A 114,249-nucleotide genomic window follows, 5' to 3' on the forward strand; every position below is an offset into this window, starting at 1 on the left:
ACAGGTTCGACGCGTTGAGCATTTCGACGCAAGGCGTCGCGATCAGCTTCGGCAGGCCCTGGCCTTCGTATTCGGCCGGATGCTGCACGCCTTGCCAGCCGCCTTCGGCGAATTGACGGAACGCGTCCTTGAAGCCCGGCGTCGCGGTGACGACACCGTCTTTCCAGCTGCTCGGATTGCGATCGCCTTCGACATTCAGCGGCGCCAGCACCTCGCCGCACAGTTTCGCCGATTCGTCGAGCACGGCCGCAGCCGTGTCGAAGTTAGCGTCTTCGAAGCCTGGCAGCGTCGCGATGTCGTCGAGACCGGCCAGTTCTTTCATCACGAACAACATGTCCTTGATGGGCGCTGTGTAACTCATATCAGTTCTCCTCCTGTCTTCGATACAAAAAAAGGGCGCTGGACTTGATGGGTCCCGCGCCCTTTCGCTTTTTCTTTCGCTGCCAGACGCCTCGACGGCGTCGTGGCCATTGGCCGAGTTAGCCGAGTTCGCTAACGAGTTCCGGCACGACCGTGAACAGATCGCCCACCAGACCGTAATCGGCCACGCTGAAGATCGGCGCTTCCGGATCCTTGTTGATCGCGACGATCACCTTCGAATCCTTCATGCCGGCCAGATGCTGGATCGCACCCGAGATGCCCACGGCGACGTACAGCTGCGGCGCGACGATCTTGCCGGTCTGGCCGACCTGGTAGTCGTTCGGCACGAAGCCCGCGTCGACCGCCGCGCGCGAGGCGCCCAGCGCCGCGTTCAGCTTGTCCGCCAGCGGCTCCAGCACCTTCGTGTAGTTCTCGCCGTTGCCCAGGCCCCGGCCGCCCGAGACGATGATCTTCGCCGAGGTCAGTTCCGGACGGTCCAGCTTCGTCACCTCACGGCTCACGAACGACGAGATGCCGCTGTCCGCCGCCGCCTCGATCTTCTCGACCGCTGCGCTGCCGCCTTCGGCCGCGACGGCGTCGAAACCGGTCGAGCGGACCGTGATGACCTTGATCGGGTCAGCCGATTGCACCGTCGCGATCGCGTTGCCCGCGTAGATCGGACGCTCGAACGTGTCGGCGGAATCCACCGCGGTTATGTCGCTGATCTGCGCGACGTCGAGCTTCGCCGCGATACGCGGGGCGATGTTCTTGCCGTAGGCCGTGGCCGGCGCGAGGATATGCGAGTAATCCTTCGCGATGTTCAGCACCGTCGCCTCGACGTTTTCCGCGAGGCCGGCTTCGAGTTGCGGCGCGTCGGCCAGCAGCACTTTCGACACGCCGGCGATCTTCGCCGCCGCATCCGCCGCGGCTTGCGCGTTGTGGCCTGCCACCAGCACGTGGACATCGCCGCCAATCTTCTGTGCCGCTGCGATCGTGTTCAGCGTCGCGGCCTTGATCGACGCGTTGTCGTGTTCTGCAATTACCAGATTCGTCATTTCATCAGTCTCCTGTCGACCAGAGTTAGCGCTTTAGCGCTTACTCTGGTCCCATGCAAAGCTGTCGATCAGAGTTAGCGCTTCAGCGCTTACTCTGATCCCATGCGGCGCTTACAGCACCTTGGCTTCGGTCTTCAGCTTTTCGACCAGCGTCTTCACGTCCGGCACCTTCACACCAGCGGAGCGCTTGGGCGGCTCGACGACTTTCAGCGTCTTCAGGCGCGGCGCGACATCAACGCCGAGGTCTTCCGGCTTGATCGTTTCCAGCGGCTTTTTCTTCGCCTTCATGATGTTCGGCAGCGTCACGTAGCGCGGCTCGTTCAGGCGCAGATCGGTCGTCACCACCGCGGGCAGCGTCAGCGACAGCGTTTCCGCACCGCCGTCCACTTCGCGCGACACCGTCGCCTTGCCGTCGGCCACCACCACCTTCGACGCGAACGTGGCCTGCGGCAGGTTCGCCAGCGCGGCGAGCATCTGGCCGGTCTGGTTCGAATCGTCGTCGATGGCCTGCTTGCCGAGGATCACCAGTTGCGGCTGTTCCTTGTCGACCAGCGCCTTCAGCAGCTTGGCAACCGCCAGCGGCTGCAGCTCTTCGTTCGACTCGATCAGGATCGCGCGGTCCGCGCCGATCGCCAGCGCGGTGCGCAGCGTTTCCTGCGATTGCGCGACACCCGCCGACACGGCGATCACTTCGGTCGCCACGCCCGCTTCCTTCAGGCGCACGGCTTCTTCCACCGCGATTTCGTCGAACGGATTCATCGACATCTTCACGTTCGCGATGTCGACACCCGTGCCGTCCGATTTGACTCGAACCTTCACGTTGTAATCGACCACTCTCTTCACTGGCACCAGGATTTTCATGCACACGCTCCAAAGTTACGAATACGTCAACCCAGCGAACATTATAGCGACTGCCCTCACGGCAGCCGGTTCGCGGGCGCTCTAGCAGGAGGATATCGCTCCCCAGCGGCGTGACGGCAATAACGAACGATCGTTCTATTTTAATCTCGAAAAAACCCGGGTGGCAACCCCGGGTTCCGACTCACGACTCTAAATCCGTATTGCCGTCCTGTCTTACTACTGATGAACTACTGCGTTCGGGTTACTGCGAACGAGGGTTGCCGGCTCCTGGACCACCCTCCGCGGGCCGTCATCCGCGGGCCGCCATCACCACGCGGTGATCACCGAACCGCCGAACTTCGTCGCCACGAACTGCTTCACTTCCGGCGAGTGATAGGCGGCGACCAGTTTCGCGACCCACGGCTTGTCCTTGTCCTCGGCACGGATCGCGATGATGTTCACGTACGGACCCTTCGGGTCCTCGGCTGCGATCGCGTCCTTCTTCGGGTTCAAGCCGGCTTCCATCGCGAAGTTGGTGTTGATCGCGGCCGCGTCCACGTCGTTCAGCGAGCGCGGAATCTGCGCGGCGTCGAGTTCGACGATCTTCAGCTTCTTCGGGTTATCGACGATATCGAGCGGCGTCGCCTTCAGGCCCGCGTCGGCGCGCAGCTTCAGCAGACCCTGCTTCTGCAGCAGCAGCAATGCGCGGCCGCCGTTGGTCGGGTCGTTCGGCACGGCGATCTTCGCACCCGGTTGCAGCTCGGCCAGCGACTTCAGCTTCTTCGAATAGATGCCCATCGGGTAAGTGACCGTATCGGCGATGCGGATCAGCTTGTAGCCGCGGTCCTTCACCTGCGCCTGCAAGTACGGGTCGTGCTGGTAGCTGTTCGCGTCCAGATCGCCGGCGGCGAGCGCGGCGTTCGGCTGCACGTAGTCGGCGAACTCGACGATCTTGATGTTCAGGCCGTTCTTCGCGGCGACCGTCTTCACGACTTCCATGATCTGCGCGTGCGGACCGCCGGTGACGCCGACCTTGATGGTGTCTTCGGCGTACGCCGCATTGGCGGCGAACGCGGAGGCGGCGCCGAGCAGCGCGGCGAGCTTGAGAACCAAACGACGTTGCATGATGAACCCCTGGTCGATCTGTTGATTTGTTGATCTGTCATAGCAGGCCGCGATGACCCGCGCGGCTGCTTCTGCTGGCCTTTTACCTGTCTTTACTTATGGCTCAAACGACGCACGAGCCAATCCCCGAACGACTGCACCAGTTGCACGAAGACGATCAGGATCACGACGACCGTCAGCATCACTTCCGGCAGAAAACGCTGATACCCGTAGCGGATGCCGAGATCGCCCAGCCCGCCGCCGCCGATCGCACCGGCCATCGCCGAATAGCCGACCAGCGACACGAAGGTGATCGTCAACCCGGCGACCACACCCGGCAGCGATTCCGGCAACAGCACCTTGAAGACGATCTGGCTGGTGGTCGCGCCCATCGCCTGCGCGGCTTCGATCAATCCGCGATCGACCTCGCGCAGCGCGGTTTCCACCAGCCGCGCGATGAACGGCGCCGCGGCGATCGTCAGCGGCACCACGGCGGCGGCCGTGCCGATCGACGACCCCACCACCAGACGCGTGAACGGAATCACCGCGACCAGCAGGATGATGAACGGCGTCGAGCGCACCGCGTTGACGATCACCCCCATCACACGATTCACCGCGACGTTTTCCAGCACGCCCTGACGGTCGGTCAGGTACAGCAGCACGCCGAGCGGCAAGCCCACCACGGCGCCGACCAGTCCGGAAATGCCCACCATCACGAGCGTTTCCCAGAACGACTGGACGAACATATCGAACATTTCACTCAACATACGAGAGCTCCTCCACCACCACACCCTGTTCGCGCAGATACGTCAGCGCCTGCGCCACCTTCGCCGGTTCGCCGCCCGCGAGCACCGCGAGCGAGCCGAACGCCTGCCCCTGGATCTCGTCGATCTGGCCGTGCAGGATGTTGAAGTCGAGTTCGTAGCGGCGGATCGTTTCCGACAGGATCGGCTGGTCGACGCCCGAGCCGGTGAACGCGAGCCGCAGCAAATGGCCGCTGCCCGTCTTCAGCCGTTCGGCGACGCGCGCCTTCAGCGCGGGCGGCAGCTCCTGCGCGATCACGTCGCCGATCAGCGCGCGCGTGACTTCGTGATGCGGTTGCAGGAACACGTCGATCACCTTGCCTTCCTCGACGACGCGGCCCGCGTCGAGCACCGCGACGCGATCGCAGACCTGCTTGATCACGTCCATCTGGTGCGTGATCAGCACGATGGTCAGGTTCAGCTCGCGGTTGATGCGCTTGAGCAGATCGAGAATCGCGCGGGTGGTTTCGGGGTCGAGCGCGGAAGTCGCCTCGTCGGAGAGCAGCACTTTCGGTTTGCTCGCCAGTGCGCGCGCAATGCCCACGCGCTGCTTCTGGCCGCCGCTGATCTGCGCCGGATAGCGGTCCTTCTGCGCCGACAGGCCGACCAGTTCGAGCAGCGGCAGCACGTTCGCCTCGATCTCGTCGCGCTTCATGCCGGCCAGTTCGAGCGGCAGCGCGACGTTGCCGTACACGGTGCGCGACGACAGCAGGTTGAAATGCTGGAAGATCATGCCGATCTCGCGGCGCGCTTCGCGCAGTTGCGCGGCGGGCAGCGTGGTCAGATCGCGTCCATTGACGACGATATTGCCTTCCGACGGACGCGTCAGCAGGTTGAGCGTGCGCACCAGCGTGCTCTTGCCCGCGCCGCTGCGGCCGATGATGCCGAACACCTCGCCCGCCGGAATCGACAGGTTGACGTTGTGCAGCGCCTCGACCCAGCCCCGGGGTCCGGCGAAACGCTGGGAGATATTGCGTATTTCGATCATGGAAAAACGAAACGGCGGAGTCTGTCGGCGAGCGTTGTGCGCTCCCGGCAAGCGGCCGCCGTTGCTTTTATTGGGATTTGAGGCCGCAATTCTACCGCAGCGTCGTCATTCCCTTTAATAATCAATTGCGAGCTTTTTATAACCTCAAAGCATTAGAGGCATGCCCGGTTCGCCGCGCTCGCGTACGGCGTGTCGCTGCGACTATGATCGGGCGAACAAAATCAGGATAGGCGAGGCAGCGGCCATGGAGACATCCCAACGCGACGAGCGCGTCGGCGTGGAGCAGAAAACGAGCGGCGCTGGCGCGACGCACGACGCGAGCTGGCTGGACCCAACGAATAACGTCGCACGGCGTGGCTCGGTGAGCACCGCCGACGGCGTGACGCTGCCGCTGTACCGCTGGCCACCCGCCACCTCGGCCACCTCCGCCACTTCCCCCACCTCCATTACGCCATTTCGCGCGACGGTCGCGCTGATCCACGGTCTGGCCGAGCACGCCGGACGTTACGCCGCGCTGGCCGCGCGCCTCAACGCAGCCGGTATCGAACTGGTGGCGATCGATCTGCGCGGCCACGGCGGCGCGCCCGGCAAGCGCGCCTACGTCAATCGTTTCGACGACTATCTGCTCGACGCGCAGGCGCTGCTCGACGCCGCCTCGCAAAGCGGCGCCCCACTCTTCTTGATGGGTCACAGCATGGGCGGCGCGGTCGCCGCGCTGTACGCGATCGAACGGCTCGGCGCAAGCGGGCGGCGCGTCGACGGCTTGATCCTGTCGAGTCCCGCGCTCGCGCCCGGCCGGGACGTGCCGCGCTGGATGCTCGCGCTGAGCCAGCTGATCAGCCGTCTGTGGCCGACCTTCCCGGCGATGAAAATCGATGCGGCATCGCTCTCGCGCGTCGAAGCGGTCGTGAACGCGAATCGCAACGACCCGCTCGTGCATCACGGCGCGATTCCGGCGCGCACCGGCGCCGAGCTGCTGCTGGCGATGGCGCGTATCGAACGTGGCCGTGCAGGATTGCGGGTGCCGCTGCTGGTGTATCACGGCACGTCCGACAAGCTCACCGAACCCGACGGCAGCCGCGCATTCGGGCAGCACGCGGGGTCGCCGGATAAAACGCTCACGCTGTACGAAGGCAGCTATCACGAATCGATGAACGACCTCGATCGGGATCGGGTGATCGGCGCGCTGGTCGAGTGGATCGGGAAACGGGCGCAGCGGATGGATTAAGCGGTGCAAATAGCGCAGACGGCCGGAGGTGGCCGGAGACGGCCGGAGGTGGCCGCTCGGCGCGATGCGCGTGGTTCACATGATGCACGTCAACGATCGCACGCCGCCGGGTATCGGCGAGGTGGCGTCCGTGAGGCGCGCCTCACCGCTGCCACTCAGGCGGCCGTTTGTCGATAAACGCCTGCACGCCTTCCAGCGCCGAGTCGTCCATCATGTTGCAGGCCATCGTCTGGCCGGCGAGTTGATACGCGGCCTCGATGCCCATCTCCAGTTGCCGATAGAACAGCCCCTTGCCCGCGCTCACCGCTTCCATCGGCTTCGCGCAGATGCTCGTGGCAAGGCGCGCGACTTCCGCGTCCAATGCGTCGGCAGGCGTCACGCGGTTCACGAGACCTTGCTGCTTCGCTTCGGCGGCATCGATGAAATCGCCGGTCAGCAGCATCTCCAGCGCCGCCTTGCGCGACAGGTTGCGCGACAGCGGCACCGAAGGCGTCGCGCAGAAGAGCCCGAGGTTCACGCCCGACACCGCGAAGCGCGCCGTATCGGCCGCGACCGCGAGATCGCACATGGCGACGAGCAGGCAGCCGGCCGCGGTGGCGATTCCCTGCACACGCGCGATTACCGGTTGCGGCATGCGCTGGACCGTCATCATCAGTTTCGTGCAGCGCGCGAACAGCGCCTGGTAGTACGCGAGCGACGGCGCCGCACGCATTTCCTTCAGGTCATGTCCCGCGCAGAACGCGCGACCCGCGCCGGCGATCACCACCACCCGCGCCTGCGACGATTGCGCGATCCCGGCCAGCGCTGTCTGCAAGGCGTCGAGCAAGGCCTCGGACAGCGCGTTGAACGCACCGGGCCGGTTCATCGTCACGCGCACGACGCCCGGCACGCCGTACGCGTCATGTTCGATCTCGACAAGGGATGCGGTGAGCGCGTCGGCGTTCATGGTTCGTTCCTCGATGTTGATGCGAAGGCCGGGCGCGGGATGGACTCGTCGCGTTGGCGGCCGAGGCGCGGCCCGGTCTGATCGATGTTGCATGCGGTGACTGCTGAAACCGCTGTGCCCGCTATGCCGCCGTACCTGCCGTTCGCGGCACCGGCGCGGCGCCGCTCAAATCCCCGCCAGCGCCCGCACGTGCGCGACCACGCTGCGGCCCAGCGCCGACAGGTTGTAGCCGCCCTCGAGACAACTGACGATGCGCCCGCGCGCATAGCGCTTCGCGACTTCGCGCATCTGATCGGTGATCCACGCGTAGTCGTCCTCGACGAGCCCCATGTTGCCCAGATCGTCCTCGCGATGCGCGTCGAAACCTGCCGAGATGAACAGCATCTCCGGCTTGAATTCATGCAGACGCGGCAGCCACAGCATGTCGACCACCTCGCGCACTTCCATGCCTTTCGAACGCGCCGCCATCGGCACGTTGCACATGTTCGACGCCTGGTTGTCCGCGCCGCTGAACGGATAGAACGGATGCTGGAAGATGCTGCACATCAGCACCCGCGCGTCGCCCGAAAATGCCGCCTCGGTGCCGTTGCCGTGATGCACGTCGAAGTCGATGATCGCGACCCGCTCGAGGCCATGCACATCGAGCGCATGACGCGCGGCGATCGCGATGTTGTTGAAGAAGCAGAAGCCCATCGCGCGCGCGGGCTCCGCGTGGTGACCCGGCGGCCGTACGCTGCAGAACGCGTTGTCGTAGCGGCCTTCGATCACTGCGTCAGTCGCGGCCACCGCGGCGCCGGCCGCGCGCAACGCGGCCTGCCAGGTGTGCGGATTCATCGACGTGTCGGGATCGATCTCCGCGAGGCCCGAGGCGGGCGAACGCTCGCGGATGTATTCGACATGCGCCTGCGTATGCACGCGCAGCAGCGCGGCTTCGTCGGCGAGCGGCGGCGACTCGCGCTCGATCAGCGCGTCGATGCGGCTCGCGATCAGTTGATCTTCGATCGCCTGCAAACGCGCGGGACATTCGGGATGCCATTGCCCCATATCGTGCAGCAGACAGTCGGCGTGGGAATAGAAGCCTGTTGCCATGATTCTCTTGCGCGGCGCGAACGAAGCGCGCCGCGTGTGTCTCCATCCAGGGGTGCGCGCCCCCGGCGCGCCAACGTCTAGCAACTTACCACACGACATGGGTATGACGCGTGCGCCACAGTTTTGCGGAAGGCGTCGGGTATACTGCCCGAACCGTTTTTCCCCGTCTCTCGCGCCCCGCGCCTTCAGCTCCTTCAGCTCACTATGACCGTCAAGTTTGCTCTGTCTGCACGCACCCGGCTACGCACACGAAGCGTCGCCGCCGCACTCTCCGTCGCATCGTGCATGTTCATGGCAACCAGTCCGGCGCACGCGCAAAGCGCCGTCCGGAAAGCGCCGGTGCAGCTCGCGCAGAGTCAGCCGCAACCCGCCGTGCCGCAAGGGCAGACTTTCGAGGAAGAGATCGTTCCGCAGCGTTACGCGAACAATCCCGCGGTCGATGCGTTCATCAACGACATGGTCGCGCGCTACGACTTCGATCCGGATGCGCTGCATGCGCTGTTCTCGCACGTCAGCTATTCGGCGACCGCGGTGAAGCTGGTGACGCCGTCGCCCTCGCCGTCGGTGAAGAACTGGCGCGTGTATCAATCGCGTTTCCTCGACCAGATCCGCATCAACGCCGGCGTGCGCTTCTGGCGCGCGAACCAGGCCACGCTGCAACGCGCGTACGAGGAGTTCGGCGTGCCGCCGGAAGTGATCGTCGGCATTATCGGCGTCGAAACGATCTACGGACGCTTCATGGGCAACTTCCGGGTGCTCGACGCGCTGACCACGCTCAGCTTCGATTATCCGGGCACCGCCAATCGCGCGGATCGTCAGGCGACCTTCCGCAAGAATCTCGAAGACTACCTGGTGTGGACGCGCGATTCGCAGATCGATCCGACCACCGTGCTCGGCTCCTATACCGGCGCGATCGGCATTCCGCAGTTCCTGCCGAGCAGCATCGTGCAGTACGCGGTGAGCTACGACGGCAACAAGCAGATCGACCTGCGCACGAACCAGGCGGATGCGATCGGCAGCGTCGCGAACTATCTGCGGCAGAACGGCTGGGAGAGCGGCCGTCCGGTCGTGTGGAAGATCGGTTCGGACGCCGGCAGCCTCGGCGTCGCGCAGGCCGCCGCCGACGGTCAGCCGGAACCGCACTGGCCACTCGACCAGTTGCTGCGCGCCGGGCTGTTGCTGAACGAGCAGAACGTCGACGTCGCGGCGGAAGCCAGCACACCGGTGACGGTAGTGGATCTGCCGTCGCCGGGACGCGGTACCGAGTACATGCTGGGGTTGAAGAACTTCTACGTGTTGACGCGTTATAACCGCAGTTTCTTTTATGCGCTCGCGGTGTATCAACTCGGTCAGCGTGTGAAAGCGCAGATGGAAGCGACCGATGCGGTGAATGCGGTGAATGCGGTGAATGGCGGCGGTAACGGCAATGGCGCGAGCAACGGCGGCAATGGCGGCAATGGTGGCAATAGCGCCGCGGCGCCGGGAGCGGCTTCGCAATAAGGTTTCACGGCAAGGCTTTGCATTGATTCGCCACAGCGCGCGATCACGCGGGCACAGACAGAAAAACGCCGGTCCTTTTCATCGAAAGGACCGGCGTTTTTGTCTGTGCTCGTACAGCGGGGCAGTCAAGCCTCAAACATCAAGCGTCAAGCGTCAAACGCTCAAGCCGGAAACACCCCGGTCGACAGATACCGGTCGCCACGATCGCACACGATGAACACGATCGTCGCATTCTCGACCTGCCGTGCGATTCGCAGCGCCACTTCGCACGCGCCGCCCGACGAGATGCCGGCGAAGATGCCTTCCACCGACGCCATGCGCCGCACCATCGCTTCCGCCGCGGCCTGGCTCACGTTCTCGACGCGATCCACCCGGCTACGGTCGAAGATCTTCGGCAGATACGCTTCCGGCCATTTGCGGATGCCAGGAATACGCGAACCTTCCTCGGGTTGCGCGCCGACGATTTCGATCGCCTGGTTCTGCTGCTTCAGATACGTGGACACGCCCATGATCGTGCCGGTCGTCCCCATCGACGAAACGAAGTGCGTGATGCGCCCTTCCGTATCGCGCCAGATTTCCGGGCCCGTGGTTTCGACGTGCGCGGCCGGATTGTCCGGGTTCGCGAACTGATCGAGGATGATGCCCTTGCCTTCGCGCTGCATCTGCTCGGCGAGGTCGCGTGCGTATTCCATGCCGCCCGTCACCGGCGTCAGGACGATCTGCGCGCCGTACGCCGCCATGCTCTGACGGCGCTCCACCGACAGATCTTCCGGCATGATCAGCACCATCTTGTAGCCGCGGATCGCGGCGGCCATGGCGAGCGCGATGCCGGTGTTGCCGCTGGTCGCTTCGATCAGCGTGTCGCCCGGCTTGATGCGGCCGCGCGCTTCCGCCTTCTTGATCATGGACAGCGCAGGACGATCCTTCACCGACCCGGCGGGATTGTTGCCCTCGAGCTTCGCCAGAATCACGTTGTTGCGGCTGCGGATCTCGTCGTCGGGAAGCCGGACGAGTTGCACGAGCGGGGTATTGCCGATCGTGTCTTCAATCGTTTTGTAAGCCATGTCGTTTGTCGTGCCGTCGCTGCGCAGTGTCTTGAATCCATCGATTCTAAACCACCATGCCTGCCGTTGCCGTGCGTCCCTGCTGTCTGAATGGGTGAAGGCATCAATACCTGCGCATATTCATCCAGCGCGCATTGAACGCCCACGTCATATGTAAAACCCACTCTCGCCGCGTCATGCCCAAACGCAAAAAGCCCGCGGCTGAGCACCGCGGGAGCCAGTCATCTGCATGACAGCTGAAGGAGTGTCAGGGACAACTCCGACCACGAGAGGCGAAACAGGCGGGCAAGCCGCGCGCACGAATCAGGAAAGACGCGCGCGACCTGCGCTGGCCCGGGCTATCTTTTCACCGCCACGGTAGCGTTGGACCTGGCCGCATTGGCCGGAACGGCCGCGCCTTTGGTCTGTGCAGACGCCGCAGCCTGCGCGTTAGCAGCCGCGCCAGCCGGACCGACAGCGAGACCCTCCGCCTGCAGGCGCTCGACGGTATGCCCGCCCATGCCTTTGACGCGTTTGCCGAGATCCGCCGGGTCCTTGAATGGACCATGCGCTGTACGCTCATCGAGAATGGCTTTCGCCTTGGCCGGCCCGATGCCCTTGATACCGCGAAGCGCATCTTCGTTCGCGGTGTTGACGTCGACCGACGCGTACGCGTGGCCGAAAGCGGCAAGCATCGCCGCGCTAATGAGAATTTTTCGAAACATATGGAATCTCCCTCGTACAACCGGTCGGCGCTCATCACCAACCGGGAGACTCCAGTTTAGATAGATGTCCGGACTAATTACACCTGGCCGAATAGCCAACGCACGTAGCGATCGACGCCTTCCTGCACGCTCAGGAACGGCGCGTCGTAGCCGGCCGCGCGCAGCTTCGACTGATCGGCCTGCGTGAAGCACTGGTACTTGCCGCGCAATGCGTCGGGGAACGGAATGTACTCGATCAGCCCACGCTGCACCTGGTCCGCGAGCGACAGCGCCGGCTCGTTGTTCAGCGCGCGCAGCGTGTTGACCACCGTGCTCGCGATGTCGTTGAACGGCTGCGCGCGGCCGCTACCCAGGTTGAAGATGCCCGACTTGTCCGGATGGTCGTAGAAGAACAGATTGACCTTCACCACGTCTTCGATCGACACGAAATCGCGCGTCTGCTCGCCTGCCGCATAGCCGTTGTACTCGCCGAACAGCTTGACCTTGCCTTCCGCGCGGAACTGGTTGAAGTTGTGAAACGCCACCGACGCCATGCGCGCCTTATGCGTCTCACGCGGCCCGTACACGTTGAAGTAACGGAAACCGGCAATCTGGCTTTTCGCGGTGGGCAACACGCGGCGGACCACCTGATCGAACAGGAATTTCGAATAGCCGTATACGTTCAGCGGCTGCTCGACCTCGCGCTCCTCGACGAAGCGGCTCGACCCGCCGTAAGTCGCCGCCGACGACGCATACAGGAACTGGATGTTCTGCGCGAGGCACACATCGAGCACGTCGCGGCTATAACGGAAGTTGTTTTCCATCATGTAGCGGCCGTCGGTTTCCATCGTGTCCGAGCAGGCGCCTTCGTGGAAAATCGCGCGCACCTTGCCGAAGTCGCCGCGCTTGAAGCGCTCGACGAAGTCGGTCTTGTCGAGGTAATCGTCGATCTCGCAGTCGACCAGGTTCTTGAACTTGTCGGCGCGCGTGAGATTGTCGACGGCGATGATGCGCTGTTCGCCGCGCTCGTTGAGCGCCTTGACGAGATTGCTGCCGATAAAGCCGGCCGCGCCGGTGACGATGACGGTCATGATGATCCTGCCGTAGTTGATCCAGCGATGGTGAGGTTCAGCCGACGCCCCGCGAATCCCCGCGCCGCGCCGCTCGGGGGCGCGAGGCGAGCGATCCGGCGGGCCGCGTCAATGAAAGAGTTCGTCGTAATCGACGGTGGCCGTGCCCAGTTTGCCGACCACGATGCCGGCCGCGCGATTCGCGAGCCCGACCGCGTCGACGAGCGTGAGACCCGCGCCCAGCATGGCCGCGAGCGTCGCGATCACGGTGTCGCCGGCGCCCGAAACATCATACACTTCGCGCGCAACCGCCGATGCGTGCAGGATGCCGTCGTCGGAGAAGAGCGTCATGCCTTCTTCCGAGCGCGTCAGCAGCAGCGCCTTGAATTGCAGGTCGGCGCGCAGTTTCGTCACGCGTGCGAGCAGGTCTTCCTCGGACTTCCACTGCCCGACCACTTCGCGCAATTCGGCGCGGTTCGGCGTGATCAGCGTGGCGCCGCGATAGCGCTCCCAGTCGTCGCCCTTCGGATCGACCAGCACGGCCTTGCCCGCCGCGTGCGCCTTCGCGATCATCTGCGTGACGTGGGTGAGGCCGCCCTTCGCGTAATCGGACATCAGGATCACGTCGTGCGACGGCAGCAGCTCGTCGAAGCGTGCGAGACCCGCGAGCAGCACTTCATGCGCGGGCGAGTTCTCGAAGTCGACGCGCAGCAACTGCTGCTGGCGCGACAGCACGCGCAGCTTGATCGTGGTGAGCAAGGCCGGATCGCGTTCCAGATGCGGCGTCACGCCGCTTTCGCCGAGCAACTGCACGATGCGCTCGCCGGGTTCGTCATGACCGACCACGCACAGCAGCCCGGCCTGCGCGCCGAGCGCGACCGCGTTGCGCGCGACGTTCGCCGCGCCGCCCAGACGATCTTCCTGGCGCTGCACGTGCACGACCGGCACTGGCGCTTCCGGCGAGATACGGTTCACGTCGCCGAACCAGTAGCGGTCGAGCATCACGTCGCCGACCACCAGCACGCGCGCCGCGGCAAGCTGCGCGCGCGGCACCGCGATGAGCGCCGGCGCGGGCGTGTTCGCCGAGCCGGCGGCGGTTTCGGACAGGGTCTCAGACATCGGCCGGAAGTTCAGAGGGTTGGGCATAAGGGCGTCCAATCGAGTGATAGTCGATGCCGATCTCGGTCATCGCGTCCGGTTCGTACAGGTTGCGGCCGTCGAAAATCAGCGGCGTCTTCAGCACCGATTTCAGATGCGCGAAATCCGGGCTCTTGAATTCCTTCCATTCGGTGACGATCACCAGCGCATCCGCGCCGGTCAGCGTTTCGTCCTGCGTGCCGGCGAAGGTCAGACGCGCGAGCTGCTCCGGCGCGTCGTGCAGATCGAGCGCGAACACGCGGCGCGCCTCGGCGACCGCGACCGGATCGTACGCGCGCACCTGCGCGCCGCGCGCCAGCAGTTCCGCGATCACGCGACGGCTCGGCGCCTCGCGCATGTCGTCGGTATTCGGCTTGAATGCGAGGCCCCAGACCGCGAACGTGCGGCCGCTCAGGTCGTTGCCGAGCTTCGCCGTGACCTTGTCGACCAGCACGTCCTTCTGCTTGTCGTTCACGTGCTCGACCGCTTCGAGAATGCGCAGCGGATGACCGCTTTCGCTCGCGGTGCGGATCAGCGCCTGCACGTCCTTCGGGAAGCACGAACCGCCGTAGCCGCAACCGGCATACAGGAAGTGATAGCCGATGCGCGGGTCCGAACCGATGCCGCGCCGCACCGCTTCGATATCGGCGCCGACGCGATCCGCCAGGTTCGACATTTCGTTCATGAACGAAATGCGCGTGGCGAGCATCGCGTTGGCCGCGTATTTGGTGAACTCGGCCGAACGCACGTCCATGTAGAGCGTGCGCTCGTGATTGCGGTTGAACGGCGCGTACAGACGCTTCATCAGCTCGCGGGCCTTTTCGCCGGACGCGTCTTCGTCGCTGCCGATCACGATGCGATCGGGTCGCATGAAGTCGTCGACCGCCGCGCCTTCCTTCAGGAATTCGGGATTCGACACCACCGAGAAGCGATGCTGCTCGCTGGCCGACAGCCCGCGTTTGGCCAGCTCCTCCTCGACCACCGCGCGCACCCGCTGCGCGGTGCCGACCGGCACCGTCGACTTGTCGACGATCACCTTGAAGCCGTTCATCGTGCGGCCGATGTTGCGCGCCGCCTCGAGCACGTATTGCAGATCGGCCGAGCCGTCTTCGTCGGGCGGCGTGCCGACGGCGATGAACTGCACGTCGCCGTGTTTGACGCTCGCCTCGATATCGGTGGAAAACGTGATGCGGCGCGCCGCGCGCGTGCGGTTGATGATCTCCAGCAGCCCCGGCTCGTGGATCGGCACGCCGCCGTTGTTGAGGATGTCGATCTTGCGCGGATCGACGTCGAGACAGAACACGTCGTGGCCGATTTCGGCGAGACACGCGCCAGTGACGAGACCCACATAGCCCGTGCCGATAATGGTGATTTTCATACGCTTTCCGGTAGAAGGTTCCGGTGATGATTCCCGGCGATGAAGCCGGTCATGAACTCGTTGCGATTCGTGGCCGCCCGCGCGCCGGTGCCGGCGCGATGTGCGAGACGTTGCGGCCGCGCGGCCCTTTCGACGGGCCCGGTTGCGCGATACGCGGTACGCCCACGCTTTAACCCTGGCGCGGCGGCCGTGGCGTCAGCTCGACGCGTTGATCGGTTCGACGCGACGCGGCGCATAGGTTTCCCAGCCGCTGCAACCGGGGCACTGCCAGTAGAAAAGCCGCGCCCTGAAACCGCAATTCTGGCACGTATACCGTGGCAGATTTTTGGTGCGCTGACGGATCAGCGTGCGCATCAGTTCGAGCTCGCTGCGGCGCGGTTCTTCCGCGACGGCCTGCTGTGCTTCGAGCAAACGCGTCATGCCGGCCAGATTCGGCGACTTCTGCATTTGCGAGCGCGCGAGCGCATGCGCAGCGTCCGGTCCGCGCAGCGACGCGACGTGCTGATACGCGACATCGAGCAGATCGTTGGTCGGATAGCGATCGACCCACGTGGTCAGCAGGTCCGCGCCGTCCTGCGGCCGGCCGAGCGCCTCGTAGGCCTTCATCAGTTTCTCCGCGACGAGCGGCAGATACGCCGGATTCTGCTCCTCGACCCGCCGCCATTGCGCGATCGCCGCTTCCTGCGCGCCGCCGGCCGCGTCGACGTCGCCGAACAGGATCGTCGCGCGGACGTTGGTCGCATTGGCCTTCAGCGCGAAGCAGAGCTGGCGGCGCGCCTCGTCGGGGTTTTTCTGCTGCAACGCTTCCTGGGCAAGCTCGCAATGGAACTGCGCGATTTCCTTGTCGAGCGATTCGGCACCCATCGTTTCCAGATGACGCGCGGTGTCGATCGACTTGATCCAGTCCTTCTCGATTTCGTAGATCGTCAGCAGCGCGCGTTGCGCACCGAGCGCGTAATCACCGGTTTCGAGCGCGCGGAAGGTTTCCTCCGCGCGGTCTAACAAACCCGCCTTCAGGAAGTCCTGGCCGAGTTCGTACAGCGCGTGGTCGCGCTCGGTGACCGGCAAGTCGGCGCGGCTCAGCAGATTCTGATGCACGCGGATCGCGCGGTCCGTTTCACCGCGGCGACGGAACAGGTTGCCCAGTGCGAAGTGCAATTCGACCGTTTCAGGATCGAGCTTGACGACTTCGATGAACGCGTCGATCGCCTGATCAGGCTGCTCGTTGAGCAGGAAATTCAGCCCGCGAAAATACGAACGCGGCAGGTTGGCGCTTTCGGACAGCAGCGTCTTGAGGTCGTAGCGCGCGGCCATCCAGCCGAACGCGAACGCGACGGGTATGACGAGCAGCCACCAGAAGTCTAGATCCATGCGATTGATGCTTATGTGCGGAGAGGCGGAACCGAAAAGGGCTACGGAAACGGCGACTAATACGGCGACTAATAACGCGACTAAAACGAAAAGCCGCGCTCGATCAGCGCGGCGTGGACACGATCAGATCAGTGGCGGCATGGGCGGTTGTTCGACCACGACCGGGGTTTCGCGCGCCACCCGCAATTCGCGCTTGAGCCGGCCGTTTTCCATGCGCAGGCGCACCATCGCCGGCAACGACGACACCAGCCCGGCCAGCAGCCCCACCACGAAGAACGCGAGGCCGATCAGGATCAACGGCGCCGACCATGCATAACCGGCGAGGAAATTCAGCGTAGCGCTTTGTGTATTGGAGAGCGCCAGCACCAGCAGCAGCACGAACACCAGTACACGGATCAGCCAGACGATAAATTTCATGAATAAGGTCTCTTGACGGCAGTTGCGGGGTGACGCCGGCTTGATGACGCGTCGCGCCACGGTGTTGCCCGCGCCGAAGTGACCCGTATTGTAATTGAAGCCCTCGCGGCTGGGCAGGAACTGGCGGAATGCGCATGCCGCATGCCTCGACAGCAAAACGCATGGACGAAAATACGGACAAAAACTGCGGACGAAAAAAAAGCGCCCGAAGGCGCTTTTTCTGGTCTTTTGCCGACTGGCTTTGGCCGCTGACGTTACCAATGCCACGCTGCAAACCACACAGCGGAACACTTACAGGTCGTCATCCGGCTCTTCGGCTTTCAGCGGCTCGCCCGCGCGACGATCCACCCGTTCGCGCAATTCCTTGCCCGGCTTGAAGTGCGGTACGTACTTCTCAGGTACCAGCACCTTCTCGCCCGACTTCGGATTACGCCCGACGCGGGAAGGACGACGGTTGAGGCCGAAGCTGCCGAAGCCGCGAATTTCGATGCGGTGGCCGTTGGCAAGCGCCTCCGACATCGCGTCGAGCATCGTCTTCACCGCGAAATCCGCATCTTTAAGAACAAGTTGCGGAAATCGCGTAGCCAGCTGGGCGACCAATTCCGATTTGGTCATACTGCAGCAGACCTCTCAGGCTTACTGGTTCTGGCCGTCGAGCTTGGCCTTCAGCAGCGCGCCGAGGTTCGTCGTGCCGGTAGCAGCCGCGCTCGAGTCCGACGAAGCCAGGCCGCGGATCGCTTCCTGTTGCTCAGCCGAATCCTTGGCCTTGATCGACAGGTTGATGCCACGCGACTTGCGATCGATGTTGATGATCATCGCGTTGACCTTGTCGCCTTCCTTCAGCACGTTGCGAGCATCTTCCACGCGGTCTTGCGCGATTTCCGAAGCGCGCAGGTAGCCTTCGACTTCCGTCGACAGCTGAACCACGGCACCCTTCGCGTCCACCGTCTTGACCACGCCGTCGACGATCGAACCCTTGTCGTTCATGGCAACGAAGTTGCTGAACGGGTCGCCTTCGAGCTGCTTGATACCCAGCGAAATGCGTTCCTTCTCGACGTCGATGCCGAGAACGATCGCTTCCACTTCGTCGCCCTTCTTGTACTTGCGAACCGCTTCTTCGCCCGTTTCCGACCACGACAGATCCGACAGGTGAACCAGACCGTCGATGCCGCCCGGCAGACCGATGAAGACGCCGAAGTCGGTGATCGACTTGATTGCGCCTTGCAGCTTGTCGCCCTTCTTGAAGTTGCGGCTGAAGTCGTCCCACGGGTTCGGCTTGCACTGCTTCATGCCGAGGCTGATACGGCGGCGGTCTTCGTCGATTTCCAGAACCATGACTTCGACTTCGTCGCCCAGTTGCACAACCTTCGACGGTGCAACGTTCTTGTTCGTCCAGTCCATTTCCGACACGTGAACCAGGCCTTCGATACCCGATTCGACTTCGACGAATGCGCCGTAGTCGGTGATGTTGGTGACCTTACCGAACAGGCGCGTGCCCGACGGATAACGGCGCGAGATGCCTTCCCACGGATCGTCGCCCAGTTGCTTGATGCCCAGCGAAACGCGGTTCTTCTCTTGATCGAACTTGAGGATCTTCGCGGTGACTTCCTGGCCAACCGACAGCACTTCGCTCGGGTGACGCACGCGACGCCATGCGATGTCGGTGATGTGCAGCAGGCCGTCGATACCGCCGAGGTCCACGAATGCGCCGTAATCCGTGATGTTCTTCACCACGCCTTCGACGATCGCGCCTTCCTTCAGCGTTTCGAGCAGCTTTGCGCGCTCTTCGCCCTGGGTCGCTTCGATCACCGCGCGGCGCGACAGCACCACGTTGTTACGCTTGCGGTCCAGCTTGATGACGCGGAATTCCAGCGTCTTGCCTTCGTACGGGGTCGTGTCCTTGACCGGACGCGTGTCGACCAGCGAACCCGGCAGGAACGCGCGGATGCCGTTGACCATCACGGTCATGCCGCCCTTGACCTTGCCCGTGATCGTGCCGGTCACGAGTTCGTTGTTGTCGAGAGCCTTTTCCAGCGACAGCCACGAAGCCAGACGCTTCGCCTTGTCGCGCGACAGGATCGTGTCGCCGTAGCCGTTTTCCAGCGCGTCGATCGCGACGGAAACGAAGTCGCCCGCCTGCACTTCTACCTCGCCCGCGTCATTCAGGAACTCTTCGAGCGGGATGTAGGCTTCGGACTTGAGACCAGCGTTGACGACCACGAAGTTGTGGTCGACACGCACGACTTCGGCGGAGATCACTTCGCCGGCGCGCATGTCTTGCTTGGTCAGCGACTCTTCGAACAGAGCCGCGAAAGATTCGGTATTCGGGGTAGAGGTTTGCAGGTCGGACATAAAAATCAAAATTTGCATGGTTCTCGCGGTGCCCGGCTGGCCGGAGGGTCAGCATCGGTAAAAAAATGCGAATGCCACGCGGGGTTAAGGGGTTAAAAACAACGCTCCACGACCATCGTGAAGCACCTACCGACAACGGACTTCTACTGCTGCCGCACGCGGCCGGATCTGTACCGCGATCCGTACTGCGCGATCACGCGTGCGGGACTAAAGCTTCATACCACTGCACCACCTGTTCGACCGCCTGGTCGATCGACAACGCCGAGGTATCAAGCAGCTTTGCATCCGCCGCGGGCTTGAGCGGCGCGGCTGCGCGCTGACTGTCACGCTCGTCGCGCTCACGCAAATCCCGGAGCAAGTCATCTATATTAGCAGAAAAACCTTTTTGGATCAATTGCTTATGCCGGCGGGTCGCGCGGGCCTCGACACTGGCCGTCATGAACACTTTCAGCGCCGCATCCTGGAAGATCACCGTGCCCATGTCGCGGCCGTCAGCGACCAGTCCCGGCTCCTTGCGAAACGCCCGCTGACGGGCCACCAGCGCGGCGCGCACGGGTGCGTGCACGGCGATCGCCGAAGCCCGGCTGCCCACTTCCTCGGCGCGGATTTCCGCCGACACGTCCGTGCCGTCGAGTTGCGCCAGCCCTTCGCGAAACGTGATGTGCAGGTCGTCGATCAGCTGAACGAGCGCGTCGGCGTCATCGGCGGCGACGTTGTAGCGCTGGCTCGCCAGCGCGGCGAGCCGGTACAGCGCGCCGCTGTCCAGCAGGTGGAAGCCAAGGCTGGCGGCGACCAGCGCGGCCACGGTGCCTTTGCCGGAGGCACTCGGGCCGTCGATCGTAATGACGGGCGTCTGGTGAAAGGGACGGGTCGGTTTCATCGAAAAAGTCGCACGTCAGGCGATTCGCACGCGAATCAAGGTTGAGCGAGCGCTGTGAAGCGCTCGAAATAATCGGGGAACGTCTTGCCGACGCACTTCGGGTCGTTGATCCGCACCGGCACGCCGCCGAGGCTCACCAGCGAGAAGCACATGGCCATGCGGTGATCGTCGTAGGTGTCGATCGCGGCGTTCGGGATCAGCTTTTCGGGCGGTTCGACGACGAGGTAGTCCTCGCCCTCCTGCACCTTCGCGCCGACCTTGCGCAACTCGGTCGCCATCGCGGCGAGCCGGTCGGTTTCCTTCACGCGCCAGCTCGCGATATTGCGCAGCGTGGTCGCGCCATCCGCGAACAAGGCGGCGACGGCGATCGTCATGGCCGCGTCGGGAATCAGGTTGCAGTCCATGTCGATCGGTTCGAGCTTGCCGCTGTCGTGGCCGACGCCACGCACTTCGATCCAGTCGTCGCCCATCTGCAGGTTCGCACCCATGCGGATCAGCGCATCGGCAAAGCCGACGTCGCCCTGAATGCTCGCGCGGCCCACGCCCTCCACCTTCAGCGGACCACCGCCGAGCACGCCAGCCGCGAGGAAATACGAGGCCGACGACGCGTCGCCTTCCACCATGATCGTGCCCGGCGACTGATAGCGCTGCCCCGCCGGCACGACGAACTGGTGCCAGCCGCTACGCTCGACCTTGATGCCGAAGCGCTCCATCAGCTTGATCGTGATCTCGATGTACGGCTTCGAGATCAACTCGCCGTCCACCTGCACGGTAGTGACGCCGCTATCAGTGCGCAGCAGCGGCAACGTCATCAGCAACGCGGTCAGGAACTGGCTCGACACGTCGCCGCGCACGCGGATCGGCGCGTCGGCGGTAATCTGCGCGGGACGGATGCGCAGCGGCGGATAGCCTTCGTTCTCCTCGTAGTCGACGCGCGCGCCGATCTGCCGCAAGCCGTCGACCAGATCGCCGATCGGCCGCTCATGCATGCGCGGCACGCCATGAATGCGGTAGTCGCCGCCATTCACCGCCAGCGCAGCGGTCAGCGGGCGCACCGCCGTGCCCGCGTTGCCGAGGAACAGATCCGCCGTGCGCGCGGTGAACGCGCCGCGCGTGCCGGTCACCACGCAGGTGTCGCCGTCGCGCTTCAGACGCACGCCGAGCTTTTCGAGCGCGTCGAGCATCACGCGGGTGTCGTCGGAATCGAGCAGGTTGGTGATCGTCGTCTCGCCTTCGGCGAGCGCCGCGAGCAGCAGCACCCGGTTCGAAATGCTTTTCGAGCCGGGTAGACGGATCGTGCCGGTGGCACGGGAAAACGGTCCGAGATCGAGGAATTCCATGATTGAGTCCAGTTCCAGTTCCGGTTATTTCGACGCGTCGCTCCCGGCGACGCCGGCCGAGCGCTGTTCCTGCCACGCGCTGCGCGCGACGCGCGAGCGGGCGAAGACGGCTTCGAGCGTCGCGCCGTCGGCGCTTTCGATCGCCGTGCGCAGACGCGCGAGCACGGCCGTATAGGCGTCCAGCTCTTCGAGCAACGCCGTGCGATTGGCGACGCACACGTCGCGCCACATTTCCGGGCTCGACGCGGCGATGCGCGTGAAGTCGCGGAAACCGCCCGCCGCGAACGAAAACTTCAGTGCGGCGTCCGGCGAATTGAGAATCTGCTCGACCAGCGCGAACGACAGCACGTGCGGCAAATGACTGACCGACGCCAGCACGCGATCGTGCTGGTCCGCCGGCATGTCGCGCACGCAGGCGCCGGTGGCGCGCCACATCGCGGCGACGCGCTCGACGGCTTGCGCCGCGTTCTCCAGCAACGGGCACAGTACGACGTTGCGGTTCACGTACAGGTCGGGCAATGCGGCATCCGGTCCGCTCGCCTCGCGGCCGGCGATCGGATGCCCCGGCACGAACTGGCCGATGCGCGCGCCGAGCGCCGCGCGGGCAGCCGCAACCACATCGGCCTTGGTGCTGCCGGCATCGGTGACGATCGTGCTGGCGTCGAGAAACGGCGCGATGCGTTCGAGCAAGGGCTGCGTTTGCGCAACCGGCGCGGCCAGCAACACGAAGTCGGTGCCGGCGAGCGCGTCGCGCAATGCAACGTCGTCATTCAGCGCGACGGCGCTGTCGATCACGCCCAGTTCCAGCGCCCGCGCACTCGAGGCGGTCGAACGCCCGACCCCGACCACCTTGCGCTCGCCCGCCGTCTCGCCGCGCTCGCGCAACGCGCGCGCAAGCGAGCCGCCGATCAGGCCGACACCGAAAATCACCAGCTTGTTGAAGGAAAACGCAGCCACGTCAGTCACAGAAAAATGCGCACCTCTCATGTCTTTCATGCCGACAGGCGCGCGGGTTCAGTCTCGGATCGCCTGCCGCTTACGCGCCGGCGAGCGTCTTTTCGAGCGCCGCGATAAACGCCTCGTTTTCCTCCGGCAGCCCGATCGTGATACGCAGCCACTGCGGCAAACCGTAGTTGCCGACCGGGCGCACGATCACGCCCTGCTTCAGCAACGCGAGATTGACGCGGTTGCCGGCCGCATCGTCGTGACCGACGCGCACCAGCACGAAGTTGCCGTCCGACGGCACGTACTCGAGGCCGAGCTTGTCGAACGCTTCGGTCAGACGGCGATAGCCTTGCGCGTTCAACGCCGCGCTCTTCTCCAGAAACGCCGCGTCGTTGAGCGCCGCGATCGCCGCGGCCTGCGCGAGCGTGTTCACATTGAACGGCTGACGCAGACGGTTCAGCAGATCCGTCAATTCCGGCTGCGCGATCGCGAAACCCACGCGCAGACCGGCCAGGCCGAACGCCTTCGAAAACGTACGCGACACCAGCAGATTCGGATAACGACGCACCCACGCGATCGGGTCGTAGCGCTTCGCTTGCGGCAGATATTCGGTGTACGCCTCGTCGAGCACGACGACCACATGGCGCGGCACCTTGTCGAGGAACGCCTCGAGCTTCGGCCCCTCGATGAACGTGCCCGTCGGATTGTTCGGATTGGCGACGAATACGAGCCGCGTGTCGTCGGTGATCGCCGCGAGCATCGCGTCGAGATCGTGGCCGTAGCTGACCGCCGGCACGACGATCGCGCGCGCGCCGACGCCTTGCGTGGCGAGCGCGTAGACCGCGAACGAATACTGCGCGTAGACGATCGCCTGGCCCTTCTCCACGAATGCGTGCGCCGCGATTTCGAGAATGTCGTTACTGCCGTTGCCGAGCGTGATCCAGTCGGCCGGCACGCCGTAACGCTCGCTCAGCGCGTTCTTCAGCTCGAACGCGTTGGCGTCGGGGTAGCGGCCGAGTTCGCTGGCGGCTTGCGCCATTGCGCGTTGCGCCGATTCCGGCATGCCCAGCGGATTTTCATTCGACGCCAGCTTCACGATGCTCGCTTCGTCCAGACCGAACTCGCGGGCCACTTCCGAAATCGGCTTACCGGCGATGTACGGGGCGATCGCGCGCACATAGGAAGGACCGAAAGACGCTGTCATGAAAATCTCCGAACGATGGATGATTGGCAAATTGGGCAAATGAATCTGCGATCGGCGACGCCCCGCGTTACCGCGGGCGCCGCCGCAATGACTTCAGCGGGCGCGCGGATACGAGCCCAGAATCTTCAGGAACGCGGCTTTCTCGCCGAGTTCGACGAGCGCGGCAGCCACGGCCGGATCGTCGCGATGACCTTCGATGTCGATGTAGAAGTAGTACTCCCACGTGCCGACGCGCGCCGGACGCGATTCGAAACGCGTCATCGACACGCTGTGACGTGCAAGCGGCTCCAGCAGCTTGACCACCGCGCCCGGCGCATTCACGACCGACACGATCAGCGAAGTCTGGTCATGGCCGCTCGGGCCGGACGGCTGCTTGCCGATCATCACGAAGCGCGTGCGGTTGTGCGGATCGTCCTGGATCAGCGCATAGGCGACTTGCAGGCCGTAGTGGGTCGCCGCGCGGTCACCGGCGATCGCCGCGACAGTCGGGTCTTCGGCGGCCATGCGCGCCGCTTCCGCATTGCTCGACACCGCCTGGCGCTCCAGATGCGGCGCGTTCGTCGCGAGCCAGCGCTGGCATTGCGCAAGTGCCTGCGCATGCGCGCACACGCGCGTGACGCCGGTCAGGCCGCCGCTTTGCGACAGCAGATTGTGATGAATCGGCAAGGCCAGTTCGCCGCCGATCGTCAGTTGCGTTTGCAGCAGCAGATCCAGCGTGCGCGACACCGCGCCTTCGGCCGAATTCTCGACCGGCACGACGCCGAATTCGGCGGCGCCGGCTTCGACCGAGCGAAACACTTCGTCGATCGACGGACACGGCAGGCCTTCGATCGACTGACCGAAGTACTCCTGCATGGCCTGCTCGCTATACGTGCCGACCGGCCCGAGATACGCGGCCTTGATGGTCTTCTCGAGCGCGCGGCTCGCCGCCATGATCTCGCGCCAGATCGCGCTGATGTGCTCGCTCGCGAGCGGCCCGTCGCTCATGTCCTGGAGCCGCGCGATCACCTGCTGCTCGCGCTCGGGACGAAACACCGGCGCGTTGAAATGCTTCTTGACCTCGCCCACTTCGAGCGCCACCGCGGCGCGCTGATTGAGCAGCGCGATCAGTTGCGCGTCGAGCGCGTCGATGCGTTCGCGAAGAGGTTTGAGTCGGGTATTGAGTTCGTCGTCCATGCGTGAAAACGGCTCTGCCGGTAGCTGCTGCAAAAATGCGTGCTGGAAAGGATGCGCGCGCCTGCCTGTGCTGCCGGCTCAGGCGCTGCGCTGTTCGAATTCCTTCATGTATTCGACAAGCGCTTTGACGCCTTCGAGCGGGACGGCGTTATAGATCGACGCCCGCATGCCGCCGACGGACTTGTGGCCCTTTAGCTGCACCATTCCCCGCGCTTTCGCGCCGGCCAGGAAATCTTCGTTGCGCGACTCGTCTGCGAGGAAAAACGGTACGTTCATCCGCGAGCGCGAGCCATGCTCGACCTTGTTCAGATAGAAGGCGCTCGAATCGATCGCGTCGTACAGCAGCTTCGACTTTTCGAGGTTACGCGCTTCCATCGCGACGAGGCCGCCCTGCTTCTTCAACCACTTGAACACCAGCCCGGCGATATAGATCGCATAGGTGGGCGGCGTGTTGTACATCGAATTGTTTTCGGCGACGGTCTTCCATTCGAATGCCGACGGACACACGGCCTGCGCACGATCGAGCAGATCCTCGCGCACGATCACCACCGTCACGCCCGCCATGCCGATATTCTTCTGCGCGCCGCCGAACAGCACGCCGTACTTGGCGATGTCCATGGGACGCGACAGGATATGCGACGACGCATCCGCCACCAGCGGAATATCGCCGAGATCGGGAATCTCGAACGTCTCGACGCCATGGATGGTCTCGTTCGTGCACAGGTGCACGTAGGCCGGATCGTCCGACAACTGCCATTCCGAACGCGCGGGCGAACGCGTGAAACCGTCCGCCGTCTGACCGCTCGCGGCCAGATGCGCGGTGCCGTACTTGCCAGCTTCCTTGAACGATTTCTGCGACCACGAACCGGTCACGACGAAGTCCGCGCGCGGTTTCGCGCCAAGCAGATTCATCGGCACGATCGCGTTTTCGCCGAGCCCACCGCCTTGCAGGAACAGGATGCGATGGCTGGCGGGCACGTCGAGCAGCTCGCGCAGATCGGTCAGCGCTTCCTCGTGGATCGACATGAATTCCTTGCCGCGATGGCTCATCTCCATCACGCTCATGCCGCTGCCCTGCCAGTCGAGCATTTCGTCGGCTGCCTGACGCAGTACTTCTTCGGGCATGGCCGCGGGACCGGCGGAGAAATTAAAGACGCGCATCGTGAAATCCTGGAAGCAGGCGCGACATGGAAAGGATCGCGCGAAATCGGCGGAACGAGCAGCCGTGAAGGCGGCCGCCCTGAAAACAGAATGGCCGTTTGCGCGTGTGCGCAAACGGCCATTATCGCATTGTCACCGTCAAGCCGCCAAACCCGGCGCGCCCTGGAACCAGCCCGGCGCGCCCGTGGAAGCGGCTTGCGCGATGTCAGCGCAGCCTTTCGGCCTGGGATTTACTTAGCCGGCTTGACTGCGGCGACTTCCTTGTCAGCCTGAGCGCGCGTGGCGTTGATCGATTGCGGCATGTACTTCTGCATCAGACCGTTCACGACGTCGCGGCCAACCTGGTCTTGCACCTGGATGAACTTGCGGCCGGTCGGGCTCTTGTAGAACGTGGTCAGATCCTTGATTTCCGACGTGCTGTAGTACTTCGCGTAAGCGTCGTACTGAGCTTGCATCGCGTCCTGACGGAAACCGTCGGTTGCGAACACTTGACCCGCGCCTTCAACCAGCTTCGGCACCGTGTTCTTTTGCAGCGTCGGGACGGAAGCCTGCTTCTGCTTGTCCGTCATCGTCTTGTTTTCGCTCAGCGCGTCCGACAGGATTGCCGGAACCAGCTGCTTGGCCTGCATCTGCGCGCTGTTGGCGATGGCGCCGACCAGCTTCTGCGCGTCGATTGCGTCCAGCAGATCCTTGATGGCAGCCTGCTTGGCCGGATCAACCGGTGCCGCGGCAGCAGCCGGAGCCGCCGGAGCCGAGCTCTGAAGCGCTTGAGCCATGGCAAAGGTCGGCACGAGGGCAGCCAGCAACATCAGTTGTTTGAATCGTTTTTGCATCATTACTCCCTAAGAGAAATTAATTTGAACTGTGCGCCGCGCGGGACACGTATCGGCCCGATACGCAATAAGTCCCTGCGCAGCATTCAATCAATCACTGAGACCGAAAGCCGCCGACGCGCATCAAGCCGCGCCACCGTCTTCACCGCCGTTATGACCTTCGGCGGGACCCTCGGCGTCGCCTTCCGCATCGCTTTCCGCTTCAGCCTCGGCAACCTGTTGCAGACCTGAAAGCTTGGTCCCTTCGTCAAGGCTGATGAGTGTAACACCTTGGGTTGCGCGACCCATTTCGCGAATTTCCGACACGCGCGTGCGGATCAGCACGCCCGTATTGGTAATCAGCATGATCTGCGCTTCCGGATCGACCAGCGTGGCGGCGACGACCTTGCCGTTACGCTCCGACGTCTGGATCGCGATCATGCCCTTCGTGCCGCGCCCGTGACGGGTGTACTCGACGATCGGCGTGCGCTTGCCGAAACCGTTTTCCGTGGCGGTGAGCACCGACTGCTGCTCGTCGCCGGCCACTAGCAACGCAATCACGTTCTGGCCTTCTTCGAGCTGCATGCCGCGCACGCCGCGCGCCTCGCGACCCATCGGCCGGACGTCGTTCTCGTCGAAGCGCACTGCCTTGCCCGAATCGGAGAACAGCATGACGTCGTGCTGACCGTCGGTGATCGCGGCGCCGATCAGGTAGTCGCCGTCATCCAGACCGACCGCAATAATACCCTTGCGCAGCACACGGCCAAAGGCTTCCAGCGGCGTCTTTTTTACGGTTCCTAACGCGGTGCCCATGAAGACGAACTTGTCGGCCGAGAATTCCTTGACCGGCAGGACGACCGTGATCTTCTCGCCTTCCTGCAGCGGGAAGATATTGATGATCGGACGGCCACGCGAGTTCCGCGAACCTTGCGGCACTTCATAGACCTTCACGCTGTAGACGCGGCCGCGATTCGAGAAGCAGAGGATGTGATCGTGCGTGTTCGCGATGAACAGCGTGTCGATCCAGTCGTCTTCCTTCATTGCCGTGGCCTGCTTGCCGCGGCCGCCGCGTTTCTGCGCGCTGTATTCCGACAGCGGCTGCGACTTCACGTAGCCGGCGTGCGACATGGTCACGACCATTTCCTGCGGCGTGATCAGGTCTTCGGTGTTCAGCTCGGTCGCGTTCATCTCGATCTTCGAGCGGCGCGCGTCGCCGAATTCGGCTTTGATCGACGTCAGTTCGTCGACGATGATCGCCGTAATGCGTTCCGGGCGAGCCAGAATGTCCAGCAGGTCGGCGATCTGCGCCATCACTTCGCGGTACTCGCCGATGATCTTGTCCTGCTCGAGACCCGTCAGGCGCTGCAGACGCATCTGCAGAATTTCCTGCGCCTGGGTGTCGGACAGACGGTACAGGCCGTCGGACTGCATACCGAACGACGGATTCAGCCCGTCAGGACGATAAGCCTCGCGACCACCGGCCGACGCGTTTTCCGCCTCGGCGCGCGACAGCATCTCGCGCACCAGCGACGAATCCCACGGACGCGCCATCAATTCCTGCTTGGCGATAGGCGGAGTCGGTGCGGCCTTGATGATCGCGATGAATTCGTCGATATTCGCGAGCGCAACCGCCAGACCTTCGAGCACGTGGCCGCGTTCGCGAGCCTTGCGCAGTTCGTATACAGTGCGCCGCGTCAGCACTTCCCGGCGATGCGACAGGAAGCACGACAGCATTTCCTTCAGGTTCAGCAGCTTCGGCTGGCCGTCGACCAGCGCGACCATGTTCATGCCGAAGGTGTCCTGGAGCTGGGTCGCCTTGTACAGGTTGTTCAGCACCACTTCCGGCACTTCGCCACGCTTCAGCTCGATCACCACGCGCATGCCGCTCTTGTCGGATTCGTCGCGGATATCGGAAATGCCTTCGAGCTTCTTCTCGTTGACCAGCTCGGCGATGCGCTCCAGAAGTGAGCGCTTGTTCACCTGGTACGGCAATTCGTCGACGATGATCGCCATGCGCTGGCCGCGATCGATTTCCTCGAAGTGCGTGAGCGCGCGCATCACCACGCGGCCGCGGCCGGTGCGATAACCATCGCGCACGCCGGCCACGCCGTAGATGATGCCGGCGGTCGGGAAATCGGGCGCCGGAATGATCTCGATCAGCTCGTCGATCGTGGCTTCGGGGTTTTTAAGCAGGTGCTGGCAGGCGTCGACGACCTCGTTGAGGTTGTGCGGCGGAATGTTGGTGGCCATACCGACCGCGATACCGGACGAGCCATTGATCAGCAGATTGGGAATGCGCGCGGGCAGGATGGCCGGTTCGTTTTCGCTGCCGTCGTAGTTCGGCGTGAAGTCGACCGTTTCCTTGTCGATGTCGGCCAGCAGTTCGTGGCCGATCTTCGCCATGCGGATTTCGGTGTATCGCATCGCGGCGGCGTTGTCGCCGTCGACCGAACCGAAGTTGCCCTGACCGTCCACCAGCATGTAGCGCAGCGAAAAGTCCTGCGCCATGCGGACGATGGTGTCGTATACAGCCGTGTCGCCGTGCGGGTGGTACTTACCGATCACGTCGCCGACGATACGCGCCGACTTCTTGTAAGCCCGGTTCCAGTCGTTGTTCAGTTCGTGCATCGCGTACAGCACGCGCCGGTGCACCGGCTTCAGGCCATCGCGGACGTCGGGAAGCGCACGCCCCACGATCACGCTCATCGCGTAATCGAGATACGAACGGCGCATTTCCTCCTCTAGGGAGATTGGCAGAGTCTCTTTGGCGAATTGATCCATTATCCGTATCTTTTACATGCCAGGACGACGGCGAAACCGCTATTCGCCGCGTCTTCGCGTAAGCATTGCAGGCGCAACGCATCACGCGATTCTAACATGCCGGGAATCCGCTCCCGACTTCGCCACGTATACCTATTAGAGGGGTGCGCGAAAGTTCACATCGAGCGCACATCGAGGCCGTATCGACGCGCAAATTTTTGCCGGGTCAGGCGCGATTCGTGCGTGGGGCAATCCGCCGCTCAGCCAAGACTGGCGGACCCTCCAGCGAATTGCTTCTGTTGCGCATGCACCACAATTGGAGGGTGATTCGATCGGGGACAGATTTTTTTATCGTTGGAAGGGAACGATATGGCAAAATGCCAACGCACAAAGAGTTAGACACTGCTCGAAGTCTACACAGCACGTTTTTTGTTCTACACCGATGTTATACTTCGAGCAATGTATGACTTGTCTTCGTCAACAGGCTCGCAGTAAACCTGCGGTAATCTCAATTTCGAGAGGAGAAATATGAATAAACTTTCAAAGCTCGCGTTCATTGCAGCTACCGCAGTTATGGCTGCATCCGCCATGGCGCAATCGGTGCCGGCGTCGCGACAAGCTACGAACGACAACTGGGTGAATGGTACCGGCGAATACGTGTGGATGAACGGCACGAACGAGCTTTGCTGGCGCGATGCATTCTGGACGCCGGCTACGGCCAACGCAAAGTGCGATGGCGCACTGGTTGCCCAGGCTCCGACCCCGCCGGCTCCGGTCACGCCGCCGCCGGCTATCACCAGCCAAAAGATTACGTACCAAGCTGACGCTCTGTTCGACTTCGACAAGGCTATCCTGAAGCCGGGCGGCAAGGAAAAGCTGGACGATCTGGCATCGAAGATCGGCTCGCTGAACCTGGAAGTCGTCGTCGCAACGGGTTACACGGACCGCATCGGTTCGGACAAGTACAACGACCGTCTGTCGCTGCGCCGTGCACAAGCTGTCAAGGCATACCTGGTCAGCAAGGGCATCGAATCCAACCGTATCTATACGGAAGGCAAGGGCAAGCGCAACCCGGTTACGACCGGTTGCAACCAGAAGAACCGCAAGCAACTCATCGCCTGCCTCGCACCGGATCGTCGCGTGGAAGTCGAAGTTGTCGGTACTTCGAAGCAGTAAGCTACAAGTTACCGCAGTATCAAAACCCCGCTTCGGCGGGGTTTTTTTTCGCCTGTCATCGGGCGCTTAACAGCCCTGACGTCTTTCCCCGTCTTCGCCGAACTCACGTGAGCGCACAGGCTTGTGCGGCGCGGCATTTTGCCGCCCTGTCCCTCGACCTATATACTCAGGGTTTATCCTCGAGCGCCCGCTCACCGCTCTCATCGAGGCAGCTTCCGCCATGACCAACGCCGATCCCCACGAACTACAGAAATTCAGCGACCTCGCGCATCGCTGGTGGGACCCGAATGCGGAATTCAAACCGCTGCACGAACTCAACCCGATTCGTCTGAACTGGATCGACGCGCACGCGCATCTGGCCGGCAAGAAGGTGCTGGATATCGGCTGCGGCGGCGGGATCCTGTCGGAGTCCATGGCGGGACTCGGCGCGCACGTGAAGGGCATCGACCTGTCCACTCAGGCGCTCGGCGTGGCCGATCTGCATAGTCTCGAAAGCGGCGTCACGGTCGACTACGAAGAGATCGCCGCCGAGGCGCTCGCGGCCCGCGAACCGGGCACGTACGACGTGGTCACCTGCATGGAGATGCTCGAGCACGTGCCGGAGCCGGCAGCGGTCGTCGAAGCATGCAAGACGCTGGTGAAACCCGGCGGCTGGGTCTTCTTCTCGACGCTGAACCGCAACGTCAAGTCGTACCTGTTCGCGGTGATCGGCGCCGAGTACATCGCGCGGATGCTGCCGCGCGGCACGCACGATTACGCGCGCTTCATCCGTCCGTCGGAACTGGCGAGCTTCGTGCGCGCCGCCGAGCTGCGCACTGCAGACATCAAGGGGATCGTCTACAACCCGCTCAGCAAGCATTTTGCGTTGTCCGCCGACACGAGCGTGAACTACATGCTCGCCTGCCGCCGCGACGTCTGATCCGCCACGACTGCCCGACCCGAAACCATCAATGAGCGATCCCACGCCCCTGCCCCAACGCGAAGACAACGACGACGCCCTGGGTCTTTGTCATGCCGTTCTGTTCGATCTGGACGGCACCCTCGCCGATACGGCGCCCGACCTTGCAGCCGCCGTCAACAAGATGCGCCACGATCGCGGACTCGAGATGGTGCCGCTCGACGACCTGCGTCCGCTCGCCTCCGCAGGTGCGCGCGGGCTGATCGGCGGGGCGTTCGGCATCGGCCCTGATCATCACGAGTACGCGTCGATGCGCGAGGAATTCCTCGCCAACTACGAAGCGGACCTGTGCATCGAAACCACGCTGTTCCCGGGCATCCCCGAGTTGCTTGACGATCTCGATGCGCGCGGTGTGCGCTGGGGCATCGTCACGAACAAGGTGGCGCGTCTGACCGAGCCGTTGATCGCGCAACTCGGTCTGGAAGAACGCGCGGGCTGCGTGGTGAGCGGCGACACCACGCCGCATCCGAAGCCGCACCCGGCCCCGTTGCTGCACGCGGCGCGCGAACTGGACGTGGCGCCGGAGCGCATCGTCTACGTCGGCGACGATCTGCGCGACGTGCAGGCCGGCTTCGCGGCCGGCATGAAGACGATCGCCGCCGCGTACGGCTACTGCGGCAACGACATTCCGCCGACCCAGTGGCACGCGCAGCACGTCGTGCACTCGCCGGCGGAGTTGCTGAAACTGCTGCGCGATATCGGTTAAAGCGGCGATTCAAGCCACGGTCAAAGCACGGCTAAAGCAGCGAACGAAATACCCGCTGAAACGCGGGCCGCGACGCGCACAACCTATCCCCATCAAGCGCGCGGCGCCGTTCGCTACGACAATGAGTCAGGACGTGGCCGTCAAACTATTGTAAAATGTACGACGGTTCAGAAATTCTGAGCAACGAACCGCGGGGGCGACCTGGTTTCGACAGGGGTTGCGAAGCGGCTAGGGCATGTCGAGGACCCGTCACCTCGTTAATCAATGGGAAAAACGTAACTGCAAACGACGATACGTTCGCACTGGCAGCCTAAGGGCCGCCGTCCTCTGCCTAGTTCACTGACGGGCTAGTGTCGCAAGACCGGTAGCAATACCGACAGAGGTCATATACGTCAGTTAAGCCTTGGTGGTGTCACGACATCCGGGTCGAAAATCTAGTGAATCGCCGTAGTGCAGCGTGTTCGTCCGCGTCGCTACGGTTAAATCAAATGACAGAACTAAACATGTAGAACTGGTCGTAGAGTGCTTCTGGACGCGGGTTCGATTCCCGCCGCCTCCACCAATACATCACGCTTACCTCATCGGTACGCGCTTTATGAAAAACCCCGACAGCGTCACGCTCTCGGGGTTTTTTGTTGTCTGCGATCGAATGCCGCATCGGGTATCCGCTACGCCGTATCGGTTTTCAGCATCCCGCCCGCGCGCGGATCAACGCGAGTCTGCGCGCCCGGTCGACGTGGATATACGCCATGTTTCGAGCGCACGAGCCGGGGCGGAAGCAGGCACGGTCACGGCATCAGCAGAAGGCGCGATCGCAACGTCGGCCAGACCAGCCCGCTCCATCCCACGCCGCACCTCCGGCGCGCGCTGCATCGCAGACTCAATTCCAGCCGGAGCCCCCTCCACCGCCCCGCTCGCCGCCAGCAATCCATTCACCCGCGCCACCTCACCCAAATCCAGCGCCGCCGTCGCTGCCTTGAGCTGCAGCAGCGTAACCACCGCCGCATACCTCGCCCGGATCAGATCACGCCGGTTCGCATACAACGTCTCCGACGCGCGCAACACATCCGCGCTCGTACGGCTGCCGACCTTGTACCCCACCTGCGTCGCCGCCAACGCCTCGCGCGAGCTTCGCATCAAACGCGTCAACGCATCGACGCGTGCAACGCCGGCCCCAAACCGCGACCAGCTATCGCGCGCGGCAGCGCCCGCGCGACGCTGCGCGGCCAGCAGTTCATCCTGCGCCTTGTCTTGCAGCGCACGCTTTTCATCGATGGTGGCGTTCGTCTCGCCGCCCTCGAACAGCGGGATCGTGATCGACAGCATCGCGGTCGTCGTCGTGGTCGGACGGGAATAGCCGGAGGCGGCGCCTGCCGGCGTATGCGTCGCCGACAAACTGACCACCGGCAGATGCTTCGCCCGCGCCTTCTCCACGTCCAGTTCCGCGAGACGCCGATCGATCTGCTTCAACTGCACCGCGTAGTCGTGAGCCTCGGCCTGCGCGGCCCAGGCGTCGGCATCGTCCGGCGAATCGTCGAGCCGCGGCATGGCCACGCCTTCCGCCAGCCTGGACAGCGAGGTAAATGGCTGACCCGTCAGTTGTTCCAGCGCGAGCCGCCGAAGCTGCAAGTCGCTGCGCGCATCCTGCCGCTGCAACTGCGCCTGCCCGCGCGCCGCCTCGGCTTCGCGCAAGTCGATCACGGTCGCCTCGCCCGCCGCCTGCCTGCGGCGCAACTGGTCGAAGTGCGCGTCGAGCGCGGCCGCGTAGTCGCCGGCGCGCGCGAGTTCGTCCTCGGCGGCGAGTTCGTCGAAATAGGCGCGCACGGCTTGCAGCATCGTCGATTGCTGCGCGCTCGCTACTTCCACCACGCCGCGCGCGGAGACGACATCGGCCTGCTTGTAGACCGTCCAGCGGCTCCAGTCGAACACCGGCTGCGTCAGCGTGACGCTCCAGCCGCTCTGCCAATATGTGTTGCGCGGAAAACCTTCCATCACCGTGCTGTTGTATCCGCGTCCCCAACCGCCTGCCACTTGCGGCAGGAAGCCCGCGCGCGCTTTCGGCAAGGCCTGCTGTGCGGCCCGCGATCCGGCGCGCAATGCGGCCAGGTTCGCGTCGTGGTCGGTCGCCTGCTCGACGACCGTCAGCAGATCGACGGCCGCCGCCTCGCTCGCGCAAGTGGCGCACGCCAACGCGACGAGCATGCGCAGAAAAATGCGCAGGGAGACGAGAACCAACCCGAGCACCGAGCCGAGCACCGAGCCGAGCAACGACCAGCGCAACAACCCGCGCCACAAACCGCATGCCGACCCGCACAACGACCCGCACAACGACCCACACAACGACCCGCGCCTAATCATGAACCACCGCCCCATCGCGCGCCTCGCACACCAGCTCGCCCTCCACCAGCCGATACCGCGTGTCGAACGCCGCCGCGAGCGACATGTCGTGCGTAATCACCACGACGGTTCGATCCAGACGCCGCAGCAACGCCACGATATGCCGCACCGACGCAGGATCGAGATTCGACGTCGGCTCATCGAGCAACAGCAACTCGCGCTGCTGATACAGCGCACGCGCCAGCAGTAGACGTTGCCGCTGCCCCGCCGAAATATTCGCGATGGTGTCGCTGATCACCGTGCGCGTGCGCATCGGCAAGCGCATCACGTCGGGCAACAGACCGACGTCGTCGAGCAGCGCGTGAATGCGCGCCTCGTCCGCGTGGCCGGCGAATAGCGACACGTTGTCCGCGATCGATCCGTGCAGGATCAGATCGCCCTGGCGCATATGCACTGCGTGACGGCGAATTTCATCGACGGCGAGGTTCGGCCACGCGATGCCGTTCAGCGCGATCTCGCCCTCCTGCAGCGGCTCGGCCGCCGCCAGCAGTTTGAACAGCGTGGACTTGCCGCTGCCCGACGCCCCGGTGATCACGATCTTGTCGCCGCGGCGGATCACAAGATTCGCGCCCTTGAGCACCGGCTGATCGGACACGCCATAGCGGAACGTGACGTTGCGTACGTCGATACATTCGAATTCGCGCATCTCGACCGTTTTATGCATGTCGCCCGGCGGCGTATAGCGCTCCGTTTCACATTCGACGATATCGCCGACCCGCGCGACCGGCACGCTCAGCATGAAGTACGCGAACACCGCATTGATCGAGCGCGCAAAGCGTTCCGAGAGCAGCGACTTGTAGATCAGGAACGAATAGAACACGCCGACCGAGATCACGCCGCCCATCATCAACCGCGCGGCGAACCAGGTGATCGCGATGGTCTCCGCATAGTTGACGAGCTTCAGGATCGCGTCGCGCGCGCTGGTGAGCCGGCCGTTCTGCACCAGTGCCGCGACATACGCGCGGTACTTCGCCATGAAAAGCGCGGTGCGCCGCGTTTCGCCTTGCGACAGCTTGATCAGCGAAGCGCCGCGGATCGTTTCGATCAGCGTGTCGTCGCAGCGCGCGGACTCTTCGAGCACCAGCGCGTGCGTATCGCGCATGCGTGCGAACAGCGCGAACGACACCGCCACATAGACAGCAAAAATCAGCAACGCGATGGCCGTGAGTTGACGGCTCTGCACCAGCATCAACGCGAGCGCGAGCAGACCGACCACGAGATCGATGCCGAGCGCGATGGCGGTCCGCGTCGTATAGACGCTGATTTCGTCCTGCGCTTTCACGCGCGCGAACAGATCGCCGACGTGCCGCTTCTCGAAGTACGGAATCGGGTTGCGCAGCAGCTTCAACACCAGCCCTTCGGTCATGCTCATCTGCACGAAGCCGTGCAGCAGCTCGATCAGATAGGCCTCGACGTAATGGCTAAGCGCACCGGCGATGAATATGCCGGAGAACGTCAGCATCAGCACGTTGAGCAGGCTGAGGTTATCGGCGGCGACCACGTCGTCGAGCACCAGATTGCCGAGATACGGCAGCGCCAGAATCGCGAACTGGCTGCCGAGCGCCACGAACATCACCTTGCCGATCTGCGCGTTGAGCTGCGGATTCAGCGCCCGCACGCGGGCCAGCGCGGCCGGCACGCGCGACTTGTCGCGGATGCGCGGCATCAGCGGCGTCGCCGCGCATTCCAGCAGATAGCCGGACACGTTCGACACGAAGGTGTCCATCGACATGCGCCGGCGGCCGCTGGCCGGATCGATCACCTGCACATAGCCGCGCCCGCACTTTTCGAACACCACGAAATGCGCGCCGCCGAAGTGCAGGATCGCGCCGCGTTTGACGCCCGACAGATCGCCGGCATCGTAACGATAGGCTTGCACCGCGAGTCCGAATTCCACGGCGACGTCGTACAGGTCCATCAACGACAGACCGTTCGCCGACACCGGGCGGAACGCCTGCAGTTCGCGCACCTCGGTCGCGCGGCCCAGATGCGAGAGCACCATCGCCAGACAGGCATAGCCGCATTCGGCGACTTCGTTCTGATAGATCGCACGCATGCTCAGCCTCGCCACACGCGGTACAGCGGCGCGAGCACCCACTCGGCGATCGTGCGTCGCTCGATCACGATGCTCGCCGTCGCGCCCATGCCGGGAAGAATGTCGAAATGTTGCCGCTCGAAGTCGAACTGGTTGCCGCTCAGTGTCGCCCACGCCATGTAGTCGGCGCCGGGATTCGGCGGCTTCGACGGATCGACCGGCGAGACCGCCGAGCGCAATGTGGTGCGCGAGATCGAATCGATACGCGCTTCATAGGTGCCGAATTTCGCGTACGGAAACGCGTCGAATTTCAGCCGCACGATCTGCCCTTCGCGGACGAAACCGCGCCGCCGCGACGGAATGCGCAACGCCGCGCGCAAGCTGCCCTGCACGCCGGTCGAAATGACGAGCGCCACGTCGTCCGGCCCCAGCGTACGGCCCGGCACCAAACCCGAAAACGTGACCACGCCGGCCCGCGGCGCGGAAATCGTCGCGTCCTGGCGGATCTGTTCGAAGCGCGTGCGAATGTCCTGCAACTCGCGTGCGTGGCGCGCGTCGAGTTCGTTGAGTTGCGCGCCGAGACCGTCGAACGAGCCGAGCGCGGCGCCGAGCTCCGCGCTCAACTGTTGGCGTCGCGCGCTGCCCTGCGCGAGCGCGACTTTCGCCTGGTGCGTGTCGGCGCGGGCCTGCTCGACGCGATCCGCGGTGATGTAGTCGGCGACCGATTCCAGCCGCGTCAGCTTGCGGCCGGCTTCATCGGACAGTTCGCGGTTCTGCGCGAGCTGTTCGTCGAGCGCGCCGATTTCCGCGCGGCGGCTTTGCGCGGTCAGGCGTGCGGTTTCCCGTTGCGCGGACAGATCCGCCTTGCGCTGGCTGTACTGCGCGTCGCTTGCGCGGAGCTGGTCGTCGCGCATGCGTGCGTCGAATGCCGGGCGTTGCAGGCCGTCGCTCGCGAGCGAGAGATCGCGGTCGAGCCGGAACAGCGGCGCGCCCTGCGCAACGCGCGTGGTGGGACGCACGTAAATCTCGGAGACGAGGCCGCTCAGCCCCTGAATCTTGACTTCGGAGGGCGACACGATTTCCGCGCGCACGTCCTGTTTCAGTTCGACTTCGTGGAAGAACGCGAACACGGTGGCGAGCATCACGAGCGTGGAGGTCGCATAGGCGATCCAGCGCCACGAGACGTCCCTGAAATGGGGGAGATGAACAGGTTGCATAGCTGATTGATTGCTGCCGGTACATGCTGGCGCCGGAGTGCTTCACGGCGATGCTGGATGAACGCGCCGCGCGGCCGCGCATAACGGATGCGATGCATGCCATGCATGCGATGCGCCGCACGCCGGCTGTGTGCGAACCGCTAGCGCACCGGCGCGAACGAATACATGGATGGATGGCCGGCGACCAGCCAGTCCGGATAGTTGTCGGCGACCGCCGTTTCGATACAGCGTGCAAGCCGATGCGCCGCGCCGGCTTCGGCGAGCGGCAACGGGTCAAACAACCTGGCGCTGAAACGCCCGCGTTCGAAGCGCAGATAGAACGGCAGCAGCATCGCGTCGAACGGCGCGCCGAGCCGGAACACGCCGTTGTGAATGCGCGCGGGACGGCCAAACAGGGAGACGCCGACCGTTTCCATCGGATAGCGATGCAGCGCGAACGGCGGCACATCGGCGAACAACACGGCGACGCCATGACGCCTCAGCGCGCGAGCGACGCGCAGGCCGAGCCCGTTGCGGTCGTCGTCGCCATAGGTGTACAGCACCTCGACGCCCGGGATCAGCGCGTGGTCGTCACCGTACAGATCGCGCGGCACGCCGGACACGACCGCGATCGACTTCAGTCCGAGTTGTGCACGCAATTCGTCGATGACATAGATGTTGGCGTACTGCGATACGAAGTGAAACGGCGACACGATCACGGGACGGCCCGGTTCACTGGCCTGCAACTGACGGATTCTTCCCGCCAGCGTGGCGGCCACATCGTTCAGGTCGGGCCACGCTTCGCTGCCGCGCGCGAGGCGGCCGAAATAGATGCGCTGGTCGATCAGCTTCTCGCGCATGCCGCCGGCTGCCACGCGGCCCGCCTGCAGTGGCGCGAGCTTCAGCACGTCACGGCCGATCTCGTAGCGCGCGATGCCTTGCCAGCGCGTGCGTGCATCGACGAGGCCCAGCGTCGCCGTTGCAATGGCGGCGCACCGCTCGATCGACGAAGGCGGCAGACGGGCCAGCAACGCGCCCTGCAAGCTCCGTGCGCCGCGCGTTGCGTATGCCATCGCACCGCGCAACAGATTCGACACGCATGCAGCGCCCTGCCTCCACTTCATCCTTCACTCCACATACGCGGTTGCGCGCCGGGGCGGCACGATACGAACCGCCCCGGCGCTTGGTGCACGGTTAGCGCGAAGCTACCGATTACGCGCGACCCGGCACCGGTGCTGCCGGCGTGGTCGACTTCGACGGTGCCGAGCCACCCTTGCAGCAGCCGCCTGCAACAGCGGATTTAGCCAGTTCATTGCGAGTGATTTTTTGCATTTCGATTACCTTTATGTTGAATAAGTCAGGAAATTCGCTTCATGAATAAAACATCGAATTCACGAAACGAGACGGATCTTATCAACGCTTGTTTTTGATAGAAGCGCCTTTGCTTTATTTTACAAATCCATCTTATTTTAATAATTAGCAAAGTCCGCATCATCAATGCCATCAAGGCTTCCGGCCAATGTCGCGCCAATCTCCAGCACGCAACCCGAAGACACCAAAAAACCACACCAATCACATTTACGAAATTTCCATAAAATACCGCAGAAAATCCACAAATGCATTTGGCGAATTTCTTATTTTCCGAAGAAAAAACAAAGGCAAAAAAAAACGCCGGCATCGCGCCGGCGTCGCACCAAGAACGGGAGATATCTCCCGCATGATCATTCTGGTTACTCGTCCTTCGGGCACTGCAGATTGCAGCCGTTCGGGTCGCCGTTATCGCCGCGCTTGCGCATGGCCGACTTCTTGTCGGACTGGTACTTGGCGGACGGCGCCGACGCCGCGAACGGCATTTGCGGATGCTCGGCGAGACGGAACTGGTCCTGCAGAATCCCGCCCGGCACACCCGGCGAATTCTGCGCGAACGCAACCGATGCAGTGGCGAGAAGCATACCGGCCGTCGCAGCGGCGGCACATGCGTGAAGAAGAGCTTTCATGGCGTATGAGCGCGGCGAGGCGCGCGATTAAGGCGAAAACGGAAGTTTAGAGGGTATCGCAAACCGGCGCGCGTTGCAGCGCCGAACCCGCGTAGATCGTTACGGCCTCTTACGATGCTTCGTACAACGCCTCTATGACGCCTCTTATGACGCCTCTTATGACGCCTCTTATGACGCCCCTTACGCCACTCAGTCCACCGCTCATCCCGCCGCCGTCGACCTGCACTCACGCCGTCGCCAAACGCAGCTCACCGCACCACTTATGCCGCCCCGCTCAATCCCGCCTCAAGCTCGACCAACGTCCCGCAATCGGCCGGATCGTAGCCTTCCAGCTGATCGACGTTCTGCCGGAACGCGCTGCCGCGCAGCAGTTCGATCACCGCCGCGAGCGGCGCGCGCTCCAGCCGGCCGCGGTCGCAGGCGAAGTAATAGTCCTCGTCGACGACCGGAATGAAGTCGAGGCCAAAGTGATGCGCGGCCGGCTGCACGCCGAAGCCGACATCCGCCATGCCGCTCGCCACGAACGCCGCGATCGCCGAATGCGTGAGTTCCGCCGACGCATAGCCATTGACCCGATCCGGATCCACCCCGACGTTGCGCAACGCGAGATCGAGCAGCATGCGCGTGCCGGAACCCGGCTGACGATTGACGAAGCGGATGTCGTCGCGCGCGAGATCGCCGAGTCCGCCGATGCCGCGCGGATTGCCCTTGCCGAGAAACAGCCCCTGCTTGCGCCGCGTCAGATGCACGAGCACGTGCCGCTGTGGATCGAGCCAGCGCCGGTAAGTATCCGCGCAGGCCGCGCGAAACTCGCCGCGCGGCAGGTGGAAGCCGGCCATGTCGCATTCGCCGCGCGCGAGCGCGCTGACGGCGTCGGCGCTGTCGCGATATTTGATGTCGACGGGCAGATCGTGCGCGACCAGCGCCGTGACCAGCGCGGCCACCGCGTAACCGTGCGACGCATGGATGCGCACGTCGTCGGCGGGCGGCGCGAGCCAGCGGTTCAGATCGCTCGCCACTTCGCTCGCGAGCGCCTGCATGTTGCCGTCGAGCCGTTCGCCGCACAGACGCTGCGCGCGCAGCACCGCCTGGCCGAGTTCCGACAGGACCGACCCGCGACCGCGCTCCTTCGCGATCAGCGCGCCGCCCAAACGCTCTTCGATGCTGCGCAGCAAACCCCATGCATGACGGTAGGACAAACCCTTAAGCGTGGCGGCCTGCGCGATGCTGCCGGATTCGTCGACCAGCGCGAGCAACGGCACGACGTCCGACAGGCTGGCCTCGCGGCCGTCCGCGCCCCTGACAACCAGCTGCGCCTGACATTCGATTCTGATCATATATGTCGCTTTCTTTCCTATTGCATGGGCTGTTTAGCCCGCCTATCGTTCGGCTATCCTATATCGAATAAACGAAGCATAAGTGCACGCTTTATGAATAACAAGTGCATATATGACTTTGGAGGAGCCCCACTTGAACGATTCCCACGAGGTCGCGCCGGAGCAGCTCGTCGCGCGTCATGCCCAGCCCGGCATGTCGCTGCTGGCCGTGCTGCACGCGCTTCAGGACGAACTCGGCTACGTGCCGCCGGCCACGGTCGCGCCGCTCGCACGGGCGCTGAACCTGTCGCGCGCCGAGGTCCATGGCGTCATCACCTACTACCACCACTTCCGCACCGAACCGGCCGCGCCGCTCACCGTGCAACTGTGCCGCGCCGAAGCCTGCCGCAGCATGGGCACCGAAGCGCTCGCGCAACATATCGAGGCGCGCACCGGCTGCCGTTTCGACGCCGGCCATCGGCCCGGCGCGACGGTGGAACTGGAATCGGTGTATTGCCTCGGTCAGTGCGCGTTGTCGCCCGCGCTGATGCTGAACGGCACCCTGCATGCCAAAGTCACGCCGCACAAGTTCGATGCGATCTTCGCCGCGGCGGAAAAACGCGTGGAGGTGAGCGCATGACACGTGTCTACGTTCCCCGCGACTCCTCCGCACTGGCACTCGGCGCCGACGCGATCGCCGCGGCGATCGTCGCCGAGGCAGCGCGGCGCGGCATCGCCGTCGAACTGGTGCGCAACGGCTCGCGCGGTTTGCTGTGGCTCGAACCGCTGATCGAAGTGAGCACGCCGCAAGGCCGCATCGGTTATGCGAACGTCGAGCCGGATGACGTCCCGGCCCTGTTCAACGCGGGCTTCGTCGAAGGCGGCGAGCATGCGCGGCGCGTCGGCGTGGTCGACGACATTCCGTACCTGAAGAAACAGCAGCGCCTCACGTTCGCGCGCATCGGCCTCACCGATCCGCTGTCCATCGACGACTATCTCGCGCACGGCGGCCTCGACGGCCTGCGCGCGGCGCTCGCCACCGACGGCGACGCCGCCTGCGAAGCGCTGATCGAATCCGGCCTGCGCGGGCGCGGCGGTGCCGCGTTCCCGGCCGGCATCAAGTGGCGCACGGTACGCGGTGCGAAAGCGGCGCAGAAATACGTGGTCTGCAACGCGGACGAAGGCGACTCCGGCACCTTCTCCGACCGGCTCGTGATGGAAAGCGATCCGTACATGCTGATCGAGGGGATGATCATCGCGGGCGTCGTGACGGGGGCGACGGCCGGCTACCTCTACGTGCGCAGCGAGTACCCGCATTCGATCGCGACGCTCGAAGCGGCGATCGCCCGCGCACGCGCCGCCGGCTGGCTCGGCGACAGCGTGCTCGGCTCGACCGCGCACCGCTTCGAGCTGTTCGTCGCGAAAGGCGCGGGCGCGTATGTCTGCGGCGAGGAAACCGCGCTGCTCGAATCGCTCGAAGGCAAGCGCGGGATCGTGCGCGCGAAGCCGCCGGTGCCCGCGCTCGTCGGTCTGTACGGTCAGCCGACGGTGATCAACAACGTCATCACGCTCGCCACCGTGCCGCTGATCTTCGCGCGCGGCGCAGCGTTCTACAAAGACTTCGGCATGGGCCGCTCGCGCGGCACGCTGCCGTTCCAGCTGGCCGGCAACGTGAAGCAAGGCGGCCTCGTCGAACTCGCGTTCGGCGTGACGCTGCGCGAACTGCTCGACGACTTCGGCGGCGGCACGGCGAGCGGACGGCCGGCGCGCGCGGTGCAGGTGGGCGGTCCGCTCGGCACCTATCTGCCGGAAAGCCAGTGGGACATTCCGCTCGACTACGAAGCCTACGCGGCAGTCGGCGCGGTGGTCGGACACGGCGGGCTGGTCGTGCACGACGACACGTCGAATCTCGCCGAACTCGCGCAGTACGCGATGCACTTCTGCGCGCTCGAATCCTGCGGCAAATGCACGCCGTGCCGGATCGGTTCGACGCGCGGCGTCGAAGTGATCGCGCGAATCCGCAACGGCGATACCTCGACGCGCCAGGTGCAGCTACTGCGCGATCTGTGCGACACGATGGTGTCCGGCTCGCTGTGCGCGATGGGCGGCATGACGCCGTTCCCGGTGCTGTCCGCGCTCGATCATTTCCCCGAAGACTTCGGCCTTGCCGGCGCATCGAAAAACGCGTCGGCGAACACGCCCGACGTCCCTACCGTGTCTCATCACGCGCCCAAGGCGGCGTGATCCTGGAGCCCTCCATGTCCGATGCGCTCAACTCCCCCAATGTCGCCAAGCCCGCCAACGCCGGCGGCTGCGGTTCCGGCCAGTGCGCGTGCAAGTCGCAGGCTTTGCAGCAGGCACAAACGCAAGCGCCGCGCTCGGCCCGCTCGTTCTTCGACGACACCGACTACGGCACACCCGCGCGTCACGCCGACCTCGACGTCACGCTGGAAATCGACGGCCAGAGCGTGACCGTGCCGGCCGGCACGTCGGTGATGCGCGCGGCGGTCGAAGCCGGCGTGAACGTCCCGAAGCTGTGCGCGACCGATTCGCTCGAACCGTTCGGCTCGTGCCGTCTGTGCCTGGTCGAGATCGAAGGCAAGCGCGGCTATCCGGCCTCGTGCACGACGCCGGTCGAAGCCGGCATGAAGGTGCGCACGCAAACCGATCGTCTGCAATCGCTGCGTCGCAACGTGATGGAGCTGTATATCTCCGATCACCCGCTCGATTGTCTGACGTGCCCCGCCAACGGCGACTGCGAACTGCAGGACATGGCCGGCGTGACGGGGCTGCGCGAAGTGCGCTACGGCTTCGACGGCGCGAACCATCTGAAGGACCGCAAGGACGAATCGAATCCGTACTTCACCTACGATCCGTCGAAGTGCATCGTCTGCAATCGCTGCGTACGCGCGTGCGAGGAAACCCAGGGCACGTTCGCGCTGACCATCGCGGGACGCGGCTTCGAATCGCGCGTCGCGGCGAGCGAGAACCAGCCGTTCATGGAATCGGAGTGCGTGTCGTGCGGCGCATGCGTGGCCGCCTGCCCGACCGCGACGTTGCAGGAAAAGACCGTCGTCATGCTCGGCCAGGCCGAGCATTCGGTCGTGACGACGTGCGCGTATTGCGGCGTCGGCTGTTCGTTCAAGGCCGAGATGAAGGGCAACCAGGTCGTGCGGATGGTGCCGCACAAGAACGGCCAGGCGAACGAAGGCCACGCGTGCGTGAAAGGCCGCTTCGCGTGGGGCTATGCGACGCACAAGGACCGCATCACCAAACCGATGATCCGCGCGAAGATCACCGACCCGTGGCGCGAAGTGAGCTGGGAAGAAGCGCTGGATTACGCGGCCTCGGAGTTCCGCCGCATTCAGGCGCAGCATGGCCGCGATTCGATCGGCGGCATCACCTCGTCGCGTTGCACGAACGAGGAAACCTATCTGGTGCAGAAGCTGGTGCGCGCCGCGTTCGGCAACAACAACGTCGACACCTGCGCGCGCGTCTGCCATTCGCCGACCGGCTACGGCCTGAAGGCCACGCTCGGCGAATCGGCGGGCACGCAGACCTTTGCCTCGGTCGATAAGGCCGACGTGATCGTGGTGATCGGCGCGAATCCGACCGACGGCCACCCGGTGTTCGGCTCGCGTCTGAAGCGCCGCGTGCGGGAAGGCGCGAAGCTGATCGTGGTCGATCCGCGCCGGATCGATATCGTCGACACGCCGCACGTGAAGGCCTCGCATCATCTGCAATTGCGGCCCGGCACCAACGTCGCCGTGATCAACGCGCTCGCGCACGTGATCGTGACCGAGGGGCTGATGAACGACGCCTTCATCGCCGAACGCTGCGAAACGCGCGCGTTCGAGCAGTGGCGCGATTTCGTCGCGCTGCCCGAGAACGCGCCGGAAGCGACCCAAGCCCTGAGCGGCGTACCCGCGCAGGACGTGCGCGAAGCCGCGCGCATCTACGCGAGCGGCGGCAACGCGGCGATCTACTACGGCCTCGGCGTCACCGAACACGCGCAAGGCTCGACCATGGTGATGGGCATCGCCAACCTCGCGATGGCGACCGGCAACATCGGCCGCGACGGGGTCGGCGTGAATCCGCTGCGCGGTCAGAACAACGTGCAGGGTTCGTGCGACATGGGTTCGTTCCCGCATGAATTGCCGGGTTATCGCCATATCAGCGACACGGTCACGCGTACGTTGTTCGAAGAAGCGTGGAACGTCACGCTGCAACCCGAACCGGGCCTGCGCATTCCGAACATGTTCGACGCCGCGCTGCACGGCAGTTTCAAGGGCCTGTATTGCCAGGGCGAAGACATCGTGCAGTCGGACCCGAACACGCATCATGTGTCGCAGGCGTTGTCGTCGATGGAATGCATCGTCGTGCAGGATATTTTCCTGAACGAGACCGCCAAGTATGCGCACGTGCTGCTGCCGGGTTCGTCGTTCCTCGAAAAGGACGGCACCTTCACCAACGCGGAGCGCCGTATCTCGCGCGTGCGCAAGGTGATGCCGCCGGTGCCGGGCTACGCCGACTGGGAAGTCACGGTGATGCTGGCGCGCGCGCTGGGCTACGAGATGGACTACACGCATCCGTCGCAGATCATGGACGAGATCGCGCGGCTCACGCCGACCTTCCACGGAGTGTCGTACGCGAAGCTCGACGCGCTCGGCAGCATTCAGTGGCCGTGCAACGAGCAGGCGCCGGACGGCACGCCGACCATGCACATCGACACGTTCGTGCGCGGCAAGGGCAAGTTCGTGATCACGAAGTTCATCGCCACGCCGGAAAAGGTCACGCGCAAGTTCCCGTTGCTGCTCACCACCGGCCGCATTCTGTCGCAGTACAACGTCGGCGCGCAGACGCGCCGTACCGAGAACTCGCGCTGGCACGACGAGGACCGGCTGGAGATTCATCCGCACGACGCCGAGGAGCGCGGAATAAAGATGGACGACTGGGTCGGCATCGAATCGCGCGCCGGGCAGACCGTGCTGCGCGCGAAGGTCAGCGAGCGGATGCAGCCGGGCGTGGTGTACACCACGTTCCACTTCCCCGAATCCGGCGCGAACGTGATCACCACCGATAGCTCGGACTGGGCGACCAATTGTCCGGAATACAAGGTGACCGCGGTGCAGGTGATGCCGGTCGAGCAGCCGTCGCAATGGCAGAAGGATTACTCGCGTTTCAACACCGAGCAGCTCGATCTGCTGAAGCAGCGCGAACTGGCCAACGCCAGTTCGGGCAAGTAAGACGAGCCACGGACAAACGCACGGACAAACGCACGGACAAACGCACGGACAGACTCATGGACAGACGATGGACAATCAGAATCTGATCGACATGGCGAACCGGATCGGCGACTTCTTCGAGTCGATGCCGGATCACGAGGAGGCGCTGACGGGCATCGCCGATCACATCCGCCGCTTCTGGGAGCCGCGCATGCGGCGGGCGTTGCTGCAATCGCTCGATGAACCGCGGGCGGGAGAGCTGGAAATGTCGGCGATCGTCAGGGAAGCGGTGCTCAGGCATCGCGAGCAGTTGACGCCGGCCGCGCCGGCGGCGGTTTGATGCTGGAGTGGTTCGATACCGCTCCGGTTTGATTCACTGCAGTTCAAGGTTGCGGCATGACGTTACAGAGTCATGCCGCAACGGCGCGCGCTAACGTCCCGCAGCGCGTCCCACAGCACGTCCCACAGCGTCCCGCGCTCGCTTCATAACGCGGTCGGCTCCGGCGGTTCTCCGCCCACCGCGAACCACGTCTCGCAATGCCGCAGCAAGCCGTGCAGATCCGTGCCGGTTCGCCCGCGCGCGCTGATGTATCCATCCGGCCGCACCAGATAGAACGACGGCCGCGTGCGGCCATACGAATCGGACAGCGGCGGTCCGCCGTCGCCGGTGGTATCGGTAATGCGCCAGATGCGCACCGCGCCCGGCAGCAGACGTTCGATTTCAGCGGCCATGCGCTCCACGTCAGCATCCGCCGGTGGCGCATGTTTGGCGGCCGGATCGAGCGGCGTGTCGTCGATCGGCAACGGCGGCACGAGCAGGAACAGCGAGAAGAACGCCGGGTCGTGCAGATCGAAAATGCAGCCGACGCCCGGCGCCCGGCCCAACGGCCCATCCACCACATGCACCAGCGCGTCCGGCGCGCGCTCGCCCGCGCGCGGGCCACCGTCGAGCACGCGTTCGAGCGTGAGCGGACTGCGGCGGTACTGGATCGACAGTTCGCTGATGGTCAGACGCGCGGCGTCGCGCAACGGACCGAGCGCGGCCAGCACCGGCATCACGCGTTCGCGCAGCAGCTTCAGCGGGCCGTGATCGGCCTCGGCCATCTGCGTGATGAAGCCGCTTTGCCGCAGCACGTCGCGTTCGATCGGATGACGTTCGCCGTGGTACGTGTCGAGCAGGCGATCAGGCGCCGCGCCCTTCAACACGCGCGCCAGTTTCCAGCCGAGATTGAAGGCTTCCTGGATGCCGGTGTTCATCCCTTGCGCGCCGGCGGGACTGTGCACGTGCGCGGCGTCGCCCGCGAGAAAAATCCGGCCGATGCGCAAGCGTTCCACCATCCGGCTGTTCAGATGGAAATACGCGGACCACGTAAGGTCCGATACGTCGACGCGTTCGCGCACGCGCCGCGCGATCAACGCCTTGCATTCGTCCAGCGACGGCGCGGGCACGATGTTCAGCGGCGGCTCGCCGAGCACGGCCGGCGTGACCGGTGCGGGCACCGCGGCGGACTCGACGGCATGATCGGCGATCAGCCGATGCCGCCCATGACCCAGCGGAAACAGTGCGACCAGACCGTCGGCGGAAGCGAACAGATGGAACTCGTCCTCGGGCCAGTCGGTTTCGGCATGCAGATCGGCGAGCAGGAAAGTCTGCTGGAAGGTCTTGCCCGCGAAGGGCAGGCCGAGCCGATGGCGTACCACGCTGTGCGCGCCGTCGGCCGCGATCAGGTAGGACGCGCGCGTGGTCTCCGTGTGGCCGTCGGCGCGCCTGAGCGTCGCCTGAACGTGGCTGGCGCTCTGCGCGAACATCGTCAGTTCGACGCCGCGTTCGATCGTCACGCCGAGCGTCGCGAGATGTTCGGCGAGCAGACGCTCGGTGACGGCCTGGTCGAGGAACAGTAGATACGGATAGCGCGTGTGCAGCGGATCGAAATCGAGCCGCGCGAGCCGCATGCCGTTCGAAAACAGATTGGCGACGCGCGCGCGATGACCGAGTTCGAGAAACGGTTCGATCAGGCGATGCTGTTCGAGCAGTTCGAGTGTGCGTGCCTGAATGCCGATGGCCCGCGAGTACGGATTCGGCTGCATCGCCTTGTCGATCAGACGCACGGGGATGTGAGCACGCGCCAGGCTCATCGCGGCGGCAAGTCCGGTCGGACCCGCACCGACGATCAGCACCGGCGACGCATCGGTTGCGGCTGCATCCATGCGAAGCTCCGGTGACAACGATGCGTTCTAGTGTACGCCCGCGTCAGTGCGTATGCGGCGCGGCGGGCTTGTGCAGCGCATCGGACGGCGCGGCGTCGTCCATCGCGCAGCGGTGCTCGGTGGTGCCCAGATCGACCTGCAGCGTCGCATGCTGCATCGCGAAACGTTCGCGCAGCACGATGACGATCGCGTCGAGCGATTCGTCGCCGGGATGACCGGCCGGCATCACCAGATGCGCGCTCAATGCATTGCCGGTGGTGGACAGCGCCCACACGTGCAGATCGTGCACGTCGACGACGCCGGGCTGGGTTCCCAGATAGTCGCGGATACGTTGCAGGTCGACGCCGGGCGGCACGGCGTCGAGCGCGAGGCGCACCGAATCGCGCAGCAGGCCCCACGTCCCCACCACCACGACCGCGACCACCAGCAGACTCATCACCGGGTCGAGCCAGGTCCAGTTGGTGTAGAGAATCACCAGACCGCTGATCGCGACGGCGGCCGAGATGCCGGCATCGGCGGCCATGTGCAGAAACGCGCCGCGGATGTTGAGGTCTTCCTTCTGGCCGCGCATGAAGAGCCACGCGGAAATTCCGTTGACGACGACGCCCGTCGTGGCGACGACGAACACCGCGAGGCCCGCGACCGGCGCGGGGTTCATCAGCCGGCCGATCGCCTCGGCGACGATCACGCCGCAGGCGAACAGCAGCAGCCCCGCGTTGGCGAGCGAGGCCAGGATCGACGAGCTGCCGTAGCCGAACGTGTAGCGGGCCGATGGGCGACGCGTGGTGAGCCAGCCCGCGCCCCAGGCGAGCAGCAGGCCGAGCACATCGGAGAGGTTGTGGCCGGCGTCGGCGAGCAGCGCGGTGGAATGCGCGAGCACGCCATAGACGGCCTGGATCACGACGATCGCGATGTTCAGTGCGACGGCGAGTGCGAATGCGCGGCCGTGGCCTGGGACGGGGGCGTGGGCGTGGGAATGGCCGGCGTGGGAGTGGCCGCCGTGGCTGTGACCGCCGTGGGAGTGGCCAGCATGGCCGTGGTCATGGTCATGGTCAGCGTGTTTTTGCCCGAGCCGGCTTGGGTCGTCGTGGTCGTGCCCGCTATGGTCGTGCCCGCTATGGTCGTGGACGTCATGGTCATGGTCATGGCCATCATGGCCGTGATCGTCGTGTCCATGACCACCATGACCGCCGCGATCTCCACCCGCCTCTCTCGAGCCCTCGCCTCGCCCCAACTTATCCTTTTCGCTCATGTCGCATCCACTGGAAAATCGCTGGCCGGTTCGGCCACATGCTCCAGCATGCCGCTGAGCATCGCGCTGATGTGCCGGTCCGCCGCTGCATAGAAGACCTGCTTGCCCTGGCGCTCAGCGCGCACGATCCGCGCCGCGCGCAGCAAGCGCAGATGATGACTCACCAGCGACGGCGACAAGCCCAGCGCCTCGGCTATCGCCCCGACCGCGAGCCGTCCGTCGACGCACGCCAGCACGATACGCAAGCGCGTCGGATCGCCGAGCAGACGGAACAGATCGGCCAGCGGCACGATGGTGTCGGCGGACCGGTCGTCGATGCGGACCGCCGGGCCGGCGGCAGCGGCGGAAACGTTGGCGGTATCGGAAGCGTTGGACACCATGGCAGCGGTCAATGTCAGCTCACATATGAACAAGTATTCAAATGTTATAGACATCGACATGACCGGTCAAATCGGAGCGCCAGGCATCGAGTGTGGGAAAATGCGGCCTCTGCCCCACCCGAATGCCACCCCCCGTCATGCAACCTGTCTTTGACCGCGCGTTCGCGGCGCATCGTGACGGCCGCCTCGACGACGCCGAACGCGACTATCGCGCGACACTCGACGGCAACCCCGCGCACGTCGACGCGCTGCACCTGCTGGGCGTGCTGCGCCATCAGCAAGGCCAGCATGCCGAAGCCGTCGACCTCGTGCGGCGCGCGGTGAAACTGCGTCCGGAAGATGCCGCGCTGCAACTGAATCTCGGCAACGCGCTGAAAGCGCTGGGCCAGATCGACGACGCCATCGAGCAGTTCCGCAACGCGCTGACGCTCGCGCCGTCGTTCCCGATGGCGCACTACAACCTCGGCAACGCGTACGCGATGCAAGGCCGTCACGAAGACGCCGCCGATGCCTTCGAAAAGTCGTTGCGCCTGCAACCGGACGACGCGTCGTCGCACAACAACCTCGGCAACGCGCGTCACGCGCTCGGCCAGCACGATGCCGCGATCGCATCGTTCCAGCGCACGCTCGAACTGCGTCCGGGGCACGCCGGCGCGCTGAACAACATGGGCATGTCGCTGAACGCGCTCGGCCGCGCGGACGAGGCGATCCCGTGCTTCCAGACCGCGCTCGCGGCCGAACCACGCTTCGTCGCCGCGCACTTCAACCTCGCCAATACCTACGATGCCACCGGTCGCCACGCGGAAGCGGCGAAGTCGTTCGAAGCGGCGCTGCGCCTGCAGCCGAATCTGCCGCCCGCGATCTTCGGCATGGGCAATGCGCTGGCGGCGCTCGGGCGTCACGCGCAGGCGCTGCCGTACCTCGAACGCTCGGTCGGTCTCGATCCGCGGTTCGCGCTCGCGTGGCTGAGTCTGGGCACCGCGCATCTCGCGCTGGGCGCGCATGCGCCCGCCGTGCGCGCGTTCGATCAGGCCTTGCGTCAGCGTCCCGATCTCGCGTCCGCGCATATGAACCGCGCGCTGGCGTGGCTCGCGATGCGCGACTTCGCGCGCGGTCTGCCGGAATACGAATGGCGGCTGCAAACCATGGCCGACCCGGCGATCCAGACGCTGCCGCGCTGGCATGGCGAACCGATCGCGCAACGCACGCTGCTGATCCACGCGGAGCAAGGTTTCGGCGATACGCTGCAATTCGCGCGCTTCGTGCCGCTCGCCGCGCAGCGTGCGGCGCGGGTGGTGCTTGAAGTGCAGCCGTCGCTGGTGCCGCTTCTCGCGCCGGCCGCGCAAGCATGGCGCGTGACGCTGATCGCCCAAGGCGCGCCCCGCCCCGCCGCCGATCTGCAATGCCCGCTGCTGAGCCTGCCGCTCGCGCTCGGCACGACGTACGACACGATTCCGGCACGCACGCCTTACGTCAGCGTGCCGCCCGCGTATGGCCGCAAATGGCGCGGGTCGCTCGGCGGTCAGGCGAAACGGAAAATCGGCCTTGCGTGGTCGGGGCGCATTCAGGCCAACGAAACACGCACCATGCCGCTCGCCGCGCTCGATCCGCTGTTCGCGCTCGACGGCATCGACTGGATCGTGCTGCAACCCGATCTGAGCGCGGACGAACGCGCGGCGCTCGACGCGCATCCGCGCGCGGCGTCGATTCATCGCTTCGACAAGCGGATCGGCGATTTCGCGGATACGGCGGCGATCATCGAACGGCTCGACGCGGTGGTGTCGATCGATACGTCGATCGCGCACCTCGCGGGCGCGTTGCGCAAAACCACCTGGCTGATGCTGCCGTTCGCGGCGGATTGGCGCTGGTTCACCGGCGACGCGCGTAGCCCGTGGTATCCGGACGCGACGCTCGTGCGTCAGCCGCGGCCCGGCGCGTGGGACGAAGTCGTCGAGGTGGTGGCGAACGCGTTGCGGCACGGCTAGTCGAGGCGATCGCGCGAACCGTCGCGAGATGCCCGCTTGTGAAAACAAAAACCCCGTGCTCACCTTCACAGTGAGCACGGGGTTTTTTCATGCGCGCCTCATGGGTACCAATCGGCTATCAAGCGGTACCAAGCGGTACCCAAGCGGCTACCGGCACAACGCCAGGTCATCCCGGCGTCATCCCGGCATTGTCACGACATCATCGACACGTCACGCTGCCCGATACTGATTGCGCGATTCCGGCGTGCGGTACAGCACCAGCGTCGCGATCAGCCCGCAGATCGCCGCCACGCCGAGGAACAGCCCCGGCGCCGCCTTGTTTTCCGTGGTGTGAATCAGCAAAGTCGAGATGGCCGGCGTGAAGCCGCCGATCGTCGTCGCGAGACTGTAGGCCAGCGAGAAGCCGGCGGTGCGCACTTCGACCGGCATGACTTCGGTGAGCGCCACCACCATCGCGCCGTTATAGCTGCCGTACAGGAACGACAGCCACAATTCGACCACCAGCAGACGCACGAAGGACGGATCCGCCACCAGCCATTGCAGCGCCGGATACGCGGTGATAATGGTCAGAATCGTGAACGCCAGCAGCACCGGACGACGCCCGATGCGGTCCGACAGCGCGCCCGCGAGCGGCAGCCAGATCAGATTCGACAGACCGATGCAGACGGTCACCACGAGCGTGTCGATGGACGACAGTTTCAGCACTTCCTTGCCGAAGGTCGGCGTGTACGCGGTGATCATGTAGAACGACACCGTGGTCATGATCACCATGCCCATGCCGCCAAGCACGATGCCCCAGTTGGCGGCCATCGTCTTCATGATCTCGCCCATGCTCGGGCGATGCTTGCGCGCCTTGAACTCCTCGGTTTCCTGCAGCGAACGGCGGATCAGGAACAGGAACGGCACGATCAGACAGCCGATCAGGAACGGCACGCGCCAGCCCCACGCTCCCATCTGGTCGGCCGGCAGCACCTTGTTCAGGATCACGCCGATCAGCGCCGCGAACACCACCGCAACCTGCTGGCTGCCCGACTGCCACGCGCAGTAGAAGCCCTTGTTGCCCTTGGTCGCGATCTCCGACAGATACACCGACACGCCGCCCAGTTCGACCCCGGCCGAGAAGCCCTGCAGCAACCGGCCGAACAGCACGAGCGCGGGCGCGAGCATGCCGATCGTCGCGTAGCCTGGAATCGCCGCGACCGTGAGCGTGCCGAGCGCCATCAGCCCGAGCGTGAGGATCAGGCCTTTGCGCCGGCCGTGATGGTCGATGTACGCGCCGAGCACGATCGCGCCGAGCGGACGCATCAGGAAGCCCGCGCCGAACACCGACAGCGACAGCATCAGCGACGCGAATTCGCTACCGCTCGGAAAATAGGTCTTGGCGATGTGAGACGCGTAATAGCCGTAGACCATGAAGTCATACATCTCAAGAAAGTTGCCGCTGACGACGCGGAAAACCGTCTTGACCTTGGACTCGTCGGAGGACGATGAGGTGGCGTGTGTCGCAGTAGACATGACATTCTCGGAGAAGCCCGTCGCCGCGAGGTTGGCCGGCGGCCAGGCAGTTGAAACGATCCACTGGTTCCGGTGGGCGGATGGCTGACGCAAACGCGCAGCAGAACGCGCCGGGGGCGCTGCATTTTCATGCCGGCAGGATTCGCTTGAAATCAGGGTTAACCTGCGACGCGCAGTGTGAACCCCAGTTGTGAATTGCGTCTTACCGGTTGCTCGACATGTTACCGTCGATGGCGCGATCGCGTCATGCACGGCGGCATGCCTACAAATTCATTACAGCCCGTTCAGCAAGGGCTTTTCGCGCATGACGCCGTGCCTGGCATCGCGCGTGACACATGGTTCGCACGCGTGTCGTCGCGATAGAATTTGCTGCCAGGCACTCTTCCTCGATCTCCACCCGATGCAATCCCCCCACGCTCTCTCCCTACGCAACGCGACCCTCGCGGACGCCGCCCTCATCGCGTCGATTCATAGCACCAGCTGGCAAGCCACGTATCGCGGCTTGCTACCCGATGCGTTCCTCGACGGCGAAGTCACGCGCGACCGGGCCGCATATTGGGAAGCGCGCTTGAGCGCACCGGGCGGCGAACGGCGCATCGTGCTGATCGCCGAACTCGAAGGCGAGCCGATCGGTTTCGTGTGCGTGGAGCGTCAGCCGGAATCCGCGTGGGGTGTGCTGCTCGATAATCTGCACGCGTTGCCGGGGTACCAGGGCATCGGCGTCGGCAAGCTGCTGATGCGCGCCGCGAAAGATTGGGCGCGCGAGCAAGGCGAAACGCAGTTGTATCTGTACGTGCTCGAAGGCAATGCGCCCGCGATCGGCTTTTACGAGCGGCAAGGCTGGCAGTTCGTCGGCGCGGAGCCGGATCATATGGGCGGCGTGGATATCACCGCGCTGCGTTATGTGTTCCGGCTGGACCGGTAAGCGGTAAGCGATGCGCGTGCGCTCACGCCTGTTCTCAATTGCGCGGCGGCAAACCCGCCTCGGTCTGTCTCTGCAGCTGAATCACTTCGCCTTGCACCTGCCGCAACTGCGCCTGCACCTTGTCCTTTTCCATGCGTAGCGCGGCGGCTTCACCTTGCGTCTGCCGCTGATAGTCGTCGACCCTCGCCTGCTGCGTGCGCGCGACGTTGAGGTCCGCCTGCAGACGTTTCGCCCGATCCGTCGACATCGCGATGATGTCTTCGAGGTACGCCTTCTGCGCCTGCAACTGCATGCGGCGGATTTCGACATCCGCGAGTTGCGCCGTCTGTTGCGCAAAACCGGCGTACATCGATTCGGCGCGGCTCGTGTCGTCGGTTCGGATGACGCGCCAGAAGTGTTTGTCCTGAAACAGCGCGACGTAATACGCCATCTGCCGCGGATAGAAAAACAGGCTCGCGCCGTAGCTGCCGTTGTAGGTGGTGCGCAGTTCGCTCAGCTTCGCGTCGTGAATCAGTTGCGTGAGTTCGGCGACGTTGCCCTGGGCGTCGGTTGATAGGACTGAAGCAGCCGTCGTGACCGATGCGGCGGATGCGATAGCGGCGCTCGACGCGTTGCGCGGCGCCGCCGTTTCGCCCTGCGCGGCCATCACGCCGCCGCCGGACGACAGCGCACACGACGCGGCGACCAGCACGGCTCGCCACATTAGTAAGGGATGCTTCATACGTGCATGCTCCATGCGATTCCAGAACAGCCGGGCATTATCGCGCGGATCAGCCGTCAAACGAAGCGTTCGGGCGTCGACGGAAAAGACCTTGGAGGGAGATGAAACGACCGCGCCGGCATTGCAACGAATGCCGCGCTCAGGATGAAATTTCGCTGGGGGTGTTGAGAAAAAACCGGAGGTTGCGCCCCGCCATGGGTACGCAACCTCGCACACGCTGTCAGCGCACAATCAGAAGCGCGTTTCGCGCGCCACGCGCAGGAACGTGTCGAGCAACGGCGTGCAGTCGAGCAGTTCCGGCCCGCCCGCGCGATGAAACTCCGGATGCCACTGCACACCCATCACGAACGGCGCGCGACGATAACGCACCGCTTCGATGATGCCGTCCGACGCCGACACCGCCTCGATATTGAGGTCGCGGCCGAGCGTCTTGACCGCCTGATGGTGGATCGAATTGACGATCGCGTCGCGCCGCCCCGGGAACATGTTGGCGAGCGTCGAGCCATCCGGAAAATGGATGCCGTGCCGATGCTGATCGTAGTTCTCGTTGACGTGCGCGCCGGCGGTCGGCACGTCGGTGGCGATGTCCTGATACAGCGTGCCGCCGAACGCCACGTTGATCAGTTGGCAACCGCGGCATACGCCGAGCACCGGCTTGCCCGATTCGATGAACTCGTGCAGCAGTTCCAGTTCGTACATGTCGCGCACGCGGTCGCCGGGCCACTCGTGGCTGGTCGCGCTTTCCGCGTACGACTGCGGCGACACGTCGGCGCCGCCCTGCAGCAGCAGACCGTCCAGATGCTTCGCGTAGTCGCGCAGACGGATATTGCTCGGATGCAGCATGCCTTGATGGCCGACCGTCGGAATCATGAACACCAGCACGTCGCGCGACATCACCCAATGCGCGATCGATTCCTCCAGGTATTGCAGCGTCTTGCCGCGTAGCCCTTTCGCGCCCGGCTCCGGATGGAAGATTCGCGCCGACACGCCGATGCGCAGCGTGCGCTGCGTGATCCGCTGCCCGGCGCGATCGAACAGCTGACGCGCGCGCGCCGCGATGATGCGGCCGAACACCGTCCATGCGGAATCGTTCTGCTTCAGATAGCGCGGCGGAGACGGCGGCAACGCGTTCGGCGGCGGCGGGTTCGAGGCGGTGAAATCGGGCGCCGCGCCGAATCCGGGCGGCGGTGCGCCGGCCGGCCGCTGCGCTGCTGCCGCAGCTGCACCCGCGGCGGCCGCTTCCGCGGCGACGGCCGCCGACGACGCGGATGCGGCGGAACCGTCTGCCGCGACGGTGGCGCTGTCCACGGGAATGACGGGTGCGGCCGGGGTGGCCTTGACTGCGCCGGTCAGCGGGTCGCTGCTGGCGAGCGTCGGCTCGGGTTTTGTTTGTTGAGACGCGGGCGGGACTGAAGCTGCTGAAGGTGCTGAAGGCGTGGAAGGTGCGGCGCTCTTGCCGCGTGCCGACTGCGCGTCGCGCGCCGCCCTCTCGTGCACTTCCGACTCCTGCTTCGCCGTCGATGCCGCCGCCGCGCTGCGCGCTTCGGCGGCATCGCGACGACGTGCGGCCTGCGGATCGGCCGGTGTGACGGCGGATGCGCTGTCGGGGTCGTCGGTGGACGAGCGCACGGCGGCTTCCTCGGCGGCGGCCTCGGTCGCGGCGGATGGCGTGACCGCATCCTTGACCGGAGACTGGATCGCATCTTCATGCGATGGCGGCAACGACGATGCCGGATCGGGCGGCGGCGCGCTGGGTGCCGGAGACGACTCGCCAGCACTGGCAGAACCCGACGCGGACGATGCCCCCGAAGGCGCACCGGAACGTCCCCCGGACGCCGCGCCGGAAATTGCACCCGACGGTGACGGCGCGGATGCAGGCGGGGTCGGCGTTGCAGTTGGAGAGGCCGACGACGGCGCGGGCGAAGGGGCCGGCGAAGCCGAAGGTGACGAGGGACTGCCGGGTTGACCGGCGTTTTCAGGTTTGTTTTCGCTCATGACAGTCAGACAGGCGCCTTCCACGCGAACGAATGAATATGCCCTGATTATCCGCTAGCGAGCCAGGCGCGGCAAACCCGCACACAATTGCTCACATTGTTGAGCCGGACGACACAATCCGCGGAGAACTCACTCGCGGTGCGGTTGCTGGTCCGCATGTTCGTCCGGCTGCTCGTCGAAGGTTTCGCGCAACGCGATCTGCATGGCCGCATGAATCTTCACGCACCAGCGCCACACCAGCGCCAGCAGCAAGGCCGCGCAGATCAATACCGCGACGAGCAGACCGGTTGGCGGCAAGATCCCGCCCGAGAGCGCGGCGAGCAGCAGGAACACGCCGATCATCGACAGCACCGGCACCAGATCGGAAATCGCGTAACGGATCGCGCGCGTGAAGCGGCCGGCCGTGGCCGGCTGAACGCTGACCTCGGCGAGCAGCAGCGCCAGCGACTTCGTCTTGCGATAGACCGCCACCAGAAACGGCAGCGACACCACCAGCGCCACGCTCCACAACACCACGCGCTGCAGCGGCTCGGCGTCGAGCCAGCGCGCGAGCCACGCGCTCGTATAAGGCGCGCTGTACGACACCGCGAGAAAGATCGCCGCGACCAGCGCCAGATTCACCGCGATCTGCACGAGAATGCGCCGCGTCATGCTGAACAGCGTCGGCTCGCCATTTCCGGTACTCAAGCTACGCAACCATTGCCCATACAGACCGAAACCGTTGGCGAGCGTGCGCGGCATCGCGCGCCCCAGGCGCTGCGTCAACGGATCGGCCGCGCGGATCAGATACGGTGTGAACAGCGTGGTCAACGCCGACACCGCCACCGCGATCGGATACAAAAACGCGCTCGTGACCTTCAACGTGAGCCCGAGCGACGCGATGATGAACGAGAACTCGCCAATCTGCGACACGGTCATGCCGACGCGCATCGCCGTGCGCCCGTCCTTGCCGGCGAGAAAGGTGCCGAGCCCGCACGACACGATCTTGCCGACGATCACCGCCACCGTGATCACCGCGATCGGCCATGCATAGTCGACCAGCACGGCCGGATTCAGCATCAAGCCGATCGTCACGAAGAAGATCGCGGAGAACGCGTCGCGCAACGGCGCGATCAGATGCTCGATGCGGTGCAGATGGCGCGACTCGGCCATGATCGCGCCGATCAGGAACGCGCCGAGCGCGATGCTGTAGTCGAGCTTGACGACCAGCAGACAGAAGCCGAAGCAGAAGCCGAGCACGGCGACCAGCAGCATCTCGTCGCTCTTCGCGCGCGCCACGTAATTCAGCGCGCGCGGCACCAGCAGAATGCCGACCACCAGCGATACCGTCATGAACAGCAGCAGCTTGCCCAGCGTCATCACCGCGATGCCGGCGCTCAACTGCCCGGTCTGCGCGATGCCCGACAGCAGCACCAGCATCGCGATCGCGAGAATGTCCTCGACGATCAGAATTCCGAACACCAGCTGCGCGAAGCTCTCGCGCTTCAGTCCCAGCTCGGAGAGCGCCTTGACGATGATGGTGGTCGACGAGATCGCCAGAATCGCGCCGAGGAACAGCGAGTCCATCGAACTCCAGCCGAACGCGCTGCCGATCTCGTAGCCGATCCACAGCATCAGCACGATCTCGGAGAGCGCCGCGACGATCGCCGTCGCGCCGACCTTGAACAGCTTGCGCAGACTGAATTCGAGGCCGAGCGAAAACATCAGGAACACCACGCCGAGTTCGCCTAGCGTCTGGATGGTCTGCTCGTCGTGAATCAGCTGGAACGGCGGCGTGTACGGCCCGATGATCACGCCCGCCGCGATATAGCCGAGCACCACCGGCTGCTTCAGGCGATGGAACAGCACGGTGACGACGCCGGCCAGCGCCATCACGACCGCCAGATCCTGAATAAAGCCGATGCCATGGTGCATGAACGCGTTCCTTACAGAAAGTAATCTCGAAAACGCAGTGTAGCAAAGGAACGTGGCACGCCGCGCGGGCTGGATCGCCCGGTCGGCGCGGCGTGCGCGCCTGACGGACGGCGTCACGGCGCGCCGGGGCGCGTAAGCGGTATGCAAGCGCCGCATCGATGCCAAACGATTTTTGACACGCTGGACACCTGTGAAATATCACAATAATATTTGCAGCATATTTTTATGCGGAGTCGAGTGATGCAGCAGGTGTCTTTCAACGTTGTAGACCGTCGCGGCGAGCGTCGCACCGAGACCGTCGAGGTGAACCGGCTGACCATCGCCGGCTGGGCCGGGCGCGACCAGGCGGCGATCGAGCATCACATCGCCGAACTGGCCGAGCTGGGCGTGAAGCGGCCGTCCACCACGCCGTGCTTCTACCGGCTTGGCGCGCAACTGCTGACGCAGGCAGGCGAAGTCGACGTGGTCGGCGTGAAATCCAGCGGTGAAGCCGAATGCGTGCTGTTGAACGCGGACACCGGCCTCCTCGTCACGGTCGGCTCCGACCACACGGACCGCGAAGTCGAGGCCTATGGCGTGACCGTGTCCAAACAGGTGTGCCCCAAGCCGCTCGCCCGCGACGCCTGGCGTTTCGACGACGTCGCCGGTCACTGGGACCAGCTGGAACTGCGCGCCTACGCGGTCAGCGACGGCGCGCGCCGCGTCTACCAGCAAGGCAGCGTCGCCGCACTGCTGCCGGCCGCCGAGCTGCTCGCGCGCGCGCCGCTCGATGCCGGCGCGGCGATGTTCTGCGGCACGCTCGCGGTCCAGGGCGGCATCGTCGGCATGCACGACGGCGACGCGCTCGAACTCGAACTGCACGACCCGATCCTGAACCGCACCCTGCGCCACGCCTACAGCGTGCGCGCGCTGCCACTCGTCGAATAAGGCGCTCCCCTTCATGAACCCCGCTCCGCACTCCGTCAGCGCCGACGCGTCGTCCGACGCCTGGCTCGAAGCCGCCGCCATCCGCAAGATCACGTGGCGCATCATGCCGTTCCTGTTTCTGGTGTACGTGCTGTCGTATCTGGATCGCGTCAACATCGGCTATGCGAAGCTGCAGTTCACCGGCGACCTGGGTCTGTCGAACGCGGCGTACGGGCTCGGGGCAGGGATCTTTTTCTTCGGCTATTTCGTGTTCGAGGTGCCGAGCAATCTGCTGCTCAAGAAGTTCGGCGCGCGCGCCACGATCGCCCGCATCACGATGCTGTGGGGTCTGCTGTCGTGCCTGATGATGTTCGTGCGCAGCGAAACGATGTTCTACGTGCTGCGCTTTTTCCTCGGCGTGGCCGAGGCCGGTCTGGTGCCGGGCGTGGTGCTGTATCTGACCTTCTGGTTTCCGGCCGACCGGCGTGCGCGGATGGTTGCGGTGTTCATGGCGGCGATTCCGGTCGCGGGCATTATCGGCGCGCCGCTGTCGGGCTTTCTGATGTCCGCGCTGCACGAGGCGCACGGCCTGCGCGGCTGGCAGTGGATGTTCCTGATCGAAGGCATTCCGTCGATCCTCGCCGGCTTCTGGGCGCTGGCCGTGCTGCGCAACACGCCGGCCGAAGCGGCATGGCTCAGCGACGACGAGAAGCGCGTGATACTCGGTCGCCTCGCGCGGGAAAACAGCGCGGCCGCGGCGGCCGGCGCCGAGCATAGTCTCTCCGTGGCGCTGCGCTCGGGCCGCTTCTGGCTGCTGACGCTGATCTACTTCTGCCTCGTCACCGGCAACGCGGGTTTCTCGTTCTGGCTGCCGCAGATCGTCAAGGATCTCGGCGTGACGAATCTCGTCACCAACGGTTTCGTCACCGCGATTCCGTATCTGGCGGCGGGCATCGGCATGATTCTGATCGGACGCTCGTCGGATATCAGCGGCGAGCGGCGCTGGCACTACGCGATGTGCTGCTTTATCGGCGCGGCGGGATTGCTGGGCAGCGCGTCCGTGACCAACTCGATTCCGCTCGCCGTCACCGGGCTGTCGATCGCGTATATCGGCATTCTCGCGGGCTTCGGCATCTTCTGGTCGATGTCGACGACCTTCCTGCAAGGCACGGCGGCGGTGGCCGGGATCGCGGTGATCAATTCGATCGCGAACCTCGCGGGCTATGTGAGCCCGTACGTGCTCGGCATCGTCAAGGACGCGACGCACAGCGTGACGTTCGGGCTGGTGTTGATCGCGGGCGCGCTGATCGTCGGCGGACTGGTGACGCTGATGATGCCGCGCGTGAAGGTGCAGCATGCGGCGGCGGTCGTGCCGGGTAGCGCGTGAGGGCATGCCCGCGCAAGCCGCGTAAAACCTTGCTCTACAATGCGGACGACATCGCCCGCCCGTTCCAGACATGACGCTTTTGCAGACCGACCGCCCTTCCCGCCCCACCCGCGACACCGGCGCCGCGAGCCTCGCCGAGCAGGCCTACGCGTTCGTCAAGCGCGAGATCATCACGCTGCGCCTGCGGCCGAGCGAAGTGCTCAACGAAGCCGAATTGATGGCGCTCACCGGCATCGGCAGAACGCCGGTACACCAGGCGCTGCACCGGCTCGTGCACGAAGGCATGCTGACCATCATGCCGCGCAAGGGCATCATGGTCCGCCCGGTGTCGCTCGACGACGTGCTCGCGATCATCGACGTGCGGCTCGTCAACGAAAGCTACTGCGTCGAGCTGGCCGCGCGCCACGCGCAGCAGCACGACTACGACGCGATGCAGGCGCTGCTCGACCGCTCGGCGGTGTGCGTGGCCGCGCACGACGTGGAGGGCATGATGGACATCGATCGCGAGTTCCATCTGGCGATTTCGGCCGCGTCGCGCAACCCCGTGCTCGCCGACATTCTGCGCGGACTGCATGAGCGGTCGCTGCGCTTCTGGTTTATCTCGCTGTCCGAGCCGCATCATCTGGAAGACGTGCACGAGGAACATCTCGAACTCTTCAACCTGCTGCGCGAACGCGATGCCGACGGCGCGCGGCGCTCGGTGCAAAAACACATCGAGGCGTTCCGCGCGACGCTGTTCAACCGGATCTGACGCTTCTCCCTCCCACCCGACCCCGACCGGCTCGCCGGTTCAACCGGATTCCCATCGACACCATGGCCACCGATTTCACGCCCTTCCCGCCCCTTGCCCAGCTCGCCGCCGACCTCGCCGCCGGCCGCACCACCAGCCGCGCGCTGGTGGAAACCGCGCTCGACCGGATCGCCGATCCGGCCGGCCAGGGCGCGGCGGTCTTCATGCACGTGGACGCCGACAACGCACGCGCCGCCGCCGATGCGCACGATCGCCTGCGCGCCGCCGGCACCGTGCTCTCGCCGCTCGCCGGAATTCCGGTCTCGGTGAAAGACCTGTTCGACATCGAAGGCCAGCCGACCCGGGCCGGCTCCGTCGTGCTCGCCGATGCGCCCGCCGCCACCGCGGATGCGGTGGCCGTCGCGCGTCTGAAACGGGCCGGGGCGGTGCTGGTCGGGCGCACGAATATGAGCGAGTTCGCGTTTTCCGGGCTCGGTTTGAATCCGCATTACGGCAACCCGCTGTCGCCGTACCGGCGCGACGTGAAGGGCGACGAGCGGATTTCGGGCGGCTCGTCGTCGGGCGCGGCGGCATCGGTCGCGGATGGCATGGCGGCGATCGCGCTCGGCACCGATACCGGCGGCTCGATCCGCATCCCGGCCGCGCTATGCGGGCTGACCGGCTTCAAGCCGACCGCCGCGCGCATTCCGAAACAAGGCGGCGTGCCGCTGTCGTCGACGCTCGACTCGTTCGGGCCGATCGGCGTGTCGGTGGCGTGCTGCGCGCTGGTCGACCGGATGCTGGCCGGCCTCGAGCCGCGCATTCCGGCGGCCCGGCCGCTCGAAGGCGTGCGCCTCGGCGTGCTGACCCACTTCGTGACCGACGGCGTCGAACCCGCCGTCGCGGCGGCGATCGATTCGTCGCTCAAGCACCTCGAAGCGGCCGGCGCGATCGTCACCGAAGTCCGCTTCGCGCCGCTCGACCGTTTCCCCGAGATCAACCGCTTCGGCTTTTCGCCGATCGAGGCCTATGCGTGGCACCGTCCGCTGCTGGAGCGGCATCGCGAGCAATACGATCCGCGCGTGCTGGTGCGTATTCTCAAGGGCCAGCCGGCCACCGCCGCCGATTATCTGGATCTGCTGGCCCAGCGTCAGGCCCTGCTCGACGAGGCGGCGCGGACGTTGTGGCAACGTTTCGACGCGGTGGTCGCGCCGACGGTGCCGGTGGTGCCGCCACGCGTCGCCGATCTGGTCCACGACGACGATGCGTTCGGCCGCACCAATGCGTTGATCCTGCGCAATCCGAGCGTGTTTAATTTCCTCGATGCGTGTGCGCTGTCGCTGCCGTGCCATCAGCGCGGGGACGCGCCGGTCGGCCTGATGCTGGCGGGGGCGCCGCACGCGGACGATGCGTTGCTGGCGATCGGGCGAGCCGCGGAGGCGGTGCTGAACGCGATCCGGTGAGCGGGGGGCGGGCCATTGGAGTCCGGCCAGGGCACGTTTTCGGGACTTCCGCGACACCACCGCAAAAAGGCGCCCGCGAGCGGTCCGCAAGCCGCCAGCACGCTGTTCAGCCCGTGCTCGGCACGCGTCTGACACGCCGTAATACGCGATAAGCGATGGGGCTGGGGTTCGCGCTAGAATCGCGGGCACCCGCCCCTTTTTATTTCCCGGAACAGCCACTCAACCCATGAATAACGACACTGCGATGCTGCGCCGCGAGCGCTCCCTGCTGGTCCTGCTTGGCCTGATTTGCGTCGCCCTCGTGGCCGGCGCGTTGTATCTGCAATATTTCCTGCATGAAGATCCGTGTCCGCTGTGCATCATCCAGCGCTATTTCTTCCTGCTGATCGCGACTTTCGCGTTCCTCGGCGCGCGTTTTAACAGCTGGCGCGGCGTGCGCCTGCTGGAAGTGCTGGCGGCGTTGTCCGCGCTGGCCGGCGTGCTGACCGCCGCGCGCCACGTGTACGTCCAGGCGAATCCGGGCTTCAGCTGCGGCTTCGACGCGCTGCAGCCGGTGGTCGACAGCCTGCCGCCCGCGCATTGGCTGCCGGGCGTCTTCAAGGTCGCCGGCCTGTGCGAAACGGCCTATCCGCCGATCCTCGGCCTGACGCTGCCAATGTGGTCACTGGTCGCTTTCGTGATCGCGTTCATCCCGCTGGCGCTGACGCTGGTGAAAAATCGCCGCCGCATCGCCTGAACGGTTCCAACGTATTAAATAAACGCCGGAATGCGGGCCACCTTGAACGGTGGCTCACATTCCGGCGTTTTTTTGCCCGAATTCCGGCAGATTCCCCTCCCCGCGCAACTTCCCGCCTTTCCACGGATCGTATTTAACTCATGACCGCATCCGAATAAGCGTCATGCGATATGGGAAATATTTTTGAGACCGGGTAGTGCTATCTTCGGAACTGGATGGCGATCTACGTGCGCGAGGCCGGCTTTGGCGCGACCCCATGCGTAACGCGCGCCCGGTCCGCACTGTCTTCTGGATTCGCCATGACATCGCAAACCATCCGCTTTTATCACCAGGGGTCCGTCCGTGAGGTCACGGGCGTCCCGGCGACGCGCACGGTGCTTCAGCATCTGCGCGAGGATCTGCGCTGCACGGGCACCAAGGAAGGCTGCGCGGAAGGCGACTGCGGCGCCTGCACGGTCGTGATCGGCGAACTCGACGCCCACGGCGAGCTGACGCTGAAAGCGGTCAACGCCTGCATCCAGTTCCTGCCGACGCTCGATGGCCGCGCCCTCTTCACCGTCGAAGACCTGCGCGCCGCCGACGGCACGCTGCACCCCGTCCAGCAAGCCATGGTGGACTGCCACGGCTCCCAATGCGGTTTCTGCACGCCCGGTTTCGTGATGTCGATGTGGGCGCTATACGAAAACCAGCCGGCCGCCGCCGGCCTGCCCACGCGCGACGAAATCAACGCCGCGCTGTCCGGCAATCTGTGCCGCTGCACCGGCTACCGGCCGATCGTCGACGCGACGCAGAAAATGTTCGACTACCCGCAGTACCCGCGCGTGACGCTCGACCGTCGCGCGGTCGCGGACACGTTGCGCGAGCTGCAACGCCGCGACACCTTCGAATATCGCGCGCCCGACACGCGCGGCGCCGCATTCGGCACGCCCGCCTTCCACGCCCCCGTCACGCTCGACGCGTTCGCGACCTTGCGCGCCGAACTGCCGCAGGCACGCCTGCTGGCGGGCAGCACCGATGTCGGCCTGTGGGTCACCAAGCAGTTCCGCGATCTCGGCGACATTCTGTATATCGGCAACGTCGCCGAACTGAAGACGATCGAGCGCGACGCGCAAACGCTGACCATCGGCGCCGCCGTCACGCTGGAAGACGCCTACGCGGCACTCGCCGTCGACTATCCCGAACTGGCCGAACTGTGGACGCGCTTCGCGTCGCTGCCGATCCGCAACGCCGGCACGCTCGGCGGCAACGTCGCGAACGGCTCGCCGATCGGCGATTCGATGCCGGCGCTGCTGGCGCTCGGCGCCGAAGTCGTGCTGCGCCATGGCCCGACCGTCCGCACGTTGCCGCTCGACGCGTTCTACCTCGGCTACCAGAAGACCGCGCTCGCGGCCGGCGAATTCGTCGCGGCGCTGCGCGTGCCGCGTCCGGCGAGCGATCTGCGCTTTCGCACCTACAAGGTGTCGAAACGCTACGATCAGGACATCTCGGCGGTGTGCGCGGCGTTTGCGTTGCACATCGACGAAAGCGGCTCGATCCGCCACGCCCGCATCGCGTTCGGCGGCATGGCGGCGACGCCGAAGCGCGCCGCGCAGACCGAGGCCGTGCTGAACGGCGCGACGTGGGACGAAAGCACCGCGCGTCAGGCAATGAACGCACTCGTCGCCGATTACCAGCCGCTCACCGATATGCGCGCGTCGAGCGCGTACCGGCTGAAGGTGGCGCGCAACGTGCTGTGGCGCTTCCATCTGGAAACGCGCGATGCCGCACCGCTCGCGCTGTTCGACGTGAATGCGTTCGCGTACGAAAGCAGCGCGCCGGATGACGCCGTTGCGAAGGAGCCGTCGTGATGAACCGCATCGAGGTGCTGGACGATCAGGCAGGTACGCAAGCCGTGAAGCGCGCAATGGAACTGGCCGGCAAGCTGGCGGAAGGCACCCCGCCAATGCAGCCGCAATCTGAAGCGCAAACGGACACGCAAGCGGACACCCAAGCGCAGCACGCCCGCGCGCGCGACATCGCGGCCACCGACGACACCGCGATCGGCGTCTCCCTGCCGCACGAATCCGCGGCGCTGCACGTCAGCGGCGAAGCCACCTACACCGACGACGTCGCCGAACTGCAAGGCACGCTGCACGCCGCGCTCGGCCTGTCGCGCCACGCGCACGCGCGCATCGTGTCGCTCGATCTCGACGCGGTGCGCAAGGCGCCCGGCGTGGTCGCGGTGCTCACCGCCGCCGACATCCCCGGTGAAAACAACTGCGGCCCGGTGCTGCACGACGACCCGATTCTCGCCGTCGACGAAGTGCTGTACCTCGGTCAGCCGGTTTTCGCGGTAATCGCCGAAAGCCATGAACTCGCACGCCGCGCGGCCGCGCTCGCGAAGAGCGACGACGTGGTCCGCTACGAACCGCTCGCCGCGATCCTCACGCCCGCCGAGGCGAAAGCCGCGAATCAGTTCGTGCTGCCGCCGCTGCACCTGCAGCGCGGCGATCCCGACGGGAAAATCGCCGCCGCGCCGCATCGGCTCGACGGCACGTTCGAGGTCGGCGGCCAGGAGCAGTTCTATCTCGAAGGTCAGATCGCCTACGCGGTGCCGAAAGAGATGGACGGCATGCTGGTCTACAGCTCGACCCAGCATCCGAGTGAAATGCAGCAGGTGGTCGCGCATATGCTCGACTGGCCCGCGCATAGCGTGCTGTGCGAATGCCGGCGGATGGGCGGCGGCTTCGGCGGCAAGGAATCGCAATCGGCGCTGTTCGCGTGCGTGGCGGCGCTCGCGGCGAAGCTGCTGCGCCGTCCGGTGAAGCTGCGCGCCGACCGCGACGACGACTTCATGATCACCGGCAAGCGGCACGACGCGGTCTATACGTATCAAGCCGGCTTCGACGACGACGGCCGCATTCTCGGCGCCCGCGTCGAGATCGCGTTGCGCGCCGGCTATTCCGCCGACCTGTCCGGCGCCGTCGCGACGCGCGCCGTGTGCCACTTCGACAACGCGTACTACCTGTCGGACGTCGACATCGTCGCGCTGTGCTGCAAGACCAACACGCAGTCGAACACCGCGTTCCGCGGCTTCGGCGGTCCGCAGGGCGCGCTGGTGATGGAGGTGCTGATGGACGGCATCGCGCGTCGGTTGAAGCGCGATCCGCTCGACGTGCGGCTCGCGAACTACTACGGCATCGGCGAGCGCGACGTCACGCCGTACGGCCAACGCGTCGAGGACAACGTGATCGCGCCGCTGACCGACGAACTGCTCGACAGCAGCGACTACCGCGCGCGCCGCGCCGAGGTCGCCGCGTTCAACGCGACGAGCCCGGTGCTCAAGCGCGGCCTCGCATTCTCGCCGGTGAAGTTCGGCATCTCGTTCAACGTGCCGTTCCTGAATCAGGCGGGCGCCCTGGTGCACGTCTACAAGGACGGCTCCGTGCTGGTCAATCACGGCGGCACCGAGATGGGCCAGGGGCTCAACACCAAGGTCGCGCAGGTGGTCGCCAACGAATTCGGCGTGCCGCTCGCGCGCGTGCGGGTCACCGCGACCGACACGTCGAAGATCGCCAACACCTCGGCGACCGCCGCATCCACCGGCAGCGATCTGAACGGCAAGGCCGCCGAAGCCGCCGCGCGGACCATTCGCGCGCGGCTCGCGGCACTCGCGGCGCAACAGCTCGGCGGCACGGCGGACGAGGTGCGCTTCGCCAACGGCGAGGTCAGCGTGAACGGCGGCGCGATGCCGTTCGAGCAACTGGTGGGCGCCGCGTATCTGGCGCGCGTGCAGTTGTGGTCGGACGGTTTCTACACCACGCCCAAGGTGCACTGGGACGCGAAAACGCTGACCGGTCATCCGTTCTACTACTTCGCGTACGGCGCGGCGGTGTCGGAGGTCGTGATCGACACGCTGACCGGCGAGTGGAAACTGCTGCGCGCCGACGTCTTGCACGACGCCGGCCAGTCGATCAATCCGGCGATCGACATCGGCCAGGTGGAAGGCGGTTTCATCCAGGGCATGGGCTGGCTCACCACCGAGGAGCTATGGTGGAACCGCGACGGACGTTTGATGACGCACGCGCCGTCCACCTACAAGATTCCCGCGGTGAGCGACACGCCCGCGGCCTTCCACGTGCGGCTCTATCAGAACCGCAACGCCGAGCCGACCGTGTTCCATTCGAAGGCGGTCGGCGAGCCGCCGCTGCTGCTGCCGTTCTCCGTGTTTCTCGCGATCCGCGATGCGGTCGCGGCCGCCGTGCCGGAGGCGGACGAAGCGCCGCCGCTGCGCGCGCCGGCCACGCCCGAGGCGATTCTGGATGCGCTGGACGCGTTGCAGGCGACAGCAAGCGCAACGCCGGTCGCCGCAGGCACCACCCACGACGCCGCGCCCCCGCACGAACCGACGCTGAGCCGAACGGATTGACGCGCAGCACCCGAACCCGCGTCCGACGCGACACGAACGCATCGGACCACCCTCAACCGGCCGCCCGGACACCCCGCGCGGCCACGTATGGAGAACCGCCGGATGCAAGCCTGGCTACCTGAACTGCAACACCTGCTCGCGCACGGCGACGCCGCCGTGCTGGTGACGGTCGCACGCGTCGAAGGTTCGGCGCCGCGCGAGGCCGGCACCAAGATGATCGTCACGCGCGAGTCGGCGAAATTCACGATCGGCGGCGGCCACCTCGAATGGAAAGCGATCGAGAGCGCGCGTCAGGTGCTGCGCGACGGCATGCGCGCGCCGCACATGCGCCGGCTGGAGCGTTTCGCGCTCGGCCCGAGCCTCGGCCAGTGCTGCGGCGGCGCGGTGATCGTCGCGTTCGAACGCCTCGATGTCGGCGATCTCGGCTGGATCACGTCGCTGGCGAAGCGCGTGGCCGCCGGCCAATCGACGGTGCGTAGCGTATCATTCGGCCCCGCACCGGATGCGGTGATGCTGTCCGACCCCGAGCCGGGCGTCGACGGCGCCGATTGCCTGTTGTGGGACGGCGCCGGTTTCGACGACAGCGGCGCGCTGCTCACCGAGACCATCGCGCCAGGCGACTTTTCGGTCGTGCTGTTCGGCGCCGGCCACGTGGGTGCCGCGCTGGTTCGCGTGTTCGCCACGCTGCCCTGCGCGGTGCGCTGGGTAGACGAGCGCGACGCGCAGTTTCCGCCCGCGGACACGCTGCACGCGCCCAACGTGCGAATCGATCCGAACGACGCGCCCGACGAAGCCATCGACCAGGCGCTGCCGAATACGTACTTCATCGTGATGACGCACAACCATGCGCTCGACCTCGAACTGGCCGAGCGCATTCTGCGGCGTGGCGATTTCGCGTTCTTCGGCATGATCGGCTCGCACAGCAAGCGCAAGCAGTTCGAACACCGGCTCGCGGCGCGCGGTCTCGACCCCGCGCTGATCGGGCGGATGAAATGTCCGCTCGGCGTGGACGGCATCGTCGACAAGTCGCCGGAGATCATCGCGATCTCGGCGGCCGCGCAGGTATTGCAAGCCGTCGAGGCGAATGCGAGTCTGCATCACGCGCACGCGGTCTGACAGGGTTCGACACCCCGCGCCCTGTCCGACAGCCATCGAGCAGCGGCGCCCGCATCCGGCGCGAACCGACTCCAACGAACTCCTGACCGACCATGACCATGACGAACACGAACCCTGCAAGCCCGGCAACGGCAGCAACCCCGACGCCGCTCGCCGACAAAGCCGCGCGCGCGCCGAAGGCCGAGCTGCACATTCATATCGAAGGCTCGCTCGAACCCGAACTGATTTTCGCGCTGGCCAGGCGCAACGGCGTGAAGCTCGCATACGACTCGATCGACGCCTTGCGCGCCGCGTACGCGTTCACCGATCTGCAATCGTTCCTCGACATCTACTACGCGGGCGCGAGCGTGCTGCTGCACGAGCAGGACTTCTACGACATGACGATGGCGTACGTGGAACGCTGCCTCGCCGACAGCGTGATTCACAGCGAGATCTTCTTCGATCCGCAGACGCACACCGAGCGCGGCGTGCCGATCGCGACCGCGGTCGCCGGCATCGAACGCGCACTCGCCGAGGCCGAACAGCGCGGCATGACCAGCAAGCTGATTCTGTGCTTCCTGCGCCATCTGTCCGAGGAAGACGCGCTCGCCACCTTCGAGGAAGCGCGCCCGCTGTTCGAGCAGTACCAACATCGCCTGATCGGCGTCGGACTCGATTCGTCGGAACGCGGCCATCCGCCGTCGAAGTTCGAGCGCGTGTTCGCGAAGGCGCGCGAGCTCGGCCTGAAGCTCGTCGCGCACGCGGGCGAGGAAGGGCCGCCGTCGTACATCTATGAAGCGCTCGATCTGCTGAAGGTGGATCGCGTCGACCACGGCGTGCGCAGCATCGAAGACCCGGCGCTCGTCACGCGTCTGGCCGACGCGCGCGTCGCATTGACGGTGTGTCCGTTGTCGAACCTGAAGCTGTGCGTGTTCGACGACATGACCCAACACACCTTGAAGGATCTGCTGGATCGCGGCGTCGCCGTCACGGTGAATTCCGACGATCCGGCTTATTTCGGCGGTTACGTGAACGCCAATTATTTCGCCATCATCGACGCGTTGAAGCTCAACGATGCCGAGGTCTACACGATCATCCGCAACAGCTTCGAAGCGTCGTTCGTCACGCCCGGGCAACGCAGCGAACTGATCGCGAAGCTCGACGCGCACTGGCACCCAGACGGCCCGCACTGACGGGCTGACGTATAGCAGCCGGCGGCGGCTCGCAGCTCTCTGGAGCGCTCTTTCGCACCGTCGCCGCGCTGTTCAGCTTCCCACAATCGGAGACGGTTTTTCCATGACTCAATCGGCTAAAGCAGGCCAATCGGCATTCCGCGCGCAACTGCTGACTTTCAACGGCGATCCCGCGCAATCGCCCAATGCGGCGGTCTTCAACGAGGACGGCTTGCTGATCGTCGAAGACGGTCATGTGGTCGCGGCCGGCGCCTATGCGGCGCTCGCCTCGCAACTCGCGCCCGGCACCCCGGTGCAGGAAATGCGCGACAAGCTGATCGTGCCGGGTTTCATCGACACGCACATCCACTATCCGCAGACCGACATGATCGCGTCGCCGGCGCCGGGTCTGCTGCCGTGGCTCGACACCTACACGTTCCCGACCGAGCGCCGCTTCACCGATCCGGCGTACGCGCGCGACACGGCGAGCTTCTTCGTCGAGGAACTGCTCGCATGCGGCACCACCACCGCGCTGGTGTACTGCACGGTCCACAAGGAATCCGCCGACGCGCTCTTCACCGAGAGCGAAGCGCGCAATCTGCGGATGGTGGCCGGCAAGGTGCTGATGGACCGCAACTGCCCCGAGTTCCTGCGCGACACCGCGCAATCGGGCTACGACGACAGCGCCGAGCTGATCGGACGCTGGCATAACCGTGGCCGCCAGATGTACGCGCTCACGCCGCGTTTCGCGCCGACCTCGACCGAAGCGCAGCTGGAAGCGTGCGGCGTGCTGGCGAAGGAGCATGCGGACATCTTCATCCAGAGCCACGTCGCGGAAAACACCGACGAAGTGAAGTGGGTCGCCGACCTGTTCCCGGGCCACCGCAGCTACCTGGACATCTACGACCACTACGGCCTGCTGCGCCGCCGCGCGGTGTACGGCCACTGCATCTACCTCGACGAGGAAGACCGCAAGCGCATGGCGCAAACCGGCACGGTCGCATCGCACTGCCCGACCTCGAACCTGTTCCTCGGCAGCGGTCTGTTCGACTTCGACAAGGCCGACGAAGCCGGCCTGCCGATCGCGCTGGCCACCGACGTCGGCGGCGGCACCTCGTTCTCGATGCTGCAGACCATGAACGAAGCGCACAAGGTCGCGCGTCTGACCGGCCATCATCTGACGGCCACGCGCATGTTCTATCTGGCGACCGCCGGCGCCGCCGAAGCGCTCGACCTCGCGGACAAGGTCGGCACGCTGAAGCCGAAGTCGGAAGCCGACTTCGTCGTGCTCGATCCGCAGGCGACGCCGCTGCTCGCGCGCCGCACCGCGCGAACCGAATCGCTGGAAGAGTTGCTGTTCGCGTTCGCGCTGCTCGGCGACGACCGCGCGATCTACGAAACCTACGCGGCCGGCAAGCGCGTGCATCGCCGCGACGACGTGCGCGTGCACGCGCCGCGCGTGGCGAAGATCGCAGCGTGATCGCGATGTGACGATGTGACGATGTGGTGACGTGATGCTGACATGCACGCGGCCCGTGACAGATACAGGCCGCGCGCATGGAAAAACGGCGCTTCAATGCAGATTGAAGCGCCGTTTGTCTTTCCGGCGAGACGAGCGGACGAGTGCGAACGGGAAGCGCGCTCACTTCATCGTGCAGATCTCGTGCAATGCATTGAGCCGCCGCACCGGATCGGCCACATAGGGATTCGACTCGTCCCATGCGTAGCCCGCCAGCACCGCGCTGATCATCCGGCGGATCGACGGCGTCTGGTCCGGATAGAAGATGATGTCCTGCAACGCGCCGGTGTACCACCGCTCGACGAACGCGCGGAACGTATCGATACCCTTGCGCAACGGCACATCGTAGGCGGCGGACCAGTCGATCGATTCGCCGTCGAGCTGCCGGTTCAGCGTCTGCACCGCGAGATGCGCGGAGCGCAGCGCGATCGTCACGCCCGACGAAAACACCGGATCGAGAAACTCGCCCGCATTGCCGAGCAGCGCATAGCCCGGCCCATGCAGCCGCTCGACGTTCGCCGCATAGCCGCCGATATGCCGCACCGGCATCAGGAACGGCGCCTCGCCGATCAGGCGGTTGAAGGTCGGTTCCTGCCGGATCAACGCGCGCAGCTTCGCATCGCGCTCCGCTTCGGGCACGTCGAGAAAACTCGCCTCGGCCACGCAGCCCACCGACGAGCGTCCGCCCGCCAGCGGAATCATCCAGAACCACACGTCGCGGCGCTCCGGATGCGTCGCCACGCAGATCTTGTTGCGATCCGTGACGCCGAACGGAATGCCGTCCTGTACGTGCGTGAAGATCGCCGCGCGGGTCGGCATGCGGGTCGGCGCTTCGAGATTCAGCAGACGCGGCAGCACGCGGCCGAAGCCGCTCGCGTCGAGAATGAAACGCGCCTCGACCTGGTACGCGCGATCGGCTTCGTCGAGCACGTCGACGAGCGGCGTGTCGCCCGTATGCACCGCGCGCACCGTGTGCCCGAAGCGCACGTCGGCGCCCTGCCGTGCCGCGCAGCGGATCAGGATGTCGTCGAAGGTCGCGCGTTCCACCTGGTAGGTCGTGCCCCAGCCCGGCGAATGCTTGTCGCGGAAGTCGAACGCCGACGACTGGTCGCGATAGATGAAGTGCGCGCCGTTCTTGTATTGAAAGCCCGCCTCGACCACGGCCTGCAGCATGCCGGCCTCCTCCAGGTAGGCCATGCTTTGCGGCAACAGGCTCTCGCCGATCGAGAAGCGCGGGAAATGCTGCCGCTCCAGCACCAGCACGGAACGGCCCGCTTTGCGCAGCAGCGCCGCCGCGACCGCCCCCGCGGGACCGGCGCCGATGATCGCGACATCGACGGTCGTGCGCTCTGACATGTGTTTGCTCAAGTTAGCCTCAATCGTTTGTTGCCATGCGCAGCGTTACGCTGCATCCTTACTTCTCGTTACAATCACCCGCCAGACGCCTCGACGCTCGTGCACCCGGGGCAGCGAAAAACAATATCCGCCGCGGAGTCCAACGTGTCGCCATCCGAGTCATCCAGCGTGCCTGACGCGCGCAAGGTGCCCTACGTGCCCGAAACGGCCTTCGGCATCTGGTTCCTGCGTACCTACACGTGGGAACACCACGTTCTGCGGGTCGCGATCAACGACCTCAAACGCCTGATCGATACGCCGCTGCCGGCAGCGCCGGTGATCGCCGACGTCGGCTGCGGCCAGGGCATCTCGTTCCGTCTGCTCGCCGACGCATTCAAGCCGCAGCGCATCGTCGGCATCGATTTCCACGAGGAATCGCTGGCGCTCGCGCGCAACGCCGCCGGCGCCTGCCGCGCGCAATGCGCGGACATCGACGTGCTGCACGGCGACTGCGCGCAGTTGCCGTTGCCCGATGCGAGCGCCGACATCGTGTTCTGTCATCAAACCTTTCACCACCTCGTCGAGCAGGAGCGTGCGCTCGCCGAGTTCCGCCGCGTGCTCAAGCCAGGCGGCGTGCTGCTGTTCGCCGAATCCACCGACGCGTACATCAAGTCGTGGGTGATCCGGCTGCTGTTCCGTCATCCGATGCACGTGCAAAAGAGCGCCGACGGCTACCTCGACATGATCCGCCAGGGCGGCTTCAGCTTCGGCGAGCGCAACGTGTCGCTGCCCTACCTGTGGTGGAGCCGCGCGAAGGACTTCGGTCTGTTCGAACGGATCGGCCTGACCCATCCTCAACCCGGCAAGCGTCGCGAAACGCTGGTCAATGTCGCGGCGGTCAAGACCGCGTGAGCGAGACCACCTGAGCGAGACCGCCCGGTCGAAACCGTTCGGAACGCGGCGGCCGTGTTGCGCGCCGCCGCCTTTGTCCAGCCCTGCTTACTTCGCGCGCAACGTCACCACGTCACCCGTCAACGCCACACCCGCAATAACCGCACCCGCGCCGCAGGTGTACTCGGTCGCGCTCTCGCGCACTTCGTTCTTGTAGTTGCTCTTGATGTTGATCACCGCGTTGCCGCCTTCCTTGCGCGCGCGATCCTGCAACTCGATCACCGCCGACAGGAACACGTGCTGGCACGCTTCCAGATCGCTCTTGCCGAACGCATTGGTCTTCTTGTTGGTGGCGAAATTACCCATGGTTTTCGCCACCGACGGATGACGCTGGCCCGCGAAATACAGGCCAATATCGCTGCCGACCTTGCCCGGCTCGCTCTGCAAGGCCTGGTCGACCGGATAGTTGGCGACCGTGTCGCGGGCGAATGCCGGTGCGCTGCCCAGCGTGGCGAATGTGGCGATCAGTGCTGCAAACATCATCTGGCGTTTCATCGAGACTCCTTCGTCGTTATTGTTGCTATGGTGAGTTCTATTTCACTTCGACTGACTTGACTGCATTGCACGGCTTACTGCCTACTGCCTGATTCGGGCTACCTGCCATTCCGGCTGATTTAGTTGTTGCCCAGCACGACCAGTTGCCCCTTCACCGCGACGGCCGCGGCACTCGGACTCACACCGCAGGTGAAGTCCGTCGACGAGTCGGTCTCGGTGCTATGGAAACGCGTGCTCACGTCGATCACCGCATTGGCCTTGCGCTCCAGCGCCGCAGCGCGCAGCTTGCGCACCGCCTCGGCGAGCGCCTCGTGGCACGCGCCTTCCGGCGTCGCGACCTTGCGAGCGATGCGCACCGAGAACGACACGTCGCCGAGACGGCTCGTCACCGCCGGATGATCCTGCCGGCCGAAATACACCTGCACGCTGTCGGCCGGCTGTGCGCCGTCGGCGTTCGGTTTCGACGGTGCGCCCAGATGCACCGGGCCGCCGCCGGATTGCCCGCCGGCCGCGTTCAACGGCACCTGCGTGACTTGCGTCGCGCAACCGGCCAGCGTCAGGGACGCGGCCGTCAGCGCCGCTGCTAGATACGTCGTTTTCATTGTTATTGCCCTCGGTTTTTTATCGAGTGTTTATCGGGTATTCATCGATCCCGCGGCTCGCTACGTCAGCCGCCTCTTCGCTCTTCAAACGCTTCAAACGCTTCAAACGGCCTCAAACATCAGGCTCGCGCAACTGCCGCCGAACCCGAACGACACCGACATCGCCGTGCCGATCCGCGCGTCGCGCGTGTCGCGCACGAGCGGCAGACCGGCCAGCTCCGGGTCCGGCGTCTCGATGCCCGCCGTTGCCGCGATAAAGCCATCGCGCATCATCAGCAACGTGTAGATCGCCTCATGCGCGCCGCACGCGCCGAGCGGATGCCCGGTCATGCCCTTGGTCGACGAAAACGCCGGCACGCCGCCGCTTTCGCCGAATACGTCCTTCATCGCGCGGAGTTCCTCGACGTCGCCGAGCGGCGTCGACGGCGCGTGCGCGTTGATGTAGTCCGGCCGCCTGCCCGCTTCGCCGAGCGCGCCGCGCATCGCGCGCGCGATCCCCACGGCGCGCGGCGCGACCATGCCCGCGCTGTCGGTGCAGTCGCCGTAGCCGGTCAGCTCGGCGTAAATACGCGCGCCCCGCGCGCGCGCATGATCGAGCGCTTCGAGCACCAGCACGCCGCCGCCTTCCGCGATCACGAAGCCGTCGCGCGCCGTGTCGTACGGTCGCGATGCACGCTGCGGCGTGTCGTTGAAGCCGCGCGACAGCGCGCCCATCGAATCGAACATCAGCGTCATGTTGTCGTGCAGCGATTCGCTGCCGCCCGCCAGCACGATCTGCTGACGGCCGGTCTGGATCAACTGCATCGCCTGACCGATCGCGAGCGCCGACGTCGTGCAGGCCGACGACGGCGAATAGCTCACGCCTTCCACGCCGAACACCTGCGCGACGTTGGCCGACGCGGTGCTGCTCATCGCGTGCGGCACGACATACGGCGGCACCTTGTCGACGCCTCGTCCGTTGGCGATCAGCATGGCCGCGTCGTAGCTCTGCATGTTGCCGACGCCCGAGCCGATCACCGCGCCCGTGCGCGGCGAACGCACCTGCGCCGCCGTCAGGCCGGCGTCGTCGATCGCCTTGCGCGTGGCGTGGCAGGCGAAGCGCGCGGTAGCGCCCATGAAGCGTTCGAGCTTGCGCTCGAACGGCGTCTCCCGCGCGACCGACGCCATGCCGGCGACCTGCGAGCCGAAGCCGCGCTCGCGCCACACGTCGACGCGCTCAACCCGCGAGCGGCCCGAACGCAACGCGGCGGCCACCTCGTCGAGCGTATTGCCGAGGCACGAGACGATCCCCATGCCGGTCACGACGACCCGTTGCAGCGCACCGCTCATCTAACGCGCCTGAAAATCAGCGACGTGTTGATGCCGCCGAACGCGAAGTTGTTGCTCATCACGTACTCGGCGTCGATCTCGCGCGCCGCGCCGACGATGTAGTCGAGCGGCGCGCAGGCCGGATCGACCTGGTTCAGGTTCAGCGTCGGCGCATACCAGTTGCGCTTCATCATCTCGATGGTCCACCACGCTTCGAGCGCGCCGCACGCGCCGAGCGTGTGGCCGACGTAGCTCTTCAGCGAGCTGATCGGCATGCGCTCGCCGAAGGTTTGCGCGGTCGCGTGGCTCTCGGCGATGTCGCCGCGATCCGTCGACGTGCCGTGCGCGTTCACGTACTGGATCGCACCGGCGGGCAATTGCGCGTCGCGCAGCGCGAGTTGCATCGCGAGCGCCATGGTTTCGGCGGTCGGCTGCGTCATGTGCGCGCCGTCCGAGTTGCAGCCGAAGCCGACCACCTCCGCGTGAATCCGCGCGCCGCGCGCCACCGCGTGCTCATACTCCTCCAGCACCAGCGTGGCCGCGCCTTCGCCAACCACCAGGCCGTCGCGCGCGGCGTCGAACGGACGCGGCGTCAGATGCGGCTCGTCGTTGCGCGTGCTGGTCGCGTACAGCGTGTCGAACACGGCCACCGCCGGGCCCGACATCTCTTCCGCGCCGCCCGCCAGCATCAGCGTCTGCTTGCCGGTCTGGATCGCTTCGTACGCGTAGCCGATCGCCTGGCTGCCCGACGCGCACGCGCACGAGGTCGGAATGATCCGCCCTTTCAGATCCCAGAACAGGCCGACGTTGACCGCCGTGGTGTGCGGCATCATCTGCACGTAGCTGTTCGACGTGACGTCGCCCATCGAGCCGGTTTCGAGCATCGTGCCGAACGCGCGGATCGGCTGCACCGAACCCGACGACGAACCGTACGCGACGCCCATGCGGCCGTCCTTGATGCTCGTGTCGTCGGCGAGGCCCGCATCGGCGAGCGCGAGTTCACTCGCGCGCACCGAATACATCGAGACCAGCCCCATCGAACGGGTCTTCTTGCGCGGATAGTGCGCGGGCAGCTTGAACTCGGGCAGCGGACACGCGAGCCGCGTGTGCAGCGATTCGAAGTAATCCCACTCGGGCATCCGCCGCACTGCGTTCGTGCCGCTTTTCAGGCGCGTCTCGACCGCATCCCAGCTATCGCCGAAAGCGGTCACGCCCCCCATGCCGGTAATGACGACGCGTTTCATCACACCATCCCACCGTTGACGCCGATCACCTGACGCGTGACGTACGAGGCCGCATCCGACATCAGGAAGCTGACCACGGACGCCACCTCGGCAGGCTGGCCGACGCGGTTCATCGGCACCGTCTTCAATGCGTGTTCGAGTGGCAGCTCTTCGAGCATGCCGGTCTCGATCAGCCCCGGCGCCACGCAGTTGACGGTGATGTTGCGCGTCGCCAGTTCGACGGCGAGCGCCTTGGTCGCGCCGATCAGGCCAGCCTTCGCCGCGCTGTAGTTGACCTGGCCGCGATTGCCCATCACGCCGGACACCGACGCGATCGTGACGATGCGGCCGCCCTTGCGGGCTCGCACCATCGGCATGGTGAGCGGATGCACGACGTTGTAGAACGAGTCGAGACCGGTTTCGATCACCACGTCCCAGTCTTCCTCGGTGAGCGCGGGAAACGCGGCGTCGCGGGTCACGCCCGCGCTGCAGACGATGCCGTAGTACGGGCCGTGCGCGGCCACATCCGCTTCGAGCACTTCACGGCAGGCCGCCCGCTCGCGCACGTCGAACTGCAGCACGCGCGCCGTGCCGCCCTGCGCGGCGATGCCCGTCGCAACCGCCTCGGCTTCGGTGCGTCCCGTGCGGCAATGCACGGAGACGGCGAAACCGTCGGCGGCCAACTTGTACGCAATCGCGCGGCCGATGCCGCGGCTTGCGCCGGTAACGAGAACACGCCGGCTCATGAACTGAAACTCCCTTCGATGAATGACTGAAAATCGGGCGGTTGAAAGACCTTGATGACGGCCTCGGCGCACTGCCCGTCGCCGTGATGGATCGTGCACTCGTACGCGCCGTGGCCTTCTTCGCTGCGCAGCAGTTCGACGATGCGGATCGCGAGCCGCGCGCCGCCGGCGAACGCCGGTTGCAGCGCCTTGTAGCTGCGCGAGCCGAGCAGCACGCCGGGACGCGCGCGGCCGCCGCCGCGCATGGCCAGCAACGCGACGTGCGCGGCGATCGCCTGCGCCATCAGTTCGATGCCGATCCACGCGGGCATCGCACCGTCGGCGTCCGCGTACCACGCGCTGGCGTCGACGGTGGCGCGCGCGGTCAGCGTGTCTTCGTCGAACGCATCGACCCCGTCGATCAGCAGCATGGTGCCGCGATGCGGGATGATCGCCTCGATCGGCTGTTGCAGCAGTTGTGCGTGCGTAAGAGGCAAGATGAGAGGCGAAGTGAGCGATGAAGTGAGTGGCGTGTTCATCCGAGCATCACCGGGCGAGGATCAGGCTGACATTGCTGCCGCCGAACGCGAACGAATTGCTCATCGCGTACTGTGACGCCGCGCCGCGCGGCAGAAAGCGTTCGCTGTCGACCAGATCCAGCGCGGGCAACGCCGGGTCGGCCTCGCCGTCCCAGACGTGACGCGGCAACGGCACGCCGTCGCGCGCCAGCGTCAGCCACGCGAAACCCAGTTCGGTCGCGCCCGCCGCGCCGAGCTGGTGACCGGTCAACGGCTTGGTGCCGCTCGCCGCGACGCCGTCCGGGAACACGCGCGCCATCAGGCCCGCTTCCATCTCGTCGTTCTTGCGCGTGGCGGTGGCATGCAGGTTCACGTAACCGATCGCCGAGGACGGCACGCCCGCATCGGCGAGCGCCTCGCGCAGCGCGAGTTCGCCGCCCACGCCCTGCGGGTCGGGCGCCGAAATATGATGCGCGTCGCTCGACTCGCCCACGCCCGCGAGGCGCACGGCCGCTTCGTCGCGGCTCATCAGGAACACCGCCGCGCCCTCGCCGACGTTGATCCCGCAGCGATTGCGGCTCATCGGATTGGTACGCACCGTGCTGGTCGATTCGAGCGATGCGAAACCCTGCACCGTCAACTCGCACAGCGAATCGACGCCGCCCACCACCACCGCGTCGCACAGCTGCAATTGCAGCAGACGCCGCGCCGACGCGAAGGCTTTCGCGCTCGACGTGCACGCGGTCGAGATCGTGAACGCCGGCCCGTGCACGCCGAGCGCGGCGGCGGCGAACGGCGCGGCGGTGCCGATTTCCATCTGCCGGTAGTTGAAGTTGGCGGGCAGATTGCCCGCTTGCGCCTGATAGACGAACGCGGCTTCGGCCGCTTCGATGCCCGACGTGCTGGTGCCGAGCACCACGCCGATCCGGTGCGCGCCGTAGCGGGCGCGGGCGGCCTCGACAGCCGGCGCGATCTGCGTGAGCGCGGCCAGCAGCAGGCGGTTGTTGCGGCAGTCGTAACGGGCCAGTCCGGCGGCCGGTGCGAGATCGAGCGGCGCCAGCACGCTACCGACGAAGGCCTCGCCGATCCCCGTGTGCGCGCTGGCCATGCCGGGCGCTTGCGCGGCGGCGAGCGCCGGCACGATCTGTCCGAGGTCGCTGCCGAGCGCGTTGATCATGCCGAGGGCATGCAGATAAACCGATGGCGCTTTCATGCGACCCTCCTTGATTCCGATGGCATGCCGATCGGCGCGAGCAGCACCGAGACGAGAATGCCTAGCGCGAGCGTCGCGCCAAAACTTTTCAATGCGGGCATCGCGCTCATGCCGAGCATGCCGAACGACAGCAAGGTGGTGGCCGCCGACAGCAGCACGCCGGTCCACACCGCGCCGAGATCGGCCTCCGCGCGCAGACAGCCTTCGCGCAGAAATACCGCGTAGTTTGCGCCGACGCCGAGCACCAGCATCAGCGCGAGCCAGTTGAACAGATTGAGCGGCACGCGGGCATAGCCGAACACGGCGAGCGTCACGCCGACGGCGAGCAGCACCGGCAGCGTGACCGCGATGCCGCCGCGCAAACGCTCGCCGACGCGAGTGAGCAGTGCGATGCGTTCGTTCGACGTATCGGCGTCGGCGGCGGCGGCGGCGGCGGCGGCGGCGTTAGTTATGTCGGCGGCGCTCGTCGCGCGCACGCTTTTCGGCGCATAGCGCCACATCAGCAGAACGAGCACCAGCGCGAGCGCGCCGCCGAGCCACCAACCGCTATCCACGCGATATTCGCCGAACAGCTTCGACACGCTCGCCGCCTTGTCGACGAACGCCACGCCCGGCAACGCCTGCGCGATCGCGATCAGCGCCGCTTCGTTCTTCGGCGTCACGCCTTGCGGAATCACCACGGCGGCGTAGGCCTTCGTGCTCGCCTCGACTTCGCCGAGCCACAGATGTTTATACGGCTGCGACCACGGCACGGCGAGCCACATGTCCACCGTCAACGGCGATTGCGGCTGCGCATACGCGGCGATCCACGCGTCGGCGACGGCGTCCTTGAAGCCGGCCTGCAGCAGCGTCGCGCGCAAGGCGGCGGGGTTGGCGAACACCTCGCGCGCCAGCAACGCGCGGTCTTCGCTCTGACGCTTCGCGGACGGCACGAACTGGGCGATCGACTGATAGCTGCCGACCTGATCGCGCGTGCCGTTCAACGCGTCGAGCCGCGCGCCGAGCGCTTCCGCGCGCTCCAGCACCACCTCGGGCGACGCGCCGCGCACGACGAAGAACTGCGCGCTGTTATCCACGCCGACCGCATCGCGCACCTTGTCCTCCTGCGCGACGAGCGATGCATCGCGCTGGATCAGCAGATGGATGTCGTCGTCGCTGGTCAGACGCAGCCAGCCCGGCACCGCGATAACCAGAAGCAGCGCCGCGACGATCCATGCGCGCCGTCCGCCGATGGTCCGTTGCCACACGCTCAGCACACGCGCGGCGCCCGCGAACAGACGCCGCTGGCTGCGCTTCGGCGCGCGCGTGAGCAGCGCGGGCAGCAGCCACAACACGGACGCGTAAGCGGTCGTGATGCCCGCCATCGCGAAGCACGCGATCTGCTTGAGCGCCGGGAACGGCACCCACGTGAGGATCGCGTAGCCGAGCAGGCTGGTGGCCAGCGCGACCGTCAGCGCGGGACGCACCGCGCGCGCGCCGCGCCGCGCGTCCCAGTCGCGGCCCGCGCCGAGATAGACCACGAAGTACTGGATCGAATAGTCGACCGCCTCGCCGATCAGGCTCGCGCCGAACACCAGCGTCAGCAGGTGCAGCTTGCCGAACACCAGCATCGTCACCGCCAGCGCGCAGACGATGCCGAGCGCCGTCGACACGAAGCCGAGCAGCAGCAGACGCGGCGAGCGGAACACCCACAGCATCAGCAGCGCGATCCCGCACAGCGACGCGACGCCGATCAGATGCACCTCGTGCTCGGACGCGCTGCGCGCCGATTCGGCGTAGAACACCGCGCCAGTCCGCGCAACCGATACGTCGGGAAAGGTTTGCTGCAGTTGCTGCTCGCCCTGGGCGAGCGCGTCGAGGACCGCGTGCTGGGTTTTGGTTTCGTACGCGGAGCCCGGCAAGGTCGCGACGATCAGCACGCTCGTCGACTCGCCGCGATGCGCGACCAGCAGGTTGTCTTCGAGTTCGAGATTCGAGGTGGCGAGCGGCAGGCCGCCGAGCCAATGTTCGAGCCAGCCGAACGGATCGTCGGCGAGTTGGGTCGTCAGGCCGCCGTGGATCGGGCTGTAGAGGCGCTGCGCGAGCGCGTCGTGCAGCGTGCCGGATGGCGCGCCGCCTGGTCCGTCGTTCGCCGATAGGGCCGCGCGGTCGGCCGGGCTCAGCAAACCGAACCGGTACGGCAGATACAACGCGGTGATACGCGACAGGTCGAAGGGCGGCAATTCGGCCGTCACCGAGCCGAACGCCCCGCTCTTTTGCAGCGACGCACCGAGCAGTTTCGCCGCGGCTTTCGCATGCGTGTCGTCGTGGCTGGTGACGAGAAACACCGTGCGATCGCCAAGCGCGCTCGCGAGCGTATCGACCGCCTGTTCGGCGACCGGGTCCGCCTCGGTGGCGGGCAGCAGCGCGAGCACATTGGTCTGCAACGGCGACGGTCCGGCGAAACGCCAGCCGCAGTACAGCGCCGCGCACAGCGCGAGCAGCAGCCACGCGGCGCGCATGCCCCACGCGTGTTTCGCGGACCGCTGTTGCAGCACGTCCATCAAGGCGCTCCGAGCAGAGCGCGCTCGGCCGGCGTGAGTTCGGAAACCGCCGCGCTCTTCGCGAAGTCGAGCTTCGTCACGTCGCCGCTCGCCAGCGTGATGCGCAGGCTTTGCAGATAGTCGCCGCCGCTCATCTCCAGGCCCTTGATCGACTGCGCGATCTGCGGCTGGTTGGGCGTGAGGCGCATGCGCCACTGCGCGGCGCTGCCTTCGGCCTGCACGTCGAACTGCGAGTACAGCGCGGACAGATCGCCGCCGAGCATCGCGCGCATCATCTTCGATACCTGCGCGACGCCGCGCGCACCCTGGGCGCCGTGCGAGTTCACGCGATGACCGGTCGCGTCGACTTCCGTCACGCCCGCGTCGGTGATCACATAAGTGGCTTTGTACGGCGTGTCGATCTGCCAGATCACGCCGCGTTCGCGATAGAACAGCAGCGAGCCCGTGCTGACGAGCGGCTGCTTCATCGCCGCGAGCGTCTGCGTCTGCGTGAATTGCGCGCGCACGCCCCTGGCCTGTGCGAGATGCGCGGCGATCTGCGAGACGAGCGCGGGGTTGCCCGCTGTCGACGACGGCGTTGCGTGCGCGGCCTGCGCGGCTGGCGGCGCTTCCCCAGTCTGCGCCGCCGCTGCCATCGCGGACACCGGCCACGCGACGCCAGCCTGCACGCCCAGCGCCGCCAGCACGATCGCACCGCTACGCGTCACCCTGCGCAAGCTCATTGCCCCCATACGCGCTCCAGCTTGTCGAACACCACGGGCGGCGACACGAACTGCAATTCCTGGGTGGCCGCCTCGACCGCGACCTGGATCGTGAAGCCTTTCGTCAGACGCGTGCCCGACGCGCAATCGACGATTTCATAGCCTATTTTCAGGCGGTTTTCGTATTCGAGCAGTTGCGTGCGCACTTCGATCTGCTGACCGTAGGTAGCCGGCCGCACGTACTTCAGATGCGCCTCGACGATCGGCCACAAATAGCCGGACGCCTGCATCTCGCGATAGTCGTAATCGAAGGTGCGCAGCAGCGCCGCGCGGCCGATCTCGAAGTACTTCAGATAGTGGCCGTGCCAGCACACGTTCATCGCGTCGACGTCGTGGAACGGCACTTCGACCAACGCGCTCGCGCTCGGCAGCTTGCGGGCTTCGCTCATGCCTGCGCTCCCGTGTAGTCGTGCAGCAGATCGCACGCGGCGATCCGCGCGGTCAGCGCACGCAGTTCGTGTTCGAGCGCGCGGTCTTCATCGACGAATGGCGACAGCGCGCTCACGCGTTCCATGAAGCCTTGCAACGGCGCGGGCACCGGCGTGTCGCCATCGATGCGCAAGCGCAGACGCGCGGCCTGCACCGTGGCCAGCGTGTGCGCCGCCGCCACCTGCTCGGTCAACTCCAGCACGCGCAGGCAGTCGCGCGCGGCGATCGTGCCCATGCTGACCTTGTCCTGGTTGTGCGCCTCGGTGGAGCGCGAAAACACGCTCGCGGGCATGGTGTTCTTCAGCGCCTCGGCCGTCCACGCGGACGACGAAATCTGCACCGCCTTGAAGCCGTGATTGATCGGCGCGCGCGCGGGCGCCGCGCCCGTCAGATTGCGCGGCAAACCGTTGTTGAAGTTCACGTCGACCAGCAAGGCGAGCTGGCGATCCATCAGATCCGCCAGATTGGCGACGGCGACCTTCAGCGAATCCATCGCGAATGCGATATGGCCGCCGTAGAAGTTGCCGCCGTGCAGCACGCGTTCGTTGTCGGGATCGATCAGCGGATTGTCGTTCGCGCTGTTCAGTTCGTTCTCGACGTCGCGACGCACCCAGCTGAGCGCGTCGCGCGCCACGCCGATCACATGCGGCGCGCAGCGAATCGAATAGCGGTCCTGCAAACGGTGGCCCGGCGTATCGTCGCGGCCCGTCAGATCGTCGCGAATCCATGCGGCCGCTTCGGCCTGGCCCACGTGCGGCTTCGCTTCGAACAGCATCGCGTCGAAGTGCGCGGCGCGGCCGTCGAGCGCCACCGTGCACAGCGCCGTGAGACGCGCGGTCAGCCGCGTCAGATGATCGGCGCGCGCGAACGCGAGACACGCGAGGCCGGTCATCACCGCCGTGCCGTTCATCAGCGCGAGACCTTCCTTCGGCGCCAGCGTGAGCGGCGCCTGGCCGAGTTCCTGCCAGACGTCGCGCACGTCGCGCAACTGGCCTTCGAACAGCACGTCGCGCTCGCCCGCCAGCGCGGCGGCCACATACGACAGCGGCGTCAGATCGCCGCTCGCGCCGACCGAGCCTTCCGCCGGAATGCGCGGCAACACGCGATGATTGATCAGATCGGCGAGCCGTTCGAGCAGCACCGGACGCACGCCGGAAAAACCGTACGCGAGCGAATTCAGACGCGCGGCGATCACCGCGAGCGTCTGCGCGTCGTCGAGGTATTGGCCCATGCCGCAACCGTGGTAGCGCGTGAGTTGCAGCGGCAACGCTTCGACCAGCTCCATCGGCACGTCGACCACGCACGCGTCGCCGTAACCGGTGTTCACGCCGTAGACGGTCGCGCCGGCGGCCAGATGACGGCGCAGGAAATCCGCGCCGCGCTGGATGCGCGCGCGCCATGCCGGATCGGCGCTCAACGCGACCGGCACGCGCTGCCGCGCAATCGCCACGACCTCTTCGATCGACAGCTTGCGTGCGCCGATCACGACGGCGTCCTGTGCGCTCGCCACGGTGTTTGCCGCTGCGTTTGGCGCTGCGTTCGCTGCTGCGTTCGCGTTCGACTGCAGAGGTACGCCGTCCGCCGGCGTGTCGATCAGATCATGTTCGGCCATTCGCGCCTCGCTTGGGGCTGGCCCAGAAATCGAAGAAGTTGAACCATTGGTAGGGGGCCTTGCGGCAATAGTGTTCGAGCCGTGCGGCGTAACGCTGCGCCCATGCCGCGAGGTGCTGTGCGCGGTCGCGGCGCGGCAGGTCGATACGCTCGGCGAACGGCTCGAAGTACAGACGGTAACCGTCCTGCTCTTTCAGACAGAAAAACAGATAGACCGGGCAGCCCAACGCATGCGCGAGCACATAGGGGCCTTGCGCGAACGGCGCGGTCGCGCCGAGAAAGCGCGCCTCGGTGGTACGGCCCGCTTCGTGCGCGGGCACGCGGTCGCCGACGATCACCAGCAGTTCGCCGGCATCGACGCGCTCCTGCATCAGCATCGCGGTCTCCGGACCGAAGTCGCGCACTTCGAGCAGGTGGCGCGCGAACTCGCTGTTCGCCGACGCCAGCACGCTGTTGAAACGCCGCGCGTGTTCGGTGTAGACGACCGCGGTGACTTTTGCATAGGCGCCCTGCGCGGCGAGTGCGCGGGTCATTTCCAGATTGCCGAGATGCGCGCCGATCACGAGCGCGCCCTTGCCGCTCGCGGCCAGCGCCTGGAAGGCCGACGGGTCCTCGAACTTGACGTCGGCGTTGCCGACGCGGCCCGACCACGCCGCGAGCTTGTCGAAGCCCGACTGCGCGAACGCCAGCATGTGGCGATAGGCGGACAGCCAGCCGGGACGCGGCGTATCGCCGTGCGGCGCGGCTGCGTTCAGATGCCGGAAGTAGTTGCCCGACGCCTCGCGTGCCGCGCGGCCCGTCAACAGAAAATACGCGACGATCGGATGCAGCCACAGCGCGGTGAAGCGCCGGCCGAACAGCTTGCAACTCAGCGCGAGCAAGGACATGCCGAGGTGGCTGCCGCGTTCGGCGATGCGCCACCAGTCCTGCTGGCCGGCGCTCGCCTGGGTATCGGGTTCGCTGCCGGCGCCGCGATCGGCGTGCGAGTGCGGCTGAGGTTGGGTTTGAGGTTGGGTTTGACCCTGCGTATGCGCCTCTGCAAGCACGCCACGGCGCGGCATGAACTTGTGCGCGAGCAGCATCGGCAGACGCCACAGCATGCCGAACACGAGCCGCGTATGACTGCGGCTGATGCGCACGTTGTCCCACAGCACGTCGAAGTGCGACACGCCGTCGAACGCGTAGGTCACGCGGGTCGGAATGGCGCGGAACGCCGCGCGCCGCCAGTACAGCCGCACCAGAATTTCGATGTCGAAATCCATGCGCGTCGGCAGGCGCACGCTGTCGATCAACTCGCACGCCAGAGCGAGCGGATACAGCCGGAACCCGCACATCGAATCGCGGATCGTCAGCGACAGCGTTTCGATCCACACCCACACGTGCGTCAGATAGCGGCCATAGAGACGCGCCTTCGGCACGCTTTCGTCGTAGACCGGGCGGCCGAGAATCACCGCGCCCGGTTCGGCGCGCGCGGCATCGAGAAAACGCGGCACATCTGTCGCGTCGTGCTGACCGTCGGCGTCGATCTGCAAGACGTGCGTGTAGCCGGCGCGATACGCGGCGCGCAGGCCCGCCATCACCGCCGCGCCCTTGCCGCCGTTGACCGGCAGACGCAGCAGCGTCAACTGGTCCGCGTACTGCCGCGCGAGTTCCGCGAGCACCTGCTGGGTCGCGGCGTCGCTGCCGTCGTCGACGACGAACAATGGCAGACCGTGCACCGCGAGATGCGCGACGGTCGTGCCGATCGCGTCCTTGTGGTTGTAGATCGGAATGACGATGCACGCGGCGAACTTCATCACGCGTGCTCCCGGTAGTGAATCGCGCCGGACGCGCATTCGCGGCCGCTCAGCCGATAGCTGAACTGCACGCGGCGGCGCTCGGCGTCGTGCGCGAGCGTGAGCTTGAGCACCGCGCCCGGCGCCACCGGCGCCATGAACTTCAGCCGGTCCACCGACGCCACCGCGCGCGCGCCCGGCAGATGATCGGCCGCGAGGCGGATCGCCCAGTCGACCTGCACCACGCCGGGCAGAATCGGCAGGCCCGGGAAATGGCCGGCGAAATGCGACAGCGACGGCGGCACGCGCAGGTCGTAGTGCAGCGTGTCGCCGCTGCGCGTTTCGGCGAGCACTTCCATGCCCTCGCCGCGCGGCTCGAAGGCCGCCGCGAGCGCCGCGACCGGCAGCTTGCCGCGCGCGTCGAACGGCAACGTCACGCGGAAACGCCAGTGACGCGGCAACACCACCACGTCGAAGTAATCGGCGAGATGACGGCGCAGCGTTTTCGCGAGCGCGACGCGGCCTTCGTCGCACAGCGCCGCGCTGCCCGCTTCGGTCAGCGCCACCACTGCACCGACGCGATCGCGCGTCGCGCCTTCGAGCGGCACGAGCGCCGCCTGCGCGACGAACGGATGACGGGCGAGACGCGCTTCGAGTTCAGGCAACGACACGCGCTTGCCGTCCAGTTTCAGCACGCGGTCGAGGCGGCCTTGCAGACGGAAACGGCCGTCCGCCTCGACGGCGATCTGGTCGTCGGTGCGATGCCAGCCGTCGTGATCCAGATGCGGCGAACGCACGCTCAGCGCGCCGTCTTCGTCGCGACGCACTTCGATGCCGGACACCGGCTGCCACGCATCGGTCTGGTCCTGACGACGCCATGCGATGCCGCCCGTTTCCGTGCTGCCGTAGATTTCGAACGGCGCGGCGCCGTAGGCTGCCGCGTATTCCCGCGCGGCGTCCAGCGCGAGCGGACCGCCCGACGAGAAGAACGCGCGCGGCGCGGGCGTCAACGCGGCGAAACCCGGCAACGCGGGCCAGCGCGACAGTTGCGCGGGCGTGGAGACGACGACCGTCGCGCCGCCGCGCGCGATCTGCGTTTGCAGATGCAGCGGTTCGAGGCTGATTTCGCGGTCGAACGCGCGCCCCGCCGCCAGCGGCCACAGCACGCGGAACAGCAGGCCGTAAATGTGATGATGCGGCACGCTCGCGAGTATCGTCGCGTCGCCGGCGAGCGCGCCCCACTGCCGCTCCAGCGTGTGTACCTCGGCGTTGAATTGCGCGAGGGTCTTGCGGATCGGCTTCGGCGTGCCGCTGCTGCCGGAGGTGTAGAGCGTGAGGGGAGCGTGCGGGTCGATGATGCGGGCGTTGTGCGGCGCGGCCGTGCCATGCGCGTCGGCGGCCACGTCGTTTGCGTGCGGGCTCGCTGCGGCCATCGGCGTCGGCTCGGCGGCCTCGTGGCTCGCTGCACCGTCGCTCGCTGCACCAGCGCTCGCGGTGTCGTTGCCGCGCCACGCGAACGGCGGCAAGTCCGCATCCGTCAGCATCGCGTCGTACGCATCGGCGAGATCCGCCAGATAACCCGGCGTCGCGTTCGCCGGAATCACCGGCTCCCTGCCGCACGCGAACAGCGCAAACAGCGTGCAGGCGAAATCGAACGGATCGTCGATACAGAGCGCGTAACGACGCGCATCGCGCGTCGTCAGCAGATCGATCAATTGCGCCACGCGCGCGCGGAATGCGGCGCGGTCGAGCGTCGTGCGCGCGTCGCGGCAGACGGGCGTTTGCAACCCGGGGGTATCGAGCACCGCCGACAACACATCGTGCAATGCAATCATGCCGCCTCCGACCGCGCGGCTCGCGGCAGCACCACCAGATAGCGCCAGACGATCTCGGCCACCAGCAGCACGCCGATCAGCCCATAAGCGATCGCGCCGTTATACAGCGACCAGCTCGCGCGGCTCCAGTACAGCGCCGTATACGCGGAAAACGCGCCGTTCAGCGCGAAGAAAACGCACCACACCTGGGTCACGCGCCGCGTGTGGCGCACCGCGCCCGGCAACAGATCGGGATTGCCGAGACGGGCGAATTTTTCGATCATCGACGGCCCGCGCACGAGCGTCGCGCCGAACGCGATCAGCAGCCCCAGATTGACGAGCGACGGATACAGGCGCAACAGCAACTCGCTATTGGTGAACACGATCGCCGCCGATGCGCAGCTCAGCAAGCCGACCACGGTCCAGTCGATCGACGAGAGCCGCCGCAGCGAAGTCGCGACCGGCCCGCTGCCGGCCCAGCGCTGCAGCCACAGGATCGCGAACAGCATGCAGCCGACGTAGCGCGGCGTGTCCCAGCGCCACGCGCACAGGATCAGCGCGGGGTACGCGAGCTTCAACAGCACCTGTACGACGGTCTTGGTCCAACCGCGCTGCGCGGCGGGCGACGCGGTCGCTGCGATTGCCGCATCAGGCGCATCGATCGCCTCGGTCGCCTCGGTCCTCGCGGACCCATCCGGTCCGGCGGTTGCGCTGTCGTGACGGGTGGCCGGGTTAATCATCGCTGCTTGCCTACGCGAGCGCGCGGCGAACATCAGCCTTGTGCCGCCAGCAGGGATTCGACCGCGCCGATCACGTCGCCGACCGTGCGCACCGACTTGAACTCTTCCGGCTTGATGCGGCGGCCGGTCATTTCCTGCAGCTTGATCGCCAGGTCGACGGCGTCGATGCTGTCGAGATCGAGCTCTTCGAACAGATGCGCGTCGGGCGTCACGCGCTCCGGCTCGATCGCGAAGTTCTCTTTGAAAATGGCGCGGATGCGTTCAAGAATCTCTGCCTCGGACACGGTTTATTCCCCTTTTCTGGTGGTTTCGTTCACAGCGTGGGCCGCTTCGCGCTGACTCGCGACGAGCGCGGCCAGGGTGCTGATCGAACGGAAATGTTCGCGCGTGCGTTCGTCGTTCGCTGCAATGGTCAGTTGGTATTGTTTGCGCAGCACGATGCCGATTTCGAGCGCATCGATCGAATCGAGCCCGATGCCGTCGGTATCGAACAACGGGGCGTCGTCGTCGATATCGGCGGGGCTCAGGTCTTCCAGATCGAGCGCCTCGATCAGAAGCTGTTTAATTTCCAGTTTTAAAGAATCCATAATCGAACAGGTGCTGAGTAATGTGAGCTTCGACGGCGCTCGTCACGCTGCGCGCAGCGAGAGCCGGGGTCGCGTCGTGCGCGGTGAGCTGCTCGACGCCAAGCGGATCGAGCACGTTCACGCGCATGCGGAACGCGCGCGACGGTACGTCGTACCAGCGCATCTGCTTGGTGAAGGCGGGAGGATTGCAGTCCATCAACACCGGCACGATCGGCGCGCCGACCTTCACGGCCATGTGCGCGAAACCGCGTGAAAATGCGTGCAGCCGGTTCGGCGCGGGACTGCGCGTGCCTTCCGGGAAAATGATCATCGTGTAGCCGGCCGTCAGTTGGCGCGCGCCGGCCTCGACGAGTTCGGCGGGATCGGCATTGCTCACGTATTCCGCCGAGCGCACGATGCCCCAGAAACACGGGTTGCCCCAATGGGCGTTCTTCACCACGCAACAGGCGCGCGGCGTGAGCGACAGCAGCACCATCACGTCGAGATAGGTCGGGTGGTTCGCCACCACGATCGCCGGACCGCCCGCGCGCAACGCCCGCACGTTCGACACTTCCAGCTCCATCACGCCGATGCGTTGCAGCACCGCGACCAGCGCGCGGAAAAACCAGTGAATCACGGTGGTCACCGCGAACTGCCGCGACGCGCGATGCGGCCACAGCCAGGCGAGCGGAAACACCAGCACGGAAAACAGCACGCCGCATACGCCGAATACGACGAAGGCCATGCCCGTCGCGCAGAGACGCCACACGTAATCAAGCCGCGAGCGCATGCCAGCTCCAGTGCCAGGTGGCGCCCGCGTTGTGCCAGACAGATGCGTGGCCGGTTTCGAGGCAGTGCTGCAATGCCTGGCTTTGCGTCGCGAAGGAGGCGGCGCTCGCAGCGGTCGTTTCCGTCGCAACGCTCGCTGCGGGAGTTGCGCTCGGCACCTGAGTTGCGCCCGGCACCTGAGTTGCGGCCGTTACCGCCGCTGAACCCGGAGTGCTCGCGGCTTGCCGGTCGTTCATCGCCGGGGTCTGCGCAGCGCCGCCGGTCACCGTGCAGGTCAGCGTTCCGTTCGCCACCGTGCTATCCAGCAGGATGGCGAGCGCGCCGCCCTGCACTTCGTCTTCGATGGTGCCGTACGCGGCGTCGGCCGGTTCGTCGGCATAGACGAGCAGCACCGGCGCGCCGGGTTGCGCCGCGTATTGCGCGTGCGCTTCGAGCAGCGCATAGCCGAGCGTTTCCGCGCCCGCCGAAATCGCGCTGGCCGCGGAGCGGTCGCCGCGCGCGATGCCGAACACGCCGGTCATCGCGTTGAGCACCGACAGACTGAAGGCGGTCGGCGAGACCGGTTCGCCCGCGCTGATCGCGCGCAGAATGTCCGTGGTCCGGCGCAACTCGCCGTGCCGCGACGCGAACACCACGCGCGCCTCGTTCTGCGCGACGCACTCGTGCGCAACCTTCAGCGCGACTCGGGACAGAGTGCTGAGACGACGCCGTACGATCGGCTCGATGAAGCCGATGTCGGGTGCGGCAGATGCGGCAGCAGGCCAGCTAGACCAGCGAGCGACCGGAATGGTCCAGTGCAGATCGGGCATATCGGTGTTCGCGCGTTGATGCGAGGAGAGGCTGAAGCGCCTGACGGAATACACAGCCGTCACAGCGTCGAGGCGCCGCGCGGACCGGCAATCTCCAGCCGGGAGGAATCAATCCAGTTCCAAGTCTTCTTATATAGGTTCAGCGAGATAACGGCACGTGGCCCCGTTTATTTAGGCGCCTTGGCCAATTAATCTGGAGGATTGCCTCGGGCTGCGTACGGTCGCCGAATCATACTGAATATTGTGGATTAAATCAGCCACAAAAGACGTATCCATCTGTATCCGTATCGCTGATGCTACGGATCTTTAAATGTCTGGCGGCCCGGCCCGGCGGGCCTCAGCCGGATCCGCGCGGGCCCGCGCGCGAGGCGGCGCGCGCAGGATGCTGTTGCAATGCGTGACGTTGCGGTCGTTCTTACATGGCGATACTTTCAAAATACTTTCTTAATCCTTGTTTCAACCTCGATTGGCGAAACTTCGACTTGCGAAGCGTTTTAATTCGTGTGTAGGCGAGGCCGCCAGCCATCGATAAGCATGCCGCACGATCGTGCCAAACGATTGCGAGCCGCAACGTCCCCGACGCTCCGTGGTGATCGGCGATGACACACGCGCCGCGCTACCGGATGCGCCGATGCCTTGCTATACTCCGTCCCGCATTGGGGAGTAGCCGCCCCGCGGCACGTCCGCATCTGCCTTGCAGCGTGCGTCGCATGTGTGGTTCGCGGGGGCGCCTGTCAACAGACTTGGCCCGCATGGGCCATGGCAGCCGCAGCCTCTGGCCTGGCGAGACCGATGATCCACACCTGCCGCAACAGGGCCCGGCAGGCCGTGGGTCGTCGCTCGTTCTTATCTCGGCCCGGGGAATCAATACACCGTGGATCACGCTTTTCTCATTTCGACCGGCGCGGTCGCGCTCGCCGAGATCGGCGACAAGACGCAACTGCTCTCGCTCGTTCTCGCCGCCCGCTATCGCAAGCCGCTGCCGATCATTCTCGGCGTGCTCACCGCGACCCTCGTCAATCACGCCTGCGCGGGCGCGCTCGGCGCGTGGCTCGGCACGCTGCTGACGCCGACCATCATGCGCTGGGCGCTGGCGGCATCGTTTATCGGCATGGGTTTGTGGATTCTCGTGCCGGACAAGCTCGACGACGAGGAAGCCAACACCAGCCGCACGCACTTCGGCGTGTTCGGCGCGACCGTGGTGACGTTCTTCCTCGCCGAGATGGGCGACAAGACGCAGATCGCGACCGTGGCGCTCGCCGCGCGCTTTCACGATTTCTTCGGCGTGGTGGCCGGCACCACGCTCGGCATGATGATCGCCAATGTGCCGGCGATCCTGCTGGGCGACCGCTTCGCGCATCGGCTGCCGACCAGGGTCGTGCACGGCATCGCCGCCGTGATGTTCGTGATTCTGGGAACCATGGCCTTGTTCGGCATCGGCATATAAGCCGCCGACGTCCCGCTAGCTGATCGCATGAACGAAACGGCCCGGCAGGTTATTCCTGCCGGGCCGTTTTTTGTCGCCGTCGGCGCGCCGGATAGTTAGCGGCGCGCGTGTTGCCTACAGGCAGCTATGCATTCAGCCATGTCGTCGCATTGCCGCCGAGCCGGTCACGCCGCCTGTCATCCCGCTTACTGCACCACCTTCGCCGCCGAGGCCGGCGTCGCAGGCGCTGCCATGGGCGTCGCCGCCACTTCGTTCGGCACGCCGCCGTTCTTGACGAGCGGAATCTTGACCGTATGCACGACGCCATTGCCCAGCGGGAAGTCGGCCAGCGCACTGCGCGCCAGATACGGCATGGCCCGCACCAGCGACGACTCCTCGCCCTGATTGCGCGCGGTCACGTTGTAGACCTCCTTGCCGGTCGCGCGATCGGTGATCCGCACACCGAGCAGATGCGTGAAGACCGGATAGCTCTGGTTCACGTAAGCATCCGGGAACGGCCCCCACGGACCCCAAGGGCCCCACGGGTCGAACGGCCGCCCGAAGTACGGCGCCGGCCACGGGTTGTAGTACACCGGTTGCGCGACCGTCACCATGTCCGAGCGAATCCCGTAGGACAAGCCGACCAGGTAATGCGCCTGCGCGGTATCGACCTCGCGGAACGCATGCGTGGCGAGTTCGTTGGCGACGATGCGCTCGTAGGTGGTCAGTTCCAGATTGTTCTGCTTGTCCGCCGGGCGCGTGAACGCGTAGGTACGGCTCGCGTCGTTGCCGCTCCAGTCCGAGAAGGCCGTGACCTGGGTGGTCACATAGGTCGTGCAGCCGGACAGCAGCACGGTTAGCGACGCCAGCAGCAGCGCGGCGCGACGGGTCCATCGGTTGAATGTCATGGTCTACCTCTTGAAGCGCTCATGAAGCTCCTACGAAGCCTGATGTTGCACGTTTATTTATATTCGCCGCCGCACGCGAGTTGGCTTCGCGTGCGGCGACCGATAATACGCTGACACGGCGCCTCGGTAAAAAGTTCGCCCCGCACGAACCGCCGAGGCTTTGTACAATGGCTCGGCACGCCCGGCTCGCACGCCAGAAGCGAGCTTGCCGATTCAAGTTCCCATCCTACAGAACGCCATGGCCGATACCGCAACGCCCAATGTGATCCGCCGCGCCGACTACGCGCCGCCCGCCTTCCTGATCGACACCGTCGCACTCGAATTCGATCTCGTCCCCGAACGCACGGTGGTGAAGAACACCATGCGGGTGCGCCGCAATCCGGACGCCGCGCGCGCCACGCAGTTCGCGCTGATGGGCGAACAACTGGAGTTCGTCAGCGCCGTCATCGACGGCAAGCCGTTCGCCAACGTGCACGCGCACGAACACGGCCTGCTGCTCGATCATGTACCGGACGCGTTCGAACTCACCCTCACGAGCATCTGCAATCCGGCCGCGAACACCACGTTGTCGGGCCTGTACGTATCGGGCGGCAACTTCTTCACGCAGTGCGAGGCCGAGGGCTTTCGCCGCATCACCTACTTCCTCGACCGGCCGGACGTGATGGCCACGTACACCGTCACGCTGCGCGCCGACAAGGCCGAGTATCCGGTGCTGCTGTCCAACGGCAACCTGCTCGAGGAAGGCGATCTGCCGGACGGCCGCCACTTCGCGCGCTGGGAAGATCCGTTCCGCAAACCCAGCTACCTGTTCGCGCTGGTGGCGGGCAAGCTGGTCGCGCTCGAGGAACGCGTGAAGAGCGGCTCGGGCAAGGAAAAGCTGCTGCAGGTCTGGGTCGAACCGCACGATCTCGACAAGACCCGCCACGCGATGGATTCGCTGATCCATTCGATCCGCTGGGACGAAGAACGCTTCGGGCTCGAACTCGACCTGGACCGCTTCATGATCGTCGCGGTGAGCGACTTCAACATGGGCGCGATGGAGAACAAGGGGCTCAACATCTTCAACACGAAGTACGTGCTGGCGAACCCCGAGACCGCGACCGACACCGACTTCGCCAACATCGAGGCCGTGGTCGGCCACGAGTACTTCCACAACTGGACCGGCAACCGCGTGACCTGCCGCGACTGGTTCCAGCTGAGCCTGAAGGAAGGCCTCACGGTGTTCCGCGACCAGGAGTTCTCGGCCGACATGGCCGGCGGCGCCACCGACGAAGCCGCGCGCGCCACCAAGCGTATCGAGGACGTGCGCGTGCTGCGCCAGTTGCAGTTCGCCGAGGACGCGGGTCCGATGGCGCACCCGGTGCGTCCGGAGAGCTTCGTCGAGATCAACAACTTCTACACGATGACGGTCTACGAGAAAGGCTCGGAAGTCGTGCGGATGTATCAGACGCTGTTCGGCCGCGACGGCTTCCGCAAGGGCATGGACCTGTACTTCAAGCGTCACGACGGCCAGGCCGTGACCTGCGACGACTTCCGCCACGCGCTCGCCGATGCGAACGGCCGCGATCTCGCGCAGTTCGAGCGCTGGTACAGCCAGGCCGGCACGCCGCGCGTGTCGGTGCGCACCCGCTACGACGCCGCGCAGCGGCGTTACAGCGTGACGCTCACGCAAGGCTACGGCGAGGCCGCGCCGGCCGCGCGCGAAACGCAGAAGGGACCGCTGCTGATTCCGTTCGCGATCGGCCTGATCGGCAAGGACGGCGCGGATCTGCCGCTGCAACTGGAAGGCGAGGCCCAGGCGTCGGCCACGACCACGCGCGTACTCGAATTCACGCAGACCGAGCAGACCTTCACGTTCGTCAACGTCGCGCAGGAACCGCTGCCGTCGCTGCTGCGTAATTTCTCCGCGCCGGTGATCGTCGAGTACGACTATTCGGCGGATCAACTGGCGTTCCTGCTCGCGCACGACAGCGATCCGTTCAACCGCTGGGAAGCCGGTCAGCGGCTTGCCACCCGCGAGTTACTGACGCTCGCCGCGCGCGCCGCCAGCGGCGCGCCGCTGCAGCTCGACGATTCGGTGGTCGCCGCGTTCGCGCGCGTGCTGACCGACGAAACGCTTTCGCCCGCGTTCCGCGAACTGGCGCTGATGCTGCCGTCCGAGGCGTATCTGGCCGAGCAGATGACGGAGTCGAATCCGGCGGCAGTGCATGCGGCGCGGCAGTTCGTGCGCAAGCGCCTCGCCAACGCGCTGAAGGGCGACTGGCTCGCCGTGTACGACCGGCATCGCACGCCGGGCGACTATGAAGCCACGCCGGACGCGTCGGGTCATCGCGCGCTGAAGAATCTCGCGCTGTCGTATCTCGCCGAACTGGACGATCCGGCCGAAGCCGTGCGTCTCGCGTCCGCGCAATACGACGCGGCCAACAACATGACCGACCGCGCGGCCGCGCTCTCGGCGTTGCTGAATGCGGCAGCGGCGGCGGTGGAAAACGGCGCTGCCGGCGGCGCCGAAGGCACCGACGCACAGCGCGCGCTGGACGACTTCTATCGACGCTTCGAGAACGAACCGCTCGTCATCGACAAATGGTTCGCATTGCAGGCCACGCAGCGCGGCAGCGCGAAGCGTCCGGTGATCGACATCGTGCGCAAGTTGATGGCGCATCCGGCCTTCAACCTGAAGAACCCGAATCGCGCGCGCTCGCTGATCTTCAGCTTCTGCGCGGCGAACCCCGCGCAGTTCCATGCCGAGGACGGCTCGGGTTATGCGTTCTGGGCCGACCAGGTGATTGCGCTCGATGCGATCAATCCGCAGGTTGCCGCCCGCCTCGCCCGCTCGCTCGAACTGTGGCGCCGCTTCACGCCGACGCTGCGCGATGGTATGCGCGCCGCGCTGGAAAAGGTGGCCGCGCAGGTGAAGTCGCGCGACGTGCGCGAGATCGTGGAGAAAGCGCTGGCGTGACGTTCTGCTGAACGCTGAAATCGTAGGGATGAGCCGGCACGCGTTGCCGGCTTTTTTTCGTCCTGAATTTGCCTCGGCGCGGGTGGTCCTGGGTAGTCGCGGCTCGTCGTCTTATGTGGCATCGGCCATTCGGCTGACTGTTCGAACGCCGCGCGAAGGGTGAAAGTAAACGCATTCAATTAACGGTTTACGTTTAACGCATCGCGTTATATCATCCCATGATCACGACATTCGGCAACAAGGCTACGGCGGCAATCTTCGAGGGCAAGTTCGTGCGGTCACTGCCTCTGAACATGCAGACACTCGCACGGCGCAAGCTCCTGATGATCGACGCCGCCGACTCCGTCCAGAACCTGCACGCGCCGCCCGGCAACCGGCTCGAATCGTTGCAAGGCGACCGTTGCGGGCAATGGAGCATCCGCATCAACACGCAGTGGCGCATCTGCTTCCACTTCGTCGAGGGGGAGGCGCTCAATGTCGAGATTGTCGACTATCACTGATTATTGGGAGAGCAGCATGGTCATCAAACGCTCCGAACTGAGCGGCGTCGATTTCTCGGACGTCGCCACCGGCGACAACATCCCGGAAATCCACCCGGGCGAGATTCTGCGTAGCGAGTTTCTCGACCCGCTCGGCATGTCCGTCAATGCGCTGGCGCTCGCGCTGCGCGTGCCGGCACCGCGCATCAACGACGTCGTCCGCGGCAAGCGCGCGATCTCGGCGGACACCGCGCTGCGGCTCGAACGCTATCTGGGCGCGAGCGCGCAGTTCTGGCTCAATCTGCAGATCGCCTACGACCTGCGCGTCGCCACGGCGGCCTCCGGCGCGCAGATCACGCGCGAAATCGAGCCCATGCCGAAGGCGGACCGGCCGAAGCTGCCCAGAATGAGCCCCGAGCACGCGCGCGCCGCCGCGCTCGCCACCAGTCTGCGCCGCGACGCGGAAGAGGAAAGACCGCGGCGCAAGGCCTGAAACACGCCGCGCGTCCGCCGGCCGCTCGCCCTCTCCTGCAAAAGCACGGAGCGGACACAACGAAAGGTTAAAATCGGGATATTCCTCAAGCCTTCCCGGAGTACAGCATGTCTTTGCAACGTCGTACCACTCTCACGAAATACCTGATCGAACAGCAGCGCGAGACCAACAACCTGCCGGCCGATCTGCGTCTGTTGATCGAAGTCGTCGCGCGGGCGTGCAAGGCGATCAGCTATCACGTCAGCAAGGGCGCGCTCGGCGATGCGCTCGGCACGGCGGGCAGCGAGAACGTGCAAGGCGAGGTGCAGAAGAAGCTCGACATCCTGTCGAACGAAATCCTGCTTGAAGCGAATGAATGGGGCGGCAACCTGGCCGGCATGGCATCCGAGGAAATGGAGCAGTTCTTCCCGATCCCGGCCAACTATCCGAAGGGCGAATACCTGCTGGTGTTCGATCCGCTCGACGGTTCGTCGAACATCGACGTCAACGTGTCGATCGGCACGATCTTCTCGGTGCTGCGTTGCCCTGACGGCCAGCAGCCCACCGAACAGTCGTTCCTGCAACCGGGCACACAGCAGGTCGCCGCCGGTTATGCGGTGTACGGCCCGCAAACGGTGCTGGTGCTGACCACCGGCAACGGCGTGAACTGCTTCACGCTCGACCGCGAACTCGGTTCGTGGGTGCTCACGCAAAGCGACATGCGCATTCCGGTCGAGACGCGTGAATTCGCAATCAACGCGTCGAACGAGCGCCACTGGTACGCGCCGGTCGAGCAATACATCGGCGAGTTGAAGGCAGGCAAGGAAGGTCCGCGCCAGAGCGACTTCAACATGCGCTGGATCGCGTCGATGGTGGCGGATGTGCACCGTATCCTGAATCGCGGCGGCATCTTCATGTACCCGGCCGACAAGCGCACGCCGGACAAGCCCGGCAAGCTGCGTCTGATGTACGAGGCGAACCCGATGGCATTCATCGTCGAGCAGGCGGGCGGCGCCGCGACGAACGGCGAGAAACGCATTCTGGACATTCAGCCGAAGAGCCTGCACGAGCGTGTGGCTGTGTTCCTCGGCTCGAAGAACGAGGTCGATCGTGTGACCCGATATCACCTCGACGCAAAAAAATGAAGAAAGGGGCTTGCCAAGCTCGTAAAAGAGTCCCTATAATCTCGTTTCTCCTGATGCCGGAATAGCTCAGACGGTAGAGCAGCGCATTCGTAATGCGAAGGTCGGGGGTTCGATTCCTCTTTCCGGCACCATCAAGATTCAAGCAAAAAGCCCAGTCCTCGCGACTGGGCTTTTTGCTTTTCAACGCGCATCTTTATCGCGCAGCAACGGATCGACAACGGTGACGATCCGGCCGTGCGCCGATCACCCGCGCGAACTCCATCTGTCGAACGGCGCGGTCATCATGAGATTGCGCGCCGCCATCGAATCGCCGTCGTTCGCCTGCCCGGTTTTCGGTGTGTCGTACGCGGCAATCGCTTCGCGCGGCGCCGACGAAAACCACATGATCTTGCCCGCGCATTCGATGCCGACCTGGCGGCCATCCCAGTACACCGCGTTTTCCATGCCCCGCTCCCTTCGTCCGGATGAAATGACACTCTTCCGCGGACAGGAGACGGTGTCCGTTGGCCATCGCACGCAATGCGGGAAATGTTTTACGCGCAGCAACGCGCCATGACGCGACTCGTACCTAACCCGCGCGCTTCTCTTTCAGGAAATCGATCAGCGCCCGCAGCTTGAGCGGCATCTGCGCGCGGCTCGCGGTGTACAGATAGAAGCCCGGAAAAACCGGACACCAGTCATCCAGCACGCGCAGCAAACGGCCATCCGCCAGCGGTTCACGCACGTAGTCCTCGATCACGTGCAACAGACCGACACCTTGCAGCGCAGCCTGCACCATCGTGCGCAGATCGTTGGTCACCAGCGAGCCGCGCGTATCGACTTCGAACACGCGCGCGGAGTCATCGGGGGCCGCGAACTCCCAGCGGTAGATGCCGCCGCTTGTCGCGAAACGGTAACGCAGACAATCGTGTGCGGCGAGATCGGCCGGCGTCCCGGGACGAGGATAGCGCTCGAAATACGCAGGCGAACCGGCCACCACGATACGGATCTCGCCGCTCAACGGCACCGCCACCATGTCCTGCGCGACGCGCTCCCCAAGCCGGATGCCAGCATCGAAACCTTCGCCGACGAGGTCGGCCAGACCATCGTCCAACGTCAAATCGAGACGAATCTGCGGATAACGGCGCGTGAACTCCGCCAGGTGCGGCAATACCAGCAACTCGCCCGCGATCCTCGGCAAATTGATACGCAGCGTGCCGGCGGGCTGATCGCGGGTTTCGTCGAGCGCCTCGAACGCCGCCTCCAGTTCGCCAAGAGCGGGTTGCACGCGCGCGAGAAACTGCGCGCCCGCCTCGGTCAGCGCGACGCGCCGCGTGGTCCGGTTGAACAGCCGGACGTTCAACTGCGTTTCCAGCGCGCGGATGCTTTGCGACAGCGCGGATGCCGTCACCCCGGTTGCGGCCGCGGCATGCGTGAAACTGCCGTGACGCGCGACGCTGGCGAACGCCATCAACGCCGGCAGTTGAGCGGGATCCATCGCGACTCCACTATTAAGTCAAACTTCATAATCCTTGCAGACAACGGGTATTTTTCCACGAAAAGAACTGGAGCACGATGGCGCCATCGATTCATTCTTCTTCACACCCTCGCAAGGAGACAGTCATGACGATGAACCGCTATAGCCTGCTCGGCCGCTCGGGCCTGCGTGTCAGCCCGATCGCGCTCGGCACGATGACCTTCGGCACCGAGTGGGGCTGGGGTGCCGACGAAAAAGCGGCGCAGCGCCTGTTCGACCTGTATGTGGATGCGGGCGGCAACTTCGTCGATACCGCCGATTTGTACACGGAAGGCACGAGCGAAACCTGGCTTGGCCGCTTCGTCGCGGCACGCGGACTGCGCGACCGGCTGGTCATCGCGACGAAATACGGTTACAACGCCGAGTCAGGCAATCCGAACGCGGGCGGCAACCATCGCAAGAACCTGCTGCGCGCGCTCGACAGTTCACTGAAGCGTCTCGGCACCGACTACATCGACCTCTATTACCTGCATACGTGGGACCGCGTCACGCCGGTCGACGAAGTGATGCGCGCGATGGACGACGCAGTGCGCGCCGGCAAGATCCGCTATGTCGGCCTGTCCGACACGCCGGCCTGGTTCGCCGGTCGCGCACAGACGCTCGCCGACTGGCGCGGTTTCGAGCCGGTCGCCGCCATGCAGCTCGAATATTCGATGATCGAGCGCAACGCGGAGAACGAGTTCGCCGACCTGGCCGCCAATCTCGGCATGGGCCTCGTGCCGTGGAGCCCACTCGGCATGGGCGTGCTATCCGGCAAGTACCGCCCGTCTCAAGGCGCAGCCGCGAGCTTTTCCGGCGACGGCCGCCTCGCCGCGATGGCCAGCGCGCCGCCGCCGGGCTTCGACAAGCTGACCGAGCGCAATTTCCGCATCGTCGCGGAGCTGGAATCGGTCGCCAACGAAGCCGGCCGGCCGATGGCGCAGGTCGCGCTGAACTGGCTGCATCAGAAGCGCGGCGTGTCGAGCATCATCGTCGGCGCGACGCGGCCGGAGCAACTGCAGGAATCGCTCGGCTCGCTCGATTTCACGCTCGCGCCCGAGTTGATCGCGCGGCTCGACGCGATATCCGAACCGGCCCGGCCGTTCCCCTACTACATGTTCGCCGATGGCCATCAAGCGCGCATTCACGGCCAGGTGGAAGTCGCCGATAAGCCCGCAAGCTACGCGACGCCATTGAAAATTCCGGCGCCGGCAGCCTGAAAAACGGCGAACAAAGCGACGAGCGTCGCAAAAACATAAGGCCCTGTGTTCGCTGCGGAACACAGGGCCTTTTCATTTGCACGAAAACTCGTAAAAACGACGCGCGAGCGTCAACGAATTCAGCGAATGGATCGTTTACGAAAAGATTAGGGGGACGAATGGCCCGCCAAATGAATCGGTAATTGACGAACGTTCGGTTTGGTAACGGGAAAATCCTGCCGATGCCGCATTGCACAAAAATCGTTTCAGTTTGTTCATATCAACAGACTGAGTGCGCAACGCGCAGCGGACGAGAAGCAGACCCGCGCGAAGCCCGTGGAGCAAGGCTGACGGACGATGGCGAGAGGAAACTTGGATTGATATGAATGACAGCGGATAAGCAGACAAGCCGCATGCAACCGATAAATTCTATTCAAACACCCTCTTCAATTGTCAGCTTGTGCCGTTAAAGCAACAAACAACATGTGAGCTGCATCAGCTGCTGGTGCAAAACGGGGACCGAGGCAGATAATCGGTTTGTAAAGGAGAAAGATCATGGATGCCAAACCAACGAAAATTCCGACCCCGGACAAGGTTTTCAGCCCGGATCCGGAACCCGCTGGCGTCGAGTTTCTGGGTGCTGAACTGCCGGAGCACGTTCGCGCCTTTTTCGACGAACAACGCAAGTCGTGCGACTCGAAGTAATCGGGGCGTGGCGCGATGCAGCATCGGTGGCCGTGCGTGACGCGCACGGCGCGGATTGGATCGCGCGCGAGCATGGGTCTCGCGTTCTGCTGTCAACGGGGTTAATGACCTTCTGAAGCCGACGCCCGGCTGCACGCCCGGCGTCCGGTTGTGCTCGTCCGTCGCGGTGCGTTGGAATGTTGCAGATGTCGCCATGGCCGGCTGCTCGAATGCCGCGCCATCGTGTAGTTCATCATCGTGATGAACACGCCTGCCCGATCGGGCATCGTCTATTCTTCTGGTTTTTCTTCCGCGGCCGACCGGCCACCGACCTGTCCATGAATCGTTCGTCCCGCTTTGGCGCGTCATGCGCGCTTGCATTGCTTGTCGCCCTCGCATTCGCACCCGCGCCCGCCGCCGCCGATGGCGACGACACCGCCCTCACCAATCTGATCGCCCTGGCATCGCAGCGACTTGCGCTCGCGGAACCGGTCGCACGCTGGAAATGGGCGAATCACCAGGCGATCACCGATACGCCGCGCGAAAACGCGTTGCTGGCCGATGTCGCGAAACGCGCGGCTACTGCAAATGTCGATCCCGCATTCGCTCGCGCGTTCTTCCAGGATCAGATCGACGCGAGCAAGGACGTACAGAACGCGCTGTTCGCCGAGTGGCGCGCCACGCAGCCGCCGCAAGGCCCGGCGCCTGATCTCGCAACCAGCACGCGACCGCAGTTGGACCGCTTGACTCAGGCCATGGTGACGGGGCTCGCGCGCGTACAACCGCTGCGCGCGACGCCGGATTGTCCGTCGCGGGTCGCGCAGGCTCTGGCTAACTGGAAATCGCTGACACGTTACGACTCCACGCGTTCGAGCGCGCTAACGCACGCGCTTGGTCACGTATGCGACTCGGGCGGCGTCGGCGCGACCGGTTAAGAAGCGCGCGTTCGTACTCGCCGATGGGTTTGGTCGTGCGCTCGCACTCTTTGGCGCTGCGTTATACAGCGCGCTTCGGCTCAGCTCGAGCTACCAGGCTCAGGCAAGCCCCGTGACCGACGCGTCGGTCGTCACGCTGAGCGGCATCACACGCAAACCTCGCGCAAGATGGCTCTGCAGGATGCGGTAGGTCGACAACTCGAACGGCCCTGTCACGCTCGACGCGTGCAGATCAGTCGCCTGCGCGAGCGACGCCGCGTGACCCAGATAACACCAGCGATCGACGACGTGAAACGCACGCGCCTGCGACGCCTCCTCGCGCTCCTCGAAAACGATCGGGCCTTGAAACGGCCAAGGCGCATCCGTCGGATCGCTCTTCCCGACGCGCGGCACACGGTTATGTCCGGGGCGCAGAGTTGCGATCCATTGCGCCTCCGCCAGCATTGCGCCCAACTCGCCGCCGGTCGCGCGCCATTCGACGCGCCGCACCTGCTGCGCAAGCCGAATATCCTTCGACGACCGGCGCTCGCCGGTCAAATGCGCACGCAAGCGCTGACGCACGCGCACGCTTCGTCCGACGTACAACGGCAGGTCGTCGTCGCCATAGAACGCGTAGACGCCGCATCCGGCCGGCGCGGCGTCCAGCAGATCCTCCGTTATTTCGCCCGCCAGCCGGTAGCGCCGCGTAGTGCGCTCGATCTGCGCCCGCAGCACATTCAACGGCACGAGATCGTGCAGGCGCTGCCAGAACTGCCAGATCAGATCGGCATCGGCGAGCGCGCGGTGGCGGTCCGACGGTACCAACGCGTGACGCTCGACCAGCGCATCCAGTCCATGACGTTTTTCCGCGGGAAAGAGCGCGCGCGACAGACGCACCGTGCACAGCACGTCCGGATCGAAGGCAATACCGGCGCGCCGGAACTCGCCGCGCAGAAAACCACGGTCGAAACTCGCGTTGTGTGCGACGAACAATTTACCGTTCAGGCGCTCGAACAGCGCTGGCGCGACCGATTCGAAGGTCGGCGCGCCGCGCACCATCGCGTTGGTGATGCCCGTGAGTTGCTGGATAAAGGATGGAATCGGCTGCTGCGGATCGACGAGGCTGCTCCAGCGCGATACGCCGGCGGGTCCGACTTCGACCACACCGATCTCCGTAATGCGGTGCTCGCTGGTGGAACCGCCGGTGGTCTCGAGATCGACGAAAACGATCGGGCCGTCTAACGCCGGCTCCGGCAAAAGCTGTTCAGACATGGAAAGGAATACTTTGGACGCGTGACTTTGCGGCAAGTATGCACCAGTTGGCGGGCGTGTAGCTGGATTGCATCGGATGATCTGCGACGGACAGCGATACCCTGCATGGCCGCAATATGCGCCCTGGCGGACAATGCTTTTAAATGCAGAATAACTTCGTTTTCAACGACCTTAAGATTATTCTTAATTCACACATCTCCTGACTGCAACTTGATTAAAATCAAATCATCAGGGCTTTTGAAACAGCCAAAAATTGACGCACATCCAATTAAACAGGCATGAAAAAGCCCTCGCTTTTCGGCGAGGGCTTACGTACGAACGCCGCGCGAGCGGCGAGGCACGGCTTAAAGCGGCTGGATGTTCGCTGCCTGCTTGCCCTTCGGGCCAGTCTTGACGTCGAACGACACGCGCTGGTTTTCCTTCAATGATTTGAAGCCTTCCGAACGAATTTCAGAGAAATGCGCGAAGAGATCTTCGCCACCCGAATCCGACGTGATGAAGCCAAAGCCCTTAGCATCGTTGAACCATTTGACGATACCAGTTTCCATGTTCCAATTTCCTTCGAGGATTTAAAAAAAGCGGGCAATGCCCTCAAACCGAATATCACTGTCAAACTATCCACTATGGATTATTTCAGACAGCCTAATCCGTCAATCAGATCGGCCAGGTGAATTCAGCAATGCCGTTATACGGGCAACGAAGAATCGTCGTCAAGCGAATTTTTAATATTCGTTTAGCGCGCAACACGCTAAGCGTCGCACATAACAAATCGGCAATGTTTATCGCATATCTCGATATCGTCTGAATAAATTTCGCGTCATTATTACTTATCAATGACGGAGGTATGCGAGATAGAGGAAATTATTTCTTGCAAAGCTGCAAATCTGTAACAAATTATGTTTTTAGTAAGTGTTTTTCCGAGTTGATAGCGTGCAATCGCATCAGCATCATGGGATCAGAAGTTGTCGTAATGCGTATTGGGAGATTGTCATGCTGTTTAGTGAACTTCGCCGCATCATTTCGTGGCTCACGCGATCGTCGACACAGACGCAAGCAGGTCGATCCGAAGCATCCGCGGAAACAGAAGACTCCGCTCTCCAGTTCGAACCTGTATGGCATGGCGATCACTGGCAAAACCTGCTGGCCTCTCCCATGGACGCACGCCGCTACGTGATGGAAGACTGGAGCGTGCCGGCGTCTTCCGACTGGCGCACCGCCGAGGGCCTCGCGCCCGCGCGCTGATCGGCTAGCCGCCAACTGGCCTTGTCGACGCCCATAAAAAAAGCGCGACTGGAAAGTCGCGCCGACAAAGGTTTGGAGATCTTTTTCGTCAACGAAAAAGTCTGCTTCGAAAAGCAGAAATTTCAGTATAGCGGTTAAGATTCATACGATTATTCACACAATTAACAATCATCTATTTCATTCGCGACAACAATCAATTTTTACATCCTGTCGTTGTTGTTTTTTTGGTCAATTACTGTAGTAAATCAGCAACGCCGAACCCGCCCGCGCCATCACCCATCTTCCCGAATATCGCTAGAAGCCTTTATTGGCAAGGCTTTAACCGCGTTCGCGTATCGTTTCTGATCACGTAATACTTTATTGCGCAAATCGGAACGTCCATCTCGCAAGCTGTCTCTCTACACTCTGCCTAACCGGAAACCAGCGCGGTTCTGCTTTACGCGCATCTCACACGGATCACGCCTCTCGCAGCGCCCGCGTGGGGGTCTCCCTAAAGCCTGGGTTCAACACCCACTCTCGCTCTCGGAGTTACAAGATGATGAAGAAGACACTCATGGTCGCTGCCCTCACGGGCGTTTTTGCAACGGCTGCACAAGCTCAAAGCAGCGTGACGCTGTACGGCTTGATCGACGCCGGCATCACTTATACGAACAACCAGCATGGCCATAGCAACTGGCAAGAAACCAGCGGTTCGGTGAATGGCAGCCGTTGGGGCCTGCGCGGTGCGGAAGACCTCGGTGGCGGTCTGAAGGCCATCTTCACGTTGGAAAACGGTTTCGGCATCAATGACGGCACGCTGAAGCAAGGCGGCCGCGAATTCGGCCGTCAGGCTTTCGTGGGTCTGGCAAGCGACCAGTTCGGCGCTGTGACCCTCGGCCGTCAATATGACAGCATGGTCGACTACGTCGCTCCGCTGGCCCTGACCGGCACGCAATACGGCGGCACGCAGTTCGCGCACCCGTTCGACAACGACAACCTGAACAACTCGTTCCGCGTGAACAACTCGGTCAAGTACCAAAGCGCGAACTACGGTGGCTTCAAGTTCGGCGCGTTGTATGGGTTCTCGAACCAGGCTGACGGCTTCGCGAACAACCGTGCTTACAGCGCTGGCGCGTCGTACAACTGGGGCGGCCTGAACCTCGCTGCTGCATACCTGCAACTGAACAGCAACGGCGCGACCGGCGCACAAGCCGCGTTCAATTCGGGCGGCGCAGTGTCGAGCGACAACACGTTCTTTGCTGGCCGTCAGCAAACGTGGGGCGCGGGTGCGAACTACGCGTTCGGCCCGGCAACCGTCGGCCTGGTGTACTCGCAAACGAATCTGTCGGGTCTGGCTGGCATCGGCGCAGGCGCGTCGGGTCAATCGGCAGGCGTCGGCGGCTTCGGCGGCGGCAGCGCTCACTTCCAGAACTTCGAAGCGAACGCTCGCTATGCGCTGACGCCGGCAGTCAGCGTTGCGGGTTCGTACACGTACACGAAGGCAAGCCTGGCTGGTACGCGTCCGCACTGGAACCAGTTCAATCTGCAAACCGCGTACGCGCTGTCCAAGCGTACCGATGTGTACCTGCAAGGCGAATACCAGCAAGTCAACGACGGCGCGATCGTCGACGCCGACATCAATGGTCTGGCTGCTTCGGGCAACAACAAGCAAGTCGCTGTGACCGCTGGTCTGCGTCACCGCTTCTAAAGCGGCAAGCCACTCCAGCCGTATCGAAGGCGCCGTTCGCGGCGCCTTTTTTTATGTGCCTTCCTTATGCCCGGCCGCTGCCGCGAATATCTGGGCGCTGGAGAAAAGGCCGCGCGTGCATGCGTTGCACAGCGCCGCCTCAGCTTTATTGCGTAAAGCGCAAGCGCTCCCTCCAAGCGCTTCTAGCCACCGAGATCCGGCGGCGGATACTTAACGTCGAGTATGTCGATCGCTTGTGGGCCAGCCGGCGTGTACAGCGTGACCGTATCGCCGACCTTTGCCTTGAGTAGCGCGCGCGCAATCGGCGAAATCCAGCTCACATGACCGATATCGAGATCGACCTCGTCGATGCCGACCACCGTGACGGTGTGGTCCTCGCCATCTTCGGTCGCATAGCTCACCGTTGCGCCGAAGAACACCTGATCGACGTTCTCCTGCTTGCTGCTGTCGACTACTTCCGCCAGATCGAGTCGTTTGGTCAGAAAGCGGATTCGCCGGTCGATCTCACGCAGCCGACGCTTGCCATAGATGTAATCGCCGTTTTCCGAGCGATCTCCATTCGATGCCGCCCAGGACACGAGCTTGACCACCTCGGGCCGTTCGACGTCGATCAATTGCAGCAGTTCGTCACGCATGCGCCGATAGCCGGCGGGCGTGATGTAGTTCTTGGTACCAGCAGGGACATCGGGCTGGGCGACGTCGAGGTCGTCGTCGTTCTCTTCACTCGACTCTTTGACAAAGGCCTTGTTCATGATCATCCGTTGACTGCAGCAATCGACTGCCCATCAAGGGTACACGATCGGGACCGTGTGACAAATCATCGTGACACGCTTCCATTTTTCAAAACCTTTGCTATAATCTCGTTTCTGCGTGCGGCTGTAGCTCAGTTGGATAGAGTACTTGGCTACGAACCAAGGGGTCGTGGGTTCGAATCCTGCCAGCCGCACCACTTATTCGAGGGCCTCCCTCCGGGGAGGCCCTCATGTTTTACCCCGGTTTCATTGCAGTAATAATGCGTCACCCGTTTTAGCGTGCGGCTGTAGCTCAGTTGGATAGAGTACTTGGCTACGAACCAAGGGGTCGTGGGTTCGAATCCTGCCAGCCGCACCACCTATAGAGGGCCTTCCAATCGGAAGGCCCTTTGTTTTTTACTCGGCGATTTGTGTTCGACAAAATTTAAGCGACGGCCGAGGCCAAGCCGGTCGTCATGCTTCATCCGACGCAAAGAGACGACAGCCCTACCTGATCGCGCTGCCCGGTCACCACCGGGCAAAAGCCGTCTCGCCCCGCTATCGCGGAGCCGACTGAATATCGCCGATCTGCCCATCCGGGCTCGGCACATCGGCGAACGAACTCCCCTCCGCTACGTCCCCGCCAAACGGCCGCGCTTGCATGCCGGCGAGCGTTTGCGCCTCGCGCAACACGTCGTTCACGCTCTCGCCGAACCGGCTTTCGACGAACGCTCGCAGCAAGGCCTCGCGCAGCGACTCGCCCCGCCCCTCCACGGTCCGATGAGCGCCCTCGAAATCCGCAACACAATACGCAGCCCCCGCTGCGGTTCGCTCACACACCTCAAGCCGCTGCGCTCGCTCCAGCACGACAGCCGCGGCCTCCCACGACGCGGAAGGCGTAAATCGCCCGTCCCATGGTCGCCCACGATCGTTACCGCGGATCGCAACGGTTTCGCCACTATCGGTAAAGTAGATTTCGCGCACGAAGTCGTGCAGGCTGCGGGCAACCCAATAGTCGAGCGCGAAACCGGTAAGGTCGGCTACTTTCATGTGCGTTCTCCCTGACGAACAGGTGAGACTCGCCGGCAACCGAGGCGTTCAGGCGAAGTGCAAATAGCGCGCGGACATTGAACCGGCTTAAACGGACGCGCCCGCAGAATGCAAAAAGGCGCGCCGCAGCGCGCCTTCAGCCCAAACAAATCGTACAACACAGCGAACTCAGTAATCCGCCCGCTCGCGGTCGATACGCATGCCGCCGTCGTGCCGATGATGCCCTTCCTCGCTCGGCCGCTCGCGCGCAATACGCATGACGTCCGGATTGGTCCGCACACGGCGCATCACGTTGGCCAGGTGCACGCGATCGCTGACTTGAATCACGAAACGCAACACCGTGGATTCCTGCGACAGATCTTCGTCCATCGCGATGTGGACGATGTTCGCGTCCGCCGACGTGATATCCGCCGCGACGCGCGCAAATACGCCCTTCGTGTTCTTGACCAGCACCTTCACCGCGACATCGAACAGACGGCCAGGCTGCGGCGCCCACGCGACGTCGATCCAGCGGCCCGGATCGCGCTTGTGGATGCGCTGCGCGACGCGGCAGTCGGTGGTATGGATCGCCATCCCGAGACCGATGCCGATATAGCCCATGATGTCGTCGCCCGGAATCGGCCGGCAGCACGCGGACAGTTGCACCGACATACCCTCGGTGCCCGTGATGACCACCGGCGGCGCATGCGGCAGATCGGAATGCGCGCGCGAACCGTCGTCGTCGGCATCGCGGCCGCTCATCAGCACTTCGATGCGCTTGGCCATGACCGCCGCGACACGCCGGCCGAGGCCGATGTCCGCGAAAATCTCCTGGCGATTCTTGTTGCCGGTCCACTGGACCAGTTTTTCCCAGGCTTCCGGCGTCACGTCCGACAGCGCAAACCCGTAGCCCTTCAGCGCCTGATCGACGAGACGCTCGCCGAGCTGCACCGACTCGTTCAGACGCATGGTCTTCAGATAATGCCGGATCGCCGAACGCGCCTTGCCGGAGCGGACGAAACCGAGCCACGCCGGATTCGGCTTCGAGTACGGCGCCGTAATGACTTCGACGATGTCGCCGCTCTTCAACTCGGTACGCAGCGGCAGCAGTTCGTTGTTGATCTTCACCGCGACGCACTGGTTGCCCAGGTCGCTGTGGATCGAATACGCGAAGTCGAGCGCGGTGGCGCCGCGTGGCAGCGCCATGATCTTCGACTTCGGCGTGAACACGTAGACCGCATCCGGGAACAGATCGATCTTCACGTGCTCGAGGAATTCGCTTGAATCGCCCGCTTCGCTCTGAATGTCGAGCAGCGACTTCAGCCACTGATGCGCGCGCTTCTGCACGTCGTTCAGATCCGCGCCGCCGTTCTTGTACAGCCAGTGCGCGGCCACGCCGGCCTCGGCGATTTCGTGCATCTTGCGCGTACGCACCTGAAACTCGATCGGCGCGCCGAACGGGCCGACCAGCGTGGTGTGCAACGACTGATAGCCGTTGACCTTCGGAATCGCGATGTAGTCCTTGAACTTGCCCGGCACCGGCTTGTACAGCGCATGCAGCGCGCCGATGCAGGTGTAGCACTCCAGCGCGCTGTCGACCACCACGCGGAAACCGTATACGTCCAGCACCTGCGAGAACGACAACTGCTTGTCGCGCATCTTCTTGTAGATACTGAAGATGGTTTTCTCGCGGCCGGTGACCTCGGCGTCGAGCTTCGCGTCGGCAATCGCGCGCTGCACCGACTCCAGAATCTTGCCCACCACCTCGCGCCGGTTACCGCGCGCCGCCTTGACGGCTTTTTCGAGCGTGGCGTAACGGTGCGGGTTGAAGTTCGCGAAGCTCAGGTCCTGCAGCTCGCGATAGGTATTGTTCAGACCGAGCCGATGCGCGATCGGCGCGTAGATGTCCAGCGTTTCGCGCGCGACCCGGCGGCGCTTTTCCGGCGGCACCGCGCCCAGCGTGCGCATGTTGTGCAGCCGGTCGGCGAGCTTGACCAGAATGACGCGGACGTCGCGCGCCATGGCGAGCAGCATCTTGCGGAAGTTTTCCGCCTGCGCTTCCTCGCGATTGCGAAACTCCATCTTGTCGAGTTTCGACAACCCATCGACCAGTTCCGCGACCTTCGCGCCGAACCGCTCGGCGAGTTCGGCCTTGGTCACGCCCTGGTCTTCCATCACGTCATGCAGGAGCGCGGCCATGATCGACTGCGCGTCGAGATTCCAGCCGGCGCAGATTTCCGCGACGGCGACCGGATGCGTGATGTACGGCTCACCGCTCTGCCGGTACTGGCCGAGGTGAGCTTCGTCGCTGAAATGGAACGCCGCCTTGATGTCCTTGATTTCTTCCGGCTGCAGATAGCCGGACAGCGCGGACGTCAGTTTGGCGATGGAGACGACGTCATGCCGGCGCGGCTGCTCCGGCGTGGCGGTCGGTCCGAACAGATGGCGAAACGACTGTTCGAGGACCGCGTCGATGTATTTGCGTGCGGATGAGGGCGAGTCGGCGTCGTGTTCCGCTTCCGTGGCGGTGGGCGGTGTGGTACTCATGATCGCCTCCGTAGCGGTTTGGGTTGGACGCCGGTCTGCACGTTGATGCTATGACTTGAAGCCAATGAAGCTGATGCGTGATGCGGGTGCGGCAAATACAAAATGAAGCAGGATGAAGCCGATGCTGCAGGCGCGTGCCGGAATGAGCAAAAGCGCGCCGGACGAAAACCGAAAAACCTGCGTTAAACAGGCACCTTCTTCAGCATTTCGACGCCAACCTGGCCGGCAGCGATTTCGCGCAGCGCGACGACCGTGGGCTTGTCGCGGCTTTCGATCTTCGGCGTGTGGCCTTGAGCGAGCTGACGCGCGCGATAGGTCGCGGCGAGCGCGAGTTCGAAACGATTCGGGATCTGTTTCAGGCAGTCTTCGACGGTAATGCGGGCCATGTTTGGGTTCCTTCTCGATATGTTGCTTATTCTACCTTATGTGCTCGGTGCACCACCGCGCTCACGCGTGCGGCAGGTGGATGCCGAGCTGCACGAAAAGCTGCGTGTGGCGTGCATATTGCGACGCGAAGCGCGAGCGCGTCGCGGCCACCAGGCACTGCAATTCGCTGAGCGCGCGATCGAAGTTCTCGTTGATCACCACGTACTCCGCTTCGGCCGCGTGCGCCATCTCGCCACCGGCTGCAAGTAGCCGTCGCGTGATCACGTTCGGTTCGTCCTGACCGCGTTTCTTCAGACGCTCTTCGAGCGCTTCGAGCGATGGCGGCAGAATGAAGATCTCGACCGCGTTGCGAAACTGCTTCTTCACCTGCTGCGCGCCCTGCCAGTCGATTTCGAGCAGCACGTCATGGCCGCTTTTCATCTGCTCCTCGATCCAGACGCGCGAGGTGCCGTAGTAGTTGCCATGCACTTCCGCGCTCTCGAGAAA

At 64.9% G+C, this 114,249-nt stretch carries 98 protein-coding genes, 3 tRNA genes, 1 other RNA gene and 1 riboswitch (2 of these 103 only partly in view); of the genes, 35 read left to right on the top strand and 67 right to left on the bottom strand.

Translation table 11 applies throughout. The features are described 5' to 3' along the window. The 6 genes from LFL96_RS14605 to LFL96_RS14630 form a co-directional block, all read right to left on the bottom strand. Window positions 1-361, bottom strand: partial view of an acyl-CoA dehydrogenase gene (locus LFL96_RS14605; RefSeq protein WP_280995925.1) — the start only. The gene continues 1,430 nt to the left of window position 1, outside the view; 361 of the gene's 1,791 nt are visible here — the first part of the coding sequence; the start codon lies at window positions 359-361; its stop codon lies off the left edge, out of view. Between the two features lie 118 nt (window positions 362-479). Next, window positions 480-1,415 (bottom strand): FAD-binding protein, encoded by a 936-nt coding sequence (locus LFL96_RS14610; RefSeq protein WP_280995926.1) that lies wholly within the window; start codon window positions 1,413-1,415, stop codon window positions 480-482. A 111-nt stretch (window positions 1,416-1,526) separates the two neighbouring features. Next, complete coding sequence (locus tag LFL96_RS14615) at window positions 1,527-2,276, bottom strand: electron transfer flavoprotein subunit beta/FixA family protein (RefSeq protein WP_280995927.1); 750 nt, start codon at window positions 2,274-2,276, stop codon at window positions 1,527-1,529. Window positions 2,277-2,582: 306 nt separating this feature from the next. After that, window positions 2,583-3,380: a MetQ/NlpA family ABC transporter substrate-binding protein gene (locus tag LFL96_RS14620; RefSeq protein ID WP_280995928.1), complete on the bottom strand. Its 798-nt coding sequence runs from the start codon at window positions 3,378-3,380 to the stop codon at window positions 2,583-2,585. A 92-nt stretch (window positions 3,381-3,472) separates the two neighbouring features. After that, entirely contained in the window at window positions 3,473-4,126 is a 654-nt protein-coding gene (locus LFL96_RS14625; protein ID WP_280995929.1) for a methionine ABC transporter permease, read from the bottom strand. After that, window positions 4,116-5,150: a methionine ABC transporter ATP-binding protein gene (locus LFL96_RS14630; RefSeq protein ID WP_280995930.1), complete on the bottom strand. Its 1,035-nt coding sequence runs from the start codon at window positions 5,148-5,150 to the stop codon at window positions 4,116-4,118. Before LFL96_RS14630 ends, LFL96_RS14625 begins: the two co-directional genes overlap by 11 nt. A 244-nt stretch (window positions 5,151-5,394) precedes the next feature. Between LFL96_RS14630 and LFL96_RS14635 the strand changes: the two genes are divergently transcribed. Then, window positions 5,395-6,378, top strand: a complete 984-nt coding sequence (locus LFL96_RS14635) for an alpha/beta hydrolase (protein WP_280995931.1) — start codon at window positions 5,395-5,397, stop codon at window positions 6,376-6,378. 142 nt (window positions 6,379-6,520) lie between these two features. Here the strand turns inward: LFL96_RS14635 and LFL96_RS14640 are convergent, their stop codons facing one another. Both LFL96_RS14640 and LFL96_RS14645 read right to left on the bottom strand, forming a co-directional pair. Further along, entirely contained in the window at window positions 6,521-7,324 is an 804-nt protein-coding gene (locus tag LFL96_RS14640) for an enoyl-CoA hydratase (RefSeq protein WP_280995932.1), read from the bottom strand. A 165-nt stretch (window positions 7,325-7,489) separates the two neighbouring features. Beyond that, window positions 7,490-8,413, bottom strand: coding sequence for a histone deacetylase family protein (locus tag LFL96_RS14645; RefSeq protein WP_280995933.1), 924 nt, complete (start codon window positions 8,411-8,413; stop codon window positions 7,490-7,492). Window positions 8,414-8,698: 285 nt separating this feature from the next. Here LFL96_RS14645 and mltB point away from each other — a divergent pair, with 285 nt between their 5' ends. Then, window positions 8,699-9,913, top strand: coding sequence for a lytic murein transglycosylase B (mltB, locus tag LFL96_RS14650; protein ID WP_280995934.1), 1,215 nt, complete (start codon window positions 8,699-8,701; stop codon window positions 9,911-9,913). Between the two features lie 161 nt (window positions 9,914-10,074). On the opposite strand, the gene cysM is transcribed toward mltB, so the two are convergent. The 17 genes from cysM to gyrA form a co-directional block, all read right to left on the bottom strand. Continuing rightward, entirely contained in the window at window positions 10,075-10,977 is a 903-nt protein-coding gene (gene cysM / locus LFL96_RS14655) for a cysteine synthase CysM (protein WP_280995935.1), read from the bottom strand. A gap of 338 nt (window positions 10,978-11,315) precedes the next feature. Next, window positions 11,316-11,681 carry a helix-hairpin-helix domain-containing protein gene (locus LFL96_RS14660; RefSeq protein WP_280995936.1) on the bottom strand — a complete coding sequence of 122 codons (366 nt, stop codon included), beginning with the start codon at window positions 11,679-11,681 and terminating at the stop codon, window positions 11,316-11,318. A gap of 77 nt (window positions 11,682-11,758) precedes the next feature. Further along, window positions 11,759-12,751: an ADP-glyceromanno-heptose 6-epimerase gene (gene rfaD / locus LFL96_RS14665; RefSeq protein WP_280995937.1), complete on the bottom strand. Its 993-nt coding sequence runs from the start codon at window positions 12,749-12,751 to the stop codon at window positions 11,759-11,761. Window positions 12,752-12,859: 108 nt separating this feature from the next. Next, on the bottom strand, window positions 12,860-13,876 hold the full coding sequence (rfaE1, locus tag LFL96_RS14670) for a D-glycero-beta-D-manno-heptose-7-phosphate kinase (protein WP_280995938.1): 1,017 nt from the start codon (window positions 13,874-13,876) through the stop codon (window positions 12,860-12,862). Continuing rightward, window positions 13,842-15,245 (bottom strand): UDP-glucose/GDP-mannose dehydrogenase family protein, encoded by a 1,404-nt coding sequence (locus LFL96_RS14675; protein WP_280995939.1) that lies wholly within the window; start codon window positions 15,243-15,245, stop codon window positions 13,842-13,844. Before LFL96_RS14675 ends, rfaE1 begins: the two co-directional genes overlap by 35 nt. A 195-nt stretch (window positions 15,246-15,440) precedes the next feature. Beyond that, window positions 15,441-16,616 carry a lipopolysaccharide assembly protein LapB gene (gene lapB, locus LFL96_RS14680; RefSeq protein WP_280995940.1) on the bottom strand — a complete coding sequence of 392 codons (1,176 nt, stop codon included), beginning with the start codon at window positions 16,614-16,616 and terminating at the stop codon, window positions 15,441-15,443. Window positions 16,617-16,739: 123 nt separating this feature from the next. Continuing rightward, the gene (locus LFL96_RS14685; protein ID WP_281000763.1) at window positions 16,740-17,033 is read right to left on the bottom strand and encodes a LapA family protein; all 294 of its coding nucleotides are present in this window, start codon (window positions 17,031-17,033) and stop codon (window positions 16,740-16,742) included. Window positions 17,034-17,324: 291 nt separating this feature from the next. Beyond that, window positions 17,325-17,648, bottom strand: coding sequence for an integration host factor subunit beta (locus LFL96_RS14690; RefSeq protein ID WP_007180889.1), 324 nt, complete (start codon window positions 17,646-17,648; stop codon window positions 17,325-17,327). A gap of 21 nt (window positions 17,649-17,669) precedes the next feature. Then, the gene (gene rpsA, locus LFL96_RS14695; protein ID WP_280995941.1) at window positions 17,670-19,403 is read right to left on the bottom strand and encodes a 30S ribosomal protein S1; all 1,734 of its coding nucleotides are present in this window, start codon (window positions 19,401-19,403) and stop codon (window positions 17,670-17,672) included. Window positions 19,404-19,578: 175 nt separating this feature from the next. Then, the gene (gene cmk, locus LFL96_RS14700; RefSeq protein ID WP_280995942.1) at window positions 19,579-20,265 is read right to left on the bottom strand and encodes a (d)CMP kinase; all 687 of its coding nucleotides are present in this window, start codon (window positions 20,263-20,265) and stop codon (window positions 19,579-19,581) included. A gap of 35 nt (window positions 20,266-20,300) precedes the next feature. Continuing rightward, complete coding sequence (aroA, locus tag LFL96_RS14705; protein ID WP_280995943.1) at window positions 20,301-21,605, bottom strand: 3-phosphoshikimate 1-carboxyvinyltransferase; 1,305 nt, start codon at window positions 21,603-21,605, stop codon at window positions 20,301-20,303. A gap of 24 nt (window positions 21,606-21,629) precedes the next feature. Further along, window positions 21,630-22,571, bottom strand: coding sequence for a prephenate dehydrogenase/arogenate dehydrogenase family protein (locus LFL96_RS14710; protein ID WP_280995944.1), 942 nt, complete (start codon window positions 22,569-22,571; stop codon window positions 21,630-21,632). Between the two features lie 70 nt (window positions 22,572-22,641). Further along, window positions 22,642-23,754: a histidinol-phosphate transaminase gene (gene hisC, locus LFL96_RS14715; protein ID WP_280995945.1), complete on the bottom strand. Its 1,113-nt coding sequence runs from the start codon at window positions 23,752-23,754 to the stop codon at window positions 22,642-22,644. A 93-nt stretch (window positions 23,755-23,847) separates the two neighbouring features. After that, window positions 23,848-24,930, bottom strand: a complete 1,083-nt coding sequence (gene pheA, locus LFL96_RS14720; RefSeq protein ID WP_280995946.1) for a prephenate dehydratase — start codon at window positions 24,928-24,930, stop codon at window positions 23,848-23,850. A gap of 78 nt (window positions 24,931-25,008) precedes the next feature. Next, complete coding sequence (gene serC / locus LFL96_RS14725) at window positions 25,009-26,091, bottom strand: 3-phosphoserine/phosphohydroxythreonine transaminase (RefSeq protein ID WP_280995947.1); 1,083 nt, start codon at window positions 26,089-26,091, stop codon at window positions 25,009-25,011. Between the two features lie 230 nt (window positions 26,092-26,321). After that, window positions 26,322-26,924: a DUF2059 domain-containing protein gene (locus LFL96_RS14730; RefSeq protein ID WP_280995948.1), complete on the bottom strand. Its 603-nt coding sequence runs from the start codon at window positions 26,922-26,924 to the stop codon at window positions 26,322-26,324. 123 nt (window positions 26,925-27,047) lie between these two features. After that, window positions 27,048-29,684, bottom strand: a complete 2,637-nt coding sequence (gene gyrA, locus LFL96_RS14735) for a DNA gyrase subunit A (protein WP_280995949.1) — start codon at window positions 29,682-29,684, stop codon at window positions 27,048-27,050. Window positions 29,685-30,191: 507 nt separating this feature from the next. Here gyrA and ompA point away from each other — a divergent pair. From ompA to ssrA, 4 genes are all read left to right on the top strand, one after another. Continuing rightward, complete coding sequence (ompA, locus tag LFL96_RS14740; RefSeq protein WP_280995950.1) at window positions 30,192-30,839, top strand: outer membrane protein OmpA; 648 nt, start codon at window positions 30,192-30,194, stop codon at window positions 30,837-30,839. A gap of 220 nt (window positions 30,840-31,059) precedes the next feature. Beyond that, entirely contained in the window at window positions 31,060-31,758 is a 699-nt protein-coding gene (gene ubiG / locus LFL96_RS14745; RefSeq protein WP_280995951.1) for a bifunctional 2-polyprenyl-6-hydroxyphenol methylase/3-demethylubiquinol 3-O-methyltransferase UbiG, read from the top strand. Between the two features lie 31 nt (window positions 31,759-31,789). Next, complete coding sequence (locus LFL96_RS14750; RefSeq protein WP_280995952.1) at window positions 31,790-32,503, top strand: HAD-IA family hydrolase; 714 nt, start codon at window positions 31,790-31,792, stop codon at window positions 32,501-32,503. Window positions 32,504-32,695: 192 nt separating this feature from the next. Further along, window positions 32,696-33,065, top strand: a transfer-messenger RNA (tmRNA) gene (gene ssrA / locus LFL96_RS14755). A gap of 146 nt (window positions 33,066-33,211) precedes the next feature. On the opposite strand, the gene LFL96_RS14760 is transcribed toward ssrA, so the two are convergent. The 6 genes from LFL96_RS14760 to LFL96_RS14785 all read right to left on the bottom strand — a co-directional run bounded on the left by LFL96_RS14760 (window position 33,212) and on the right by LFL96_RS14785 (window position 41,465). Continuing rightward, window positions 33,212-34,783: a TolC family outer membrane protein gene (locus LFL96_RS14760; protein WP_348638399.1), complete on the bottom strand. Its 1,572-nt coding sequence runs from the start codon at window positions 34,781-34,783 to the stop codon at window positions 33,212-33,214. A gap of 70 nt (window positions 34,784-34,853) precedes the next feature. Then, on the bottom strand, window positions 34,854-36,956 hold the full coding sequence (locus LFL96_RS14765; RefSeq protein WP_280995953.1) for a peptidase domain-containing ABC transporter: 2,103 nt from the start codon (window positions 36,954-36,956) through the stop codon (window positions 34,854-34,856). 2 nt (window positions 36,957-36,958) lie between these two features. Then, the gene (locus LFL96_RS14770; protein ID WP_280995954.1) at window positions 36,959-38,152 is read right to left on the bottom strand and encodes an HlyD family efflux transporter periplasmic adaptor subunit; all 1,194 of its coding nucleotides are present in this window, start codon (window positions 38,150-38,152) and stop codon (window positions 36,959-36,961) included. Window positions 38,153-38,292: 140 nt separating this feature from the next. Beyond that, window positions 38,293-39,255: a hypothetical protein gene (locus LFL96_RS14775; protein ID WP_280995955.1), complete on the bottom strand. Its 963-nt coding sequence runs from the start codon at window positions 39,253-39,255 to the stop codon at window positions 38,293-38,295. Window positions 39,256-39,861: 606 nt separating this feature from the next. Beyond that, on the bottom strand, window positions 39,862-40,128 hold the full coding sequence (locus LFL96_RS14780) for a hypothetical protein (RefSeq protein WP_280995956.1): 267 nt from the start codon (window positions 40,126-40,128) through the stop codon (window positions 39,862-39,864). 260 nt (window positions 40,129-40,388) lie between these two features. Continuing rightward, window positions 40,389-41,465 (bottom strand): substrate-binding domain-containing protein, encoded by a 1,077-nt coding sequence (locus tag LFL96_RS14785; RefSeq protein ID WP_280995957.1) that lies wholly within the window; start codon window positions 41,463-41,465, stop codon window positions 40,389-40,391. A gap of 112 nt (window positions 41,466-41,577) precedes the next feature. Between LFL96_RS14785 and LFL96_RS14790 the strand changes: the two genes are divergently transcribed. The 4 genes from LFL96_RS14790 (at window position 41,578) to LFL96_RS14805 (ending at window position 47,009) form a co-directional block, all read left to right on the top strand. After that, complete coding sequence (locus tag LFL96_RS14790) at window positions 41,578-42,084, top strand: NAD(P)H-dependent oxidoreductase subunit E (protein WP_280995958.1); 507 nt, start codon at window positions 41,578-41,580, stop codon at window positions 42,082-42,084. Continuing rightward, window positions 42,081-43,688, top strand: coding sequence for a formate dehydrogenase beta subunit (locus tag LFL96_RS14795; RefSeq protein WP_280995959.1), 1,608 nt, complete (start codon window positions 42,081-42,083; stop codon window positions 43,686-43,688). The genes LFL96_RS14790 and LFL96_RS14795 overlap by 4 nt, the downstream gene beginning before the upstream one ends. A 14-nt stretch (window positions 43,689-43,702) precedes the next feature. Next, window positions 43,703-46,690, top strand: coding sequence for a formate dehydrogenase subunit alpha (gene fdhF / locus LFL96_RS14800; RefSeq protein WP_280995960.1), 2,988 nt, complete (start codon window positions 43,703-43,705; stop codon window positions 46,688-46,690). A 67-nt stretch (window positions 46,691-46,757) separates the two neighbouring features. Further along, on the top strand, window positions 46,758-47,009 hold the full coding sequence (locus LFL96_RS14805; RefSeq protein WP_280995961.1) for a formate dehydrogenase subunit delta: 252 nt from the start codon (window positions 46,758-46,760) through the stop codon (window positions 47,007-47,009). A 143-nt stretch (window positions 47,010-47,152) separates the two neighbouring features. Here LFL96_RS14805 and LFL96_RS14810 read toward each other — a convergent pair whose 3' ends face one another. Genes LFL96_RS14810 through LFL96_RS14820 form a run of 3 tightly spaced genes read right to left on the bottom strand, consistent with a single transcriptional unit; the run spans window position 47,153 to window position 50,509 of the window. Further along, window positions 47,153-48,877: an FAD-dependent monooxygenase gene (locus LFL96_RS14810; RefSeq protein ID WP_280995962.1), complete on the bottom strand. Its 1,725-nt coding sequence runs from the start codon at window positions 48,875-48,877 to the stop codon at window positions 47,153-47,155. 43 nt (window positions 48,878-48,920) lie between these two features. After that, on the bottom strand, window positions 48,921-50,129 hold the full coding sequence (locus LFL96_RS14815) for a cation diffusion facilitator family transporter (protein WP_280995963.1): 1,209 nt from the start codon (window positions 50,127-50,129) through the stop codon (window positions 48,921-48,923). After that, entirely contained in the window at window positions 50,126-50,509 is a 384-nt protein-coding gene (locus LFL96_RS14820; RefSeq protein WP_280995964.1) for a metalloregulator ArsR/SmtB family transcription factor, read from the bottom strand. The genes LFL96_RS14815 and LFL96_RS14820 overlap by 4 nt, the downstream gene beginning before the upstream one ends. 137 nt (window positions 50,510-50,646) lie before the next feature. Here LFL96_RS14820 and LFL96_RS14825 point away from each other — a divergent pair, with 137 nt between their 5' ends. Then, on the top strand, window positions 50,647-52,494 hold the full coding sequence (locus tag LFL96_RS14825; RefSeq protein WP_280995965.1) for a tetratricopeptide repeat protein: 1,848 nt from the start codon (window positions 50,647-50,649) through the stop codon (window positions 52,492-52,494). A gap of 210 nt (window positions 52,495-52,704) precedes the next feature. Here the strand turns inward: LFL96_RS14825 and LFL96_RS14830 are convergent, their stop codons facing one another. Continuing rightward, on the bottom strand, window positions 52,705-54,009 hold the full coding sequence (locus LFL96_RS14830; protein ID WP_280995966.1) for an MFS transporter: 1,305 nt from the start codon (window positions 54,007-54,009) through the stop codon (window positions 52,705-52,707). A 400-nt stretch (window positions 54,010-54,409) separates the two neighbouring features. On the opposite strand from LFL96_RS14830, the gene LFL96_RS14835 reads away from it, so the two are divergent. Beyond that, on the top strand, window positions 54,410-54,934 hold the full coding sequence (locus tag LFL96_RS14835) for a GNAT family N-acetyltransferase (RefSeq protein WP_280995967.1): 525 nt from the start codon (window positions 54,410-54,412) through the stop codon (window positions 54,932-54,934). Between the two features lie 34 nt (window positions 54,935-54,968). Here the strand turns inward: LFL96_RS14835 and LFL96_RS14840 are convergent, their stop codons facing one another. The 3 genes from LFL96_RS14840 to LFL96_RS14850 form a co-directional block, all read right to left on the bottom strand. Further along, window positions 54,969-55,655, bottom strand: coding sequence for a DUF2968 domain-containing protein (locus LFL96_RS14840; protein WP_280995968.1), 687 nt, complete (start codon window positions 55,653-55,655; stop codon window positions 54,969-54,971). Window positions 55,656-55,886: 231 nt separating this feature from the next. Continuing rightward, window positions 55,887-57,650: a type 1 glutamine amidotransferase gene (locus LFL96_RS14845; RefSeq protein ID WP_280995969.1), complete on the bottom strand. Its 1,764-nt coding sequence runs from the start codon at window positions 57,648-57,650 to the stop codon at window positions 55,887-55,889. 129 nt (window positions 57,651-57,779) lie between these two features. Further along, a complete protein-coding gene (locus LFL96_RS14850; protein ID WP_280995970.1) occupies window positions 57,780-59,564 on the bottom strand; it encodes a cation:proton antiporter in 1,785 nt (594 codons plus the stop codon). A 240-nt stretch (window positions 59,565-59,804) separates the two neighbouring features. Here LFL96_RS14850 and LFL96_RS14855 point away from each other — a divergent pair, with 240 nt between their 5' ends. The 10 genes from LFL96_RS14855 to guaD all read left to right on the top strand — a co-directional run bounded on the left by LFL96_RS14855 (window position 59,805) and on the right by guaD (window position 72,941). Next, window positions 59,805-60,491 (top strand): DUF2848 domain-containing protein, encoded by a 687-nt coding sequence (locus tag LFL96_RS14855; protein ID WP_280995971.1) that lies wholly within the window; start codon window positions 59,805-59,807, stop codon window positions 60,489-60,491. Between the two features lie 13 nt (window positions 60,492-60,504). Continuing rightward, window positions 60,505-61,857: an MFS transporter gene (locus LFL96_RS14860; RefSeq protein WP_280995972.1), complete on the top strand. Its 1,353-nt coding sequence runs from the start codon at window positions 60,505-60,507 to the stop codon at window positions 61,855-61,857. Between the two features lie 70 nt (window positions 61,858-61,927). Then, the gene (locus LFL96_RS14865) at window positions 61,928-62,608 is read left to right on the top strand and encodes a GntR family transcriptional regulator (RefSeq protein WP_280995973.1); all 681 of its coding nucleotides are present in this window, start codon (window positions 61,928-61,930) and stop codon (window positions 62,606-62,608) included. Between the two features lie 62 nt (window positions 62,609-62,670). Beyond that, entirely contained in the window at window positions 62,671-64,050 is a 1,380-nt protein-coding gene (locus LFL96_RS14870; RefSeq protein WP_280995974.1) for an amidase, read from the top strand. Between the two features lie 226 nt (window positions 64,051-64,276). Further along, window positions 64,277-64,786: a disulfide bond formation protein B gene (locus LFL96_RS14875; protein WP_280995975.1), complete on the top strand. Its 510-nt coding sequence runs from the start codon at window positions 64,277-64,279 to the stop codon at window positions 64,784-64,786. Between the two features lie 299 nt (window positions 64,787-65,085). Then, window positions 65,086-66,633 carry a xanthine dehydrogenase small subunit gene (gene xdhA, locus LFL96_RS14880; RefSeq protein WP_280995976.1) on the top strand — a complete coding sequence of 516 codons (1,548 nt, stop codon included), beginning with the start codon at window positions 65,086-65,088 and terminating at the stop codon, window positions 66,631-66,633. Beyond that, window positions 66,633-69,194 carry a xanthine dehydrogenase molybdopterin binding subunit gene (gene xdhB, locus LFL96_RS14885; RefSeq protein ID WP_280995977.1) on the top strand — a complete coding sequence of 854 codons (2,562 nt, stop codon included), beginning with the start codon at window positions 66,633-66,635 and terminating at the stop codon, window positions 69,192-69,194. Before xdhA ends, xdhB begins: the two co-directional genes overlap by 1 nt. Window positions 69,195-69,296: 102 nt before the next feature. Then, entirely contained in the window at window positions 69,297-70,310 is a 1,014-nt protein-coding gene (gene xdhC / locus LFL96_RS14890) for a xanthine dehydrogenase accessory protein XdhC (RefSeq protein WP_280995978.1), read from the top strand. A gap of 98 nt (window positions 70,311-70,408) precedes the next feature. Next, the gene (locus LFL96_RS14895; RefSeq protein ID WP_280995979.1) at window positions 70,409-71,482 is read left to right on the top strand and encodes an adenosine deaminase; all 1,074 of its coding nucleotides are present in this window, start codon (window positions 70,409-70,411) and stop codon (window positions 71,480-71,482) included. Window positions 71,483-71,585: 103 nt separating this feature from the next. Beyond that, on the top strand, window positions 71,586-72,941 hold the full coding sequence (guaD, locus tag LFL96_RS14900) for a guanine deaminase (protein WP_280995980.1): 1,356 nt from the start codon (window positions 71,586-71,588) through the stop codon (window positions 72,939-72,941). 162 nt (window positions 72,942-73,103) lie between these two features. Here the strand turns inward: guaD and LFL96_RS14905 are convergent, their stop codons facing one another. Then, on the bottom strand, window positions 73,104-74,348 hold the full coding sequence (locus LFL96_RS14905) for an NAD(P)/FAD-dependent oxidoreductase (RefSeq protein WP_280995981.1): 1,245 nt from the start codon (window positions 74,346-74,348) through the stop codon (window positions 73,104-73,106). A gap of 132 nt (window positions 74,349-74,480) precedes the next feature. Here LFL96_RS14905 and LFL96_RS14910 point away from each other — a divergent pair, with 132 nt between their 5' ends. Further along, window positions 74,481-75,227 carry a class I SAM-dependent methyltransferase gene (locus LFL96_RS14910; protein WP_280995982.1) on the top strand — a complete coding sequence of 249 codons (747 nt, stop codon included), beginning with the start codon at window positions 74,481-74,483 and terminating at the stop codon, window positions 75,225-75,227. An 87-nt stretch (window positions 75,228-75,314) separates the two neighbouring features. On the opposite strand, the gene LFL96_RS14915 is transcribed toward LFL96_RS14910, so the two are convergent. From LFL96_RS14915 to LFL96_RS15000, 18 genes are all read right to left on the bottom strand, one after another. Further along, a complete protein-coding gene (locus tag LFL96_RS14915; protein ID WP_280995983.1) occupies window positions 75,315-75,761 on the bottom strand; it encodes an excinuclease ABC subunit A in 447 nt (148 codons plus the stop codon). Window positions 75,762-75,880: 119 nt separating this feature from the next. Then, a complete protein-coding gene (locus LFL96_RS14920) occupies window positions 75,881-76,363 on the bottom strand; it encodes a signal peptidase (protein WP_280995984.1) in 483 nt (160 codons plus the stop codon). A 102-nt stretch (window positions 76,364-76,465) separates the two neighbouring features. After that, window positions 76,466-77,692 (bottom strand): beta-ketoacyl synthase N-terminal-like domain-containing protein, encoded by a 1,227-nt coding sequence (locus LFL96_RS14925; RefSeq protein WP_280995985.1) that lies wholly within the window; start codon window positions 77,690-77,692, stop codon window positions 76,466-76,468. Then, window positions 77,689-78,915 carry a beta-ketoacyl-ACP synthase gene (locus LFL96_RS14930; RefSeq protein ID WP_280995986.1) on the bottom strand — a complete coding sequence of 409 codons (1,227 nt, stop codon included), beginning with the start codon at window positions 78,913-78,915 and terminating at the stop codon, window positions 77,689-77,691. Before LFL96_RS14930 ends, LFL96_RS14925 begins: the two co-directional genes overlap by 4 nt. Then, window positions 78,915-79,640 (bottom strand): 3-ketoacyl-ACP reductase FabG2, encoded by a 726-nt coding sequence (locus LFL96_RS14935; RefSeq protein ID WP_280995987.1) that lies wholly within the window; start codon window positions 79,638-79,640, stop codon window positions 78,915-78,917. The genes LFL96_RS14930 and LFL96_RS14935 overlap by 1 nt, the downstream gene beginning before the upstream one ends. Then, window positions 79,637-80,116: a hotdog family protein gene (locus tag LFL96_RS14940; RefSeq protein WP_280995988.1), complete on the bottom strand. Its 480-nt coding sequence runs from the start codon at window positions 80,114-80,116 to the stop codon at window positions 79,637-79,639. Before LFL96_RS14940 ends, LFL96_RS14935 begins: the two co-directional genes overlap by 4 nt. Before the next feature lie 49 nt (window positions 80,117-80,165). Then, window positions 80,166-81,350 (bottom strand): beta-ketoacyl-[acyl-carrier-protein] synthase family protein, encoded by a 1,185-nt coding sequence (locus LFL96_RS14945; RefSeq protein ID WP_280995989.1) that lies wholly within the window; start codon window positions 81,348-81,350, stop codon window positions 80,166-80,168. Further along, window positions 81,347-83,893, bottom strand: a complete 2,547-nt coding sequence (locus LFL96_RS14950; protein ID WP_280995990.1) for an MMPL family transporter — start codon at window positions 83,891-83,893, stop codon at window positions 81,347-81,349. Before LFL96_RS14950 ends, LFL96_RS14945 begins: the two co-directional genes overlap by 4 nt. Then, a complete protein-coding gene (locus LFL96_RS14955) occupies window positions 83,893-84,615 on the bottom strand; it encodes an outer membrane lipoprotein carrier protein LolA (RefSeq protein ID WP_280995991.1) in 723 nt (240 codons plus the stop codon). Before LFL96_RS14955 ends, LFL96_RS14950 begins: the two co-directional genes overlap by 1 nt. Then, on the bottom strand, window positions 84,612-85,043 hold the full coding sequence (locus tag LFL96_RS14960) for a thioesterase family protein (RefSeq protein WP_280995992.1): 432 nt from the start codon (window positions 85,041-85,043) through the stop codon (window positions 84,612-84,614). Before LFL96_RS14960 ends, LFL96_RS14955 begins: the two co-directional genes overlap by 4 nt. Continuing rightward, window positions 85,040-86,695 carry an aromatic amino acid ammonia-lyase gene (locus LFL96_RS14965; RefSeq protein ID WP_280995993.1) on the bottom strand — a complete coding sequence of 552 codons (1,656 nt, stop codon included), beginning with the start codon at window positions 86,693-86,695 and terminating at the stop codon, window positions 85,040-85,042. The genes LFL96_RS14960 and LFL96_RS14965 overlap by 4 nt, the downstream gene beginning before the upstream one ends. Next, window positions 86,682-88,490 (bottom strand): glycosyltransferase family 2 protein, encoded by a 1,809-nt coding sequence (locus LFL96_RS14970; RefSeq protein WP_281000767.1) that lies wholly within the window; start codon window positions 88,488-88,490, stop codon window positions 86,682-86,684. The genes LFL96_RS14965 and LFL96_RS14970 overlap by 14 nt, the downstream gene beginning before the upstream one ends. After that, the gene (locus tag LFL96_RS14975) at window positions 88,490-90,304 is read right to left on the bottom strand and encodes an AMP-binding protein (RefSeq protein ID WP_280995994.1); all 1,815 of its coding nucleotides are present in this window, start codon (window positions 90,302-90,304) and stop codon (window positions 88,490-88,492) included. The genes LFL96_RS14970 and LFL96_RS14975 overlap by 1 nt, the downstream gene beginning before the upstream one ends. Then, window positions 90,301-91,023, bottom strand: a complete 723-nt coding sequence (locus tag LFL96_RS14980; RefSeq protein ID WP_280995995.1) for a hypothetical protein — start codon at window positions 91,021-91,023, stop codon at window positions 90,301-90,303. Before LFL96_RS14980 ends, LFL96_RS14975 begins: the two co-directional genes overlap by 4 nt. 32 nt (window positions 91,024-91,055) lie before the next feature. Further along, complete coding sequence (locus LFL96_RS14985) at window positions 91,056-91,307, bottom strand: acyl carrier protein (RefSeq protein WP_128588974.1); 252 nt, start codon at window positions 91,305-91,307, stop codon at window positions 91,056-91,058. 3 nt (window positions 91,308-91,310) lie between these two features. Next, window positions 91,311-91,610 carry a phosphopantetheine-binding protein gene (locus tag LFL96_RS14990; RefSeq protein ID WP_035547715.1) on the bottom strand — a complete coding sequence of 100 codons (300 nt, stop codon included), beginning with the start codon at window positions 91,608-91,610 and terminating at the stop codon, window positions 91,311-91,313. Beyond that, complete coding sequence (locus LFL96_RS14995) at window positions 91,585-92,379, bottom strand: lysophospholipid acyltransferase family protein (protein ID WP_280995996.1); 795 nt, start codon at window positions 92,377-92,379, stop codon at window positions 91,585-91,587. Before LFL96_RS14995 ends, LFL96_RS14990 begins: the two co-directional genes overlap by 26 nt. Beyond that, on the bottom strand, window positions 92,363-93,187 hold the full coding sequence (locus tag LFL96_RS15000; RefSeq protein ID WP_280995997.1) for a beta-ketoacyl synthase chain length factor: 825 nt from the start codon (window positions 93,185-93,187) through the stop codon (window positions 92,363-92,365). The genes LFL96_RS14995 and LFL96_RS15000 overlap by 17 nt, the downstream gene beginning before the upstream one ends. A 646-nt stretch (window positions 93,188-93,833) precedes the next feature. Then, window positions 93,834-94,052, top strand: a riboswitch (yybP-ykoY riboswitch). A gap of 9 nt (window positions 94,053-94,061) precedes the next feature. Between LFL96_RS15000 and LFL96_RS15005 the strand changes: the two genes are divergently transcribed. Further along, on the top strand, window positions 94,062-94,634 hold the full coding sequence (locus LFL96_RS15005; RefSeq protein ID WP_280995998.1) for a TMEM165/GDT1 family protein: 573 nt from the start codon (window positions 94,062-94,064) through the stop codon (window positions 94,632-94,634). A 185-nt stretch (window positions 94,635-94,819) separates the two neighbouring features. Here LFL96_RS15005 and LFL96_RS15010 read toward each other — a convergent pair whose 3' ends face one another. Continuing rightward, entirely contained in the window at window positions 94,820-95,521 is a 702-nt protein-coding gene (locus LFL96_RS15010; protein WP_280995999.1) for a DUF4136 domain-containing protein, read from the bottom strand. Window positions 95,522-95,759: 238 nt separating this feature from the next. Between LFL96_RS15010 and pepN the strand changes: the two genes are divergently transcribed. From pepN to LFL96_RS15035, 5 genes are all read left to right on the top strand, one after another. Continuing rightward, complete coding sequence (gene pepN / locus LFL96_RS15015; protein WP_280996000.1) at window positions 95,760-98,480, top strand: aminopeptidase N; 2,721 nt, start codon at window positions 95,760-95,762, stop codon at window positions 98,478-98,480. A 218-nt stretch (window positions 98,481-98,698) separates the two neighbouring features. After that, window positions 98,699-98,980, top strand: a complete 282-nt coding sequence (locus tag LFL96_RS15020; protein ID WP_280996001.1) for a type II toxin-antitoxin system RelE/ParE family toxin — start codon at window positions 98,699-98,701, stop codon at window positions 98,978-98,980. 16 nt (window positions 98,981-98,996) lie between these two features. Continuing rightward, window positions 98,997-99,452 (top strand): HigA family addiction module antitoxin, encoded by a 456-nt coding sequence (locus LFL96_RS15025; protein ID WP_280996002.1) that lies wholly within the window; start codon window positions 98,997-98,999, stop codon window positions 99,450-99,452. Between the two features lie 107 nt (window positions 99,453-99,559). Further along, window positions 99,560-100,576: a class 1 fructose-bisphosphatase gene (locus LFL96_RS15030; RefSeq protein WP_280996003.1), complete on the top strand. Its 1,017-nt coding sequence runs from the start codon at window positions 99,560-99,562 to the stop codon at window positions 100,574-100,576. A 55-nt stretch (window positions 100,577-100,631) separates the two neighbouring features. Beyond that, window positions 100,632-100,707: transfer RNA gene (locus tag LFL96_RS15035), tRNA-Thr, on the top strand. A 112-nt stretch (window positions 100,708-100,819) separates the two neighbouring features. Here LFL96_RS15035 and LFL96_RS15040 read toward each other — a convergent pair. Both LFL96_RS15040 and LFL96_RS15045 read right to left on the bottom strand, forming a co-directional pair. After that, window positions 100,820-101,020: a hypothetical protein gene (locus tag LFL96_RS15040; RefSeq protein ID WP_280996004.1), complete on the bottom strand. Its 201-nt coding sequence runs from the start codon at window positions 101,018-101,020 to the stop codon at window positions 100,820-100,822. 124 nt (window positions 101,021-101,144) lie between these two features. Beyond that, the gene (locus tag LFL96_RS15045) at window positions 101,145-102,053 is read right to left on the bottom strand and encodes a LysR family transcriptional regulator (RefSeq protein ID WP_280996005.1); all 909 of its coding nucleotides are present in this window, start codon (window positions 102,051-102,053) and stop codon (window positions 101,145-101,147) included. Between the two features lie 125 nt (window positions 102,054-102,178). Between LFL96_RS15045 and LFL96_RS15050 the strand changes: the two genes are divergently transcribed. The 3 genes from LFL96_RS15050 (at window position 102,179) to LFL96_RS15060 (ending at window position 104,889) form a co-directional block, all read left to right on the top strand. Further along, window positions 102,179-103,291: an aldo/keto reductase gene (locus tag LFL96_RS15050; RefSeq protein WP_280996006.1), complete on the top strand. Its 1,113-nt coding sequence runs from the start codon at window positions 102,179-102,181 to the stop codon at window positions 103,289-103,291. 534 nt (window positions 103,292-103,825) lie between these two features. Next, on the top strand, window positions 103,826-103,975 hold the full coding sequence (locus LFL96_RS15055; RefSeq protein ID WP_165614451.1) for a hypothetical protein: 150 nt from the start codon (window positions 103,826-103,828) through the stop codon (window positions 103,973-103,975). A gap of 317 nt (window positions 103,976-104,292) precedes the next feature. Then, window positions 104,293-104,889, top strand: coding sequence for a chorismate mutase (locus LFL96_RS15060; RefSeq protein WP_280996007.1), 597 nt, complete (start codon window positions 104,293-104,295; stop codon window positions 104,887-104,889). 99 nt (window positions 104,890-104,988) lie between these two features. Here the strand turns inward: LFL96_RS15060 and LFL96_RS15065 are convergent, their stop codons facing one another. Both LFL96_RS15065 and LFL96_RS15070 read right to left on the bottom strand, forming a co-directional pair. Continuing rightward, a complete protein-coding gene (locus tag LFL96_RS15065) occupies window positions 104,989-106,140 on the bottom strand; it encodes an exonuclease domain-containing protein (protein ID WP_280996008.1) in 1,152 nt (383 codons plus the stop codon). 344 nt (window positions 106,141-106,484) lie between these two features. After that, the gene (locus LFL96_RS15070; RefSeq protein WP_280996009.1) at window positions 106,485-106,688 is read right to left on the bottom strand and encodes a cold-shock protein; all 204 of its coding nucleotides are present in this window, start codon (window positions 106,686-106,688) and stop codon (window positions 106,485-106,487) included. A 1,232-nt stretch (window positions 106,689-107,920) separates the two neighbouring features. On the opposite strand from LFL96_RS15070, the gene LFL96_RS15080 reads away from it, so the two are divergent. Beyond that, on the top strand, window positions 107,921-109,069 hold the full coding sequence (locus tag LFL96_RS15080; protein ID WP_281000769.1) for a porin: 1,149 nt from the start codon (window positions 107,921-107,923) through the stop codon (window positions 109,067-109,069). Between the two features lie 182 nt (window positions 109,070-109,251). Here the strand turns inward: LFL96_RS15080 and greB are convergent, their stop codons facing one another. Continuing rightward, the gene (gene greB / locus LFL96_RS15085) at window positions 109,252-109,821 is read right to left on the bottom strand and encodes a transcription elongation factor GreB (protein ID WP_280996011.1); all 570 of its coding nucleotides are present in this window, start codon (window positions 109,819-109,821) and stop codon (window positions 109,252-109,254) included. 120 nt (window positions 109,822-109,941) lie between these two features. Here greB and LFL96_RS15090 point away from each other — a divergent pair. After that, window positions 109,942-110,018 (top strand) — tRNA-Arg (locus LFL96_RS15090). A gap of 84 nt (window positions 110,019-110,102) precedes the next feature. Next, window positions 110,103-110,179: transfer RNA gene (locus LFL96_RS15095), tRNA-Arg, on the top strand. A 179-nt stretch (window positions 110,180-110,358) separates the two neighbouring features. Here LFL96_RS15095 and LFL96_RS15100 read toward each other — a convergent pair. The 4 genes from LFL96_RS15100 to gmk form a co-directional block, all read right to left on the bottom strand. After that, window positions 110,359-110,850: a phage protein NinX family protein gene (locus tag LFL96_RS15100; protein ID WP_280996012.1), complete on the bottom strand. Its 492-nt coding sequence runs from the start codon at window positions 110,848-110,850 to the stop codon at window positions 110,359-110,361. A gap of 168 nt (window positions 110,851-111,018) precedes the next feature. Continuing rightward, a complete protein-coding gene (locus LFL96_RS15105) occupies window positions 111,019-113,376 on the bottom strand; it encodes a bifunctional (p)ppGpp synthetase/guanosine-3',5'-bis(diphosphate) 3'-pyrophosphohydrolase (protein WP_280996013.1) in 2,358 nt (785 codons plus the stop codon). A 182-nt stretch (window positions 113,377-113,558) separates the two neighbouring features. Continuing rightward, window positions 113,559-113,762, bottom strand: a complete 204-nt coding sequence (gene rpoZ / locus LFL96_RS15110; protein ID WP_006025620.1) for a DNA-directed RNA polymerase subunit omega — start codon at window positions 113,760-113,762, stop codon at window positions 113,559-113,561. A 61-nt stretch (window positions 113,763-113,823) separates the two neighbouring features. After that, on the bottom strand, window positions 113,824-114,249 hold the 3' portion of the coding sequence (gene gmk / locus LFL96_RS15115; RefSeq protein ID WP_280996014.1) for a guanylate kinase. 255 nt of this gene lie beyond the right edge of the window; only the last 426 of its 681 coding nucleotides appear in the window; its start codon lies beyond the right edge, outside the window; its stop codon occupies window positions 113,824-113,826.

It is taken from the genome of Paraburkholderia sp. D15 (genome assembly GCF_029910215.1).
Lineage (GTDB): Bacteria > Pseudomonadota > Gammaproteobacteria > Burkholderiales > Burkholderiaceae > Paraburkholderia.

What these genes read in the sequence shown, in the direction of transcription:
- LFL96_RS14610 (WP_280995926.1), bottom strand. Translation starts at nt 1,415, where the DNA reads ATGACGAATCTGGTAATTGCAGAACACGACAACGCGTCGATCAAGGCC.
- LFL96_RS14615 (WP_280995927.1), bottom strand. Translation starts at nt 2,276, where the DNA reads ATGAAAATCCTGGTGCCAGTGAAGAGAGTGGTCGATTACAACGTGAAG.
- LFL96_RS14620 (WP_280995928.1), bottom strand. Translation starts at nt 3,380, where the DNA reads ATGCAACGTCGTTTGGTTCTCAAGCTCGCCGCGCTGCTCGGCGCCGCC.
- LFL96_RS14625 (WP_280995929.1), bottom strand. Translation starts at nt 4,126, where the DNA reads ATGTTGAGTGAAATGTTCGATATGTTCGTCCAGTCGTTCTGGGAAACG.
- LFL96_RS14630 (WP_280995930.1), bottom strand. Translation starts at nt 5,150, where the DNA reads ATGATCGAAATACGCAATATCTCCCAGCGTTTCGCCGGACCCCGGGGC.
- LFL96_RS14635 (WP_280995931.1), top strand. Translation starts at nt 5,395, where the DNA reads ATGGAGACATCCCAACGCGACGAGCGCGTCGGCGTGGAGCAGAAAACG.
- LFL96_RS14640 (WP_280995932.1), bottom strand. Translation starts at nt 7,324, where the DNA reads ATGAACGCCGACGCGCTCACCGCATCCCTTGTCGAGATCGAACATGAC.
- LFL96_RS14645 (WP_280995933.1), bottom strand. Translation starts at nt 8,413, where the DNA reads ATGGCAACAGGCTTCTATTCCCACGCCGACTGTCTGCTGCACGATATG.
- mltB (WP_280995934.1), top strand. Translation starts at nt 8,699, where the DNA reads ATGTTCATGGCAACCAGTCCGGCGCACGCGCAAAGCGCCGTCCGGAAA.
- cysM (WP_280995935.1), bottom strand. Translation starts at nt 10,977, where the DNA reads ATGGCTTACAAAACGATTGAAGACACGATCGGCAATACCCCGCTCGTG.
- LFL96_RS14660 (WP_280995936.1), bottom strand. Translation starts at nt 11,681, where the DNA reads ATGTTTCGAAAAATTCTCATTAGCGCGGCGATGCTTGCCGCTTTCGGC.
- rfaD (WP_280995937.1), bottom strand. Translation starts at nt 12,751, where the DNA reads ATGACCGTCATCGTCACCGGCGCGGCCGGCTTTATCGGCAGCAATCTC.
- rfaE1 (WP_280995938.1), bottom strand. Translation starts at nt 13,876, where the DNA reads ATGCCCAACCCTCTGAACTTCCGGCCGATGTCTGAGACCCTGTCCGAA.
- LFL96_RS14675 (WP_280995939.1), bottom strand. Translation starts at nt 15,245, where the DNA reads ATGAAAATCACCATTATCGGCACGGGCTATGTGGGTCTCGTCACTGGC.
- lapB (WP_280995940.1), bottom strand. Translation starts at nt 16,616, where the DNA reads ATGGATCTAGACTTCTGGTGGCTGCTCGTCATACCCGTCGCGTTCGCG.
- LFL96_RS14685 (WP_281000763.1), bottom strand. Translation starts at nt 17,033, where the DNA reads ATGAAATTTATCGTCTGGCTGATCCGTGTACTGGTGTTCGTGCTGCTG.
- LFL96_RS14690 (WP_007180889.1), bottom strand. Translation starts at nt 17,648, where the DNA reads ATGACCAAATCGGAATTGGTCGCCCAGCTGGCTACGCGATTTCCGCAA.
- rpsA (WP_280995941.1), bottom strand. Translation starts at nt 19,403, where the DNA reads ATGCAAATTTTGATTTTTATGTCCGACCTGCAAACCTCTACCCCGAAT.
- cmk (WP_280995942.1), bottom strand. Translation starts at nt 20,265, where the DNA reads ATGAAACCGACCCGTCCCTTTCACCAGACGCCCGTCATTACGATCGAC.
- aroA (WP_280995943.1), bottom strand. Translation starts at nt 21,605, where the DNA reads ATGGAATTCCTCGATCTCGGACCGTTTTCCCGTGCCACCGGCACGATC.
- hisC (WP_280995945.1), bottom strand. Translation starts at nt 23,754, where the DNA reads ATGACAGCGTCTTTCGGTCCTTCCTATGTGCGCGCGATCGCCCCGTAC.
- pheA (WP_280995946.1), bottom strand. Translation starts at nt 24,930, where the DNA reads ATGGACGACGAACTCAATACCCGACTCAAACCTCTTCGCGAACGCATC.
- serC (WP_280995947.1), bottom strand. Translation starts at nt 26,091, where the DNA reads ATGCGCGTCTTTAATTTCTCCGCCGGTCCCGCGGCCATGCCCGAAGAA.
- LFL96_RS14730 (WP_280995948.1), bottom strand. Translation starts at nt 26,924, where the DNA reads ATGCAAAAACGATTCAAACAACTGATGTTGCTGGCTGCCCTCGTGCCG.
- gyrA (WP_280995949.1), bottom strand. Translation starts at nt 29,684, where the DNA reads ATGGATCAATTCGCCAAAGAGACTCTGCCAATCTCCCTAGAGGAGGAA.
- ompA (WP_280995950.1), top strand. Translation starts at nt 30,192, where the DNA reads ATGAATAAACTTTCAAAGCTCGCGTTCATTGCAGCTACCGCAGTTATG.
- ubiG (WP_280995951.1), top strand. Translation starts at nt 31,060, where the DNA reads ATGACCAACGCCGATCCCCACGAACTACAGAAATTCAGCGACCTCGCG.
- LFL96_RS14750 (WP_280995952.1), top strand. Translation starts at nt 31,790, where the DNA reads ATGAGCGATCCCACGCCCCTGCCCCAACGCGAAGACAACGACGACGCC.
- LFL96_RS14765 (WP_280995953.1), bottom strand. Translation starts at nt 36,956, where the DNA reads ATGCGTGCGATCTATCAGAACGAAGTCGCCGAATGCGGCTATGCCTGT.
- LFL96_RS14770 (WP_280995954.1), bottom strand. Translation starts at nt 38,152, where the DNA reads ATGCAACCTGTTCATCTCCCCCATTTCAGGGACGTCTCGTGGCGCTGG.
- LFL96_RS14775 (WP_280995955.1), bottom strand. Translation starts at nt 39,255, where the DNA reads ATGAAGTGGAGGCAGGGCGCTGCATGCGTGTCGAATCTGTTGCGCGGT.
- LFL96_RS14780 (WP_280995956.1), bottom strand. Translation starts at nt 40,128, where the DNA reads ATGAAAGCTCTTCTTCACGCATGTGCCGCCGCTGCGACGGCCGGTATG.
- LFL96_RS14785 (WP_280995957.1), bottom strand. Translation starts at nt 41,465, where the DNA reads ATGATCAGAATCGAATGTCAGGCGCAGCTGGTTGTCAGGGGCGCGGAC.
- LFL96_RS14790 (WP_280995958.1), top strand. Translation starts at nt 41,578, where the DNA reads ATGACTTTGGAGGAGCCCCACTTGAACGATTCCCACGAGGTCGCGCCG.
- LFL96_RS14795 (WP_280995959.1), top strand. Translation starts at nt 42,081, where the DNA reads ATGACACGTGTCTACGTTCCCCGCGACTCCTCCGCACTGGCACTCGGC.
- fdhF (WP_280995960.1), top strand. Translation starts at nt 43,703, where the DNA reads ATGTCCGATGCGCTCAACTCCCCCAATGTCGCCAAGCCCGCCAACGCC.
- LFL96_RS14805 (WP_280995961.1), top strand. Translation starts at nt 46,758, where the DNA reads ATGGACAATCAGAATCTGATCGACATGGCGAACCGGATCGGCGACTTC.
- LFL96_RS14810 (WP_280995962.1), bottom strand. Translation starts at nt 48,877, where the DNA reads ATGGATGCAGCCGCAACCGATGCGTCGCCGGTGCTGATCGTCGGTGCG.
- LFL96_RS14815 (WP_280995963.1), bottom strand. Translation starts at nt 50,129, where the DNA reads ATGAGCGAAAAGGATAAGTTGGGGCGAGGCGAGGGCTCGAGAGAGGCG.
- LFL96_RS14820 (WP_280995964.1), bottom strand. Translation starts at nt 50,509, where the DNA reads ATGGTGTCCAACGCTTCCGATACCGCCAACGTTTCCGCCGCTGCCGCC.
- LFL96_RS14825 (WP_280995965.1), top strand. Translation starts at nt 50,647, where the DNA reads ATGCAACCTGTCTTTGACCGCGCGTTCGCGGCGCATCGTGACGGCCGC.
- LFL96_RS14830 (WP_280995966.1), bottom strand. Translation starts at nt 54,009, where the DNA reads ATGTCTACTGCGACACACGCCACCTCATCGTCCTCCGACGAGTCCAAG.
- LFL96_RS14835 (WP_280995967.1), top strand. Translation starts at nt 54,410, where the DNA reads ATGCAATCCCCCCACGCTCTCTCCCTACGCAACGCGACCCTCGCGGAC.
- LFL96_RS14840 (WP_280995968.1), bottom strand. Translation starts at nt 55,655, where the DNA reads ATGAAGCATCCCTTACTAATGTGGCGAGCCGTGCTGGTCGCCGCGTCG.
- LFL96_RS14845 (WP_280995969.1), bottom strand. Translation starts at nt 57,650, where the DNA reads ATGAGCGAAAACAAACCTGAAAACGCCGGTCAACCCGGCAGTCCCTCG.
- LFL96_RS14850 (WP_280995970.1), bottom strand. Translation starts at nt 59,564, where the DNA reads ATGCACCATGGCATCGGCTTTATTCAGGATCTGGCGGTCGTGATGGCG.
- LFL96_RS14855 (WP_280995971.1), top strand. Translation starts at nt 59,805, where the DNA reads ATGCAGCAGGTGTCTTTCAACGTTGTAGACCGTCGCGGCGAGCGTCGC.
- LFL96_RS14860 (WP_280995972.1), top strand. Translation starts at nt 60,505, where the DNA reads ATGAACCCCGCTCCGCACTCCGTCAGCGCCGACGCGTCGTCCGACGCC.
- LFL96_RS14865 (WP_280995973.1), top strand. Translation starts at nt 61,928, where the DNA reads ATGACGCTTTTGCAGACCGACCGCCCTTCCCGCCCCACCCGCGACACC.
- LFL96_RS14870 (WP_280995974.1), top strand. Translation starts at nt 62,671, where the DNA reads ATGGCCACCGATTTCACGCCCTTCCCGCCCCTTGCCCAGCTCGCCGCC.
- LFL96_RS14875 (WP_280995975.1), top strand. Translation starts at nt 64,277, where the DNA reads ATGAATAACGACACTGCGATGCTGCGCCGCGAGCGCTCCCTGCTGGTC.
- xdhA (WP_280995976.1), top strand. Translation starts at nt 65,086, where the DNA reads ATGACATCGCAAACCATCCGCTTTTATCACCAGGGGTCCGTCCGTGAG.
- xdhB (WP_280995977.1), top strand. Translation starts at nt 66,633, where the DNA reads ATGAACCGCATCGAGGTGCTGGACGATCAGGCAGGTACGCAAGCCGTG.
- xdhC (WP_280995978.1), top strand. Translation starts at nt 69,297, where the DNA reads ATGCAAGCCTGGCTACCTGAACTGCAACACCTGCTCGCGCACGGCGAC.
- LFL96_RS14895 (WP_280995979.1), top strand. Translation starts at nt 70,409, where the DNA reads ATGACGAACACGAACCCTGCAAGCCCGGCAACGGCAGCAACCCCGACG.
- guaD (WP_280995980.1), top strand. Translation starts at nt 71,586, where the DNA reads ATGACTCAATCGGCTAAAGCAGGCCAATCGGCATTCCGCGCGCAACTG.
- LFL96_RS14915 (WP_280995983.1), bottom strand. Translation starts at nt 75,761, where the DNA reads ATGAAACGCCAGATGATGTTTGCAGCACTGATCGCCACATTCGCCACG.
- LFL96_RS14920 (WP_280995984.1), bottom strand. Translation starts at nt 76,363, where the DNA reads ATGAAAACGACGTATCTAGCAGCGGCGCTGACGGCCGCGTCCCTGACG.
- LFL96_RS14925 (WP_280995985.1), bottom strand. Translation starts at nt 77,692, where the DNA reads ATGAGCGGTGCGCTGCAACGGGTCGTCGTGACCGGCATGGGGATCGTC.
- LFL96_RS14930 (WP_280995986.1), bottom strand. Translation starts at nt 78,915, where the DNA reads ATGAAACGCGTCGTCATTACCGGCATGGGGGGCGTGACCGCTTTCGGC.
- LFL96_RS14935 (WP_280995987.1), bottom strand. Translation starts at nt 79,640, where the DNA reads ATGAGCCGGCGTGTTCTCGTTACCGGCGCAAGCCGCGGCATCGGCCGC.
- LFL96_RS14945 (WP_280995989.1), bottom strand. Translation starts at nt 81,350, where the DNA reads ATGAAAGCGCCATCGGTTTATCTGCATGCCCTCGGCATGATCAACGCG.
- LFL96_RS14950 (WP_280995990.1), bottom strand. Translation starts at nt 83,893, where the DNA reads ATGGACGTGCTGCAACAGCGGTCCGCGAAACACGCGTGGGGCATGCGC.
- LFL96_RS14955 (WP_280995991.1), bottom strand. Translation starts at nt 84,615, where the DNA reads ATGAGCTTGCGCAGGGTGACGCGTAGCGGTGCGATCGTGCTGGCGGCG.
- LFL96_RS14960 (WP_280995992.1), bottom strand. Translation starts at nt 85,043, where the DNA reads ATGAGCGAAGCCCGCAAGCTGCCGAGCGCGAGCGCGTTGGTCGAAGTG.
- LFL96_RS14965 (WP_280995993.1), bottom strand. Translation starts at nt 86,695, where the DNA reads ATGGCCGAACATGATCTGATCGACACGCCGGCGGACGGCGTACCTCTG.
- LFL96_RS14970 (WP_281000767.1), bottom strand. Translation starts at nt 88,490, where the DNA reads ATGAAGTTCGCCGCGTGCATCGTCATTCCGATCTACAACCACAAGGAC.
- LFL96_RS14975 (WP_280995994.1), bottom strand. Translation starts at nt 90,304, where the DNA reads ATGATTGCATTGCACGATGTGTTGTCGGCGGTGCTCGATACCCCCGGG.
- LFL96_RS14980 (WP_280995995.1), bottom strand. Translation starts at nt 91,023, where the DNA reads ATGATTAACCCGGCCACCCGTCACGACAGCGCAACCGCCGGACCGGAT.
- LFL96_RS14990 (WP_035547715.1), bottom strand. Translation starts at nt 91,610, where the DNA reads ATGGATTCTTTAAAACTGGAAATTAAACAGCTTCTGATCGAGGCGCTC.
- LFL96_RS14995 (WP_280995996.1), bottom strand. Translation starts at nt 92,379, where the DNA reads ATGCGCTCGCGGCTTGATTACGTGTGGCGTCTCTGCGCGACGGGCATG.
- LFL96_RS15000 (WP_280995997.1), bottom strand. Translation starts at nt 93,187, where the DNA reads ATGCCCGATCTGCACTGGACCATTCCGGTCGCTCGCTGGTCTAGCTGG.
- LFL96_RS15010 (WP_280995999.1), bottom strand. Translation starts at nt 95,521, where the DNA reads ATGACATTCAACCGATGGACCCGTCGCGCCGCGCTGCTGCTGGCGTCG.
- pepN (WP_280996000.1), top strand. Translation starts at nt 95,760, where the DNA reads ATGGCCGATACCGCAACGCCCAATGTGATCCGCCGCGCCGACTACGCG.
- LFL96_RS15020 (WP_280996001.1), top strand. Translation starts at nt 98,699, where the DNA reads ATGATCACGACATTCGGCAACAAGGCTACGGCGGCAATCTTCGAGGGC.
- LFL96_RS15025 (WP_280996002.1), top strand. Translation starts at nt 98,997, where the DNA reads ATGGTCATCAAACGCTCCGAACTGAGCGGCGTCGATTTCTCGGACGTC.
- LFL96_RS15030 (WP_280996003.1), top strand. Translation starts at nt 99,560, where the DNA reads ATGTCTTTGCAACGTCGTACCACTCTCACGAAATACCTGATCGAACAG.
- LFL96_RS15040 (WP_280996004.1), bottom strand. Translation starts at nt 101,020, where the DNA reads ATGGAAAACGCGGTGTACTGGGATGGCCGCCAGGTCGGCATCGAATGC.
- LFL96_RS15045 (WP_280996005.1), bottom strand. Translation starts at nt 102,053, where the DNA reads ATGGATCCCGCTCAACTGCCGGCGTTGATGGCGTTCGCCAGCGTCGCG.
- LFL96_RS15050 (WP_280996006.1), top strand. Translation starts at nt 102,179, where the DNA reads ATGACGATGAACCGCTATAGCCTGCTCGGCCGCTCGGGCCTGCGTGTC.
- LFL96_RS15055 (WP_165614451.1), top strand. Translation starts at nt 103,826, where the DNA reads ATGGATGCCAAACCAACGAAAATTCCGACCCCGGACAAGGTTTTCAGC.
- LFL96_RS15060 (WP_280996007.1), top strand. Translation starts at nt 104,293, where the DNA reads ATGAATCGTTCGTCCCGCTTTGGCGCGTCATGCGCGCTTGCATTGCTT.
- LFL96_RS15065 (WP_280996008.1), bottom strand. Translation starts at nt 106,140, where the DNA reads ATGTCTGAACAGCTTTTGCCGGAGCCGGCGTTAGACGGCCCGATCGTT.
- LFL96_RS15070 (WP_280996009.1), bottom strand. Translation starts at nt 106,688, where the DNA reads ATGGAAACTGGTATCGTCAAATGGTTCAACGATGCTAAGGGCTTTGGC.
- LFL96_RS15080 (WP_281000769.1), top strand. Translation starts at nt 107,921, where the DNA reads ATGAAGAAGACACTCATGGTCGCTGCCCTCACGGGCGTTTTTGCAACG.
- greB (WP_280996011.1), bottom strand. Translation starts at nt 109,821, where the DNA reads ATGAACAAGGCCTTTGTCAAAGAGTCGAGTGAAGAGAACGACGACGAC.
- LFL96_RS15100 (WP_280996012.1), bottom strand. Translation starts at nt 110,850, where the DNA reads ATGAAAGTAGCCGACCTTACCGGTTTCGCGCTCGACTATTGGGTTGCC.
- LFL96_RS15105 (WP_280996013.1), bottom strand. Translation starts at nt 113,376, where the DNA reads ATGAGTACCACACCGCCCACCGCCACGGAAGCGGAACACGACGCCGAC.
- rpoZ (WP_006025620.1), bottom strand. Translation starts at nt 113,762, where the DNA reads ATGGCCCGCATTACCGTCGAAGACTGCCTGAAACAGATCCCGAATCGT.